Raw genomic sequence first — 112,763 nt, 5'->3', positions numbered from 1 at the left:
CGTTCAACCTGATATCCGCGCTGTCGTCCGACAGCGGCGACACGCTGGAAGCAATCGACAAGGAATTCCGCAGCGCGCAGCAACGCGTCAAGAAGACGCTCGACCTGTTGCCCAAGAGCTCCGCGACCACCGCGCTTCACACCGCGGCCTCCGGACTGATGGCGCTGGGCGAGGGCAAGACCGGCGTCTTCAAGATCCGCCAGAAGGAACTGGACGCCACCGATTACGGCCAGACCGTTCTCGATGAAACCCGCAAGCTCAATGTCGGCCTCGGCATCAGCGTGCAGCAGCTCGTCGACGGCGTGCGGAGCGAGACCGATGCCGCGACCGGGCAAGCGCGCAAGGAGATCTCGCGGGCGACCATGGCGATGGTTGCACTCGGCGCCGCGACCCTGATCGGATCGGTTCTGTTCGTCTGGCTCTATGTCGGCCGCAACATCCTGCGCCGGATCCGCGATCTGCAGCGCTCGATGCAGCTTTTGTCCGACGGCGATCTGGAGACCGAAATCTATCGCTCCAAGCAGCACGACGAGATCGCCGCGATGGCCAATTCGCTGCAGGTGTTCCGCGAGAGCATGATCGAGGCCCGCGCGCTCTCCGCCGATCAGGACAAGGACCGCGTCGCCAAGGCCGAGCGCACCTCGCGCATGGAGGCCCGGATCGTCGAATTCGAGGCCACCGTCCGCACCGCGCTCGATGCCCTGCAGGCCTCGGCCAACTCCATGCAGACCACGGCGCAAAGCATGTCGGCGACCGCCGATCAGTCCAGCGCGCTGGTGAGCGCGGTAGCATCCGCCGCCGAGGAAACTTCGGTCAACGTGCAGACGGTCTCCGCGGGCACCGAGGAACTGTCGTCATCGATCTCCGAAATCAGCCGCCAGGTGATAGTTTCGACGCAAATCGCCCGCAAGGCGGTCGATGATGCCGGCACAACCGACGCCACCATGCAGGGACTCGCCGACAACGCCGCCCGCATCAGCGTCGTGGTCGACCTGATCCAGACCATCGCCTCGCAGACCAACCTGCTCGCGCTCAACGCCACCATCGAGGCCGCGCGCGCCGGCGAAGCCGGCCGGGGATTTGCCGTGGTCGCTTCCGAGGTGAAGAGCCTCGCCAACCAGACCGCGAAGGCGACCGATGAAATCCGTCAGCAGATCGCCAGCATGCAGACGGTGACGACTTCCGCGGTCGGCGCCATCCGCAACATCTCCACGACGATCAGCGAGATCAACGAGGTGACCACCGCGATCGCGGCCGCAGTCGAACAGCAGGGTGCTGCGACGCGCGAGATCGCCCGCAACATCCAGCACGCCGCCGGCGGAACATCCGAGGTTTCCAGCAACATCGTCGGCGTCTCCACCGCGTCCGCCGAGGCCGGAGCCGCCGCCAGCGAAGTGCTGGGCGCGTCCGACGCGTTGCGCCGCGAGGCCGACATGCTGCGCTCGGAAATCGACGTGTTCCTCGGAAGCATACGGGCGGCCTGAGCGGTCCTCCGGCGAAGGAGGCCTTCGCCATGCGCCGCAGGCTGCGGCCTGCGCGTCCGGCGCATGGTTGGCGCCGGGATTTTGCGGGCCTTTGGGCCCGCGTTCCCCGCGTTTGTGAAAATCGCGATTGTTTTTCGGCTGGCGCCGCGCCACTTGTGCGGTTAAGCCGATAGCCACAATTGCGAAAAGCGGACGATGCATTCAAAGACAAACACGGTTCAGTCCTCTGCCGAGGCGTTGCGTTACCCTTGGGAAAATCATCCCGGCCACGATCAGGTGGTCGAGGTGAGACCGGGCGTATTGTGGGTCCGGCTCAAGCTGCCGTTCCGCCTCAACCACGTGAACATCTACCTGCTCGCCGACGGTGACGGCTGGGCGATGGTGGATTCCGGTTTCGGCAACGAGGAAACCATCGCGGCCTGGACCGCCTTGTTCGAGGGCCCGCTCAGCCACGTGAAAGTCACAAGGCTGATCGTGACCCATTCGCATCCCGACCATGTCGGGCTCGCGGGATGGATCGTCGAGCGCTTCGACTGCCCGCTCGAGATGTCGCAGGTGGAATACCTGCAGTCGGTCTATCACCAGAACCGCGGCACCGAGGAGCGCCGCAACGCGCAGCGACTGTTCTTCCGCCGTCACGGCATGGACGAGAACCTGACCGACAAGCTGCTCGGCCGCGGCCAGGATTACCTGAAGCGGGTGTCCACCCTGCCGCCGTCCTATCGCCGCATCTCGCATGGCGACGAGGTTTCCATCGGCACCAGGCGCTTCAAGGTCATCACCGGCGGCGGTCATGCGCTCGACCAGGTGATGCTGTATTGCGCCGCCGACAAGCTGTTCCTGTCGGCCGATCAGGTGCTCAGCAAGATTTCTCCCAATGTCAGCGTCTGGGCGGTGGAGCCCGACCAGAATTCGCTCGGCGAATATCTGGCCTCGCTGGCCAGCCTGACCACCACGCTGCCCTATGACGTGCTGGTGCTGCCCGGCCACGGCGTGCCGTTTTACGGCCTGAAGACCCGGATCAAGCAATTGGCCGATCATCACGAGGAGCGTTGCGGGCTGATCGCCGACGCCTGCCGGGAAATCCCGCAGACCTCCAAGGAACTGGTGCCGGTGGTGTTCCACAAGCACGTGCTCGACGTGCACCAGATGGGCTTTGCCGCCGGCGAACTGATCGCCCATGTCAATTACATGCTGGTCGAGGGCCGGCTGACCGCCGAGGTAACCGACGGCGTGCTGCGGTTCAGGACGACCTGACGTCCGCTGCCAACCGACGACAGTAAAACCCGCTCAGCGCGTTGATCAGGATCAAGTTCTGGTCCGCGCTGGAAGCAACCCGGCCCCTGCCCGTCGAGCGGCTGAAGGCTCGATTCGGCTCGACAGCAAACCTGGAAACGCTCTAAAAAGGGGGCGCCGCTCCGGCCAGCTTCCGTTTCAGGTTTTGCGATGGATTACAGCAAGTTCTTCAGCACCGCTCTCAGCCGCCTGCATGACGAGCGGCGCTACCGGGTATTCGCCGACCTCGAGCGGATCGCGGGCCGGTTCCCGCACGCGGTGTGGCATTCTCCGAAGGGGCCGCGCAACGTCGTGATCTGGTGCTCCAACGACTATCTCGGGATGGGGCAGCATCCGAAGGTGGTCGGCGCCATGGTCGAGACCGCCACGCGGGTCGGCACCGGCGCCGGCGGCACCCGCAACATTGCCGGCACCCATCATCCGCTGGTGCAGCTTGAGGCCGAACTGGCCGACCTGCACGGCAAGGAAGCGGCGCTGCTGTTCACCTCGGGCTACGTCTCGAACCAGACCGGCATCTCGACGATCGCCAAACTCATTCCGGACTGCCTGATCCTGTCGGATGCGCTCAACCACAATTCGATGATCGAAGGTGTCCGCCAGGCCGGCTGCGAGCGCCAGATCTTCCGCCACAACGACATGGCGCATCTGGAAGAACTGCTGATTGCCGCCGGTCCCGACCGGCCGAAACTGATCGCCTGCGAGAGCCTGTATTCGATGGACGGCGACGTCGCACCGCTGGCGAAGATCTGCGATCTCGCCGAGCGCTACGGCGCGATGACCTATGTCGACGAAGTGCATGCGGTCGGCATGTACGGCCCGCGCGGCGGCGGAATCGCCGAGCGCGACGGCGTGATGCACCGGATCGACATTCTGGAAGGCACGCTCGCCAAGGCGTTCGGCTGCCTCGGCGGCTATATCGCCGCCAGCGCCGACATCATCGATGCCGTCCGCTCCTACGCCCCCGGCTTCATCTTCACCACCGCGCTGCCGCCGGCGATCTGCTCGGCGGCCACCGCCGCGATCCGCCACCTCAAGACCTCGAACTGGGAGCGCGAGCGCCACCAGGACCGCGCCGCCCGCGTCAAGGCGATCCTCACCGCCGCCGGCCTGCCGGTCATGTCGAGCGACACCCATATCGTGCCGCTGTTCGTCGGCGACCCCGAGAAGTGCAAGCAGGCCTGCGACATCCTGCTGGAAGAGCACGGCATCTACATCCAGCCGATCAACTACCCGACCGTCGCCAAGGGCAGCGAGCGGCTGCGGATCACCCCCTCGCCCTATCACGACGACGGTCTGGTCGATCAGCTCGCCGAGGCGCTGTTGCAGGTCTGGGAGCGTCTCGGCCTGCCGCTCAACGAGAAATCGCTGGCGGCCGAGTAACGCTGAGCCTTATCGGTTCTGATTGGATCAGAACCGGGCTCAATTCTTTGTTTTGACGCGTTTTCTTTCCGCGAAGCGGTAACCGCTTCGCTCGAAAACACTTCAGCCCGCCAAAATCGGAAATTTGGGCCGGTGGCGCGATGCGCTGCCGGCCCAATCCGTTTATAGTGCCTGCCGCGAGGGCTGCCGCCGGCGGCGGCGCCGCGATCGTGAGGGAGGTAAGCAGCGATGCTGCATGACTGGGGCGTGATCGCAGCCGCGTTCGGCTACATCGGCTTCCTGTTCCTCGTCGCCAGCTACGGCGACCGCCTCTCGCCGACCCAGCGCGGCCGCGCCAGCGCGTTGATCTATCCGCTGTCGCTGGCGATCTACTGCACGTCCTGGACCTTCTTCGGCTCGGTCGGATTCGCCACCCGCACCAGCGTCGATTTTCTCGCGATCTACATCGGCCCGGTGCTGATGATCGCGCTCGGCACGCCGCTGCTGCGCCGCGTCATCAAGCTGGCGAAATCGCAGAACATCACCTCGATCGCCGACTTCATCGCCGCGCGCTACGGCAAGAGCCAGGCGGTCGCCGCCACCGTCGCAGCCATCGCGATCGTCGGCTCGGTGCCCTACATCGCGCTGCAGCTCAAGGCCGTGGCCTCCTCGCTCGGAACGATCCTGAGCGAAGACCAGATCTTCTCCTCGATGCCGCTGATCGGCGATATCGCCCTGATCGTCACGCTGGCGATGGCGGTGTTCGCGGTGCTGTTCGGCACCCGCCAGACCGACGCGACCGAACATCAGCACGGCCTGATGCTGGCGGTCGCCACCGAATCCATCGTCAAGCTGGTGGCGTTTATCGCCGCCGGCGCCTTCGTCACCTTCTGGATGTTCGGCCCGGTGGAATTGATCGAACGCGCGATGAAGAGCCCGGAGGCGGTGCGAGCCATCGAGTACACGCCATCGATCGGCAATTTCGCCACCATGACGTTGCTGTCGTTCTTCGCGATCATGCTGCTGCCGCGGCAGTTTCACGTCAGCGTGGTCGAGAATTCCAGCGACGCCGAGGTCGGCCGGGCGCGCTGGCTGTTTCCGCTGTATCTGGTCGCCATCAACCTGTTCGTGATTCCGATCGCGATCGCCGGGCTTGTGACCTTCCCGTTCGGCGCCGTCGACAGCGACATGTACGTGCTTGCGCTGCCGATGAAGGCGGATTCTCCCTTGCTCAGCGTCGTCGTCTTCATCGGAGGCCTGTCGGCGGCGACCGCCATGGTGATCGTGGAATGCGTCGCGCTTTCGATCATGGTCTCGAACGATATCGTGGTGCCGCTGGTGTTGCAGCGAAGCCCGGAGTCGCGTGCGGGCCGCAAGGATTTCGGCGACTTCCTGCTCAGGGTCCGCCGCCTCGCGATCTTCGCCATCATGGTGATGGCCTATCTCTACTATCGCGCGCTGGGTAACGCCCAGCTGGCGTCGATCGGACTGCTGTCATTCGCGGCCGTCGCGCAGCTCGCACCGTCGTTCTTCGGCGGGCTGTTCTGGCGCCGCGCCACCGCGCGGGGCGCCATGGGCGGCATGCTGGTCGGCGCCGCGGTCTGGACCTACACGCTGTTCCTTCCGAGCTTCCTGGAAGGCAACACCGCCGGCATGCTGCTGCTGCAGCACGGTCCGTTCGGCATCGAGGCGTTGCGTCCGCGGGCCTTGTTCGGCGCCGACCTGCCGCCGCTGCTGCATGGCGTATTGTGGTCGCTCTCGCTCAACCTGTTGGCCTATCTCGTGCTGTCGCTGGCGCGCCAGCCGTCCTCGATCGAGCGGCTGCAGGCGGACCTGTTTGCGCCTAACGCGCTGGCGCCGATGACGCCGACGTTCCGGCGCTGGCGCACCACCGTGACCGTGCAGGACATCCAGAGCACGGTGGCGCAGTATCTCGGCCCCGAGCGCGCCCGCCATTCGTTCGAGGCCTTCGCCGTCGCCCGCAACACGATTCTCGATCCGGCCGCGACGGCCGACTTCGAATTGCTGCAGCATGCCGAGCATCTGATCGCCTCGTCGATCGGGGCGGCCTCCTCGCGGCTGGTGATGTCGCTGCTGTTGCGCAAGCGCACCGTCTCCGCCAAGGCCGCGCTCAAGCTGCTCGACGATTCTCACGCCGCGCTGCATTTCAACCGCGAGATCCTGCAGACCGCGCTCAACCATGTGCGGCAGGGCATCGCGGTGTTCGACGCCGAGCTGCAGCTGATCTGTTCCAACCGGCAGTTCGGCGAAATCCTCGGGTTGCCGCTGCACCTCGTGCAGATCGGAATTCCGTTGCGGGAAATCCTCGAATTCATGGGATCGATCAGTTTCCCGGATTCCGGCTACGACGAGGCTCTCGTGGAGAAGCGCCTGGCCGCCTATACCACCGAAGGCGAATCCTACCTGGAACGGCTGCCGGACCGTCACATGGTGATCGAGGTGCGCTCCAACCGGATGCCCGGCGGCGGGCTGGTCATCACCTTTTCCGACGTCACCCCCTCCTTCGAAGCGGCCGAAGCGCTGGAACGCGCCAATGCGACCCTCGAAAAGCGCGTGCGCGACCGCACCGAGGAACTCACCCGGCTGAATTCGGAACTGGCGCTGGCGAAAAGCACCGCCGAGGACGCCAACATCTCGAAGACCCGCTTCCTGGCGGCGGCGAGCCACGACATCCTGCAGCCGCTCAATGCGGCGCGGCTCTACGTGACGAGCCTGGTGGAGCGCCAGAACGGCGGTGAGGATTCCCGGCTGGTGGAAAACATCGACGATTCGCTGGAGGCGATCGAGGAGATCCTGGGCGCGCTATTGGACATCTCGCGGCTCGACGCCGGCGCCATGACGCCATCGATCTCGAGCTTCAAGATCGGCGACATGATGCGTTCGCTCGAGATCGAATTTGCGCCGATTGCCAGGGCCAAGGCGCTGAAGCTGACCTTCATGCCGTGTTCGCTGCCGGTCGAATCCGATCGCCTGATGCTGCGCCGGCTGCTGCAGAACCTGATTTCCAACGCCATCAAATATACCCCGCGCGGGCGCGTGCTGGTCGGCTGCCGGCGTCACGGCCAGTCGCTTCAGATCGCCGTCTATGACACCGGCGTCGGCATTCCCTTCGTCAAGCGCGGCGAGATCTTCAAGGAGTTTCACCGGCTCGAACAGGGCGCGCGGATCGCGCGCGGCCTCGGGCTCGGACTGTCGATCGTCGAGCGCCTGGCGCGCGTGCTCAACCACGGCCTCGCGCTCGACTCCAATGCCGGCGGCGGTTCGTGCTTTTCGGTGACGGTGCCGATCGCCAGCGCCGTCAATCACACCGCGGCGGTCACCAGCGCGACGCCGCTATCGCGGACTCCGATGAGCGGCTCGCTGATCGTTTGCATCGAGAACGATCCCGCGATCCTGGACGGCATGAAGACGCTGCTGACGGCCTGGGACGCCGAGGTGATCGCGGTCGCCGACCCCGATGCCGCGATCGAGGCGATCGAAGCCGCCGGCAGGAGGGTCACCGGCCTTCTGGTCGATTATCATCTCGACCGCGGCAACGGCGTCGCCGCGATCCGGGAAATCCGCCGCCGGTTCGGCGACAACATTCCGGCGATCCTGATCACCGCCGATCGCAGTCCGCATGTGCAGGCTGCGGCGCGGGAGGAGAAAATTGCGGTGCTCAACAAGCCGGTCAAGCCGGCATCGCTACGCGCGCTGCTCGGTCAGTGGCGCACCCAGCAGATGGTGGCCGCGGAGTAGCGCTGGCCTGATCTACTGCGCCGACGGCGTGCCCTGCCGCCACTGGCCGCCGGAAATTTTTGCCGCTGCGATAACGGCCTGGGTGCGGCTCTCGACGCCCAGCTTTTGCAGGATCGCCGACACATGCGCCTTGATGGTCGCTTCCGACACCCCGAGCTCATAGGCAATCTGCTTGTTGAGCAAACCTTCCGACAGCATCATCAGCACCCTCACCTGCTGCGGGGTCAGCGTCACCAGCCGGTCGCGCAGGCGGGTCATGTCGGGGTCGGCGGTGGATGAGAGATCGGTGTCCGGCGGTATCCAGACGTCGCCGTCCATGACCTTCTTGATCGCGTCGCGCAGCGTCTCGATCCCGAACCGCTTGGGAATGAAACCGGAGGCGCCGAAATCCAGCGAGCGGCGGATCGTACCGGCATCGTCGCTGGCGGAGACGATCACCACGGGGATCGCCGGATATTGCGCGCGCAGGTAAATCAGGCCGGAGAAGCCCGAGATGCCCGGCATCGTCAGATCGAGCAGCACCAGGTCGACATCGGAATCCTGCTCGAGCAGCGCGGTCAGTTCATCGAAGGTGCCGGCTTCGTCGACCTTCGCCGAGGCTACGACGCTTGCGACCGCCTGTCGCAGGGCATCGCGAAACAGCGGATGATCATCGGCGATGACGAGGTGGGTGCTGGCAGGAGCAGTCATTGATTTCCGGCAAAGCGTTGCGGCAAACCCTTGACCGCTTTGTAGAAGGCCTGCCAAGCGAGTTTTTCAAAGTGATTGTCCACTGACAGGAAGCTTCTTGCAAGGCAACATTCCCGGCATGCGCCAAGGCAGTTAATCGGGCTGGGAACGGCTGGGGCATTGTGCAGCGCAAAAAACGGGGATTGGGCGCCGGGTGAGTCGGCCTCAATCCTTGAACAGGAGATCGCGGGTCAGATCATCGATGGCCGCGACCGCTTCAAGCGCGACGCGCAATCGATCACGGTCGCGGACTGATAACCGCTTCACCGCGACGGCGTTGGAGGGCGGTGTCCCGTGGGCGATATCCTCGACCTGTTGCGACGCGATAAGATCCAGAAACACGCCCTGGGCCTCGCCCAGCGCATCGAGGTCGGTCTCGCTGACGTGAACGAGCTCCTTGACGCGGCCCAGTCGCGCCGGCGTCGACCGGTCCATCACATGATGGCGGATCGCGATGGCGCGGGCCGCGGCGACGAGGCCGAACAGTCCAGCCATCTTGAGGTCGATGCGGCCACCCACGGTGCGGATACCGCCGAAGAATTTCAGGCTGGAAGGCGTGCGGATGTCCTCGACCAGGAGCTTGGCGAACGCGGTCTGGCCCTCGGCCGCATCGAACGCAGCCTGCCTCACGGTGACGGCGAGGCTGCCGTCGCCGTGGACGGCCCGCAGGTCGAAGAAAATATCGACCGACAGCAGATCGCCGGGACTGGAGCGCATGATCCAGTGGTCGATACGATTTCGCCACGTTGCGACCGAGCCGCGCCAAGCCGCGTTCTTCGCCATCACGCCACCCTTGCAATAGGGCACGCCGACCTCGTGCAGGATATCGGCGACATGGGCCCCGAGCGCCGCGAACCAGCGATCCTCGTCGCCGTCCGGCTCGCCTTGTTCGAAAATGATGGCATTGTCCTGGTCCATGGCCAGCAGGCTTTCGCCGCGTCCGGCGGATCCGAGCACGACCATGGCATAGCCGCACGGGGGCGCGCCTTCGCCACGCTCCCGCATGATCCGCTCGGCGATCACCGCGGCCTGCCCGGTGAGCGCGCCGAGTTCGCGGGAAATCACTTCCGCAATGTCGCGGCCGGACAGCCCCTCCGCCAGCAGCGATTGCGCAACCCGCGGCAGCTTGGCCCAGGCGATCGCCAGGGCGTGCGCGTCCGCCGCATCGTCGATCTCGTCGCCGAGCGATATGGCCTCGCCGGCGCGCAGCCGCAGCAGGTCTCGCGCGGACATCGCGCCGACCACGCGGCCGGCTTCGTCGACGACGCCGAGATGGCGGGTCTTGAGACGGCTCATATGGCCGATTGCGCGATAGACGAAAGCATCCGCTGATACCGCTGCGAGCGGCCGGCTCATGATCTGCCCGACCGGCAAGTCGAGCGCGGCGGCGCCGTGCCGGGCGACCGCGCGCAGCAGATCGCGTTCCGTGACAATGCCTGCCTCCGCCGCCTTGACGCCGCCGGAACCGGCATGCGGCCGCACGAAAACCGACGATATTTTCGCTCTCGCCAGCCGCGCGAGGGCGTCGTGAACCGAAATGCCGGCTTCCACGAAGACCGGAGGCGTCCGCATGATGTCGCGATTGCGATGCCGATAGGCGTAGCTGTCGAAGCGTTCCAGAGTTCGTTCCGCATCGGCACGCGCCGGAGCCTCGACGGCATCGATCCAGCCGATCCGCATCTGGTCGTCGAGTACGGACGTCAGCGCGAGGCAGGCCCGTTCGGCTTCGGCGATGGTCCGGATACCGTGGTTGCGCAGCTTCGGCACCAGCGCCAGAAACACCCGCGCGGTCGTCTTCGCGTCGCCGAGGGCGGAATGCCGCTCGGCAGCCTCGACACCCAGCCAGGCGGCGAGCGTCTCCAGCGTATAGCCGGCCAGTTCCGGCGCGGCGATCTGCGCCAAGAGCCGTGTGTCGAGCGTGCGTGGACGCGTCCAGGCCAGGCCGGCGAGATCGCATTCGCGCTTCAGCACGGCAAGGTCGAACCCGACCGTATGCCCGATCACCACGGCCTTGCCGAGAAACGCCTTGAAATCCGGCCAGACGTCCGCAAACAGCGGCGATTCCGCGACCATGGCGTCGTCGATGCCATGAACGCGGGTCGTCTCGGCGGGTATCAATTCGCCGGCTGGCCGCAGCAATCGGCGAAACGAGTTGTCGCCGGCAAGCTTGCCGCCGGTCAGTCGCACGCCGGCAAGCTCGATTACCCGCGCCTTGCGCGGATCGAGCCCGGTGGTCTCGCTATCGATGACAACAGCGTCGAGCGACAAAAGCGGGGCGCCACCACTCGTCCTGTCCATCGCCCCTCCCATCGCCTCATGCGCGATTATGCCGCAGCACCCGCGGTCAAAGCCCGTTCCAGAACGGCCCTGTCCATGCGCGCAACAAATTCGTCATGAATGTTGCAGAGGCTGACCCGAAGATAGTTGCGCGTGGTCTGAAAATCCCGTCCGCGCAGCTTTTCGTGGATCGGCATCATGGCGAAATAGGCTTCCGCCAGCGGATCGGGAATGTCCATCACGCGCTTGGGCGCGTGCCCGCCGGCCAGATCGAGCCGATGCGCCAGATCGTTGCGCGCTGCATGCCAGGCTTCTTCTCCGATCGATGGAGGAACCGGATAGCGGTCGAAAACCGAGAGAACGACGACGATCAGCCGGTCGAGTATTTCCCGGCGCTGCATCCCGTCGGCTTGGGAAGTCAGCACCCCATTGACCATTTCGCCTACCATCGAAAGGCCCAGCGGGAAGGCCTGCCAGCGCGCATGCTCGACGGATTGGGCAAATCCCTCCTCGGCAAACAGTACCTTGGCGTAGTGACCCGCACGCGCGCGCGAATATTCATAGATTCCCTTTTGCACGATGAAGGCCGATTGCGCGTCGATGAAGTCCGCCAGCGCCTCCCGGCCGCGAATCGGCGGACGGGGGCGAAACAACTTTTCGAACAGCTTCATCGCGGTCTTATCCTCGAAATGGACGCAGGCCAGTTCGCCAGCTTATCGGCCGTCTGCCAAGCTCAATGTTCTCAAAGCGGCATCGCTGTTAGCAACTGCAGCAATCTACACCCCACCAAAAGTATAATTAGGACCGGCCAACTGTAGTGTTAGCCTTGATTGTTTCCAAACCGGCAAAGACCGGTTGGAACAGCGGCAAGGGGGGACGCCGCACTGAAGGGATTTGCATTCCCCTCGATCATTCAATGCCGGCGTATTTGACCGGCGCTTTGAGGGAGGATTTGCAACCCATGGCCGACTCGACAAGCATGAAAGAGAAGGAAGAAGCCCACTGGCGCAAGACGTCGCGCCTGATGTTTGCGCATCTCGGTGTCTGGTTCTTCTTCGGCTTCATCATCCACATGTTCGTGAATCCCCTCAACAAGATCACGATTCCGATTCTCAACTTCCCGCTCGGCTTCTACATGGCCGCGCAAGGCTCGCTCATCGTGTTCGTGGTCATGCTGTTCATGTTCGCAAAACAGCAGGACAAGATTGACCGCGAATTCGGCTTTGCCGAGGAAGATTGAGGGAGGAAGAAACCATGGCTACACAAAGCTCTGCCAGCAGCTCGGACTTCATCAAGAATCTGGGCAAGATGTACGGTACCTATACCGGCGGCTTCATCGGGTTCATCCTCCTGCTTGCCGTCATGGAGCAGATGGGTGTTCCGAACAAGATCCTCGGCTACCTCTTCGTGTTCTTCACGCTCGCGGTCTATGCCATCATCGGCGTAATGACGCGAACCGCTGAAGTCTCGGAGTATTACGTCGCCGGACGGCGCGTCCCGGCTTTCTACAACGGCATGGCGACGGGCGCCGACTGGATGTCGGCGGCGTCCTTTGTCGGCATGGCCGGCACCCTGTTCCTGCTCGGCTACGACGGCATCGCCTGGGTGCTCGGATGGACCGGCGGCTTCGTTCTGGTGTCGATCCTGATCGGGCCGTACCTGCGCAAGTTCGGCGCCTACACCGTGCCTGACTTCCTGTCGTTCCGCTACGGCGGAAACTTCGCGCGCGCGCTCGGCGTCATCGTGCTGGTCGCCTGTTCCTTCACCTATGTGACGGCGCAGATCTACGGCACCGGCATTATCGCCTCGCGATTCCTCGGGATGCAGTTCGAGGTCGCGGTGTTTGCGGGCCTGGTCGGCATTCTGCTCTGCGCGATGCTGGGCGGCATGCGGGCGGTGACCTGGACGCAGATCGCGCAGTACGTCGTGCTGATCATCGCCTATCTGACCCCGATCGTTATCCTTTCCACCAAGAAGTACGGATTTCCGATTCCGGAACTCACTTATGGACAGGCGATTGCCGATATCACGGCACGGGAACAGCAGATGCTGGCGACCGGGCTTGCGACCGTGGCAGGCCTCAAGCCGCACATCTCGCCGTTCATCAACTACAGCCCGCTGAACTTCTTTGCGATCATCATGTGCATGATGGTCGGCACCGCTTCGTTGCCGCATATCCTGATGCGTTACTTCACGACACCGTCGGTGCGTGAGGCTCGTCAGTCGGTGGCGTGGTCGCTGTTGTTCATCTTCCTCTTGTACTTCTCGGCGCCGGCCTACGCGGCGTTCTCGAAGCTGGAGGTCTACACCAACATCATCGGGGCCAATGTCAGCGCGCTCAAACCGTGGATCTTCAATTGGGGCGAACTCGGCCTGATCCAGATCTGCGGCAAGAACGCCGGCAGCATCGATGCCATCGTCGCGGCCTGCAAGGCGATCGCCGGTCATCCCGGTGTCGTCAGGCTGCAGGACTTCGTGATCAACACCGACGTGATCGTGCTCTCCACCCCGGAGATCGCGGGACTTCCATATGTGATCTCGGGTCTGGTCGCCGCCGGCGGTCTCGCCGCCGCGCTGTCCACCGCTGACGGGCTGCTGCTCGCCATCGCCAACGCGCTGTCGCACGACGTCTACTACAAGATGATCGACCCCAACGCCCCGACCATGCGCCGGCTCACCGTGGCGCGCGGTCTTCTGGTCGTCGTTGCCGTGATCGCAGCCGCGACTGCCGCAACCAAACCCGGCGATATCCTGGCCATGGTCGGCTGGGCGTTTTCGCTGGCGATGGCCGGCAACTTCCCGGCGCTCGTGATGGGCGTCTGGTGGAAGCGCACGACGGCGACAGGCGCGGTCTGCGGCATCATTGCCGGCTTCGGACTCTGCCTGTTCTACCTCGTGACATCCCGCTACTTCCCGGGCGCCGGTGTGAAGTATTTCGGCATGACCTCGCTGCTCAACCCGCTGACGGGAGCGCCGCTGGCCGATGTCGCCAAGGCCATGACGTTGCCCAACGCCATGGAGAGCTTCCCGACACTGGCGCATCCGCTGGCCAACAAGGTCGGCTGGTTCGACCTCAACAATATCGCTTGCGGATTGTTGGGAACTCCGTTGGGCTTTGCTGTCATCTACATCGTCAGCAAGCTGGGCAAGGAGCCTTCGAAGGAGATGCAGGCCTACGTCGACGATATCCGCAAGCCGCGGGGCAGGACGGTGCTCGAAGAAAAGACCACTTAAGAGCACTGCGACACATCTCGGCAAACGGGGCCTTTCGGGGCCCCGTTTTCTTTTCCACGACCTCGCGTCCGCCCTTGCCGGGCAAGTCGCCGCTTGCCATTGTTGGGCGCGATCGTGATCTCGTCACGCGTCCCGGTTCGCCGATTGCCGAAGCCCGACAGGAGAATCGAACTTTGGACTTTGCAACGTCGCTGGCTCCCTATTGGTACTTCCACCTGCCGAATTTCATTCTGGCGGCGTTGATGTACACGATGCTCGGGCGCGTCCTGCTCGGCCTGATGGTCGACGCTGACTCGCCGAATTACATCTGGCGTTTCTTTTGCCGGGTCACCGATCCCGTCATCGCGCTGATCGCGATTGCAACGCCGAAGGCGGCTCCTCCGGTGGTGGTTTGGCTGTTCGGATTCGTCTGGCTGTTCTGGCTGCGCGTCGCGCTCCACTACACGTTGCTGTTGTTGAACCTCGCCCCCCGGCTCGGCGGAGCGGCATCATGAATCGCAATTTCTATTTCATCGGGATTGCGTTCTTCGGAATGATCAATGGCATATTCAACCAGCTCTGGCTGATCTTCGCGCTGTTGTACGTCCAGATACTCGCCGGACCGCTGCTGTTTGGAAGCCTGTCGCTGACGCTGATGCTCGCCTCGTTGATGGTCTCGACCGCCACTGTGATTCTGGGCGGAATTCCGGCGGCCATCTACGAGCGGGTCACCGGTGCTTCGGAATCAAACAACGTATCGCTCTGGATCTGGCTTGCCGGAACCGCGATTCTGACGTTGCCCGCCGCCGGCAATTTTCTCAAGATCGGCCTCTAGCCGGACAGCCCGAGGTTGAGGGCGCGGGGCCTTGGCGCTACGCTGGGCCTCCCGAACGACGGAGCTGGCGGCTCATGGAAGAGATGCGCCGTATTGCCTATGAAACGGTGCTGCGCGCGTGCGGATTTGCGTCGCTGGCGATCTTCTGCGTCATGATCGGCCTGTCCTTCCTTCCGCGCTCCGCCTTTCAGGCCGGAGGCTTCCTGAGCATGGCGATGACGCTGGTTCTGGTGCTGAAGGCCCATGAAGCCCGGACCAAGGATCACCGCCGCACCGAGATGTGGCTCTATCTTCCCAAGGAAAACCGTCCGCCCCAGGCATTCGCGCAGAAGATGATCTCAACGGTCATGCGCGAGACCTATTTGCTGTTCGCGCGCTGGACCGCCCTCATCTCGATTGTGATGTGGTCCATTGCGCTTTTCTTCTCCGCCATTGGACTTTAGTTCGAGACTGCGCCGGCAGCCGGCGGGATTCCCGCATGCAGCAAGGCCCCAACTTTCGTTTAATGGATTTGATCAATGCGGCGGTGGGTAGAGGCTCTTTCAAAGGCCCCGGCTTCGAACGCGAAGGTCGTTTTTTCCCGATAAAATCGGCACTACTCACCGATTGAGCAAGTGAGACCATGCGAGCGTGCAGTCGCGCCGGACAAGGCGATCGCACGCGCAACGAAGCGATGCCAGCCGAAAGTACTATTGGGGCATGCTCCCCCAACATGTAGGAGGCTCTTAACTACGCGTCGATCTGACGCAACGCACATGTGCGTGATTCAATAAAAACAGGGAGCGATCTGAAATGTCCACAATGGCTGTGACTTCCGCGAAGTCCGCGGGAATGACGAAGGACGAACGTTTCGTCATCCTTGCGTCATCGCTTGGTACCGTTTTCGAATGGTACGATTTCTATCTCTACGGATCGCTCGCCGGTATCATCGGCGCGCAGTTCTTCTCGGCCTATCCGCCGGCAACCCGCGACATCTTCGCGCTGCTCGCCTTCGCCGCCGGCTTCCTGGTGCGCCCGTTCGGCGCCATCGTGTTCGGCCGCGTCGGCGACATCGTCGGACGCAAATACACCTTCCTCGTCACCATCCTGATCATGGGTCTGTCGACCTTCATCGTCGGCCTGCTGCCCAACGCGGCAACGATCGGCTTTGCGGCGCCGGTCATCCTGATCGCGCTGCGCCTGGCGCAGGGCCTCGCGCTCGGCGGCGAGTACGGCGGAGCCGCCACCTACGTGGCCGAGCATTCGCCGCACGGCAAGCGCGGCTACTACACCTCGTTCATTCAGACCACGGCCACGCTCGGCCTGTTCCTGTCGCTGCTGGTGATCCTGTTTACCCGCACGACAATCGGCGAAGCCGAATTCGCCGCCTGGGGCTGGCGTATTCCGTTCCTGGTGTCGATCCTCCTGCTCGGGGTCTCGGTCTGGATCCGGTTGCGCCTCAACGAATCGCCGATCTTCCAGAAGATGAAGGACGAAGGTAAGGGCTCCAAGGCCCCGCTGACGGAAGCCTTCGCCAACTGGAGCAACGCCAAGATCGTTATCCTGGCGCTGATCGGCGGCACCATGGGTCAGGGCGTGGTCTGGTACACCGGCCAGTTCTACGCGCTGTTCTTCCTGCAATCGATCCTGAAGGTCGACGGCTACACCGCCAACCTGTTGATCGCGTGGTCGCTGGTGTTCGGCACCGGGTTCTTCATCGTGTTCGGCTGGCTGTCGGACAAGATCGGCCGCAAGCCGATCATCCTTGCCGGCTGCCTGATCGCGGCGCTGACCTTCTTCCCGATCTTCCGGATGATCTCTTCCAACGCCAACCCGGCGCTGGAAAAGGCGATCGAGGCGACCAAGGTGGAAGTCGTCGCCGACAAGGCAGGCTGCGGCGATCTGTTCAACCCGGTCGGCACCCGCGTGTTCACCGCTCCTTGCGACACCGCCCGCGCCTTCCTGGCCCAGTCGTCGGTCAAGTATTCGACCACCTATGGCCCCGCAGGCTCGGGTGTGAAGATCACGGTCAATGGCAAGGAAGTGCCCTACACCGACGCAAAGACCAGCAATCCGCAGGTACTGGCGGCGGTGCAGGCCGCGGGCTATCCGAAGGCGGGGGCGACGGGCGTCGTGAAGATGTCGAACCCGTTCGACATCTTCCGTCCGCAGGTTGCGGCGATTATCGGACTGCTGTTCATCCTGGTGGTCTACGTCACCATGGTGTACGGGCCGATCGCGGCGTTGCTGGTCGAACTGTTCCCGACCAAGATCCGCTACACCTCGATGTCGCTGCCCTATCACATCGGCAACGGCTGGTTCGGCGGACTCTTGCCCGCGACCTCGTTCGCGATCGTGGCCTCGACCGGCGATATCTATGCGGGCCTGTGGTATCCGATCATCTTCGCATCGATCACCGCGGTCGTCGGCTTCTTCCTGATGCCGGAAACCAAGGACGTCGATATCACCAGGTAGCCTGAACTCGTCCGGCGGCAGCAGCCGCAGGACGCACGCAACAAGCCGGCCGCGGATCGCTCCGCGGCCGGTTTTGTTTTGGAGCATGGATCTAGATAGCGCCCACAAACTGCAGCACGACCTCGCGGCGGTGCGGATCGCTGCGATGCTCGATCAGGTAGATCGCCTGCCAGGTTCCCAGCGCCAGCCGGCCCTTGAGGACTGGAACATGCAGCGAGGTCGCCGTCAGCATGGTCTTGATATGCGCCGGCATGTCGTCGGGGCCTTCGGTGTCGTGGGTCCATCCGGCGTGCTCGGGCGCGAGCCGGTCAAGCACCGTCGTCAAATCATCCAGCACCGACGGATCGGCATTTTCCTGGATCGTCAGCGACGCCGAGGTATGGCGGATGAACAGCATCACCGCGCCTTCTTTCGCATCGACCTCGCTGACGAATTTTTTCACCTCGGCGGTGAGATCGACGAAGCCGGGTCCCGAGGTTTGAACCGTCAGCAGCGATGAGACGATGGTGGTGGCGCTGACGGTGGATGGCGCGGAACGGGACAGCGATTTGGGTTGGGACATACGGCCTCAAATCCGGGAAAAGTCCTCATCCTGGGGAGGCGCAAAGCGCCGTCTCGAAGGATGAGTTCGGGGTACCAGTAACCGTAGAGGCTCATAGTTCGAGACGCGCCAACGGGTCCGCGCGAAGCGCGGCCCGATGATAAACTCCGCCGCGCTCCTCACCATGAGGCTTTATTCAAATCTTGCCGCTGACGTCTTTCTGCACCCGGTTGGCCATCTCGATCAGCCGCTTCCACGCCCGCTCGAGAAATGAAAACACGCGATCCATGTCGCGGTCGCTCGGCAGCGGAATCTCGATCTTGCGCTCGCCCTCGGCCACCTTCGGCTCGGGCTTCTTCAGCGAATCCGACTTGGGCAAGGTTTCCCTGGGCAACGTTTCCTTGGGCAAGGCTTCCTCGATCTTGCCGCTGACGGCAGGCTCGCGCGCCGCCAGCTCCGCCTTCAGCCTTTCATTGTCGGCCTGCAGTCGGCCGATTTCGGCGTCGAGCGCCGTGCGTTCGTCAGGCACGGCGTAGCAGGCCCAGCCCGCACCGCCATTGGTGCAGGTCGAAACGGCGCCGGTCCGGGTATCGAGCCTGAGCACGCCGTCGGCGACCGGCGACAGCGCATAGCGGCCGTTCTCGGTGTCCGGCATCGATTGCGTGAACCCGGCGCCAGTGCCGCCGATGGAAACAACCAGCGCCGCGGCCATAATTGCTGTGGAGAATTTCGAGGGCGATGTCGCTGTGCTCATGGGTCGCTCCGCCTCAAACCGATAGGCCGTCCCGGTCCCTGCGCTTCAAGCCTACACCTGCGACCTATAGGGCGCGCGGCCTGATTTCAACGCGTCGGCGAGCAATTCGATCCGGTCCTGTCCCCAGAACACCTCGCCGTCGAGCACATAGACCGGCGATCCGAACACATCAGCGGCCAGCGCATCCTGGCGGTTCCGCTCATAGGCCGCGCTGATCTCGTCGGATCCGGAACGCTCGACCAGTTGCTTGCCGGGAAGCCCCGATTCGTCCGCCAGCCTGACCAGGGTCGCAGGGTCGGTCAGATTGAGCTGGTCTTCCCACACCGCCGCGAAAGCCCGCCGCATGAACGGCTCGGGGTCGAGGCCGGCCTCGATCGCCGCGATCACCACGCCGTCGGCCAGCCGCGCATTGAATGGCCAGTTGGCCGGCTGCAGATGGAAATTCAACCCGCGCTTGTCGCGCCAGCGCTGCAACTCCACCATCCGGTAGCGCTGCCGCACCGGATGACGCTTCATCAGTGGCAGTCCGCCGGTCTCCGAGAACAGGTCGACCAGCACCACCGGCTTGTAATTTATCTTGAGATTGTAGGCACTTGCGACCTCAAGGAACGCCTTGTGCCCAATATAGGCCCACGGCGACTGGAACGAGAAATAATAGTCGACCTGACGCGGCATGCGGGCTCCGGAAGGGATAGGGGATATCGGTTGCCCATCCCAACAGACCCGCCCTTGGCGTGCAAGTTGGGTCGTCGCACAAAGCGTGCTGCTGCACTGCGATGGCGGCATGGCGCCGCATTCCCGCGCCGTGGAATAAACTCAAATAAATCAACGCACTAACTGGTTACGACGCAATCTTGACTTGATCAGACGCGGTAAGTATGGTCCGCGCGGCTTTTGAGGGTGACGGGGCGTTATTTCCATCCACCACAGCATCGTTTGAGCTCCACAGCATGGCTGAAGGCACGAACGACAAGGGAAATGGAAGTCGCGAGAAATCGTCCGACGAAGCCGCGCTTTCCGCAAGGCTCGGAAGTCTGGATCAGCGGTTGTCCGAAATTCGGGACGGCCGCAAAATCGGGACTGGCCAGTCCGGAAACGAGCAGGACGCGGCTCAGGCCAAGGCATCTGCCATGGCCATGGGGCTTCGCCTCTCCTCCGAACTGGTTGCGGGCGTTCTTGTTGGAGCGGGTCTCGGCTGGGGTTTCGATCGCTTGCTGTCGACTTCGCCCTGGGGCCTCATCGTATTCTTGCTGCTCGGCTTCACCGCCGGCGTGATCAATGTGATGCGGACGGCGGGCGTGATGGCGAAGCAGTCTGACCGGCTCTGACGCGGGCATTCGAAGCGCAACTGAACGTTGGACACGATCCGCGAGAGATCGCGAAACCGATAGACCGAGAGACGAATGGCCGCCGATCCAATTCATCAGTTCCAGATCACCAAGCTCTTCACCATCGGTCACATTGGCGGGCAGGAAATCGCGTTCACCAATTCATCGGCCTACATGTTTCTTTCGGTGGCGGTGATCTCGGTGCTCATGCTGGGCGCCGGCCGGCAGCTGGTCCCGGGCCGTTTCCAGTCGATGGCCGAAATCAGCTACGAATTCGTGGCAAACACCATCCGAAGCACCGCCGGCTCGGAAGGCATGAAATTCTTCCCGCTGGTATTCTCGCTGTTCATGTTCATCGCGGTCTCGAACCTGATCGGGATCATTCCCTACACCTTCACGGTTTCAAGCCACCTCATCGTCACCGTCGCGCTGGCACTGCTGGTGTTCTTCATCGTGCTGTTTTACGGCCTCTACAAGAATGGCCTGAAATTCTTCAAGCTGTTCGTGCCGTCGGGTGTTCCGATCTACATCCTGCCGCTGGTCGTGTTCATCGAGGTGATATCGTTCTTCCTGAAGCCGGTTTCGCATTCGGTTCGGCTTTTCGCCAACATGCTGGCAGGTCACATCGCGCTGAAAGTGTTCGCGAGCTTCGTCGGCATGCTCGGCGCCCTGGGAGTTCTCGGATGGGCCGGCGCCATATTGCCGCTCGGGCTGACCATCGCGCTGACCGCGCTCGAGCTGCTGGTCGCGTTCCTGCAGGCCTACGTCTTCACCATCCTCACCTGCATCTATCTCAACGATGCTATCCATCCGGGCCACTGATCCGGCCTCACTACCAAACCTCAAGAAGGAGTTCGTTTCATGGATCCGATTGCCGCGAAGTACATTGGCGCTGGTATTGCCTGCATTGGCATGGGTGGCGCAGGCGCAGGCGTGGGCATCATCTTCGGCAACTATCTCGCCGCTGCGGTGCGCAACCCCTCCGCCGCTCAGGGCCAGTTCGGCAACCTGATTTTCGGCTTCGCCGTGACCGAAGCGCTCGGCATCTTCTCGCTGCTGATCGCGCTGTTGCTGCTGTTCGCACTCTGATCCATCACCGATCTGGCCGGTGAGGTCCGTGACCCGGACCTCGATCGGCCGAACAGGAGAAGCCCGTGGCTGAGAGTCATGGCAACGCCAAGGGCGCGACGGCCCATACCGCGGCAGATGGCGGCCACAAGGCCCCGTTTCCGCCGTTCCAGAAGGACACCTTTGCTTCGCAACTGGTTTCGCTGCTGGTCGCGTTCGTCGCGCTTTACCTGATCGTCTCGCGTATCGCCCTGCCGCGCGTCGGCAAGACGATCGACGACCGTCAGAACGCGATCGAGGGCGATCTGGCGGCGGCCCAGAAGTTGAAGGACGAGTCCGACAACGCCCTGAAGGCCTATGAAAGCGAGCTGGCCGCGGCCCGTTCGCGCGCACAGGCGATCAGCGCCGAGACCCGCGAGAAGCTGAACGCGGCATCGGAAGCCGAGCGCAAGTCGCTGGAAGACAAGCTCTCGGTCAAGCTCGCCGAGGCCGAAAAGACCATCGCCTCGACGCGCGCGGCCGCGATGGGCAACGTCCGCGGCATTGCCGCCGACGCTGCCGCCGCGATCGTGCAGCGGCTCACCGGCGTGCTGCCCGACGGCAAGACCGTCGGCTCGGCCGTAGACGCGTCGTTGAAGGGATAATGTCCATGTTCGCCGAACCGGAAACCTGGGTCGCCATTGCCTTCATCATCCTGATGGCGTTGTTCGCCTATTTGGGCATTCACCGCACGGTGCTGAAGTCGCTCGATCATCGCGGCGAGCGCATCAAGGCCGAACTCGACGACGCCCGCCGGCTCAAGGACGAGGCCGCCAAACTGCTGGCGGAATACAAGGCCCGCCACGCCAAGGCGGAAGGCGAGGCGCAGGAGATCATCGCTTCCGCCAAGGCCGAGGCCGAGCGCATCGCTGCCGAGGCCAAGACCAAGATGGAAGATTTCGTCGCCCGACGCACCAAGACCGCCGAGAGCAAGATCGCGCTCGCCGAAGCCCAGGCGCTCGCTGATGTGCGTGCCGCGGCGGCCAACGCGGCGGTGACCGCGGCTTCCACCATCCTGTCGCAGTCGGTCAAGGGCCAGGTCGCCGACGATCTCCTGGCCAAGGGCATCGCCGAAGTCAAAGCCAAGCTGAACTGACGGGTTTCAATCGCAGCAAAAAGCCGGCGCGAGATGATCGCGCCGGCTTTTTTGTTTCGTCATTGTCTTCCTGTCATCGCCCGCCACCCGGGCCTACTTCTTCTTCGCCCGCGGCTTCGGCTCGGGCTTCAGCGCCTGCGGATCGAAGCCGATATAGAAGACGTAGGTGTCGCCGACTGCGCCCGATGGCGCCGGATAGACCATATCCTCGGCCACCAGAGTGAACGGCACGCTGCCGTCCTCGGACATCGACACCGAGGTCCGGTAGGCCTTGGTGGCGATCGTCCTTTCCTGCACGCCGGACTGCACCACCGCCACACGCAGCGGGATTTCGACGCTGGCAGGCGCCCCGGCCGGACCGGCGATGACGCGGCCCTGAATGCCGATCCGTGCCGTGATCTCGCCGCTGTTATAACTGCAATCGCGCGCGGTACGGGTGATGGTCGCCTGGAAGCGCAGGTCGTTGCCGACCGGCTGCTTGCCCGGCATGCCTACCTGATAGGTGGAAGCGCCGGCGCGAATGCTGACCGGGGGACAGAAGAGATCGCTCGGGACTTCATCCGCTTTCGGCGGGGCTCCCTCGGCGGGGGCCTCCTCCGACTTGCCGCCGAACAGGCTCTTGAAGCGATCGGTCAGCGACTGCGACGATGCCGGCGAGGCGAGCATGTTGCTGCCCATCGAGAATGATATCGCAGCCACGATCGCGATCCGGCGAGACCTTCCTGGCCGCGCGGCCGTCATGATCACAGGTTTATCCTCCATGCGACGTCCCCTGGCATATTCCGTGTTCTGACCTTCGTCCCCGAGCCTCGGTCCTGACCGGATCAGAACCGCGGCTCTGGTTTCTGTTTCTGACGCGTCTTCCTGACGCGAACCGGCAGCCACTTCGCTCGTAAACGCCCCGCCTTATAGCAGGGCAATGGCGGCGAACCAAAGGCGCCCAAGAGGCGCCTGAACCGGGGGGTCAGCCGCGAAAATCCTCATGCAGCAGGCCGAACAGAAGGTGGTCCTGCCAGACACCGTTGATGCAGAGATAGCGCCGCGCCAGGCCTTCGCGGGTGAAGCCGCATTTCTCCAGCACCCGGATCGACGGCGCATTGGAGGGGATGCAGGCGGCCTCGATGCGGTGCAGATTGAGTTCTCCGAACAGCGACGGCAGCAGCACCCGCAGCGCCGCCGTCATGTAGCCGCGACGGGCATGGGGTTCTCCGACCCAGTAGCCGATGGTGCCAGCCTGCACGATGCCGCGCCGCACATTCGCCAGCGTCACGCCGCCGATCATGGCGCCGTCGGACTCCCGGAACACGATAAAGGGATAGGAACGGTCGGCCGCAATGTCTTCGGCATAGCGGCGCAACCTTCGCCGGAAGCCGGAGCGGGTCAGATCGTCGGACGGCCAGATCGGCTCCCACGGCGTCAGGTAGGCCCGGCTCGATTCGCGCAGTTGCGCCCATTGCGGGAAATCGGACATTTGCGGCGCCCGGAGCAACAGGCCATGGCCGCGCGGGGCAAGCGCGGGCGGTCCGCTGGATGGCAAACGAAACAGGGCCATGCCTCAAAACCCCCCCTGCCCGAACCCCGACGCCGCAAGCGTCAAAACAACGGGCTAATGCAGCAGCGCCTTGGCCTTCGACCGGGTCAATCCTTCCGCAAAACCCACCGCCGTGTCCAGACCCCTGCCGCTGCCGAGTGCGACCACCGCCGGCCGGCTGCGCGACAGCAGGGCGCGGGCGGCGTTTCGCGTCGATTCCATGCTGACCGCGTCGATCCGGGCCACCAGCTCCTCCACCGTCAGCGGGCGGCCATAGGCCAGAACGTGGCGAGCCAGCTGCTCGGCGCGAGAAGAGCAGCTTTCCAGCGCCATCAACAGCCCCGCCTTCATCTGCGCCTTGGCGCGCGCGATCTCGGCTTCGGTCAGCGTCTCGACGGCATCGTTGATCACGTCGACGATCACTTCCATCATCTCGGGCGCATCGCCCGGGTCGGTGCCGGTATAGAGCCCGAAGAAGCCGGTGTCGGCGTAGGGCGCATGGAAGGTGTAGATCGAATAGCACAGCCCGCGCTTTTCGCGCACTTCCTGGAACAGCCGCGACGACATCCCGCCGCCCAGCGTGTTGGTGAACACCTGCAGCGAGAACAGCGACAGATCGGTCTGCGGCACCCCCTCGAGCGCCAGCGTCAGATGCGCCTGCTCGAGGTCACGATGCACCACGCGGGAGCCACCCTTGCCGAACATCGCGGCTTGCGGCTTGGGCGCAGCCGGGCCTTCGAAGCTGGCGAAGCGCTGCGTCACTTCCTCCACCACCCGCCTGTGATCGACCGCGCCGGCGGCCGCCACCACCATGTCCGGCGCGCGATAATGCGTCGACAGGTAGCCGCGCAGCGTATCGCGATTGAAACCCTTCAGGGTCTTGGCCGTTCCCAGTAGCGAGCGGCCCATCGGCTGATCCGGGAAACACAGCTCGTTGAGGTGTTCGAACACCACGTCGTCGGGCGTATCCTGCGCGGCGCCAATCTCCTGCACGATGACGCTCTTCTCGCGCTCGAGTTCATCCGGCACGAAAGACGGATTGGCGAGAATGTCGGAGAGCACGTCCAGCGCCAGCGGCACGTCGGCTTTCATCACCCGGGCGTAATAGGCCGTGGTCTCGGTCGAGGTGCCGGCGTTGAGATCGCCGCCGACCGCCTCGATTTCCTCGACGATTTCCCGCGAGCTGCGCCGGGTGGTGCCCTTGAAAGCCATGTGTTCCAGCAGATGCGAAATGCCGTGCTCGTTCGGCTTTTCGTCGCGCCCGCCGACCCCGGCCCATACCCCGAGCGCGGCGGTTTCCAGATGCGGCATGGTGTCGGTAATCACCGTGAGGCCGGAGGGAAGCTTGGTGACGTCGACGCTCATCCGGCAACTCCTTGCTTCGCGGCACGGCTGACCGACAGCACGAACCGCTCGACCTCGACCTGATCGTTCTTCATGACCGTGATGTGCTCGGGCCTGGTCATCAAACCCTCGAGCCAGGCCGGCAGTTCCGGCCGGACGCCGCAGGCCGCTTCCACCGCGTCGGGGAACTTCGCCGCGTGCGCGGTCGACAGCACGATGTTGGGAATCTTCGAATCCGGGGTGTCGCGATCAGCCACCGCCAGCGCCACCGCGGTATGCGGATCGACGAGATCGCCGGCCTCGCGCCAGGCGGCGCGGATCGCGGCCGCGGTTTCGGTTTCGTCGGCGCGGCCGGCGTCGAATTCCTCGCGGATCGCCGCCAGGGTCGCATCGGGCAGTACGAAACGTCCGGACTGCTTCAGCGACGCCATCAGCCGGCGCACGCTGGCTGCGTCGCGGCCGCTTGCCTCGAACAGCAAACGCTCGAAATTCGAGGAGACCTGGATGTCCATCGACGGCGAGGCCGACGCATGGACCTCGCGCACTTCATAGATGCCAGTCTTGAGCGTACGCGGCAGGATATCGTTGATGTTGGCGGCGATGCGCAGCCAGCGGACGGGCAAGCCCATCCGCTTGGCGACGTAGCCGGCGAAGATGTCGCCGAAATTCCCGGTCGGCACCGTGAAATCCACCGTCCGCGCCGGCGACCCGAGCGCGACCGCCGAGGTGAAATAATAGACCACCTGCGCGACGATCCGCGCCCAGTTGATGGAGTTGACACCCGACAGCGCGACCGAATCGCGAAAGCTGTGATGATTGAACAGCCCCTTCACGATCGCCTGGCAATCGTCGAAGGTGCCTTCGATCGCCAGCGCATGGACGTTGGACGCAGCCGTCGTCGTCATCATCCGCCGCTGCACGTCGGAGATGCGGCCGTGCGGAAACAGCACGACCAGATCGACATTTTCGAGGCCGGCGAAGGCGTCGACCGCGGCGCCGCCGGTATCGCCGGAGGTCGCGACCACGATGGTGGTACGCTGGGCGCGCTTGGCCAGCACATGATCCATCAGCCGCGATATCAGCTGCATCGCCACGTCCTTGAACGCGAGCGTCGGCCCGTGAAACAACTCCAGCAGGAATTGATTGGGACCGATCTGGTCGAGCGGCACCACCGCGGGATGGCGGAACGTGGCGTAGGCCTCGTTCGCCATCCGCCCGAGATCGGCATCGGAAATTTCGCCGCCGACAAAGGGGCGGATCACCTCGACCGCGACTTCCCAATAGGGCCGGCCGAACAAGGCGGCGATGGTTTCCGGCGAAAGCTGCGGCCATGTTTCGGGCACGTAGAGGCCGCCGTCGCGGGCGAGCCCGGTCAGCATCACATCGCAGAAACCTAGCGTGGGGGCTTCCCCTCGCGTCGAAATGTACCGCGTCAAACCACCCTCCAAAAGCCCGACCCTGCGCCAAGCCTTTGATTTTAATTGATAATTTATATCGCCTGCGGCGAAATCGAGCGGCACCATAAAGCGTTTTCAGCTCAAGTGGAAACCGCTTCTTTCCGTCGCGGACCGCTCTAGGTCCGCCGTTGCGCGCGCAGCCACGCGGCGAATGCGAACGCCACCGCGCCCGCCAGTCCGAACCAGGTGATGGCATACTGCAGGTGGTCGTCCTTGAGATGGACCGTGAGCGGGCCGGGTTTCGGGATGCCGCTCTCCGGCACCGGCGCTTCCAGGTCGATGTAGAAGGGTGCGATCGGCCTGCCGCCCTCAGTCCAGCCGAGCGAATGCGCCATGGCCAGATGATCCCGGGTGAACCACAGCCGCTTGGCGGGATTCTCCGGCGGCGTCAGCGCGCCCGCGGTTTCCGGAAAACGGAGGTAGCCGGTCAGCGTGACCGGCGCGCCCGTGACCAGCCGCGTCACCGCGCGATCCTGCTGGGCGCGGTCCTGCATCGTGTTCTGCACGAAGCCGGTATTGATCGCGACGGTCTCGCCGGTCTGCAGGCTCGCGGGCAGGAAAGCCCAGGTGCCGGGTCCGGTGACGTCGTCGCGCACCGCCGAGCCGGAACTGTAGACCATCGCATCCGGACGGGACTGATAGGTTGCCGGGAAACGGACGCGGCGGAATTCGTCGCGCTCCGGCGTCAGCGCGCTCCATTGCGAAGGCTGCGGCAGCGCCGCAGGTGCGGCAGCCAGACGTTCGGTCAGGGCCGCGATCAAGGCGTGCTTCTCGGCCCGGCGCTGCAGCTGCCACAGCCCGAGGCCGACCAGCAGCGCCACCACCGCGAGCGTGAAGATACCCAGGCCGGCGACATTGCGCCGGGGCGCCGTCATCCCGGTCATTTCGGCTCGCGGTCGATCAGCCGGCCCGGCGCCGCCTTGTGATGAAACTGCAGCGCGATCAGCAGCGATTTCATCGCGCGCAGCGGCAGCAGCGTGGTCGCGAGAATCAACGGCAGCCAAAGCACGGCGTGCAACCAGAACGGCGGCTGGTATTTCACTTCCACGATCAAGGCGCAGCCGACGACGATGGCGCCGGCAATCATGATGATGAAAATCGCCGGCCCGTCGCCGGCGTCGATGAAGGCATAGTTGAGCCCGCAGGCCTCGCAGTTCGGCCGCAGGTTGAGGAACCCGGCATACAGTTTGCCCTTGCCGCAGCGCGGACATTTGCAGGCAAGGCCGCGCATCGCGCTCTGCGCCAGCGTGGGCAAAGTCTCATCGGGCATGGGTCTGGTCTTTCGTCATTCGGATAGCAAAAGGGCGGCCCTGCGGCCGCCCTCCTTGTAGCATATCGGTGAGCGATCAGTGCGCGGCGTGGGCCATGGCTTCCGCGCCGCCGCCCCAGACATAGATGCAGATGAACAGGAACAACCACACCACGTCGACGAAATGCCAGTACCATGCGGCGAATTCGAAGCCGAGATGCTGCTTCGGCGTGAAATGCCCGGCATAGGCGCGGATCAGGCAGACGATCAGGAAGATGGTGCCGACCAGCACGTGGAAGCCGTGGAAGCCGGTCGCCATGAAGAAGGTCGCGCCGTAGATGTTGCCGGCGAACGAGAACGCGGCATGGCCATATTCATAAGCCTGCACGCAGGTGAAGGCCGCGCCGAGCAAGATCGTCAGGATCAGGCCGTATTTCAGGCCCTGGCGGTCGTTCTCCAAGAGCGCGTGATGCGCCCAAGTGACCGTGGTGCCGGAGGTCAGCAGGATCAGCGTATTCAACAGCGGCAGGTGCCAGGGATCGAAGGTCTCGATGCCCTTGGGCGGCCACACGCCGCCGAACAGCGCCTCGCGGGTGGCGTGAACGGGATCGCCGGGGAACAGCGCCGAGTTGAAGAAGGCCCAGAACCAGGCGACGAAGAACATCACTTCGGAAGCGATGAACAGGATCATGCCGTAGCGATGGCTGATCTGCACCACGCGGGTGTGATCGCCCTTGTACTGGGCTTCGCGGATCACATCCGCCCACCAGCTCACCATGGTGTAGAGCACGCCGATGGTGCCGACGCCGAAGACGATCGGGGCGGCCGCGAACATATGATGCATCCAGGTGACCGCGCCGACGGCCATGATGAAGGCCGATACCGAGCCGACGACCGGCCACGGGCTCGGATCGACGAGGTGGTAGTCGTGGTGCTTGACGTGCGCCGTAGCCATTGCGGTCTCTCCGTTAGCGGTGCCGTGCCATTCGGCACGTATTCGTCTCAAAAATCAAATCCCGGGATCCTCATTGCTGGGGGACCCCGGCGATCAGAGGTTGCCCTTGCGTTTGTCCAGTTCGCTCGCCGCCAGCGGCTTCGGCGTCGGTTCACGCACGGGGTAGAAGGTGTAGGACAGAGTGATGGTGCCCAGCCCGTCGTTCTCGCTGTCCGCGGCAAGCGCCGGATCGACGTAGAACACCACCGGCATCTCGCGCTTCTCGCCCGGAGCCATGGTCTGATCGGTAAAGCAGAAACAGTTGAGCTTCTGGAAATACGACCCGACCGTCAGCGGCGCCACATTATAGGCAGCCTGCCCGGTTGTTGTCCGCGCCGATTGATTGGTCACTTTATAGAACACCGTGACGACTTCGCCGATCCTGACCTCGATCTCGGTCTGCTCCGGCTCGAACTTCCACGGCAGCCCGGGCCCGACATTGGCGTCGAAGCGCACCGCGATCTTGCGCGTCAGCGGCGCGCCCGCCGGCGCCGAGGTCGCGACCTGGGTGGTGCCGTTGAAGCCGGTGGTGCGGCAGAACCAGTTGTAGAACGGCACCGCGGCGTAGGACGCACCGACCATCAGCACCACGACCAGACCGCAGACCGCAGCCACTGCCGCGTCGCGCCCAAGGCCGCGTAGCGCGGCCCGGCGCGGATTCGCCCTGTGGCTCGTGGTCTGCGCCTGCGGCATTGTCGGTTTGGTCTCCATGTCGATTACGCCGGCCGTACTAGAACGCCGGTCCCCTTGACCATGGTGACCGCGAAGAACAGCACGACGAGGACGCCGAGCGCCAGCGCGATGGCGATCGAACGTTGACGGCGGCTTTTCTGCTGCGCCTCGGTGAGGACGATTCCGTCCGGCTTTTGTTGGTCATCCATCGCCTCGCCATGCGCCCCCTACCAGATCGATGGCGCGACGGCATGGGCGACAACCTCGAGCAGCAAGGTCGCGAACAGCGCGAACAGATAAAAAATCGAGAACGCGAAAAGCTTTCGGGTGGCGCGCAGCGCCCGGCTTCCGGTGCGGTGCCGGTAGACATTGAGCGCGAGCGCCAGCATGCCGGCGCCGAGCACCAGCGAGGTCACGCCATAGACCGCGTCGAAATAACCGAGCGGCCACGGCGCGACCGCGACCGCGACCAGCACGATGGTGTAAAGCAGGATCTGCAGCCGGGTCGCGTCGGGCCCGGCGACCACGGGCAGCATCGGGATGCCGGCGCGGGCATAGTCGTCGCTGCGGAACAGCGCCAAGGCCCAGAAATGCGGCGGGGTCCAGAAGAAGATGATCAGGAACAGCAGCACCGGCTCCATCGACAGCGAGCCGGTCGCCGCCGCCCACGCCACGACGGGCGGCAGCGCGCCGGCGGCGCCGCCGATCACGATGTTCTGCGCGGTCCAGCGCTTCAGCGCCATGGTGTAGATCACGACGTAGAAGAAGATCGTGAACGCCAGCAACGCCCCGGCGAGCCAGTTGACCAGGATGCCGAGCGTCATCACCGAGAAGAACGCCAGCGTCATGCCGAACGCCGTCGCCTCAGCCGGCGTGACGCGCCCGCGCGGGATCGGCCGGTTGGCGGTGCGCGACATCTTGGCGTCGATGTCAGCCTCATAGGCCATGTTCAGCGCGCCGGAGGCGCCAGCGCCGACCGCGATGCAAAGGATCGAGGTGAAAGCCAGCACCGGATGCACATGGCCGGGCGCGATCATCAGGCCGACCAGCGCGGTGAAGATCACCAGCGACATCACCCGCGGCTTCAGCAGCGCGATGTAGTCGGCGACATCGGCCTCCGAAATCCGAGGCGATAGTTCGATGGCGTTGTGATCGACAACCGACAAGACTGGTCTCGCTTCCCTGACAGACGCGGCGCGATCGACGCGCCGCGCTTTCCCACATTACTGCACGCGCGGCAGCGTTTCGAACTGATGGAACGGCGGCGGCGACGGCAGCGTCCATTCCAGCGTGGTGGCGCCGACGCCCCACGGATTGGCCGCAGCCCTTTCCTTACGCTTGAACGCCAGGATCACGCCGTAGATGAAGATCAGCACACCGAAGCCGGAGATGAAGGAGCCGACCGAGGACACCAGATTCCAGCCGGCGAAGGCGTCGGGATAATCGACGTAGCGGCGCGGCATGCCGGAAAGACCGAGGAAGTGCTGCGGGAAGAACACTAGGTTGACGCCGACGAAAGTGACCCAGAAGTGCAGCTTGCCGATGGCCTCCGAATACATGTAGCCGAACATTTTCGGGAACCAGTAGTACCAGGCGGCGAAGATGCCGAAGGTCGCGCCCAGCGACATCGTGTAGTGGAAATGCGCCACCACATAATAGGTGTCCTGCAGCACGCGATCGACGCCGGCGTTCGACAGCACGACGCCGGTGACGCCGCCGACCGTAAACAGGAAGATGAAGCCGATCGCCCACAGCATCGGCGTCCTGAACTCGATCGAGCCGCCCCACATCGTGGCGATCCACGAGAATATCTTCACGCCGGTCGGCACCGCGATCACCATGGTGGCGGCGACGAAATAGGCCTGCGTCGCCGAGGACATGCCGACGGTGTACATGTGGTGCGCCCACACCACGAAGCCGATGCCGCCGATTGCGACCATGGCATAGGCCATGCCGAGATAGCCGAACACCGGCTTCTTCGAGAAGGTCGAGACGATCTGGCTGATCACGCCGAAGCCCGGCAGGATCAGGATGTAGACTTCGGGATGGCCGAAGAACCAGAACAGATGCTGGAACAGCACCGGGTCGCCGCCGCCTTCGGCTGAGAAGAAGGTGGTGCCGAAATTGCGGTCGGTGAGCAGCATGGTGATGGCGCCGGCGAGCACCGGCAGCGACAGCAGCAGCAGGAACACCGTCACCAGGATCGACCACACGAACAGCGGCATCTTGTGCAGGGTCATGCCCGGCGCGCGCATGTTGAAGATGGTGGTGATGAAATTGATCGCGCCGAGGATCGACGAAGCGCCGGCCAGATGCAGCGACAGAATCGCGAAATCCACCGCCGGTCCCGGATGGCCCGAGGTCGACAGCGGCGCGTAGACGGTCCAGCCCGCGCCGACGCCATTGGCGCCCGGCTCACCCTCGACGAAGGTGGAGATCACGAGCAGCGCGAGCGAGGCCGGCAGCAGCCAGAACGAGATGTTGTTCATGCGCGGGAAGGCCATGTCCGGCGCGCCGATCATCAGCGGCACCATCCAGTTGCCGAACCCGCCGATGAACGCCGGCATGATCATGAAAAACACCATGATCAGGCCGTGAGCGGTGACGAACACGTTGAAGGTGTGGCTCTCATGGAAGATCTGGACGCCGGGATACATGAGCTCGATGCGCATCATGATCGACATCAACCCGCCGATCACGCCCGCGACGATCGCGAACACCAGGTACATCGTGCCGATGTCCTTGTGGTTGGTCGAATAGACGAAGCGCCGCCATCCGGTCGGATGGTCGTGCGCGTGATCGTCATGCGCGTGTCCCTGGGCGTGATCGTGATGAGCCGGTGTTGCTGTTGCCATTTTCAAATCCTGCCTTGCAGTCCTTTGCGGACCTCGCGGTCCCGTCGCCCTTGTCCCGTTAGCGGAGTCTGAAGCCCGGAAGCCTACTGCGCCGCCGCGCCCACTGAGGCGAACGAATTCGCCGGGTTGGTCGCAAACTTCTTCTTCGCGGTCTCAACCCAGGCCGCGAATTCCTGATCGCTCACCACCCGCACCGCGATCGGCATGAAGGCGTGATCCTTGCCGCATAGCTCCGAGCACTGGCCGTAGAACATGCCGACCTTGGTGGCCTTGAACCATGTCTCGTTGAGACGGCCGGGGATCGAGTCAATCTTGATGCCGAAGGCCGGCACCGCGAAGGCGTGGATGACGTCGGCGCCCGTGGTCTGGATCCGGATCACCTTGTTCACCGGCACCACCATCTCGTTGTCGACGCCGAGCAGCCGGGGCTTCTTGTCCTGGGCCAGCAGCGAATCGAATTCGAACTTGCCGTTATCGGGATAGGCGTAGCTCCAGTACCACTGCTTGCCGGTGACCTTGACGGTCAAATCGGCCTTCGGAATATCGAGCTGCTGGAACAACAGCCGGAACGACGGCACCGCGATGCCGACCAGGATCAGCACCGGAATCAGCGTCCACGCCACTTCGATCAGGGTGTTGTGGGTGGTCCGCGAGGGGACCGGATTGGCCTTGGCGTTGAACTTCACGACGACGATGATCAGCAGCGCCAGAACGAACAGCGTGATGATGGTGATGAGCCAGAACAGAAAGTTATGGAACCACGTGATATTGTCCATCACCGGGGTCGCCGATTCCTGCAGCGTGACTTCCCACGGCGCGGGCTGACCCAATTCGGCGAATGCCGCCCCGCCGGCCGCCAGCGCAACGCCTGCCACCGCTAATCCCAGCAACCGCCGGCCAATCTGGCCCTTCGACATCTTCATGCCGCTCGCGCTCCCTTGATAAATCCCCAAAGCATTCCGCCGGATGGCGGGAAATGCTGCACGATCCGCCCCCTGACAAACGGCCTTGGAAGGTACTTTAGAAGCACCGGGGCCAGATCGCTAGAACGCGTCGAAATCCAGCCTCTCAAACCATAATTCTCAGCCTCTCGCAATGCAGTTGCGAGGCATCACCAGCGATTCTGACGGCGTCGCATTTTCCCGTGAAATCAGGCCAAAGTCCCATTTTTGCACCCCGACGGCGCTTGACAGCCGGATTGCCCGATGTAGGCACAGACGGGATGCTCCACAGAAACCTGATTCGCTGGCCTCGGAGCGGCCTGTCCGGCGCGGAGGCCTCGAAGATCGCCTTCAAGGCGCCGTCATTGCCGTATCAGTCCATGGCTCGGACCGAGCCTTAAGGGAAACAAGGGATTGACCCGGATGGGGCTTTCGAAACACAGGGCGAGAAGCGCGGCAAGCTTCGGCAATATATTTCCGGCCGCCTTCAGCGGGCTGCGCGCCGCAGGCCTCGCCGCCGCAGTTCTGCTCGGCCTGACTGCAGCCGCCGGCGCGCAAGGCGCGGTGCGCTCGGTCCATGGCGACTGGCAGATCCGCTGCGACACCCCGCCGGGCGCGCAAGGCGAGCAATGCGCCCTGATCCAGAGCGTGGTGGCGGAAGACCGCTCCAATGCCGGCCTCACCGTGATCGTGCTGAAGACCGCCGACCAGAAGAGCAAGCTGATGCGGGTGGTGGCGCCGCTCGGCGTGCTGTTGCCCTCCGGCCTCGGCCTGAAACTCGACAATGTCGATGTCGGCCGCGCCGGGTTTGTCCGCTGCCTGCCCAACGGCTGCGTCGCCGAAGTGGTGATGGACGACAAGCTGCTCGGCCAGCTCCGCACCGCCAAGACCGCGACCTTCATTATCTTCGAGACCCCGGAAGAGGGGATCGGTTTCCCGCTCAGCTTGAACGGGATCGGCGAGGGCTACGACAAGTTGCCGTGAGGCCCGTGCTCACTGCGTAAGCACCTCCGGATAGAGCGTCTTCCAGAACTTGCAGTTATGGGCGCTGCTGGCGTTGAAGTAGCCGAGCTTCCTCGGAGCGAGATTCATCACCATGAAGTCGGCCCTGAACGGATGCCAGGCCGGCGATCGGGGCGCTCTCGGCTTTCCGGTTTTTGCAAAGCTGGTCCAGTAGGCCAGCATCCGGTCGGCCAGTTTCTGCGAGGCCGGCTTCAAATCCGGTCCGGCGATCCTGGCCGTGTTGTCGAAATGCGGGAACTGATAGGGCAATTCCGAGGAATGGACCGCCCCCATCTCGAAGCCCGGATCCTTGGTGACCGGCGGCGCGTCGCGGTCGCCGAACACGAAGGCATAGACGGGAGCCGACTTCCTGATCAGCTTGGACGTTTCGAGATAGATGCAGTTGTTGATCCCGACGTCGGAGCGGAAGTCGGACCAGACCGTGCCGAGGGCCGACGGGGCGGATGAATAGCTGCGCAGCGGATATTTCTTGACCACACTGTCGGCATTCTTGCCGTAGGTATCCTTCAAGAGTACGGAATAATTGTCCTTGGTGATCGACTGGCCGCCCTGGACGGCGTAGGCGACGTAAAGCCTGAGTTCGTCGCGGGTGCCGCCCATGATCATCGGTACCTTGACGAATTTTCCGGCCTTGAGGGCCTGCGCCCCCGGTAGCGGCAGGGTCTTGGTGCCGGTCACGGGCAGGAAGGTGACGATGCTGGAGCCCGCGACGGTCGCAGCGGCGGCAAGCAGTTCCTTGACCGGCTTGCCGCGCAGGCACGTCAGCGCGGCCGCGTCATCGCCGCAGCCCACCAATGCTGCGATCTTCTGCCCGGTCTTGCTGCCTTGCTCGACGGTCGGAAGCGGCGTGGCGCAGCCGGCGCTCTGGACGATCGCCTTCTGGAACAGACCCGCGGTCTCGTCCGGCGCCAGGATGTGCATGCACACGCCGGCCGCGCCCGCTGATTCGCCGGCCACCGTGACGTTTTCCGGATCGCCGCCGAAGGCGGCGATGTTCTGCTTCACCCAGCGCAGCGCCGCGCGCTGGTCCTCCAAGCCATATCCGCCATTGTGGCCGGCCTCGAAAGCCGGATGCGCGGTGAAGCCGAAGACCCCGAGCCGGTAATTCATCGACACCACGATGACGTCGCCGGACTTCGCCAGCGTGTCGAGCGGATACAGCGCGCTGGAGCCGCCGACGAATGCGCCGCCATGAATCCAGACAATCACCGCGCGCTTGCGGCCACGCCAGGTCTTAGAATTGGGTACCGTGACATTGAGATGGAGGCAGTCTTCGTTGTCGCTCGATTCGGGAATGCCGTAGCGCTCGGCCTGCGGACAGGAGCTCTTGTACTTGGTGGCATCCAGCGTGCCGCTCCATGCCGTCGCCGGTTCGGGAATGCTCCATCGCAACTCGCCGACCGGCGGCTTGGCGTAGGGGATGCCCTTGAACTCGCGCACGCCATTGCGGATGGCGCCGCGAACAACGCCCTTGTCAGTCACCACAACCGTGGGATCCGCTGATGTCGGAGCAGCCTGTACTGTCCCGCACAGCATCAAGGAAGCGGCGGCAATGGCCTGAAGCCGGCCGATCGAAATTATCTCGCGCAAATGATCCCCCTGTCCTTTTGGACGAAGCGGCACCAGTGGCGCCGGCATTATGGGAACTAGTTAGGTCGCCGGAATAAACATTCCGTGAAGGAAGGGCAGGCTCCATCGAGCTCGACAATATCTCCCACAGTTTGGACGGGATCGGCGAGGGTGTGACAAGTTGCCGTGAGAGCCAACCCTCCACGTCACAGACCCTCCCCATTTGCCGCTATAGTGCCTATCTTCAATCATCGTCGTCCTGCCCTAGGCGCGAGCTGGGACGACAGGAAAAGAAATTTGCATCGGAGCCTGCATGACCAATCCTCCCACAACCTCCCTGCTCGACCGCGCCAATCTCGACCGCGACCAGGTGCGCCACCAGGTCGCCCGCGGGTTGGAGGGGGCCGACGACGGCGAGATGTTCCTGGAATACAGCCAGACCGAAGCGCTGATGTTCGACAATGGCCGGCTGAAACAGGCCACCTACGACACCTCGCAGGGATTTGGCTTGCGCGCCGTGAAGGACGACGCGGTCGGCTACGCACACTCCTCCGACGTCTCGCTGCCGGCGCTGATCCGCGCCGCGGACGCGGTTCATGCCGTGCGCGGCGGCTATAGCGGCAGTTTCGCCGCCGCCCCGGCCCACACCAATGTGCGGCTCTATGGCGACGAAAATCCGCTGGATGCGCCGGGCTTCGAATCCAAGGTGAAGCTGCTGGCCGAGATCGACGCCTATGTCCGCGACCGGGATCCGCGGGTGCGGCAGGTGACGGTCAGCCTGGGCGCGACCTGGCAGGTGGTGGAAATCCTCCGCCCCGACGGCGAGAGCTATCGCGATATCCGGCCCCTGGTGCGCGTCAATATTTCCGTGGTCGCAGGGCAAGGCGACCGGCAGGAAAGCGGCAGCAAGGGTTATGGCGGCCGCGAGGGCTATGCCCGCTTCATCGAGACCAAGGCCTGGCGCGAGGCCGCCGATGGCGCAATCCGCGAGGCCATGGTCAATCTGGAATCGGTGCCGGCGCCTGCCGGCGAAATGGACGTGGTGCTGGGCGCCGGCTGGCCGGGCGTGATGCTGCATGAAGCGGTCGGCCACGGGCTCGAGGGCGACTTCAACCGCAAGCAGACGTCGGCGTTCGCCGGCCTGATGGGCCAGCAGGTCGCGGCCAAGGGCGTCACCGTGGTCGATGACGGCACCATTGCCTCGCGGCGCGGCTCGCTGACGATCGACGACGAGGGCACGCCGACCAGCCGCACCGTGCTGATCGAGGACGGCATCTTGGTCGGCTACATGCAGGACCGCCAGAACGCCCGGCTGATGAACATGAAGCCGACCGGCAACGGCCGCCGCCAGGGCTATGCCCATGTGCCGATGCCGCGCATGACCAACACCTACATGCTGGCGGGCGATCGCGATCCGGCCGAGATCATCGCCTCCGTCAAGAACGGCGTCTATGCCGCCAATTTCGGCGGCGGCCAGGTCGACATCACCTCGGGCAAATATGTGTTCCAGTGCACCGAGGCCTATCGAATCGAGAACGGCAAGGTCGGCGCGCCCCTGAAGGGTGCGATGCTGATCGGCAACGGGCCGACCGACCTGCATCGCATCACCATGGTCGGCAACGATCTGGCGCTGGATTCCGGAATCGGCACCTGCGGCAAGAACGGCCAGGGCGTGCCGGTCGGCGTCGGCCAGCCGACGCTGCGGATGGAGCGCATCACGGTCGGTGGTACCGGCCGATGAGCATCAACAAGCAATCGGTCATGCCGAAGACGGCCGGCTGGCGCGCCCAAGCCGTCCAGCTCGCGGCGATCGTGATGGTCGTGTTCGTCGCCAAGGGCGCGCTCGCCGAGCCGTTTTATGTGCCGTCAGGCTCGATGGAGCCGACGCTGTTGATCGGCGACGCGCTGCTGGCGTCGAAATTTCCTTACGGCTACGGCACCGCCTCGCTGCCGATCAGGGTCAACCTGCCCGAGACCGGACGCGTGTTCGCAGGCACGCCGAAGCGCGGCGACGTCGTGGTGTTCCGCTGGCCGGGCGACCGCTCGCAGGCCTGGGTCAAGCGCGTGGTAGGCTTGCCCGGCGATCGCATCCAGCTGCGGCAGGGCCAGCTCTTCGTCAACGATCATGCGGCCGAGCTGAAGCCGGACGGCATCGGCCGATCCGAGGACGATGCCGGCGGCGGCGAGCCGGCTTATCGCTATATCGAGACCCTGCCCGGCGGCGTCAGCCACGCGATTTTCAAGATGCGCGACAACGGCCGGCTCGACAACACGCCCGAGGTGACGGTGCCGCCGGGAAAACTGTTCGTGCTCGGCGATAACCGCGACAATTCCGCCGACAGCCGCGTGGCCGTGCGCGACGGCGGCGTCGGCTTGCTACCGCTCGACAATCTGGTCGGCCGCGCCGACGCCGTGGTCGGCTCCTGGAACCTCGGCATCCGCGGCCAGCCGGTCTGGACCTGGCTGTCGGGCTTCAGGATCGCGCGGTTTTTCACCGCGGTGCATTGAGGAAGAACCCTCATGGTGAGGAGGCGCTCTTGCGCCGTCTCGAACCATGACACCATACGCTCATCCTTCGAGACGCGACGAAGACGCCGCTCCTCAGGATGAGGGATAGAGGCGATGACCTTCGACGACGTCAGAAAAATTGCACTAGTGTGGGCGGAGGTCGAAGACGGCACTTCCTACGGTTCGCCTGCCCTCAAGGTTCGCAATAAAATGCTGGTGCGGCTGAGGGAAGACGGCGACAGCCTGGTGATGCCGGGCATCCCGTTTGAAGAGCGCGACATGCTGGTGGAGAGCCAGCCCCGGATTTTTTACTTCACCGACCACTACAAAGACTATCCGATGGTCTTGCTCCGGCTGTCGAAGGCCAAGCGCGCCATGGTCGAGCCGCTGCTGCGCCGGCAATGGCGCGCGCTGGCTTCGAAGAAGGCGGTTAAGGATTTCGATACTAGCCAGAAGCCGTGACGGCATTCGCACCCCCATGAACGAAGCCGACTTCCTCGCCGCCGCGCTCCGCAATCCGGTCAATACTACGATATCGGATGAACTGTTCCGTCTCGGCCTGCCGGATGCGTGGATCGTCGCCGGATGCCTGGTGCAGACCGTGTGGAACGGACTGACCAACCGCGCGCCCGATTACGGCATCAGCGATTATGACGTCTTCTATTTCGATCCCGACACCTCATGGGCCGCCGAGGACGCCGTGATCCGGCAATTGCAGGGCCAATTCGCAAACCTTGGCGTCAAGGTCGAAGTGCGCAACCAGGCGCGCGTCCATCTCTGGTATCCGCAGAAGCACGGCCTGCCCTACCCGGCGCTGGCGTCTTCGACAGAGGGCATCGACCGTTTCCTGACCCGGAATACGAAGGTGGGAGTCCGCCGCACGCAGGACGGTCACGACATCTATGCGCCCGACGGCTTCGACGACATCGCCGGCATGATCGTGCGGCCGAATCCGGGATCGAATTTTTCGAAGGCCAGCTACGAGGCAAAAGCGGCGCGCTGGAAGGCGCTATGGCCGGAGATCACGGTGCTGCCGGCGGATGCAGCTTAGGTGACGCGGCGGTGCCGCGTAGCCTGGGACGATGGGCCTACCGCACCACGCCCGAGATAAATCCGGCCTTGCGCCGCGGCGGCTTGATGTCTTTTTTCAGGAAGCAATGCGCGGCCCTGCCGACATAGCCCGGCCGGGCGTAGGTCCAGGCCCGGCACTTGTTGTCGGCGGTGCAGGCCGCCTTGCAGGCGTCTTCGCGGTCGCCGCCCTTCAGGTCGAAATTGCGGTAGTCGCCGCCGAACCGGTCGATCGAGGTTTCGATGGCGTCGTTGCGCGGCTCGACCACGCCGGCGCCGCGCACGCCGGAAACACAGCAATTGTCCTGGACGCGCGCCGGCACATTGCTCTTCAGCCAGCACACCGCGCCGCCGGCGACATCGGTCGGATAGTTGAAGCTCCATGACCGGCAGCGCCGGTCGCGCTCGCAGACCAGGGCACAATCCGCCGGATCGCCTGAGGGGACCGGCGAACTCAGGTAATCGCCGCCCGGGCGGTCGAAATTGGCCTGCGCTTGCGCCGGACACGTAGCAACGACGGCCGCCAGGAGGGCGAGCGTAGCCATACACGCCCTGAGCAGGCGACCTGTCCCCATATGCTGACGCTTCCGACCGGACTTGATCCGCGAGTTATGCGGCTGCCTATTTGAACGCCATCAACCTGTACGGTGGATGAACGTTCTTCAACAGTTTGTCCTAGAAAGCGTATTCGTCATAGGCCGGTTCCACCGAGCCGTGCCAGGGGCCGTGAAATTTCGCCAGCATCTCCTCGGCGGGGGTCTGTCCGGAGTCGATGATCTGGTCCAGCGGCTCGAGATGACGGCTTTCGTCGCGGCCGAGGTGGTCGATGCGGCCGCGCCGCCTCAGGCCGGCATGCGCCAGCGTCAGGCATTCCCTGGCGATCTCGAACAGATAGCGATCCTTGATTCTCGCCTTGAAGCCGAAGCGCGGAACGTCGTCGCGCAGCGCCTGGCGCTCCGCGGCGTTCCAGTGCTTCACCAGGTCCCAGGCGGCATCGAGGCTGGTGTCGTCGTACAGCAGGCCGACCCAGAACGCCGGCAGCGCCGGCAGCCGTCCCCACGGCACCCCGTCGGCGCCTCGCATCTCCAGGTATCGCTTCAGCCGCACCTCGGGGAAGATCGTCGACAGGTGATTGGCCCAGTCCGACAGCGTCGGCCGCTCGCCGGGAAACGCGGAATTCCTGCCCTCGAAGAAGTCGCGGAACGACGAGCCGGAGACATCGATATAGTCGTCGCCGCGCTTGACGAAATACATGGGAACGTCGAGCGCATAATCGACCCAGCGTTCGAACCCCATGCCGTCCTCGAACGCCCATGGGATCATGCCGGCGCGGGCATTGTCGGTATCGCGCCAGATCTCCGAGCGGAACGACAGGAAGCCGTTGGGCTTGCCTTCGGTGAACGGCGAATTGGCGAACAAAGCGGTGGCGACCGGCTGCAACGCGACCGAGACGCGCAGCTTCTTGACCATGTCGGCTTCCGAGGAGAAGTCGAGATTGGTCTGCACCGTGCAGGTCCGGTACATCATGTCGAGGCCGTACTGACCGACCTTCGGCATGTAGTTGGTCATGATCTTGTAGCGGCCCTTGGGCATCACGGGGATCTGCGCCCGCGACCATGACGGCGTCATACCGAGCCCGAGAAAACCGATGCCGAGGGGGGCTGCGATCTCGCGCACCTGCGCCAGATGCGCCATCAATTCGGACTGGGTCTGGTGCACGGTCTCGACCGGCGCGCCGGACAATTCGAACTGCCCGCCGGGCTCCAGCGAAATCGCGCCGCCGCCGGTGACATCATACAGGCCGATGATGTTGCCGCGTTCCATGATCGGTTCCCAGCCGAGCAATAGCTGCATGCCCTCCAGGAGAGCGCCGATGCCGTGCGCGCCTTCGTAAGGCACGGGATGATGGCCCTCGAGCGTGAACGGGGTCTTCTCGTGCTCGGTCCCGATCCGGAACTCGGAAGCAGGCTTCACGCCCGCCGACAACCACGCAACCAATTCGTCGCGCGATTGCAGCGGCGTCATATCGATCTGATCACGCGCCATAAAGATTCCGGATGAAAGGCGCTTCGACCGAATGCGCGCGGTGTCGGGGGCATCCGCGGACCGACCGGTCCGGGAATGCTTGAGGTGAAAATGATATCATCGGGCGGGCGCGCCGTCTCTCGCGGCGAGCGCCTGCGCCTCGCCGCAGGAGCAGCCCAGCCGGTCGAGCAGACCGCAGAGCTTGGCGGCATCCGTATCGGACAATTTCGAGCCGACGTATTTTTCGATCGCGGCCGAATAGGCGCTCCACATTTTCTTCTGCAGTTCGCGCCCGGCCTCGGTGATCTCGACGAACTGGCCGCGCTTGTCGATCTTGCATTCGCGCCGCGCGGCCAGGCCCTCGTCCACCAGCCGGTCGATCAGCCGCGAGGTCGAGTATTGCGGTATCAGCATCTGCTTTTCCAGCTCGACCGGGCGCATCTCGCCCGACGGCGCGCGCGACAGTTCGAGCAACGCGTCGTACCAGGCCAGCGGCGGGAAGCCGGCCTTCTTCAAATCCTGCTCGACGGCGTCGAGCACCCGGCTCTGGACCCGCATCAGGCGGATCCAGGCGGCGGTCGCCTCGGTCGATGGTTTGCGTTTCATGGCCCGGTCCATAGCGTCAGCGCAGAGTGTAGCGCAATAAATGCAGCTGCATCAATCTTGACTATTCATGCAGATGCATTTAATCACCCGGTCTCGCATAGCCAATACTTCCAGGGAAGGAAAATTCCGATGAAACTGTATTATTCGCCCGGCGCCTGCTCGCTCTCCCCCCATATCGCGCTGCTGGAAGCAGGTCTTCCCTACGATCTGGTCAAGGTCGATCTGCGCGCCAAGAAGCTCGAGAACGGCGACGACTACCTGAAGATCAACCCGAAGGGCCAGGTCCCGGCGCTCGCGCTCGACAACGGCGATCTGGTGACCGAAGGCCCGGTCATCGTGCAGATGATCGCCGACAAGGTTTCAGGAAAGAACCTCGCGCCCGCCCGCGACAGCGCCGAGCGCTACAAGCTCCTGGAGTGGCTCAACTACGTCGGCACCGAACTGCACAAGAACTTCGGCCCGATGTTCTCACCGGTACTGGCCGACGACGCCAAGGCATTCTTCAAGGACCGCGTGATGGGCAAGTTCAAGCACCTCGACGGTCAGCTTGCCGGCCACGACTACCTGATGGGCAAGCAGTTCACCGTCGCCGACTGCTATCTGTTCACCATGCTGTCCTGGGCCGACCGGATGAAGTTCGACCTCTCGGGCCTGCCGAACCTGCTCGCCTACAAGGCCCGCGTCGCCGCGCGCCCGGCGGTGCAGGAAGCCCTCACCAAGGAAGGTCTGATGAAGGCGGCAGCATAAGGGTTAGCGGATAGCGGTAAAGCGAAGGGCCGGATCGATGATCCGGCCCTTTATCTTATGATTGAGGCAACCCCATTCCCACAACGTCGTCCCTGCGAAAGCAGGGACCCATAACCACCGGCGTTCGTGGTGGACGAAGGTAACTGCCGCCGTGCCCCTTTCATAGGACACGGCGTATGGGTCCCGGCGTTCGCCGGGACGGCAATTATCTTACGCCGCCTTCTCCGCCAGCTTCTTCGGCGGGAAGCGGCCGTAGAAGGTCTCGCCCTTGGCCGCCATCTCGACCAGCAGTTTCGGCGGGGTGAAGCGCGAGCCGTATTTGGCTTCCAGTTTGTGGCACAGCTCGACGAACTTCTTGGTGCCCATGAAGTCGATATAGGACAGCGTACCGCCGGTGAACGGCGCGAAGCCGAAGCCGAGGATCGAACCAACATCGGCCTCGCGCATGTCGGTGATGACGTGATCCTCGACGGTGCGCGCGGCTTCCACCGCCTGCACCACCAGGAAACGCTGCTTCAATTCCTCGACGTCGAGGGTATCCGGGTCAAGATGCTTCGGCTGCAGACCGGAAAGCTCGGTCCACAGGCTCTTCTGGCCCTTGCCCTTCTCGGGATAGTCATAGAATCCCTTGCCGTTCTTGCGGCCGAAGCGGCCCTGCCTCTCGACCATTTCGACCAAAAGCTTCTTCTGCGCCTGGTCGATGGCGTTGGCGCCGAGATCGGCCTCGGTCGCCTTCATGATCTTGAGCACGAGATCGAGCGCCACTTCGTCCGACAGCGACAGCGGCCCGACCGGCATGCCGGCCATCTTGGCGGTGTTCTCGATCATCGCCGGCGGCACGCCTTCCATCAGCATTTCCAGGCCCTCGGCGGTGAAGCGCAGCACGCAGCGGTTGGCGAAGAAGCCTCTGCTGTCGTTGACCACGATCGGGGTCTTGCCGATCACCCGCACGTAATCCAGCGCGGTCGCGAGCGCGACGTCGCCCGTGTTCTTGCCGACGATGATTTCCACCAGCATCATCTTCTCGACCGGCGAGAAGAAGTGAATGCCGATGAACTTGCCCTGGTCCTTGAACTCTTCCGCCAGCGAATTGATCGGCAGCGTCGAGGTGTTGGAGGCGAAGATCGCGTCGGATTTCAAGAGCGGCTGGGCCTTGGCGTAGGTCTCCGCCTTGACTTTCCTGTCCTCGAACACGGCCTCGATGATGAGGTCGCAATCCTTCAGCACATTGTAGTCGGCGGTGGCGCTGATGCGGCCGAGGATGGCGTCGCGGTCGCTCTCCTTGGCGCGGCCCTTCTTGATCAGGTCGTCGATCACGGCCTTGGCGTGGCCCTTGCCCTTGTCGGCGCTCTCCTGGTCGCGGTCGATCAGCACGACGTCGATGCCGGCGCGCGCCGAGACGTAGCCGACGCTGGCGCCCATGAAGCCGGCGCCGATCACGGCGAGCTTCTTGACCTTGGTCGGCGGCACGTTCTGCGGACGCCGCGCGCCCTTGTTCAATTCCTGCATCGACAGGAACAGGCTGCGGATCATTGCCGCGGCTTCGTTGCTGCGCAGGACCTGGGTGAAGTAGCGGGACTCGACGCGCAAGGCGGCGTCGATCGGCAACTGCAGGCCTTCATAGACGCAGCTCATGATGGCGCGCGCCGCCGGATAATTGTCATAGGTCTCGCGGCGGTAGATCGCGTTGCCGGCCGGGAACATCTGCATCCCGGCTTTGGAAAAGACCGGGCCGCCCGGCAGCTTGAAACCCTTCTCGTCCCAGGGTGCGACCGCCTTGCCGCCGCCCTTGATCCAGTCCTTGGCCGCCTTGATCAGATCGCCGGGGGGAACGATGGCGTGGATCAGGTTCAGCGCCTTGGCCCGGGCGAGATTGATCGCCTCGCCCTTCAGCAGCAGCTGCATCGCATCCTGCGGCGACACGATGCGCGGCACGCGCTGGGTGCCGCCGGCGCCGGGGAACAGGCCGACCTTCACCTCGGGCAGGCCGAGCCGGGTCTTCGGATTTTCGGCGGCGACGCGGTAGTGGCAGGCCAGCGTCAGTTCGAAACCGCCGCCGAGCGCCAGCCCGTTGATCGCGGCGACCCATGGTTTGCCGGAGGTCTCGATATTGCGATAGACCTGCGAGAACCGCCGGCTCTGGTCGAACAGCATCTGGTTGGCCGCAACCTCGCCCTTGGTCTTGAGCATCTCGGCATATTGCCGGCTCATGCCCTCGAGCATCGACAGGTCGGCGCCGGCGCACAGCGCTTCCTTGCCCGAAGTGATGACGACGCCCTTCACCGCGGCGTCGGCCGAGGTCTGCTTCACGATCTCCTCGAGCTCGATGACCGAGGTTTCGTCGAGCACGTTCATCGAACGGCCCGGGGTGTCCCACGTCACCAGCACGATGCCGTCGGCGTCGGTCTCTACCTTGAAATTCTTGAAGGCCATGTGGTTGCTCCCTCGATGCCGGCAGCCCCTGTAGGCGCGGCGGTTGTCTCTGATCGTAGGGTGGGCAAAGCGAAGCGTGCCCACCATTGCTGCTGCACGTTGATTTTGGTGGGCACGGCGCTAACGCGCCTTTGCCCACCCTACATGAATCACACCCGCTCGATGATGGTCGCGGTGCCCATGCCGCCGCCGATGCACAGCGTCACCAGGGCGGTCGACTTGTTGGTGCGCTCGAGCTCGTCGAGCACGGTACCGAGGATCATCGCGCCGGTGGCGCCGAGCGGATGGCCGAGCGCGATCGCGCCGCCATTGACGTTGATCTTGGAGCTGTCGATGTCGAAGGCCTGGATGTAGCGCAGCACCACCGAGGCGAAGGCTTCGTTGAGCTCGAACAGATCGATGTCCGATTTCTTCATGCCCGAGCGTTCGAACAGCTTTTCGGTGACGTCGACCGGACCGGTCAGCATCATCGCCGGCTCCGAACCGATATTGGCGAAGGCGCGGATCTTGGCGCGCGCCTTCAGGCCGTGCTTCGTTCCCGCTTCCTTGCTGCCGAGCAGCACGGCGCCGGCGCCGTCGACGATCCCCGACGAATTGCCGGCGTGGTGCACGTAGTTGATGCGCTCGATTTCCGGATGCGACTGGATCGCCACCGCATCGAAGCCGCCCATCTGTCCCATCGCCACGAATGACGGCTGCAACTGACCGAGCGACTGCATCGTCGTGGTCGGCCGCATATGCTCGTCCTTGGCGAGAATGGTGAGGCCGTTGATGTCCGTTACCGGCACCACAGAATTCTTGAAGCGGCCTTCGTCCCACGCCTTCGCGGCGCGCTGCTGGCTCTGCACTGCATAGGCGTCGACGTCGTCGCGCGAAAATCCGTACTTGGTGGCGATCAGATCGGCCGACACGCCCTGCGGCATGAAATAGGTCGGCACCGCGCTCGACGGATCCATCGGCCAGGCACCGCCGGAGGACAGGATGCCGACCCGGCTCATCGATTCGGCGCCGCCGCCGATGGTGAGTTCATGCTGACCGCTCATGATCTGGGCGGCCGCGAAATTCACGGCATCGAGACCGGAGGCGCAGAACCGGCTGATCTGAACGCCGGGGACGGATTGACCGAGACCCGCCTTCAGCGCCGCGAAACGCGCGATGTCGGAGCCGGCCTCGCCGATCGGATCGACGCAACCCAGTATGACGTCGTCGACGACGTCTTCCGCGAGATTGTTACGCTCCTTGAGCGCCTTCAGCGGCGCCGCTGCCAGCGCCAGCGCGGTCACCTCATGCAGCGCGCCATCGGACTTGCCGCGGCCGCGCGGCGTGCGAACGTGATCGTAGATATATGCCTCAGGCATGACGCCCTCCTTGTATGAGGATCATAATATATAGGCGAACTGGAAGATGTCGCGGATCGAATTGGGGGCCGCGGAAGATTCTTTCGGTCAGAACGCTTCCGCCGCCAATTCCATGGTGGTCGCACATCCGGTCTGGATGCGCGCAAGATGCAGCGCGGTTTCCGGCAGCATCCTCTCCATGAAGAAGCGGCCGGTGACGAGCTTGGTGGTGAGATAGGGGGTAGCTCCGCTGCCCGCAATCTTGTCCTGCGTCACCTTCGCCATCCGCGCCCACATATAGGCGAAGGTGACGAGGCCGAACAATTGCATGTAGTCGGTGGCGGCGGCGCCGGCATTGTCGGGCTTCATCATCGCATTCTGCATCAGCCAGGTGGTGGCCTGCTGCAGATGGCCGAGCGCGGTGCCGAGCGGCGCGACAAAGGGCTTCATGGCCTCGTTAGCGCCGTGCTCCTTGGCGAAGCCGGCGACTTCGCCGAAGAAGGCCATCACGGCGCGGCCGCCGTCGCGCGGCAGCTTGCGGCCGACGAGGTCGAGCGCCTGAATGCCGTTGGCGCCCTCGTAGAGCATGGCGATGCGGGCATCGCGCACGAACTGCTCCATGCCGTGCTCGGCGATATAGCCGTGGCCGCCGTACATTTGTTGCGCCAGCACCGCGTTGGAAAATCCGACGTCGGTCATGACCCCCTTCATGATCGGCGTCATCAGTCCCATGTGATCGTCGGCCTCCTGGCGATCCTTGGGGTCGCTGGAGCGGTGGGCGACGTCGCTCTTCAGCGCGGTCCACACCACCATCGCGCGTGCAGCCTCGTTGAAGGCGCGGATGGTCAATAGCGTACGGCGCACGTCGGGATGCACGATGATCGGATCGGCCGGCTTGTCCGGCGCCTTGGCGCCCGACAGCGCGCGGCCCTGCAGCCGGTCGCGGGCATAGGCCGCCGCGTTCTGGTAGGCGACTTCGGATTGCGCCAGTCCCTGCACCGCGACGCCGAGCCGCGCCTCGTTCATCATCACGAACATGCCCTGCATGCCCTTGTTTTCCTCGCCGATCAGCCAGCCGGTGGCGCTGTCGTAATTCATCACGCAGGTGGAATTGCCGTGAATGCCCATCTTGTGCTCGATCGAGCCGCAGGTGACGCCGTTACGCGCGCCGAGCGAGCCGTCGGCATTGACCAGGATCTTCGGCACCACGAACAGCGACACGCCCTTGATGCCGCTAGGCGCGCCTTCGATTCGCGCCAGCACCAGATGGATGATGTTGTCGGCGAGATCGTGCTCGCCGGAGGAGATGAAGATCTTGGTGCCGGTGATCTTGTAGCTGCCGTCGGCCTGCTTGACGGCCTTGGTGCGCAACAGGCCGAGATCCGTGCCGCATTGCGGCTCGGTGAGGTTCATGGTGCCGGTCCACTCGCCCGCCACCATCTTCGGCAGGAACATCTTCTTCTGCTCGGGCTTGCCGTGCACCAGCAGCGCCGCGGCGGCGCCCATGGTCAGGCCGCCATACATCGAAAACGCCATGTTGGCCGAACTCAGGAATTCGGTGACCACTTGGCTCAGCGTGACCGGCAGTCCCTGCCCGCCATATTCCGCCGGCGCGGACAGGCCCAGCCAGCCGCCTTCGGCGACCTGCTTGAACGCTTCCTTGAAGCCTTTCGGCGTCGACACCCGGCCGTCGTCGTGGCGGGTGCAGCCCTCGAGATCGCCCGTGCGGTTGAGCGGCTGCAGCACTTCTTCGGCCAGTTTCGCAGCCTCGCCCAGGATCGCGTCCCGCACATCGGCGGAGGCATCGCTGAAGCCCGGAAGATTGTCGTAACGGTCGATCTGGAACACGTCGTTGAGCAGAAACGAGACGTCTTCCACGGGGGCTTTGTAGATCGGCATTCGCGTTCTCCAGGCTGGCTGGCGGGCTCCGTTTAAGGGAGTTCGTGCAGGGCAGCAATCGTTGAGTTGCAGAAAGAACCTTACCCGGTTCCGAAGGTCATAGGGAGCATCTATCAGGGCAGCAGTTGCGACGTTGCGACGCTCGGATCACTGGCTCGCCAGTTGCTCCCCCATCAGACGGTGCAGCAGGTTGACCGCCTTGAGCGGGCGCACCATCACCTTGAAATGGGTGATCCGGCCGTCGTCGGCAAAGGTGATGATATCGACGCCGTTGATCCTGATGCCCTCGATCTCTTTTTCGAATTCGAGGACCGCGCCGTTGGCGCTGCGCCATTCGCCGACATATTTGAAGCCTGGGCCGCCCAGCACCTTTTCCGCGCCCGACAGATATTTGAAGGTGATGTCGCGCCCGCGCTGTGGCGTATGCACGACGGGGCTCTCGAACACCGCATCGGGGTGGAGCAGGTCCAACAGCGCCGCGCGGTCGTGGGACTTCATGTAGCCGTACCACTTGTCGAGGCCGATCATGCTCATCGGACGTCCCCTGTTGGTGAAAGGCGCAGCAATCGCGGAAGGACTCGACCTGGATGCGCTCCACCGGTTCTGCGACCGGCAGGGCACCGATCCGATCCGGCGGATCTTCGCCGAAATCAGTCCTTATGCGCGTTGACGCATATGCACCTTTATGCATATTGTCAACATCTGCAGACGGTCAGGGACGGAGGGTTGGCGTAGTGGCACTCGGCGACGCAATCCTTGCATGCCTCACGGAACATCCGATGACGGGCTACGAGCTCGCCAAGACCTTCGACAATTCCCTCGGTTTCTTCTGGAAAGCCAACCACCAGCAGATCTACCGCGAGCTCACCAAGCTGCGCGACCGCGGCCACATCCAGGGCCGCGAGGTCGTGCAGTCCGGCAAGCCCAACAAGCTCGTCTACACCCTGACGCCCGAAGGCCGGGCCGCGCTGCGGCACTGGGGGGCGCGGCCGAGCAGTCCGGCTTCGATCAAGGACGATCTGTTGGTGCGGCTCTACGCGCTCGACAGCGTCGACATCGAGCCGCTGCGCACCGACCTGATGGCGCGGCTGGAATACCACCGCGACCGTTTTGCTCGCTACGAGCGCATCCTTAACAAGCGCTTCCCCGACGGCACCGCCCCGCCGGGAGATGTCGGCAAGCTGCTCGGACTTCGCATGGGCGTTCGCTACGAGCGCGCCGTGGCGGAGTGGTGCGAAGAGGCGCTCGATACCCTGCCGGCAGCGAGCGCGAAGCCGGGCATCACGCCGATCGGCGGCAGCCGGCGCGGCATCAAGGGATGATCGTCGCGTCCTGACGGCTGCGCCGCCGCCCGGTCGGATCGTCGTCAGGGTTCCAGCCTCGGGCGGCCTCGGCGGCTCGCGGCCCGGTCTATTTCACCGGCCCGCCAACTTTCCGGACCGGCCGGCTCATTCCTTAACCCGTTATTTACCGTAACGCGAAAAAGTCGAGTTCTGAGGCAGACGACCTGCGCGAAATTCGATTGACTCTCTTTCGGGACGCGCGGGGAGGCTGAAGGCGCAGGTATCGCGCCGGAGTCGGAACCGGACGAGAGCATGAATTCGCGCGTATCGTGGAGTGTTGAAGGCATCGATCCATCCGTCCGCGAGAGGGCCGAGGCCGCTGCGCGCCGCGCCGGCATGTCGTTGAACGACTGGCTGAATTCCACCATCGGCGATTCCGCCCCGCCCAATTTCCGCAGCCCCCACGATCAACCGCAGCCAGCCTATCGCGAGACCCGCGCCGTCGACGATATCCATCAGCGGCTGGATTCGATCACCCGGCAGATCGAGCAGATTTCGCGGCCGCGCCCCGAGGCGCCCCGGGGCGAGGCCCCGCGCGCCGAGCCTGCCGTCGCAAGGCAGTTGAACGACGCGATCTCGCGTCTCGACGCGCGGCTGTCGCAGATCTCGAACCCTGCGCCGCGACAGGCCCAGATCCAGGACAAGCAGCGCCAGGCCGAAATGGTCGAGCGCGCAGCCGCCCAGGTCTATCGCCCCTCGCCACCGCTCAGCCCGGCCTCGATGGATTTTGCGATCGCGGAAATCGCGGCGCGCCAGAACGAACTCGATGCACCCGCGCCGCTGTCGCCGCGCGGCGCGCCGCCCAGCACGCCTGCGATGGCGCCCGCGATGCCCGTGGCACCCCCGATGGCCCCGGCCGCGCCGGCCGGCCCGGATTTTTCTTCGCTCGAGCGGCATCTGTTCAAGATCACCAGCCAGATCGAAGCCCTGCAGCGGCCCGACGGCATCGAGCAATCGATCGCCGCGTTCCGCGGCGAACTCGCCGAAATCCGCCACGCCATCACCGAGGCGATGCCGCGGCGGGCGATCGAATCGATCGAGAACGAAATCCGCTCGCTGTCGCGCCGCATCGACGACACCCGCCAGAGCAGCAGCGACGGCCAGGCGCTGGCCGGCATCGAACGCGCGCTCGGCGAAATCCGCGAAGTGCTGCGCTCGCTGACGCCGGCCGAGCAACTGGCCGGCTATGACGAGGCGATCCGCAATCTCGGCGCCAAGCTCGACCTGATCCTGCGCGCCAATGACGACCCCTCCACCGTCCAGCAGCTCGAAGGCGCCATCGCCGCGCTTCGCGCCATCGTCTCCAACGTCGCCTCCAACGACGCGCTGGCGCGGCTTTCCGATGACGTGCACATGTTGTCGTCGAAGGTCGACCAGCTTTCGCGCAGCGAAGGCAACAGCGATTCCTTCGCTATCCTCGAACAGCGCATCGCCGCGCTGACCTCGACGCTGGAAAGCCGCGAGCGGCCGGCCGTCAGCGCAAGCACCGAACATCTCGAGGACGCGCTGCGGGCCTTGTCCGACCGCATCGACCGCATGCCGGTCGGCAGCGACAACGCCTCCGCCTTCGCCCATCTCGAACAGCGCGTCTCCTATCTGCTCGAGCGCCTCGAAGCCTCCGCCGATCAACGCCCCAGCGTCGACCTCGGCCGGGTCGAGCACGCGCTGCAGGACATCCTGAGCCATCTCGAAACCCAGCACGCGAACTTCGCCGCGCTGGCCGAGAACAGCAGCCGCAACGCCGGCGCGCCGCAGCCCGTCGACAACGGCCTGATCGATGCGGTCAAGCGCGAACTGTCGGACATCCGTTTCAGCCAGTCCGAGACCGACCGCCATACCCAGGATTCGCTCGAAGCCGTCCACAACACGCTTGGCCATGTGGTCGACCGGCTGGCCATGATCGAGGGCGACCTGCGCACGGCCCGCGCGCAGCCGGTTGCGCCGCAGCCGCAGATGCCGGCACCGCACGAGGCCGCCGCACCTCGCATGGCGATGCCGCCGCAGCCGATGCCTGAATTGCCCAATCCGGCCGCGCAGGAACATTTCGCCACCGCGCCGCGGGAATTCCAGGCCGTGCAGCCGCCGGCGCCGCCTGTCATGCCGGTGGCGCCGCGCGCCATCAGCGAAATCCTCGAGCCGCATGCGGCGCAGCCGCCACGCCCCGCGCTCGCGCCGGATCTGCCGCCCGATCATCCGCTCGAACCCGGCACCCGGCCGACCGGGCGGGTGGCGACGCCGTCGGAGCGCATTGCCGCTTCCGAAAGCGCGATCAGCGAAATTCCGCCTGCCGGCCCGCGCGAGCATGTCAGCACCTCCAGCTTCATTGCCGCCGCGCGGCGAGCCGCGCAGGCCGCCGCAGCCGCCCAGCCCGCCGACAAGTCCGCCGCGCGCGGCCCGCTGAAGGGCGCAGGCAACAAGGCCAAGGAGGCTTCGACCATCACCGCCAAGATCCGCTCGCTGCTGGTCGGCGCGAGCGTGGTCGTCATCGTGCTCGGCACCTTCAAGATGGCGATGACGCTGCTGGATGGCGGCGGCACGGCCCCGCCGATGCCGGCGATGGAGAGTTCGAGCGAGCCGGCGCCTTCGCTCCAGGCGCCAGCGGATGACGGCGCCAAGCCGGCGACGCCGGCGCCCGCCATGCCCTCGATGACCTCGCCGACGCCGATCGGCCGGCAGTCGTTCAACAATTCCGCGCCCGGCGCCACCGACGGCACGGCCTCGGTCGCGATCCCGCAGGCGCCGGCGATACCTGTCGCCTCGCCGGTATCTTCAGCCGATATCACCGGCGCCATTCCGGCCCAGCCGGCCGCGACTGCGAGCCGCAAACTCCTGCAGGTGCAGGTGCCGCCGACCGAACGGCTGCCCGAGGCGATCGGCGGGCCGGTGCTGCGCGCCGCCGCGCTGAAGGGCGATCCGACCGCGGCCTACGAGATCGGCCTGCGCTTCGCCGAAGGCAAAGGCGTGGCGGCGAATTTCGACGAGGCCGCGAAATGGTATGACCGCGCCGCCCAGGCCGGCGTGGTGCCGGCGATCTTCCGGCTCGGGACCCTCTACGAAAAGGGCCTCAGCGTGAAGAAGGACGTCGACATCGCGCGGCGCTATTACATGCAGGCCGCCGAGCGCGGCAACGCCAAGGCGATGCACAATCTGGCCGTGCTCGACGCCGACGGCGGCGGCAAGGGCGCCAACTACAAGAACGCGTCGCAATGGTTCCGCAAGGCGGCCGACCGCGGCGTCGCCGACAGCCAGTTCAACCTCGGCATCCTCTATGCCCGCGGCATCGGGGTCGAACAGAACCTCGCCGAATCCTTCAAATGGTTCAGCCTGGCGGCGGCGCAGGGCGATGAGGATTCCGTCCGCAAGCGCGACGATATCGCCAAGCGGCTCGACGCCCAGTCGCTGGCCGCGGCCAAGCTCGCGATCCAGACCTTCACGCCGGAGCCCCAGCCCGACGACGCCATCCATGTAGCGGCCCCGGCCGGCGGATGGGACTCTGCCCCGGTGCAGGCCACCACCGCCAAGCCCGCGGCGAAGCCGGTTTCGACCAAGCGCGCCTCCCGTTAATCCCGGTTTTTCACCACATCGGAAAATCCGCGCGGCGCCTTGCGGCAAAAAATCCGGCCTGCCGCGGATTCTTTAGTCCCTCCCCCGGTCGATTTCGGTTATGCAGGGACGCGGTCGTTCTCCGCGCTCCCAACAAACCATGCCGTGAACGGTTATCGGCCGGCCTCACGGCTACATTCCGAAGAAATCGCGCGTGCAGCTCTACCTCCCGATCGCCGACATTCCGGTCAACGTCTTCCTCATCCTGGCGATGGGCGCGGCGGTCGGTTTCGTGTCCGGCATGTTCGGGATCGGCGGCGGGTTTCTGATGACGCCGCTGCTGATCTTCGTCGGCATCACCCCCGCGGTCGCGGTCGCCTCCGTCGCCAGCCACATCGCCGCCTCGTCGTTCTCGGGCGCGCTGTCCTACTGGCGGCGCCGCGCCATCGATCCGGCGCTGGCGCTGGTGCTGCTCTGCGGCGGCACCATCGGCACCGCGCTCGGGGTCTGGACCTTCACGCTGCTGCGCTCGCTCGGCCAGCTCGACCTGATGATCGCGCTGTCCTACGTCATCCTGCTGACCGCGGTCGGCGGCCTGATGTTCTGGGAAGGGGTGCGCGCGATCATGCGGACGAGGCGCGGCGTCGCGCCGCTGACGCGCCGCCCGGGCAGCCACGGCTGGATCCACGGGCTGCCGCTGAAGATGCGCTTCAAGCGCTCCAAGATCTATCTGTCGGTGATCCCCGTGGTGGTCGTCGGGCTGATCATCGGCTTCATCGGCGCGATCATGGGCATCGGCGGCGGCTTCATCCTGATCCCGATCATGATCTATCTGTTGCGGGTGCCGACCTCGACCGTGATCGGCACCTCGATGGTGCTGACGCTGGTCACCATGGTGTTCGCCACCATGCTGCACGCGGCCACCAACCATCTGGTCGATGCGGTGCTGGCGCTGATCCTGATGGTCGGCGGCGTGACCGGCGCGCAGTTCGGCGCCCGCGCCGGCCAGAAGATCCGCGGCGAGCAGCTGCGGCTGCTGCTCGGCCTGCTGATTCTGGCGGTCGGCATCCGCTTCGCGATCGAGCTGGCGATCCGCCCCGACGACCTCTTCACCATCCGCGAAACCGGAGGCGCCGGATGATCGCGCGCACCTCACTCGCTGGTCTCGCGCTGGTTGTGAGCGCGGCGGTCCATGTCGCGCCGGCGCGCGCGGAACGGCTGATCGCGTCGGTCTCGAACCACCGCGTCACCGTGACGCCGAACTATTCCGGCGAGGAACTGGTGCTGTTCGGTTCGGTCGAAAGGGATGCGTCCACGCCGGCGACCCGCACCAGTTACGACCTGGTCGTGACCGTCTCCGGACCGCGCGCCGACATGGTGACGCGCCGCAAGGAACGCAAATTCGGCATCTGGATCAACACCGACTACCGGCAATTCCTGAAAGTGCCGACCTATCTGGCGCTGTTCTCCAACCGGCCGTTCGACGCCATCGCTTCGCCCGAAGTCCAGCGGCGGCAGCAGCTCGGCCTCAACAACGTGCTGCTGACCCAGCGCGTCGGCACCGATTATGCCGACGTCGTGCCGAACGATCCGTTCCGTTCTGCCTTCGTGCGGTTGCGCTCCGAGCATGGTCTCTACCGCGAGGCGACCTCGGCGGTGACGTTCCTGACGCCGACGCTGTTCCGCACCGGCATTCCGCTGCCGGGCGAAGTGCCGATCGGCACCTATGACATCGAGATCAAGCTGTTCTCCGACGGCGCCCTGGTGACCAAGACCGAAACCGCGTTCGAAATCGTCAAGGTCGGTTTCGAACAATTCGTCGCCACCACCGCGCGCCAGAACGGTTTTGTCTACGGGCTGGTGACGGCCTTGATGGCGATCATGACCGGCTGGATGGCGTCGATCGTGTTCCGGAAGGATTGAGCTGCCTCGGCGCGGCCGGCCGCGTCACCGGATAATTGCCGAGCGCCACCGCTCCCAGGAAGAAGCCAAGGCTTGGCAAGGCGGCCGCCACAGTCAAAACTGTCGTCGCCCGGCCTGACCGGGCGATCCAGTACGCCGCGCCTTCTCGATTTATCTCAAACGTCTCTGGAATACTGGGTCGCCCGGTCAAGCCGGGCGATGACAGCGGTGTGTGTGTGTGTGCGAGCGATGCACGCTGAAACATCGTGATTCGTATTTCAAACAGCTCGAGGATATGCGTCCGCATTCTCGCGGCGCGATGCGCCCGAGGTTTGCAGCGGCTTCACCCTCCCTGAAGAAAAGAGGGCGCAGGGAAAGCCGGGCGCCGATTGCACCCGCGGTCGTGCGCACAACGAGCGCACGAGTGGACCACAGGTTCAACCGGATCATCCCGGCTTTCCCCGCGCGAATGGGTTACGGCTTACTTCGTACTCTCCCCGGTGAACGGGCTTTTTTGCCACCGTCGCCTTGCGGATCGACGATACATCCCGGACCCGGTTGGGCCGGATGCATCTCCGCAAGACTTGACGCCAGCGTCGCGGCGTCAGGACCACACGACTTCGCCGTCCGCGCCCGTCTCGCCAAAGCTCTCGCCGGACCTCGTGCGATCCGGCCAGTTTCGTCGAAGACAGTTTTAAGCGCCGTCCGTCCGCACGCCGGCCGATCGCTCACGGAGTTCAATCCGCCCTGCGATCCCTTGCGCGCCCGACGCTGTCGCGTCCATCGCATCCCACCGCGCGTTCGTGACGACTCGCGATCCGCCCCTTGCCGGGTGAGACGGGCGAATTGCTAAAGGTGATTTGCCCGACGTGTTAAGCGGAAAATTTTTGCGCGAAGGGCTGGACAGGCCACAATTGGAAAGCGAGCTGATTTGCCCGTCGGGTCGTTTTCAGGTGTAGTTTGCACGCAAGCAAGGCGCTTCGTGCGCCAAGACTGTGGGCGACAATCGAGAGGTGTTCATGGACCGTTTGGAAAAGCCTTGCTGGCCGACGGGACGCCGATGTGCGGTGTCGATCACATTCGACGATGCGCTTCCTGTCCATCACGAACTGGCCGGCCCGGCGCTCGAAGCGCGGGGAATGCGCGGCACCTTCTATCTCCATATCGCGATGGCCCCGTGCAGCGACCCGATGCCTTGGCGCGCGCTTGCGGCACGCGGCCACGAACTGGGAAACCACAGCCTGTTTCACCCTTGCCGGCGCAAGGCCACCCACAGAACCTGGCTCGACAAAGCCTTCGATTTGCGGCGCTATGAGCCGATTCGATTCCAGCAGGAGGTGCGGGTCGCCAATGCCTTTCTGAAATTGATCGACGGTCTCGGTGAGCGCACCTACGCCTACACCTGTTACGATACGCATCTCGGCCGCTGGCCCAACAAGACCGCCATTGCCGGCCTGATCCGGTCTGATTTCGTCGCCGCGCGCGGCGGACGGACCGACCAGCCGGTCATTGTATCCCGCGACCTCGATATGATGAACCTTGGTTGTTTTCAGGCTGACGGGCTTTCGCTCGCCGCTCTCACCGATGCGATCGATATCACGCGCGACCGCGGCGGCTGGCTGATACTGGTCTTTCACGGCATAGGATCGGGAACGCATGGCTTGTTTGTCGAGCCGTCGACCCTCGATGGATTGCTGGACCATTTGGCCGCTCAGAACGAAATCTGGGTCGCACCGGTCGTCGAAATCGCCAAATGGGTGCGAGCGGCAAGCCACTGAGACCGCAAGACAGCGAACCGCACAAGGCAAGTGGCGCGACATCTGCCTGCGTCGCAGAAAACGGTCCTCCCGTTTTCGTTTCGCAATCCAAGCAAGTTATTGTTATTGTAGTCGCCAAATCCTTTCCCGAGGGGGCCAGTCTTGCGCGAAAAGGAACTCCGCATAGCGCTCGTTTGCTTCGGAGGCGCCTCGCTGGCCATCTATATGCATGGGGTCACCAAGGAGATTCTGAAGCTCGTCAGGGCGTCCAGCGCCCTTCATACCATCATCGTCCGGGAAGAGCGCTCGACCGCCGGGTTCTTCGATGTTCGCGACCGCTCCGATCCCGAATTTGACACTGAAGCGATCTATTTCGATCTCCTGCGCGATATCGGCCGGACAGTCGATCTGCGAGTCATCGTTGACATCATCGCGGGAGCCTCCGCGGGCGGAATCAACGGCATCATGCTGGCGCGGGCGTTGAGTCATGACCTGCCCATGGGTCGGCTCCGCGAGCTCTGGCTTGAGAATGCCGATGTCACCGAGCTGCTGGCATCGGAAGCGAAGGCACACATATCGAGCAAGTGGATTCTTCGGCCGCTGTTCTGGGCCGCTGGTCTGATGGGCAGAGGACTGCTCAGCGACCTGGAGGTGCGTTCCAAGCTATCGCTGTTCATGCGATCTCGATGGTTCGAGCCTCCATTCGACGGCCTGAAGATGACCGCTCTGATGTACGACGCGGTTGCTGCCATGGGAACGCCACGGGGAGAGAGGGCCTCTCTGCTTCCTTCAGGCCAAGGCCTCGATTTGTTCGTGACCCTGACTGACTTCAACGGTCACCAGCGAACCATGCAGATTCACAATCCTCCGATCATTCACGAGCGCGAACACCGTCACCACCTCCATTTCAGATATCGGAGGCGTCAAAGCGGAGCCATCGAGAGCGATTTTGAAATGACCAATGCGCCTGCACTGGCTTTCGCCGCGCGCGCGACGTCATCAATTCCGGGAGCATTTCCGCCAGCGCGCATTCTGGAGGTCGATGAGCTTCTCAGGAACCGCTCCATTGCCTGGCCGCGCCGCGCAGAGTTCATTGCGCGGAATTTCGACAACTACGCGCAGATGAATGTCGACGCGGCTTCTGTTCCGTTCATCGATGGCAGTGTTTTGAGCAGTCATCCCTTTCGCGAAGCGGTCAACGCCATCCGAGGCCGCGCCGCATATCGTGAGGTAGATCGACGGGTAGTCTACGTTGATCCCAACCCCACACCCGCGGGGCTGGCCGTGCATCACGGTCTGCCGGGATTTTTTCCGACGCTGAAAGGTGCGCTGTCCGAGATTCCGCTGTCCCAACCCGTGACCGACGAACTCAGCTGGATAGGTCATTACAACGAACAGGTGCGTCGACTCAGGGCGATCGTCGACAGCGCGCGGCCGAATATCCGCCGGCTGGTCGCAGAGGTCATGACCACCGATCGCGAACCAAGCAGCGAAGATCAAATTCGCGGCTGGCGCGAGCAGGCAAATATCAAGGCCGCCCGCGACGCGGGTTTCGCATACGATGCCTATGTGCGCCTGAAACTCGCCTCGGTGCGCGACTTCGTCAGCCGACTGATCATGGAGATCCGCGGCGTTCGTCCGGAATCGCCCTTCGCGCGGTCAATTGCGGAAATCATAGACGCCTGGGCAATCCAGGCCGGCGTGACCTACGAGCCCGCAGATGGCCGATCCTTGCAGGCGGAAGCCGCCGCAGGCTCCGACACCCCGAAGTGGATCAGCTTTCTACTAGCGTTTGACGTGGGTTATCGAAAGCGCAGGCTTCGTTTCCTGATCGAAGGTCAGAACCGCCTTTCCCAGATGCTGGGTTCAGGAGAGTTCGAGGGCCTGGAGACCGCCAGCGTCGACCGCTTGAAACGCAAGTTCTATGAATGCGCGGACGCACTGGAGCAAAGAGAGGCCGCCACCTCCATCAATGCAACGACCTGCAATCTGGTCGAGGATATCTTTCGGACAGGGCCGTCTCCGACTGAAGTCGGACAGATAGGCAAGTATGCACAGTCCTTTGCCGCGCGACACAGGGATCGGATTGATGTGCTCATCGAGCGCCTCGGCTCGGATATCGATCTCAAAGCCAGCACGTCGGACATTGACGTTCTTCTTGCCGAAACCGATGGGTGGCCCGCCCTTGCGAGGCACGAGGTGCTCGTGAATCATCTCGGGTTTCCGTTCTGGGACGTTGTGACATTTCCCGTGATGCCGTGGCGGGAGGCGGGGGAATTCAACGAGGTCCGGATTGACCGTATCAGTGCCCAGGACGCCGCCGGCATCAACAGACTGGGGACGTTTCAGCTAAAGGGCACTGCGTTCAGTCAATCTGCCGCGTTCTTGTCGCGCGCCTACCGCGAGAATGACTACCTGCTCGGCCGCTTGCATGCCATTGACCGTCTGATCGATATCGTTTCCGAGGCGGCCGGCTCCGAATCCCAGTCCCCAGCCGCGATAGCGGCATTAAAGAAACGAGGATTTCTCCGGATTCTGGATGTGGAGGAGCGCCATCTAACCACGTGCAAGAAATTGATTGCGGAGCTACGGGCAGCGATCACGGCAGATGAGCGGCTTGAAACATTCAAGGCTGCCAGGTGATCCCCAGGACCATGGCGCCGATCTCGTACAGAAAACTCGGGACCGCGAGCGCTTGCATCCCGTTCTCTCAGTAACAGCGCGACGCTGCGATCGCGTGCAGCCTGTTATCGCCGAGCACATGCGCCATGAACCCGGGCGTACCGAAAATCTTCGCAAACGCTTCATCGCGGATGCTCAGGCCTCCGGTATAGGCGCCGAACGCCGGCATCACGGCGCGCTCGCCGTCGCAGGCGAAACAACGCCGCTCCATCGAACGGCCGCGCGCCGACACCCGCGCCTTGGGATGCAGATGGCCGGCGATTTCACCCAAAGCCCCTGATGGTTCGTGACGAAACATGATCGGGCCGATCGCGACTTCCTCGGCGACCACGCCGCCTAGACCGGACGGCAGCGCCGGGTCGTGATTGCCTGATATCCAGATCCAGTCGCGCCGCGCCTGCAACCCGGTGAGGACGTCGCGGTCGGTTGCGGACAGCCGGTCGTGGGCGTCGCGGTCATGGAAACTGTCGCCGAGCGCGATCACCATGCGCGGATCGTGCCGCGCGATCACGCCTGCGAGGCGGCCGAGGGTCGCTGCGGTGTCATAGGGCGGCAGCAGCACGCCGCGCGTGGCGAAGCTGGAGCCTTTTTCCAGATGCAGGTCGGAGACCACGAGCAGGCCCTGCTCTTCCCAGAACAGTGCGCCGGAGAGATCGGCGACCAAAGTCGCGCCGGCGACGACCAAAGTCGCGCCGGCGACATCGACGGTGGCGACGCGCGCGGCCGGTTCATCGTCGAGGATTTGCGCGCGGGCCGTCACGTTCTATCCAGTCGCCTCTTTGACGAGTTCTTCGGCGGCTTCCGCCAGCAGTTCGTCGGATGCTTCGCCATAAACCGCTTCGCGGCCGATTTCCAGCATCACGGGCACCGCTAGCGGCGATATCCGGTCCAGTTCCCGGTGGATGATTCGCCCCTTGATTCGCAACAGCATATCACTGAGCCGCCTGACATCGAGCAGCCCGGTGGCGGCATCGGCGCGCGCGGCGCGCAGCAGTACATGGTCGGGCTGGTGCTTGCGCAGCACGTCGTAGATCAGGTCGGTCGAGAACAGCACCTGACGCCGGGTCTTTTCCTCGCCGGTGAAGCGCCGGGCGATCAGCCCGGAAATGATGGCGCAGGTGCGGAAGGTGCGCTTCATCAATGCGGATTCCGCCAACCATGCCTCGAGATCGTCGCCCAGCATGTCCGGATCGAACAGCGCGTCGAGATCGAGCTTGCCCTGCCGGATCATGAACGACATGTCGCCGAGCCCCCACACCGCCAGCGCATATTCATTGGCGACGAAGCCGAGCGGCCGGGCGCGGCCGCGCTCCAGCCGCCGCGTCAGCAGCATGCCGAGGGTCTGATGCGCCAGCCGGCCTTCGAAGGGATAGCAGACGAGATAATGCTTGTCGGCGCGGGGGAACGTTTCCACCACCAGTTCGCGGGTGCCGGGAACGCGCGACAGACGCGCCTGCAGCGACAGCCAGTCGCGCACCTGGTCCGGCAAGGCTTTCCACGCACGCCTGTCGGCCAGCAGGTTGCGGACGCGTTCGGCGAGATAGGTCGAGAGCGGAAACTTGCCGCCCATATAGGACGGCACCTTCGCATCCTTGTCGTTGGCGCGGGAGACATAGACCTGATCTTCGGCGAGGGCCTCATAGCGCACCACCTCGCCGCCGAACACAAAGGTGTCGCCGACCACCAGCCCCTCGATGAAATATTCCTCGATCTCGCCCAGCATCCGGCCGCCGCGCCCGAGCGCGCCGGTCGATCCGGTGTTTCCTTTTGCACCGCGCGAACGCACCAGCCGCACCTTCAGCATGGACTCCTCGACGATGGTGCCGACATTGAGACGGTAGCTTTGCCGCACCCTCGGATTGGTCACGCGCCAGCGGCCCTGCTTGTCCTGCTTGATGCGGGCGAAGCGCTCATAGGTCTTCAGCGCATAGCCGCCGGAGGCGACGAAATCGACGACGTCGTCGAAATCGGTCCGCGTAAGACCGGAATAGGGCGCCGCCGTCAGCACCTCTTCGTAGAGTTCGTCGGACAGGAACGGTTCGCCGCAGGCGCGGCCGAGCACATGCTGCGCCAGCACGTCGAGCGCGCCTGACCGCAGCGGCGGGGTGTCCTGCGCGTTCTCCGCCACCGCGTCGATGGCGACGCGGCATTCCAGCACCTCGAAGCGGTTGGCCGGAACAAGAACGGCGCGCGAGGCTTCGTCGATGCGGTGGTTGGCGCGGCCGATGCGCTGCATCAGCCGCGAAGCGCCCTTCGGCGCGCCGATATTGATGACGAGATCGACGTCGCCCCAGTCGACGCCGAGGTCGAGCGACGAGGTGCAGACCACGCCGCGTAGCCTGCCCGCCGCCATCGCGTCCTCGACCTTGCGGCGCTGCGCGACGTCGAGCGAGCCGTGATGCAGCGCGATCGCCAGCCCATCGTCGTTCATCCGCCACAGATCCTGAAACAGCATCTCGGCCTGGCTGCGGGTGTTGACGAACACCAGCGTGGTCCTGTTGGCCTTGATCAGGTCGTAGACCTCGTTCAGCGCGTGGCGCGCCGAATGGCCGGCCCATGGCAGGCGCTCTTTGGTGTCGAGCATTTCGACGATCGGCGCTGCCGCACCGCCGGCGACGACGATGTCGGCGGCTTCGCTGTTGCGGTCGCGCTGCGGCACCAGAAACCGCGCCAGCGATTCCGGCTCGGCGACGGTGGCGGACAGTCCGATCGCGCGCAGCTGCGGCGCCAGCCGCCATAGCCGCGCCAGGCCGAGTGACAAGAGATCGCCGCGCTTGGAGGTCACCAGCGCATGCAACTCATCGAGCACGATGCGCCTGAGCTGCGAAAACAGAAACGGCGCATCGTCGGACGACAACAGCAGCGCCAGTTGTTCGGGCGTGGTGAGCAGGATATCCGGCGGATAGCGCCGCTGCCGCTGCCGCCGCGACACCGGCGTGTCGCCGGTGCGGGTCTCGACCTTGATCGGCAGACCCATCTCGGCGATCGGCGTCTCCAGGTTGCGCGCGATGTCGACCGCGAGCGCTTTCAGCGGCGAGATGTAGAGAGTGTGGAGGCCGCGGCTGCGTTGCAGGCTGCGGCCGGTGGAGATGAGGCTGCGGGGCAGTGCTGGCGCGACAACCACGCTGCTCTCCCCTCCCCCCGCGCGCGCAGCGCGTAGCGGGGGGAGGGAAGAAGAGCGCATCGGCGATGAGGCAGCGGGAGCCGATAGCTCCACCAGCGTCGGCAGGAATCCCGCCAGTGTCTTGCCGGCGCCGGTCGGTGCGATCAGCAGCGCGGAAGCGTCGGCGCGGGCCTTGGCGAGCAATGCGAGCTGATGTTCACGGGGCGACCATCCGCGGGATGCGAACCATTCGACGAAACGGTCCGGCAACAGCGCGTCCGGCTCGGCCGGGGATGGGTTGAGAATATGGGGCGGCACAGCCCAAGAGGTAAGCCGTTGCGGCCGGTTCGTCGAGGGCGGCAGCAGACGCAATTCACCTCGCCCCGCTTGCGGGGAGAGCACAGGCCGCCTTCGGCGGCCGTCCTTAGAAAGAACGCCGAAGCCAAGCTTCGGCTATCGCCTAGCGCCGGGTGAGGGGCACTTTCCGCGAACTCCGTCCGTGGAGAGAAGCCCCTCACCCCAACCCTCTAAGAGCGAGCTTCGCTCGTCTCGGCCCCGCAAGAGCGGGGCGAGGGAGATCGACACCGTCCGCTTATTCCGTGACCGGCTTGTCGGAAATATCCCAGTCCTTGCCGTTGAAGGTGGAGATGTAGAGCGTCTTCATCGGCGTGTAGTTGTCGGGGGTGTAGCTGTAGGTCACGCCGTCCAGCATGTAGGGCGAATGGAAGCCGTTGAGGCTGGAGGCCTGCTTCAAGACGTTGGCGCGGGTCAGGTCGTCGCCGCAGCGGCGCAGGATTTCGGCCATCGACGCCACCTGGCCGTAGCCGGCAAAGGCGATGGTGTTGTCCGGATCGACATTGGGCAGATACTTCTTGCGCAATTCCTCGAACGCCATGACGTCGGGATCCTTCACCCAGCGCGGCACGCCGACTTCCTTGGCATAGCGGATGGCGACGATGCCGGTGGCGTTCTCCAGGCCCGCCGCGCTCAGGATGGAACGTCCGGTCGAGCCGGCGGACAGCAGGTGCAGCGGCTTCCAGCCGAGTTCGGCGACCTTGCGGATCGACTGCGACGACGCCTTGCCGGTGCTGATGTTGTAAAAGACATCCGCGCCGGACTTCGAAAGATTGATGAGCTGGGAATCGATGGTCGGCTCGGTCAGATCGTAGGTCTGCTCCATGATCACCTTGGCGGTGCCGCCGGCTTCCTCCAGCACCTTCTTGAACGGCCCGAGGAAGTCGCGGCCGAAATCGTCGTTCTGGTAGAGAATGCCGACCTTCGCATTCGGCTTCGCGGCAACGACATGTTTGGCGAGAATCCGCGCTTCGGTCGGATACAGCGGCAGGCCCGCCATGGTCCATTTGAAATTCTTCGGATCGTTCCATTTCGACGCGCCGGTGTTGAGCAGAAGCTGCGGCACGCCCTTCGAGTTGAGATATTTATGCACCGCGGTCTGCGGCGCGGTGCCGAGCGAGCCGAACAGCGCCAGCACTTCTTCCTGCTCGACCAGCCGTCGCGTCGCCTCGACGCATTTCGGCGCGCTGTAGGCGTCGTCCATGGTGAGGAACTTGACCTTGCGCCCGTTGATGCCGCCCTTTTCGTTCAGCATCTGGAAATAGGCCTCGCCGACCCGCCCCAGCACGCCATAGAGCGAGCCGGGGCCGCTGTGCGGCACGGTCTGGCCGAGCTTGATTTCGGTGTCGCTCGCGCCGACGTCGTATTTCTTCTCCGCCGCCCAGACATAGGGCGCGGGCAGGACGGAGGCTGCGATCGCGGAAAGCGCGGTGGCGCCGAATTCGCGCCGTGTCTGTTTGTTCTTCATTTTTTTCTCCCGGAACTATTGTTCTTGTTTGAGGGCAGCTGCCTTGATCTGCCATTCCGGCATGTCAGGCAAGAGCTTGCGACGCAATGCCGCCCTGTTCCGGCGCATGCTTCGAGGCTGTGCCAACCAGACGTCAGCCGTTCGCCGCGACCACGACCAGGCCGGGCACCGGCTCGTTGTCCTCATTGCGCGCCGACAGGTCTTCCAGCCGCGACAGCACGAGGCCGGCATCGGCGATCGACGCACGCACATAGTCGACGCCGTGCGCATAGCGCAGGCCCTCGCCGAGGATGACGCCATCGCCGCGATGGGTCTCGACGGTGAAGGCCAGCAGGCCGCCGGGCACCAGCACGCGCCTCGCCTCGCGCAACAGCGGCGCGAGATCCGCGACATAGACCATGGCGTCGGCGGCGAGAATGAGATCGGCGCCGGCGGCGGGCTTGCCGCGCAGGCCTTGCAGCATCTCGCCCACCTCGAGCTCGGCATAGAGCCCGGTGGCGCGCGCCCGCTCGATCATGCGCGGCGACAGGTCGATGCCGGTGAAATGGTCGACCTCCCTGGCGAAGGCGGAGGCCGCCAAGCCCGTGCCGCAGCCGAGATCAATGGCGCGCTTGAAGAAGGCGGGCTTGCGGACGGCAGCGCGCGCCGCCAGCACGGCTTTGAACAACAGCGCCGGGCCGCGATAGCCGAGATCGTCGACCAATGCCGTCTCGAATTTCGGCGCATATTGATCGAACAGCGCCCGCACATAGGCCTGCGGCATCGCCGATAGCTGTTCCGCGCCCGACAGCATCAGCCGCAGGCCGGCGCCGTGCCGGTCGTCGGGGTCGGCTATTTGCGCCTTTCGAAAGGCCTCGATCGCCGCCTCGCGCTCGCCGAGCCGCTCGCGGATTTCGCCGAGCGTGAACCAGGCCGAAGCAAAGTTCGGCGCAAGCTCGGTCGCCTGCAGCAACAGATCGGCGGCGGCGGCGAGATCGCCCTTCAGCTGCAGATCGCGCGCAAAATCGAACCGCCGGTCGGCCATCAAATCGCCGGAGGACAGGAACAGGCGCACGGGCATGATCGGAACCACAGTTGTCATTGCCGGACAATAGCCGTCCGAAGGATGCACCTATATATCCGGGATGCGCCCGCAAGAAGCGCCGTATTGGCCGGCGGCCATTGACGGCGGCAGGCGGGTTCCCCATGTCAGGGCGATCAGGCTATAGTGCGAGGACCAATCCGCGCGGGAGACCATCGATGCCCAACGACACCAGAGAACTGCCGGCAGCCAATGACGGCCTTTCCCGCTTTCTGGGCGGCTCGCCGCTGGCGGTGGCGTTCCGACTGGTGCTGCTGTCGATCCTGGTCGGCGTGGTGCTCGCCGCCATCGGCTTCGATCCCTGGAATATCCTCCAGAGCATCCGGCTGTTGTTCCAGCGGCTCTGGGATCTCGGCTTCGACGCCATCAACTGGCTGTGGCGCTACTTCCTGCTCGGCGCCGTGATCGTGGTGCCGATCTGGCTGGTGACGCGGCTGATCACGCCGCGCGGACGTTAAAGCATGATCCGTAAACGTGGGACGCGGTATTCCGCGGGACAAACGCGAAGCGCTTGCCCGGAGATCATGCTCAAACATAGAGATGAGATCACGATCCGTCGGATCGTGATCTAGCCCGCGCGCAGGCAAGGTTTGTTGGCTCCCGCATCCAGGGTTACGACCGCGCAGGTCTTTGCCATCGCAGGTCCGGCGATGGTCGCGAACCTGACGACGCCGCTGATCGGCATCGTCTCGACCACCGCGATCGGCCGGCTCGGCGACGCCACGTCGCTGGGCGGGGTCGCGATGGCGTCGGTGCTGTTCGACTGCCTGTTCTGGCTGTTCGCCTTCCTGCGCATGAGCACCGTTGCCTTCACCGCGCAGTCGCTCGGCGCCGGCGAGATGCACGAATTGCGCGCGATCCTGGTGCGCGGACTGATCGTCGCGGCGCTGGTCGGCGCCGGCCTGATTGCGCTGCAGATCCCGCTTGCCGCCATCCTGCTCGGCGCCATGGGCGGCAGCGAGGGCGTGGCGCGAGCGGCAAAAACCTATTTTGCGATCCGGATCTGGTCGGCGCCGCTGGCGCTGGCGAACTATGTCGTGCTCGGCTGGCTGATCGGACAGGCCCGCGCGACGCTGGCGCTCGGGGTGCAGATCGCGATCAATCTCATCAACATGGTGGCGACCTTGCTGCTGGTGCTGACGCTCGATCTTGGCATTGCGGGCGCCGCGATGGCCGCGCTGATCGCCGAAGCCCTCGGGCTCCTGATCGGCGTCGCGATCGCGCACAACCTCGCGCAGGATCATTTGCCGCTGTCGCGGGCCACCCTGTTCGACCGCGACACGCTCATGCGAATGCTGGCCGTCAACCGCGACATCATGATCCGCACCGCGGCGCTGATTGCGGCGTTCCTGTTCTTCACCGCGCAGGGCGCGCGCTCCGGCGACGTCACGCTCGCGGCCAATGCCGTGCTGCACAATTTCCTGCTGATCAGCGCCTTCTTCCTCGACGGGCTGGCGAACGCCGCCGAACAGCTTTGCGGTCGCGCCTATGGCGCCCGCGCGCGGGATGAATTTTCTGGCGCGGTGCGGCTGGTCGTGTTCTGGGGCTTTGGCTTTGCGCTGGCGGTCACTGCCGCGTTCGCGCTGTTCGGCCCCGCGCTGATCGATATGATGACCGCAAGCCCCGACGTGCGCCGCATCGCGCGGGATTTTCTGGTATTCGTGATCCTGTCGCCGTCGCTTGCCGTGTTCGCCTTTGCCTTTGACGGCGTCTATATCGGCGCGACCTGGGCGCGCGACATGCGCAATCTGATGGTCGCCTCGCTCGCGATCTTCCTCGCGGCCTGGCTGGCGCTGCGTTCATTCGGCAACACGGGGCTGTGGGGAGCCTTGCTGGTGCACTACGCCGCGCGCGGCGGCTTGCAGGCACTGCGCTATCCGGCGATGCTGCGGGCTTCGTTCCGGCAGGCGCCGCTGCCCGGCTGAACCAGGAGGATCGCCCGATGCAACTGCAATTTGTCGGCTGCGGCGACGCGTTCGGCTCCGGCGGCAGGTCCAATACTTGCTTCCATGTCACCGGCGATCACGTCAATTTCCTGATCGATTGCGGCGCCTCGTCGCTACCGGCGCTGAAGCGGCAAGGCATTATCCGCGACGGCATCGACCTCATTCTGATCACGCATTTCCATGGCGATCATTTCGGCGGGCTGCCGTTCCTGCTGCTGGATGCGCAGTTCACCCGCCGGACCCGCCCGCTGGTCGTCGCCGGGCCGGAAGGAATCGAGGCGCGGCTGGCGCAAGTGATGGAGGCGCTGTTCGAGAATTCGTCGAAGACCAAACAGCGCTTCGAGCTGTCGGTCGTCGCGCTCAGGCCGGAAGAAAAGCGCAGTTTCGGCGCGGTCGAGGTCACGCCCTACCCGGTGGTGCATGGCGAATCCGGCGGGCCCTTTCTGGCCTACCGGGTCGAAGCCGGGGGCCGCGTCATCGCCTACAGCGCCGACACCGAATGGACGGAGACGCTGATCCCGGCGGCGCGCGACGCCGACCTGTTCATTGCCGAAGCCTATTATTACGACAGGATCGTGAAGAACCACCTCAGCCTGACGACGCTGGAGGCGCATCTCGCCGAGATCAGGCCGAAGCGGCTGGTGCTCACCCACATGAGCGACGACATGCTGGGACGGCTGGATACGCTGGCCTACACCGCGGCGAGCGACGGCATGATTGTCGAGTTATAGATGAAAATGGATGGTATTGGGTTCGTCATTGCGAGGAGCACTTGCGACGAAGCAATCCAGCTTCCTTCTTTGCGCAGCAAGCTGGATTGCTTCGCTGCGCTCGCAATGACGGTGTCAACTAAACCGGCCAATCCTCGGCCGTGATGGTCGCCGCATCGGCGCCGACGATCTCGGAAAGCGAGTCGCGGCCGGTGCGCAGCAGCGTCGAGGCGAGGTCGTTCTTGATATGCTCGACCAGGCCGAGGCCCTTGTAGATCAGCGACGAATAAAGCTGGATCAGGCTGGCGCCGGCGCGGATTTTTGTAAGTGCCGCGCCGCCGCTGTCGATACCCCCCACGCCAATGAGCGGAAACGCACCCTCGGCGCGCACGTATGTCTCGGCCACCATCCGCGTCGACAGCCGGAACAACGGCCGGCCGGACAGGCCGCCCAGCTCCTTGGCGCGGGCCTGTTCGCGCAAGGTGGCAGGCCGCGCCAGCGTGGTATTGGCCACGATCATGCCGTCGACCCGGCGCGAGCGGGCGATGTTAACGACATCGTCGAGCTCGGCGAGACTGAGATCCGGCGCGATCTTGAGCAGCACCGGCGAGTCGCCGGCGTTCCGCCGCACCCGCTCGCGCGCATCGATCACCTTGGCCAGCAGATCGTCGAGCGCGGATGCCTGCTGCAGATTGCGCAGGCCCGGCGTATTCGGCGACGACACGTTGACGGTGAAATAGCTCGCCACCGGCGCGAAGGTTTCGATCAGCTTGACATAGTCGGCGACGCGATCGGCGGAGTCCTTGTTGGCGCCGACATTGACTCCGACGATGCCGCCGAGATTGGCGCGCGCCGCCAGCCGCCGCAGCACCGCTTCGGCGCCGTCATTGTTGAACCCCATGCGATTGATGACGGCTTCGTCGCGTTCCAGCCGGAACAGCCGCGGCCGCGGATTGCCGCCCTGGGGACGCGGCGTCACCGTGCCGATCTCGACGAAGCCGAAACCGAGCCGCAGCAGCGCATCTGGGACTTCCGCGCTCTTGTCGAAGCCCGCCGCCATGCCGACCGGGTTGGGGAAATTCAGCCCGAACGCCCGCACCGCCAGTTTCGGATCGTCCGGCCGCGGCTTGACCGGCGGCAGCAGCCGCAGCCCCTGGATCGCCAGACGATGCGCGTCCTCCGGATCGAACCAGCGCAACAGCGGCAGCGAAAAGGCGTCGAAGGCGCGGATCACGGCTCCAGCTCCGGAATGTGATGGTACCCGTCGGCGCGCGCATGCATGTCGAAGATGGCGATCACGACGCCAAGGTCGAGTTCGCCGTAGAGATGCGGAAACAGCTCGTCATTGCGCGACCGTTCCCAGCGCAGCGCCTCGCCCAGCGCATCGGCATCGACCGCGATCAGGAACAGCCCCCTCTGGCCGAAGAAGTGCTTCCTCGCCGTCTCGGCCACCTGCGAGGCGAGCGAAAAATGAATGAAGCCGTCGCGCGCATCGTCGGCGCTGCCGCGGTACACGCCTTGCCGCTCGGCCTCGCGCCAGGCCGAGGCGGGACAAATTTTGTAGATCCTGCGCACGGCGGCCGAAAGTCCTGCTTGTTGTTCTAAGTCTCTTGGGATTCTTCCGGAACTTCCGGACCTCGCGCGCCGACCGTATCGGCGCAACTTCCACACTTCAAGGGTCGCTTTTGCTCCCTTGCGCGTTGGGGCGAAAACCGGTTTATTGAGGTAATAATTCCTAGATTTGGGCGCGATCGAGCCATGGCCAAACATTCCAGAGCGCCGCGAATGCTGACCCACGAGCAGATCTGGACCGCGATGGACCGGCTGGCCGAGCGCGCCGGAATTACCGCCTCGGCGCTCGCCAAGCGCGCCGGCCTCGACCCCACCACCTTCAACAAGTCCAAGCGCATCACCCCCGAGGGACGCGAACGCTGGCCTTCCACCGAATCGGTCGCCAAGGCGCTCGCCGCCACCAACACGTCGATCGATACCTTCGTGCAGCTGATCGGCGACGGCCCGCGGGCGGTGCAGTCGGTGCCGCTGCTCGGCTTCGCGCAGGCGGGAGCCGGCGGCTATTTCGACGATAGCGGATACCCTGCCGGCAAGGGCTGGGACGAAGTCGGCCTGCCCGCCGTCAATGACGAGCACGCCTACGCGCTGGAAATCTCCGGCGATTCGATGCGGCCGGCCTATCGCGACGGCGACATCATCGTGGTGTCGCCGGGCACACCGATCCGCCGCGGCGACCGCGTGGTGGTGAAAACCACCGGCGGCGAGGTGATGGTCAAGGAACTGAAGCGCCGGACCGCCAAGACACTGGAGCTGGCATCGCTGAATCCCGTTCATGTCGACCGCACGCTGGCGGCGGGCGACGTCGCGTGGATCGCGCGCATCGTGTGGGCGAGCCAGTAATCAGCCGGTAAGACTGCCCGCACGACGAACTTGCAGCGGCACATCCCGTTCAATACTTTCGCGCCCGAGTTGAGCCGGCCGGCGTTTCAGTTTGCATAAGAAAGGAGACTAATGATGAATCGTCGCCATGCGCTGAAGGCGTTGGCGGGCCTGGCGCTTTGCCCGCTCTGCACGCAACAGGGAATTGCCGCGGAAGGCCACCACTGGAGCTATGAAGGCGCCGGCGGCCCGGCGAAATGGGGCGACCTCGACGCCGCCAGCAAGGTCTGCGGCATCGGCTCGCAGCAATCGCCGATCGATATCGGCACGACGGTCAAGTCGCAGTTGCCGGCGCTAAAAATCAACTGGGCCAAGACCGCCGACACCATCGTCAACAACGGCCACACCATCCAGCTCAATTTCGCCAAAGGCAGCACGCTGACGCTCGGCGACGTCAAATATGAATTGCAGCAGGTGCATTTTCACCGGCCGAGCGAGCATTTGATCGGAGGCAGGAACTTTCCGATGGAAGCCCACTTCGTGCACCGCGCCGAAACCGGTGGGCTTGCCGTGGTCGGCGTGTTGATGGCGATCGGCAAACCGAACGCCGCCTTCAGCAAGATCGTCGCGACCATGCCCATGAAGGAAGGGCCCGCCGTCAAGGCCGACCCCGGCATCGATCCCAATGCGCTGCTTCCGGCCAGGCTCGGCTACTACCGCTATCCCGGTTCGCTGACGACGCCGCCCTGTTCGGAGACCGTCGAATGGCTGCTGCTGACCGACCCGGTCCAGGTGGCGGAAACCGATGTCGCGGCTTTCGCCAGGCTCTATCCGATGAACGCGCGCCCAGTGCAGAAAGACAACCGCCGCTACGTGCTGCGGTCGAGCTGACAACGTCGTCCCGGCGAACGCCGGGACCCATAGCCACTGATGGTGATTGTTGCGGGAAGTGTCGACCGCCACCGCCCAAATCGAGAGGCCGCGGAGTATGGGTCCCGGCGTTCGCCGGGACGACGATAATTCCTACGTCGCGTAGTCCGGCTCCTTGCGGTCGAGGATGCGCTTCAAGGCATCGAAGTGCCGCTGCGCCGGGGTCGGCCCCTTGTAGAGATGATCGTCCATGAAGTCGCGCCGGGTCTTCTCGACCACATGTGCGGGAAGCCGCTTCAGCGGTTGCCCGGTCCACATTGCGTAGATCTGAACCTGCGCGACGCGCTCGACATAATAGAGCTTGTCATAGGCATCGGCGACAGTCGCGCCGACCGTCGAGATGCCGTGATTGGCCATGAACAGCACGGTCTTGTCGCCGATCACCCTGGCGAGCCGCGCGCCCTCGGCAGGATCGAGCGCTGGGCCGGTATATTCGTCGTCATAGGCAATGGCACCGGAAAGGCCGACCTCGGTCTGGCCGATCTCCTTGATGCGCGGATCTTCCAGGCGCGTCAGCGCGCTCGCATAGGGCATGTGGGTGTGGAACACCGCTTTGGCCTGCGGCAGCGCCTTGTGGATCGGCGCGTGGATGCAATAGCAGGAGCGCTCCACCTCACCCTCGCCGCTCTTGACCTCGCCGTCGTCGATGCCGACTTCCATGAAGGACGAGGCGGTGACCTCCGACCAGTGCATACCGAACGGAATCTGGTAGTAGCGGTCGCCGCGGCCCGGCACCACCAAGGTCAGATGGTTGAAGATGCCTTCGCTGAAACCATGCATGTAGGCCAGCCGGTGCGCCGCCGCGAGGTCGACCCGCGCCTGCCATTGCCCGGCATCGACACTGTCCTGAAGCGACTTCGGCGAAACCCTGAACTGCATGAGCATGCTCCCTGTGCTGGCCTGCCCCTCGGCGGAGGCTTGGTGGAAGCATAGCGCAATTTGAGCGGGTGCCCGGCTGAAATTGCCGCGGGCCTGCCATCTCGATTTGGCGCCTCTTCCTCACCCTCTCCCCTTGTGGGAGCCGAGACGAGCGAAGCTCGCTCTTGGGTGGACGCGATGCGAAGCATCGCGGACGGGTGAGGGGTCTGTCTCCGCGGATAGAGACCCCCTCATCCGGCACGGACTTCGTCCGCGCCACCTTCTCCCACAAGGGGAGAAGGAAGAAAGGTTACGCCGATCTTGCCAGCGCGCCGTCGATCATCGCCACCGCATTCGTCAGCCCATAGACCGCGACGAAGGAGCCGAAGCGCGGGCCTTTTTCCTGACCGAGCAGCACCTGGTAGAGCATATTGAACCAGTCGAGCGAGACGCCGGGCCGGCCGTCCTTGCCCTTCTTCACAGGGTCGAGGAACGGCTCGCGGCGGCCGATCTCGTAGACCACGTTCTGGATATCCTCGGCGGTCGATGCCGCCGGCATGTTCGACAGCGCGTCGCGCAGATCCTGCAACGCCGCGCGTTCGCTGTCGGTCGGCTCGCGGAACTTCTTGGTCGGCGCCACGAAGTCGCGATAATAGTTGATGGCGTAGCCGACCAGCGCGTCGAGCTTCGGATGGCTCTGCGGCGTGACGCCGGGGCGATAGCGGCCGATGAAGCCCCACAGGGTCTCGGCATTCTCCGCATTCGACGACGACACCAGCGTCAGCAGCAGCTGGAACGTGACCGGCATGTCGGCCTTGGGCGGATGGCCGGAATGGATGTGCCAGACCGGATTGGCGAGCTGCTGCTTGGCGTCCTGCCGCGAAAAGCCTTCGAGGAACTGCTGATAGTCGTCGACGTTGCGCGGGATGACGTCGAAATACAGCCGCTTGGCCGCCTTCGGCTCGCGATACATGAACAGCGACAGCGATTCCGGCGAGGCATAGCGCAGCCATTCGTCGATGGTGAGCCCGTTGCCCTTCGACTTCGAAATCTTCTGGCCCTTGTCGTCGAGGAACAGCTCGTAATTGAAGCCTTCCGGCGGCAGGCCGCCGAGCGCCGCGCAGATCTTGCCCGACAGTTTTACGGAATCGATCAGGTCCTTGCCGGCCATTTCGTAGTCGACGCCGAGCGCGAACCAGCGCATCGCCCAGTCCGGCTTCCATTGCAGCTTGCAATGGCCGCCGGTGACCGGAAGCGTCACGCGCTCTTTGGTTTCAGGATCGTCATAGGAGACCGTGCCGGCCTTCACGTCATGTTCGACGATCGGCACATACAGCACCGCACCGGTGCGCGGGCAAATGGGGAGGAACGGGGAATAGCTCGCGGCGCGTTCTTCGCGCAACGACGGCAGCATCACCTTCATCACTGCGTCGAATCGCTCCAGCATGCGCAGCAGCGCCGCATCGAATTTTCCGCCCGTGTAGTAATCGGTCGAGCTGGCAAACTCGTAGTCGAAGCCGAAGGTGTCGAGAAACGCGCGCAGCCGCGCATTGTTGTGCGCGCCGAAACTCGGATGGGTGCCGAACGGATCCGGCACCCGCGTCAGCGGCTTGCCGATATTCTTTTCCAGCAGTTCCTTGTTCGGCACGTTGTCCGGCACCTTGCGCAGGCCGTCCATGTCGTCGGAAAATGCCAGCAGCCGGGTCCTGATCTTGTCCTCCGTCAGCACGCGAAAGGCGTGGCGCACCATGGTGGTGCGCGCGACCTCGCCGAAAGTGCCGATATGCGGCAGGCCGGACGGACCGTAGCCGGTCTCGAACAGCACCTCGTCCTTCGGCTGCTTTTTCAGCCGCGCCACGATCGCCTTGGCCTGCTCGAACGGCCAGGCGTTGGATTGTTCGGCGAGCGTGCGCAGGTCGCTTGGGCTGACGGCAAGATCGATCGTGGACATCTAAAGGGGTCTCCAGGACCGCGGAAACTAGCGCTTCCGCGTCAAAATGCAAAATGATGGCAGTACGCCGTCATTCCGGGATGGTGCGTTAGCACCAGACCCGGAATCTCGTCATTCCGGGTTCGATGCTACGCATCGCCCCGGAATGACGAGGACCGTTCAGAACGGGCTGACCGAAAAATAGCGCAGCCATAAATCGGTGTAGCGGCCCTTTTCCCAGAGCCGGAACAGCGCCCAGTTCAGCGCCTGCCGCAACAGGTCATTGCCCTTGCGCACGCCGATGCCGATGCCCTCGCCGAAGTAGCGGCTCTCGACGAACGGCCCGCCCGAGAACGCGCAGCATTCGGCCGAGTCGGTGCCGTTGATCCAGAACGCCAGCGAGATCGCGTCGCCGAAAATGAAATCCACCTCGCCGCGCCGCAAGCCCAGCCGCAGCGCGTCGTCGTTGGGATAGGGATGCAGTTCGGCGTCGGTGAACATGGCCTTGAGATAGGCCTCATGCGAAGTGCCGGCGACGGCCCCGATCTTCTTGCCTTCGAGATATTCGGGGCGCACCTCCGGCATCACGGCGTCGCGCCGCGACACGAACCGCGCCGGCGCACGGTAATAGGGATCGGTGAAATCGACCCGGGCGCGCAGTTGCGGCGTCACCGCGAGCGAGGCGATGATGGCGTCGCCGCGGTTGCTCGCGATCGCATCCAACAGCGTTTCGAAGCGCCGCATCTGGATGGTGCAGGTGACCTTGATCTCCTCGCAAAGCAATCTGGCCAGATCGACATTGAAGCCGGCCGGATTGCCGTCGGGACCGGTGAAGTTGAACGGCGGATAATCGGTTTCGGTCAGGAACCGGATCACCGTGAGGCGGGACAGATCCGGCCGGTCCGGGCGCCGGCGCGGGTCCCAGAAGCCGGGCACCGCCTGCGGCGCCGCCTCCACCGCGGGCTTGGCCGGGGTTTGCGCCTGCGCCGCGCCGCCGGACAGCACCACGGCCAGCGCAATGCCGGCCGTCGCCAGGGTGGCGCGGGCGGTTCGAAGCGCTGAAAGCGGGATGATCTGCGGCTGCATTGACGGCGGTTTTTCCGGATTGGACGGCCTTATAGACCATCCGGCTGGCGACGCGAACGCCGTTTGTCACCTCGCGGCGTGTGGCTCAGAGGTAACGCTTCAGGTCGGCGGCGGCTTCCTCGGGCGTCCGCTTGAGATTGAACGGCGAGACGAACTTGCCGTCGCGGTCCATCAGGTAGATCAGGGCGGTGTGATCCATGGTGTAATCGCCGCCATCCTTGGTCGGGACCTTGCGGGCATAGACCCGGTAGGCGGAAATCACCTTGGCCACCGCCTCGGGATCGCCGGTCAGCCCTTTGAGATGCGGATCGAAACTCGACAGATAGTCCTTCATCGCCGCAGGGGTGTCGCGCTCGGGGTCGACCGAGACGAAGAAGGCGTTGACGCGGTCGGCATCCTTGCCCATCGCCTTCAACAGCTCGGAAATCTCGAACAGCGCGGTCGGGCACACGTCGGGGCAATGGGTGAAGCCGAAGAAAATCAGCGTCGGGCGGCCCTTGAGGTTCTTTTCGGTCACGATCTGGCCGGCCTGGTCGGCCAGTTGAAACGGCCCGCCGATGGCGGCAGGCGCCGCCACATTGCGCAAGCCGCCGACCGCCCACAGCATCAGCAGGAGCCCAACCACCAGGCTTCCGGCGAATGCGGCGATAATGACCAGCGGACGGCTGGCCAGCATGCGGGGGGTCCGATCCGTCATGAAAATTCCTTATGTCCGGGGATCAGAAGCAGGCCGAGATGCCCGAGGCGATCATCTCGAAAAACACCGTGGTGCCGTAATGGACCCACAACGCCAGCGCGCCGAGCACGGCCACGACACCGAGCGCCGCGGCGCCAACGGCGATCGCCGTCGCGACCTTGCGGCCGGGCGGCACGATCGAGGGCAGTTTCTGCGTGGAAACCGGCTGAGCCATGGGCGAACTCTGGGAGGCGCGTATTCTGGTCGCAAAACCGGAAGGCCACTTTTGCGGAATAGCGCGCTGAAAACAAAGGCATCGACGGCCGGCGTCACCGCCGGTCGTCAGCCTGTTCCGTTCAGATAGGGCTAGTCGGGCTGCCGGGCAAGCGCGGCGGGGGTCGGCGTGATCACTTCACGCTGACCCGCAGCGCGATCCTTGCGCGCCGACCCCGGCCGCGGCGAGGAGGCCTGGGCGTCGAGGTAGCAGGGCTTGTACATCGCCTGCAATTGCTTGCCGCGCAGGAAAATCATCTGCGATTTCAAACCGCCGCGCTGCGCGATCCAGCGCCGCACCGGGGTCGGATACATCGAATACAGCATCTGCGTGGCTTCGGGATTGGTCACGGCGCGGCCATTGGCGCCGAAATCCCATGCCGCGTGGAAGCCCAGATTGGCGTGCGAGGTGACGCAGATCTTGTCGTGGGGAACCGCGCCCAGCACGATGGTGCAGGCCGAAGCGCACAGACCGTCGATGATCACCTGTTCGCCCGAGGTACGAAGGCCCTGATACTTGTCCACGTAAGTGCCGATCCGGCCGCCGCGGTCGTCGGCAATGCGAACTACCGCCTGGCTGGCGCCAACCCCCGCCAGCAACAGCACCGCCGCGAGCAATCCGGTCACGAACTTCATATCCAGCCCCAGTCCAAACCCGTCGAACCCGAGCGCCTTGAGTGATGCAAGACGTTTCGCCAGCGTGTTGCCGGATCGGGATTTTGTCCAGATGGCCGGCACCGCTCCAAACAAATTCAAATTGAGTGTTGCAGGCGCGCTGCACCCGGCGGCGGAAAACGGTCCCAAACTGGAACAAGTTAACAAATCCTTGCTGGCTGCGACCGCTTCGCACGTTCGTTTGCCGTTGACCGCGGTAAAGGGCGCGGGCTTCTATCGCGCAAGGCTGGGGGGAATGGCGCGATGGCATATGATGCGGATGTAATCGTGGTCGGCGGCGGCCTCGCGGGCCTCGTCGCTGCAACCGAAATCGCCGACGCCGGCAAGCGCGTCATCGTGGTCGACCAGGAGGGCGAACAGAGCCTCGGCGGCCAGGCGTTCTGGTCGTTCGGCGGATTGTTCCTGGTCGACAGTCCCGAACAGCGCCGGCTCGGCATCAAGGACAGCTACGACCTCGCGCTGCAGGACTGGATGGGGTCGGCGGGATTCGACCGCGACGAGGATCTCTGGCCGCGGAAATGGGCGGAAGCCTATGTGGCGTTCGCGGCCGGCGAGAAACGCGGCTGGCTACGGGCCATGGGCCATCGCATCTTTCCGGTGGTCGGCTGGGCCGAGCGCGGCGGCTATGACGCGATGAGCCACGGCAATTCGGTGCCGCGGTTCCATGTCACCTGGGGCACCGGCCCCGGCATCGTCGAGCCGTTCGAGCGGCGCGCGCGCGAGGCCCAGGCCAGCGGCCGCCTGACCTTCAGGTTCCGCCACCGCGTCGATGCGCTCAGCGTCACCAACGGCGCCGTCGATGGCGTCAGCGGCGTGGTCCTCGCGCCCGATAGCGTCGAGCGCGGCAGGAGCTCGTCGCGCAAGGTCACCGGCGATTTCAGCTTGCGCGCGCAGGCGGTGATCGTCGCCTCCGGCGGCATCGGCGGCAATCACGACCTGGTGCGGCAGAACTGGCCGAAGCGCCTCGGCGCGCCGCCGAAATTCATGATCTCCGGTGTGCCCGAACATGTCGACGGCCGCATGATCGGCATCACCGAAACCGCGGGCGCGCGGCTGATCAACCGCGACCGGATGTGGCACTATGTCGAAGGCATCCAGAACTGGTCGCCGATCTGGCCGCGCCACGGCATCCGCATCCTGCCCGGACCATCGTCGATGTGGTTCGACGCGACCGGAAGACGGCTGCCCTCGCCGCTGTTCCCCGGTTCCGACACGCTCGGCCAGCTGCAATACATCATGGGCACCGGCTACGACTATTCATGGTTCGTGCTGACGCAGAGCATCATCAAGAAGGAGTTCGCGCTCTCCGGCTCCGAACAGAACCCCGATCTGACGGGCAAGAGCTGGCTCGCGACCGCGCGCCGCGCCACCAACAAGGGCGCGCCGGCGCCGGTGGAGGCGTTCAAGACCCACGGCGTCGACTTCATCGTCCGCGACAATATCGAGGCCCTCGTCGAGGCCATGAACAAACTCAGCGGCGACAACCTGCTCGAGCTCGGACAGGTCAAGGCCCAGATCGAGGCGCGCGACCGCGAGATTGCAAATCCCTACGTCAAGGACACGCAGGTGATGAACATCCACAACGCGCGCAAATATGTCGGCGACCGCCTGATCCGCACTGCCAAGCCGCACCGCATCCTCGATCCGGCGCAGGGACCGCTGATCGCGGTCAAGCTCAACATCCTGACCCGCAAGACGCTGGGCGGCTTCGAAACCGATCTCGACTCCCGCGTGTTCGGCCAGGACGGCAACATCATCAGCGGCCTCTACGCCGCCGGCGAAGCCGCCGGTTTCGGCGGAGGCGGCATGCACGGCTATCGCTCGCTGGAAGGCACGTTTCTCGGCGGCTGTTTGTTTTCGGGGAGAAACGCCGGACGGGCGGCGGCAAAGGCGGCGGGGTAGAAATTCTGACAAGAAATGCGTCCAGCCTTTTCAGTAACTCGTCATGGCCGGGCTTTGCCAATGACGCGCCCGCGCGCTAAGTAACCGGCCCCACACGTCAGGAGAACCATATGACCATCCAGCGTTTCGATACCGGCCCGCGCATGAGCCAGGCCGTGGTCCACGGCAACACCGTCTATCTCGCCGGCGTCGTCGCCAACAAGGCGGCCGGCGAAAGCGTGACCAAACAGACGCAGGACATTCTGTCGATCATCGATGGCCATCTCGCGAAAGCGGGAAGCGACAAGTCAAAGCTGCTGACCGCGACGATCTACCTGACCGACATGAAGACCTTCCCGGAAATGAACGCGGTGTGGGACGGCTGGGTCTCGGCGGGAAATACCCCGGCGCGCGCCACCGTCGAGGCCAGGCTCGCGGCGCCGCAATACAACGTCGAGATCATGGTGACCGCAGCGCGGTAACGCTCCAAAAAACCGTGTAGATCCAGGTCCGGGACGCGCGTCCCGGACCTGGGCCGATCCCCGACTTCGATTTCCGGGAACCTATTTGGCTTTGCCGCATCCAACCGTAAGCATTAACCTGTCAACGGATCGAGCAAAGCCAGCATGCGACACGCCCAGATACCTCGAATAGCTAAAGCCGGCACCGCCGATGCCGAGCTGGTCGCGCGCGCCCGCGACCGCGACGAGGCAGCCGTCCGCGCCATCATGCAGGCGAACAACCGCAGGCTCTACCGGCTCGCCCGCGGCATCCTGCGCAATGACAGCGAGGCCGAGGACGTGGTCCAGGAAACCTATGTCCGGGCATTCACCCATCTGGAGCAGTTTCGCGGCGACTCCAGCCTGGCGACATGGCTGGCGCGGATAGCCATGAACGAGGCCTTGGGCCGGTTGCGCCGCCAGCGCCCCAGCGTCGATTTGAAAACCCTGGCTCCGGGCGTGCTGGAGGCCCAGATCATTCAGTTCCCCCTCTCGGCCCCGTCCGAAGATCCGGAAAAATCCATGGCGCAACGTGAAATCCAGGAAGTTGTCGAGCACGCGATCGACGAGCTGCCCGATGCCTTTCGCATCGTCTTCATCACCCGCGTGATCGAGGGGATGAATGTCGAGGAGACCGCGGAGATTCTCGGCCTGAAACCGGAAACCGTGAAGACGCGGCTGCACCGTGCCCGCAACATGCTGCGCGACAACGTCGAGAAGAAGATCGGCCCGGTAGTGATGGAAGCGTTTCCGTTCGCCGGCAGGCGCTGCGAGCGCCTGACCGACGCCGTGTTGAAGCGGCTCGGCTTCGCCGCATAATTTTTTCGGGAACGTTTTGCCTCACGCGCCATCCAATCCCTGTGTGTAACCAACAATGCCCGGCGGCCTGAAGCCCCGGCGCCACAGGAGAGTACAACCATGTTCGTTCGATTGAGCGCGGCGATCGCCGCGGTGAGCCTGCTCGGCAGTGCGGCCCTTGCGCAAGGCGCGGCCAAGCCGACCGATCCACAGATCGCGCATATCGCCTACACCGCGGGCGTTATCGACATCGCGGCGGCGAAACAGGCGATGACCAAAGGCAGCAACAAGGACATCAAGGCCTTCGCCGCCGACATGGTCCGCGACCACGAGGCCGTCAACAAGCAGGCGCTGGATCTGGTGAAGAAGCTCAAGGTCACGCCGGAAGACAACGATACCAGCAAGGCGTTGTCGAAGCAGGCCGCCGACAAGCTCGCCGAACTCGACAGACTGAAGGGCGCGGAATTCGACAAGGCCTATGCCGCCAACGAAGTCGCCTATCACAAGGCGGTCAACGGCGCGCTGGAGACGCTGCTGATTCCGAACGCCAGCAATGCGGAACTGAAGAGCCTGCTGCAGACCGGCCTGAAAATCTTCCAGGGCCACCAGCAGCATGCCGAGCACGTCGCCGCGGCGCTGAAGTAAGGAGCAACCATGACGCCGAGATGGATTCTTCCGATTCTGGCCGCGCTGATGGCGGGAATGTCCGTCTCGGCGCAGGCCGCGACCATTCAAATCACGATGGATAATCTGGTGATCTCGCCGGCCGAGGCTACCGCCAAGGTCGGCGACACCATCGACTGGATCAACAAGGATATCTTCGCCCATACCGCCACGGCGCGGAACGGCGACTGGGATATCGCGATGCCGCCGAAGAAGACCGTCACCTCGGTTCTGAAGAAGGCGGGCACGATAGAGTATTACTGCCGCTTCCATCCCAACATGAAGGCGAAGCTGACGGTCGCGCCATAGCAATTGCGCGGCCGCCAAAACCCCTCCATCGAAATCGATGACCTCGGAGGTAATCGATTCGACCGCGCGAACCTTCGATAGTCGATCAGCCGATCAATCCGGCGACATCGAAGGGAGACGAAGATGACCGACGTAAATGCAATTGCCAGCCGCTACATCGATCTGTGGAACGAGCGGACTCCAAGCCGCCGGCGCGAGATCCTCAGCCAGCATTGGGCCAGCGATGCGAAATATGTCGACCCGCTGATGTCAGTCGATGGTCACGACGGCGTCGACGCGCTGATATCAGGCGTGCAGCAGCGCTTTCCGGATTTCAAATTCAAGCTGCTGGGCCAGCCCAACGGCTTCGGCGACCATGTCCGATTCTCCTGGGGCCTCGGCCCCGATGGCGCCGACAGCCCGATCAAGGGCACGGATTACGCCGTCGTCAGCAACGGACGCATCCGCAGCATCACCGGCTTTCTCGATCAGGTCCCGCCCGGCGCGTGACGCATGGCCATGCGACGCCCCGCTCATCCGGGGCGGTCACGCGCTCAGCCCTTGCGGAACGGCAGGGGCGGGCCGCCGAGCCTGCGCAGGCCGGGCTCGCGGCGCTCCAGCCACCAGCCATATTGCTGCGGCCAGGATTCGAACACTTCGCCGCCGGGTTCGGTGAGCGCGAGTTGCGCGTGCAGCGGCCAGTTCGGATCGAACAGCGCTTCGCGGCCGACCGCGATCAGGTCCGCCTGACCGTTCGCCAGGATTTGTTCGGCCTGCTCCGGATGCAGGATCAGGCCGACCGCGATGGTGGCGATGCCGGCGGATTTCCGGATTTCATCGGCATAGGGCACCTGAAAACCGTAGCCGCGCGGAATCCGCGCCGCGGTCGCCGAACCCAGCAACCCGCCGGAGGAGCAGTCGATCAGGTCGGCGCCGCGCGCCCTGGCCTCGATCGCAAACGCGATCTGGTCTGCGAGTTCGAGCCCGCCTTCGACGCCGTCGACCGACGAGATCCGCACCGACAGCGGCTTGTCGGCGGGCCATGCCGCGCGCACGGTCTCGATGATCTCGAGCGGATAGCGCATCCGGCCCTGCCGGTCGCCGCCGTAGCCGTCGGGCCGGCGGTTCGACAGCGGCGACAGGAATTCGTGCAGCAGATAGCCATGGGCGCAGTGCACTTCGAGCAGGTCGAACCCGGCCTCGACCGCGCGCAGGGTGGCGAGCCGCCAGTGCTCGCGCAGGCTCGCAAGCTCGTCGAGATCGAGCGCATCCGGCGTCAGCCAGCCCTCGTCCATCGCAATCGCGCTCGGCGCCACCACCCGCCACGGCAGGTCGCCGCGCGCGTGGTCATCGGCGTTGAGCGCCGCGTTGCCGTACCACGGCCGCTGCATGCTGGCCTTGCGCCCGGCATGCGCCAGCTGAATCGCCGGCACCGCGCCATTGTCGCGCAGGAAGGTGGCGATCCGCTCCAGCGGCGCGATCTGGCCGTCGTGCCACAGCCCGACGTCGCCATGGGTGATGCGGCCCTCGGCCGTGACCGCGGCGGCCTCGGTCATGACGATGCCGGCGCCTCCCTGCGCGAACTTGCCGAGATGCACGAGATGCCAGTCGCTGGCGAGCCCGTCGGCCGCCGAGTACTGGCACATCGGCGAGATCAGGATGCGATTCCTGGCGGTGACGCCGCGGAGCGTGATCGGCTGGAACAAGAGCGGCTGCGACATCGAAACCTTGCTGGCCTGAACGGGAGGTGGATCGGCGGAAAACCGGTCAGGACAATTTCGCCCGTTGCAGGGCCGTCGTCAGCCCGACCGCGACGCATGCCTGCCAGACCGGAAACAGCACCGAGGTGAGGTCGAGGTCGAGCGCGTTGTCGAGCGCCAGCAGCGCGCCGGTGACGGTGCCTGATATCAGCATCGGCAGCCACGCCGCGGCGGCGCGCGGACCGGACGGCAGCAGAGCTATCCCGAGCGCCATCACGCCGGCGCCGACCAAGCCGCCGGTCAGGCCGGCCAGGATATTTCTCGATGCCTTCGCCAGGCCATTGGCCTGCCCGTCGATGAAGATCGCGGCGTTCACCGCGCAGACGAAGGCGACCATGGTGATGATGGCCGCCGCCAGCGCCGCCCACCACGGGTTTGCCGAGCAGCGCCGCACCAGAATGCAGACCAGCACGGCGAACGGCACCGCGACCAGCGCGATCCTGAAATCGCCGGGCGCACCGTTGAGCTTGTCGATCAACGGCGGCAGCAGTGGCGTGAGAACGCCCGACAGCGCGCCGAAGGCGGCGACCTTCAGGAGGCCGTTGCGGGACTGGTCGGTGGAAGCGATCGCCTCGGTCAACGTTCACCTCCCTGTTGCCGCATGCCGTTGTCTAGCACGGCGACGGCCCAAGTTGAAGGCAACGCGCAGACGCGAAAGCCTGGCACAAAATAAAGCCGCGCCAGCCCGAGGGCTGACGCGGCGATGGCCGTTCTGTTGCCAGGTGGACCAACCCCGAACAGGTTACGCCGCGAGGCGCACTTCGTTCAATGCAACGTTATCGTTTGCATTTAGGTTTTTGACCCGATAACGGCGGTATCATGCCGGGAACAATTCAGAGCTTCTTCGCGACCATCGATCCTGTTTCGCCCCCGCCTTAACAGCTTAGGAATTCCGCCTTGCGACGGAATCGATCTCACCGAAATGAGACCTTTAAGCTCAAGCTGCTAAGGTGGAGGCGCCGGGTACTGCCCCCGGGTCTGCCCGCAGTCCGCTCTGAGTTTCAGCGCCATCGTCTTGCGACCACCCAGATATAGGCGTGAATGGGAGGAAATACTAGGCTGCAGGCGAAGGGAACCAAACGCGCTTCGGGCATCAGCCGGCATAGGCCTTGTCGAGATCGGCGATGACGATCTTTTGCATCTTCATCATCGCCTGCATGGCGCGATCCGCCTTTGTGCGATCGGGATCGCTCAGGTAGCGGCCCAGCGCCTTGGGGACCACCTGCCAGGACAGACCGAACTTGTCCTTGAGCCATCCGCATCTCGATTCCTCGCCGCCGTCGGCGATCAGTTTGTTCCAGAAGTAGTCCACCTCTTCCTGGGTCTCGACGCTGATGAAGAACGAGACCGCCTCGTTGAACCTGTATTTTGGGCCACCGTTGAGGGCGTTGAACTTCTGCCCCTCGAGCTCGAAGCTCGCCATGAAGTCGTTGACGGTTTCGACCTTCGCATTGGGAAACACCGATTTGTAGAAGGCGACAGCCTCTGGGACATTGTTATCAAGCCAGAGAAACGGGGTGATGGAAGTCATAGGGATGTCCTTGTCGGTCGGGTTCAGTTGAGCCGGCGTCCGTCGTGCCTGATCTCCAGGGCCGCAGCGCCGGCGAGATCAGCAATGGGCACATAAACGAAAATCAGCTCGGCCCCTTTTGCGTGGCTCGCCCGGAGGACGAACGGGGGGACGGGAGTCCGACAAGGGGGCCTGAATTTTTTGCCAGGTCGCCCTTCTCCGCTAAAGCTTCGAAGGGCATCCTGCTTCGCGCTGCCGAAAAATTAAAGTCCTGCGAAGCGCCCTGGCGCGAAGCAGGATGGAGCGGGCGAAGGGAATCGAACCCTCGTATGCAGCTTGGGAAGCTGCCGTTCTACCATTGAACTACGCCCGCGGTCGCTTGCCCCTCTCAATAGCCGAGACCGCGCGGTCCGCCAAGCGGGTTCGAAACGGCCCCCTCGCCCCCCTTAACTGAACCCGAATTTTCCAGGTGCAGGCTTTTGTGACGGTGCTATGATCCCTGCCAGGGTGGGTTGCGTATGGCGGGGCGTGGGTACACCATTTTCGATACGATGATCGGCCGTTGCGGCATCGCATGGGGCATGGCCGGCATCGTCGGCGTGCAGCTGCCCGAGGCGCGCGAGATCGAAACAAGGCGGCGACTGTATCATATCTACCCCGACGCCCGCGAACAGCGCCCGCCGCCGAACGTCGAAATCGCGATCGAGGGCATCGTGACGCTGCTGCGCGGCGGCCTTGCCGATTTTTCCGACGTCACCCTCGATACGACCGGCATCCACGCCTTCAACCAGCGGGTCTACCAGCTGACGCAGGCGATCCCGCGCGGCGAAACCCGCACCTATGCCGAGATCGCCACACGGCTCGGCGCGGCCGGCGCCGTGCACTCGGTGGCGCAGGCGCTGGCCCGTAACCCCTTCGTGATCATCGTGCCCTGCCACCGCGTCCTCGAAGCCGGCAGCTATGCCGACAAGATGTCAGCGAATGGCGGCAGTATCTCAAAGCGCACGCTGCTTTCGATCGAGGGCGCGCGCGGCGGCATCAGCAGCAAGACGCTGTTCGACGTGCTGCTGCCCGTTGCCCCGCCGCGCCTGCAGGGCTAAAATCGCCGCATGACGGCAATACCGCTTTTTCAGCGCGACTGCATCTCCGTATTCGACTTCCGCTGCACCGCTGCGCCGGGCGACAAGCCGTATCTGGAGCAGCATCGCTGCCATTCGGTGTCCTATGTCCGCAAGGGCAGTTTCGGCTGCCGCAGCCGCGGCCAGACCTTCGAACTGGTGGCGGGGTCGGTGCTGGTCGGCCATCCCGGCGGCGAATACATGTGCACCCACGACCATGTCTGCGGCGACGAGTGCCTGTCGTTCTTCCTCTCGCCCGAACTGGTGGAAGCGATCGGCGACCGCGCCGGGATCTGGCAGGTCGGCGCCATGCCGCCGCTGCCCGAATTGATGGTGCTGGGCGAACTGGCGCAGGCCGCAGCCGATGGCCGCAGCGATATCGGGCTCGACGAGGTCGGCCAGCTGTTCGCCAGCCGGTTCGTCGAGATGGTTTCCGGGCGGGCGCAAAAGCCGATGGCGGCGGCAGCGAAGGATCGCCGCCGCGCGGTGGAAACCGCATTGTGGATCGACGCGCATTCGCACCGGGAGATCGATCTCGAACAGGCTGCGGCGCAAGCCGATATCAGCCCGTTCCATTTCCTGCGGCTGTTCTCGGGCGTGCTCGGCGTCACCCCGCACCAATATCTGGTGCGCTCGCGGCTGCGCCACGCCGCGCGCCTTCTGGCCGACGACGGGATCTCCGTCACCGACGTCGCCTATGACGTCGGTTTCGGCGACCTCTCCAACTTCGTCCGCACCTTCCACCGCGCCGCCGGCGTCTCGCCGCGCCGGTTCCGTGAGGCCTCGCGCGGGATGCGCAAGATTTTCCAAGAACGCCTCGCCCTGCACTGACTAGGCTCCTCTCCGAACCGCGCGTTGTTCGAACGCGCCTGAAACCGGAGACCGCCATGTACGACCACATCGGATTGAGAGTTAAGAGCCTCGACAGCAGCGTGAATTTCTACACCGCCGCACTGGCGCCGCTCGGCTATGTGCTGTGCTCGCGCGATGATTCCTATGCGGGCTTCGGGCCCAAGGGCCAGCCGGCGCTGTGGCTGCATCTGCACAAGGGGCCGGCCAATGGCGGCGCCCATGTCGCCTTCCGCGCGCCCGACCACGCCGCCATCGAGAAATTCCACAGCGAGGGCATCAAGGCCGGCGGCCGCGACAACGGCGGCGCTGGCCCGCGCGCCGACTACGGCCCGAGCTACTACGCCGCGTTCCTGATCGACCCCGACGGCAACAATGTCGAGGCGGTTTGCACGTAGAGCTGAGCCTTGCCGTACGCACTACCCTCATCCTGAGGAGCCATGCACAGCATGGCGTCTCGAAGGATGGGGGTAAGGTATGAACTCGCAGCCATCCTTCGAGACGCGCGCAAGAGCGCGCTCCTCAGGATGAGGTCTCTCCAACCCTCACAGTAAGAAAGACCACCCCCATGGCTTCCATCCACAAAGACATCCCCCTCGACGCCCATCCCGACGACGTCTGGTCCGCGGTGCGCGATTTCGGCGCGGTGCATACGCGGCTGGCGCCGGGCTTCGTGATCGATTCGCGGCTCGACGGCGATGCGCGGATCGTGACCTTTGCCAACGGCAATGTCGCGCGCGAAGTGCTGGTCGATTGCGACGAGTCGCGCCGGCGGCTGGTCTATGCGATCGCCAACGAGCGGGTGAGCCATTACAGCGCCTCGGTGCAGGTCGTCGCCGACGGCGAGGCGCGCAGCCGGCTGATCTGGATCGTCGATGTCCTGCCGAACGCCGTCGCGCCTTATGTCGACGGCCAGATGGATCTCGGCGCGCAGGCCGTGCAGAAGGCCCTCAACCGACGCGCGGCATGACCGCTTCCGTGATCTTTCCCACAGAAGCGCCCCCCGCCCGCTCCTAGCCTCGCCCCGTGCGTCCGGTTTGCGCCGCGCCCTCGCGGGGCTTGCGCACAGGGAGCGGATTCATGACTGGAGCTGACAAGGTGGTGTGCCAGGCAGCCACGCTGCTGCTGTTGTTTACGCTGACGACGATGCCGGCGAAGGCCCAGCTTGCGGGCTTTGGCGGCGGAGGCGGCGACATGATGACCCAGATGGCACCGATGCTGGAAATGATGAAGGCGAAGATGGGCAAGCGCCGCTTCGGCATGATGATGCAGACCATGGGCCCGATGATGAGCCAGATGATGGAAGGCGGCGGCGGGCTCGGCGGAATCCCGGTCGGGTTCGGCGGCGGCGCGGGCTATGCGCCCGACAGCTACGGGATCGGCATGGGCGGCGGCGACTTTGCGGGCATGGGCGGCGGCAACATCATGGGCATGCTCGGTGGCGCCGGCGGCGGCGACATGATGGGCATGATTCCGCAGCTGATGCGGATGGCCAATGTCGGCGGCGGTCACCGCCGTCACCGGCGGCGGCATTGATTTGACGCGTGTCGTTCAGGACAGTGCAGGGCGGACTTCCGCAACTGGAGCGCCCTTCGGTCCCCATCGCGTTAAGACGACGCTCGCGGCGGACAGCACGCCGAGCACCACCATGGAAGCCGCCGCCAACGCGAAGAAGTTCGCGGCGGTCGCAGCATGCATCGACAGCCACCAGCCGCCGCCGGCGACGAACACCAGCCGCGCGGTTTGCGCCAAGACCGGGCCCAGCACTTTCGCCGCGCCCTGCGAGGAAAAATACATCGAGATCGACAGCCCGAGGAAGGCGTACATCGGCGCTGCGGTCGACAGGTATTGCCGGCTGGCGGCGCGCACGCTCTCGTCCCTGGTGAAGATGCTGACCCAGAGATCGGGATAGATCGCGATCACGGTGGCGACCAGGCCGACCGACAGGAACGCGACACAGCCCGCGGTCCAGGCGATCCGCCGCGCCCGCGCCACCCGCCGCGCGCCGATCGCCATCCCGACCATCGGCACCGAGGCGATGCCGACCGCAAACGCGATCGAGGTCAGCATGAATTCGAGCCGGGCGCCGACGCCATAGCCGGCCAGGATTTCGGTGCCGAACTGCGCCAGCATGTGGGTGAAGATGGTGACGGTGAGCACCGACTGCAGCGGCGAGAAACAGGAGACGGCGCCGACCTTCAGGATATCGAAAAACATCGGCCAGCGAATGCGAAGGCCCCTGATCTTGGGAATCACGCGCGCCCGGCCGGAAAAGACGTACCATGCCATCACGGATAGGCTGATCACGTAGGCGACCAGCGACCCGGCGGCAACGCCGCGCATGCCGAATGACGGGATCGGTCCGAGGCCGAGGCCGAGCGTGCCGCCGAGAATGATCTGGCAGGTGGCGGAAGACAGCATCAGCAGCGACGGCAGCTTCATGTTGCCGGTGCCGCGCAGGATTCCCGCGAACGTGTTCATCAGCCAGGGCACCACGGCGCCGCCGAAAAAGATCTGCACATAGCCGACGGCGTAAGCCAGCACGTTGCCGCGGCCGCCGAGCAGTTCCAGCAGCGTCGGTCCGAAGATCAGCATGCCCAGCATGAACGCCAGTCCGAGGCAGAGGCCGATCAACAGCGCATGCGCCGCCAGCGTCGATGCGCGGTCGACGTCGCCGGCGCCGAGCGCACGCGCGATCGCCGACGCCACGCCGCCACCCATCGCGCCGCCCGACATGGTCATGGTCAGGATCACGAACGGGAACACCAGCGCCATCGCCGCCAGCGATTCGACGCCGAGCCGGCCGATATAGGAGGTTTCCGCGATCACCACGCAGGTGCCGGCCGAGAGCGCGATCACGTTCGGCCACGCCAGCCACAACAGCGTGCGCAGGATCGGCCCCTCGACCAGCGCGTTCTTCACCGGCGCTTCTGGCGGCGGAAGCGGGCGTTCGTCGTCGTCTACGGGGATTTCGGCGACACCGATATCGGACATTTCTTCTCCCGCGCCGCGTTCGCGCCCCAGCCCGATCTGGTTGCCGTGCTGGCCGTTTCCTAGCACCGATCCGGCGCGATTCCATGTGCGTCAGGCGCATGGGCCGCCTGCGCAAATCAAGTCGACGTCGCTATGCGGGGGAACGTCGGTTCGATCAGCCGATCGACCAGACGAAGGGCGGATTGCCGCCTGTCGCCGGTTTCAAATGCACGGGAATGTGACGCCCGCAGCCGGCGGCAAGCCCCTCGAACAATCCTTCGAGGACTTTTGCGCAGGCCGGGTGATAGTCGCCGACATCGGCCATCAGCTTCCAGCTCTGCTGCCGGATTTCGAAGACGCCACCGGAATCGTCAATGCCGGCGGTATCGTCCTGCGCCTCCAGCAACGTGTGCAGGAAAACCGCGAACTCCCTGGCGGATCCCCGGTTCGCCGCGAAGCTGCGCGCAATCTCGTCGAAATACTGCATGCCGATCAGTCTGCCGGTCAGATGCAGCAGGTAGCCGGCGTCTTCGGGCCCGAACACCTGCACCAGGACCGGTGCTGCGGTCTTCACATATTCCATAGCGTAGTTGCGATAGGCTTTTTCGAGCCGCGGCTTCGGCCAGCTCGCAACCGGCAAGGCCGGCGCGCCGGCGGGATCGAACAAGGGTGCTTCGAGATGACGCGCGAACTTGAGCCGCGCATCGATCTCGAGCGGGTGGTCGTATTCGCAGTAATAGCCTTCCAGCCCGTCCTGGCCGTCGACGCTCTGCTTGGTGCAGACGAAGCCGAGCTTCAGGTTGCCGAGTGCGACGCCATTGTTGGCGTGCCAGCCGCGCAGCATCGCCCGCGACACTTCGCCGGGCACGCCGCAGATCGCGGTGCCGCGCCAGATCCAGCGCGGCGGCGGATAGCGGATCCAGGCCTTGCGATCGGTCTCGTACATGTATTCGACATGGACGCCGCCGATCCAGTTGGAGAGATAGTGATACTGCGCCGCCGCCACCGCCGGCGGCAGATGGCTGAGGCCGAGTTTTTCCAGGCCGGGCAGGAAGCGCTCCTGCTGCTGGCGGCGAAATACCCGGAACACGAATTCCGCGGCATCCGCCGTGCCGCGCCGCGTCACCACGGTCAGAATGAGGCCGGTGAAATAAGCGTGATAGAGATCGGCGACGCTGCGCCATTTCAGCCATTGCGCCTCGCGCGCGCTATCGGTCGCCTCGGTCATCGCCATCCCCGAACCCTTGTTGAACCCTTGTTACCGCAAGCCTACGCCACGCCTTGGCCGCCGCGAACGGCGGCCGCCTTGCGGCACTATAGCTGCGATATGCGGGGAGCCGCCATGCGCGAAAAGTTGATGGCAGCGATGTGCATCGGGGCATTGGCGCTTGTCGCAAGCGAGCCCAACCGGCGTTCAGACCACCTTGCCGAATACGGCGCCGATTCCGGCCGTCAGCGCCATCGCGAAAGCCCCCCAGAACGTCACGCGCAGGGTCGGCTTCAGCAGGCCAGCGCCTCCGGCCTTCGCACCGATCGCGCCGAGCAGGGCAAGGAACAGTAACGATCCCGCCGATACGACCGGGATCAAGACACTGGATGGCGAAACCAGGACGAGCGCGAGCGGCGCCGCGGCCCCTACGGAAAAAGTCGCGGCCGATGCCAGCGCCGCCTGCACCGGACGCGCGGTCGTGATCTCGGAAATGCCGAGTTCTTCCCGCGCATGCGCGGCGAGGGCGTCCTTCGCCATCAATTGCTGCGCCACCTCGCGGGCGAGATCGGCCTCGACGCCGCGCGCGACATAGAGCCGAGCCAGTTCTTCCCGCTCGAACACGGGATCATCCGCCAACTCCCGCTTCTCGCGCGCGAGGTCGGCATGCTCGGTATCGGACTGCGAACTGACCGAAACATATTCGCCGGCCGCCATCGACATCGCGCCGGCGACCAGCCCGGCAACGCCGGTCAACAAGATATCATTCCGGGAAGCAGCCGCCGACGCCACGCCCAGCACCAGGCTGGCAGTTGAGATGATTCCATCGTTGGCGCCGAGCACCGCCGCCCGCAGCCAGCCGATGCGCTCGACAAGGTGGTTCTCGCTATGCAGACGGCTCATCTTCAGACTTTCTGCGGCGGCGTTCGCTCGCGTACACCTAGCTTCCCAAAGGGGCACGCTTTCGGCGATGATCTGAATCAATATCAGAGGATTGCAGTCACACCATCAGAGAGTTCGTTCTTGCCCGGAGCAGCGGAAGCCGGTCGTTCGCATTCCGTCTGATCTCGGGCCTTGTCGTGGTGCGGCCCGTCGTTCACCGCTGAAAGACGTAGGTGCCTGGCGCATCCGCGATCGGCGCAAAGCCTTTTCCGGCGGCGCCCATGGCAGGCGGCGGCACGCGTTCCGGCGCGGAATGGCCGGCGAGCCAATTGGCCCAGTCCTCCCACCAGGAGCCCTGTTTCGATAGCGCCGCGACAGCCCATTCGTCCGGGTCGAGACAAATATCGTCGGCACGCCGCAAAGCGATGCGGAAATGCCGGTGCTGATGGCCGGGCTCGCTGACGATGCCGGCGTTGTGGCCGCCGCTCGTGAGCACGAAGGTGACGTCGGTGTCGGTGTGATAGTGGATCTTGTAGACCGACCGCCATGGCGCCACATGGTCGCGTTCGGTTCCGACGACGAACATCGGCGCGCGGATGTTCTGGAGCGCTGCCGCGTGTCCGTCGACCATGAGGTTGCCGGCCGCGAGTTCGTTGTCGAGATAGAGCCGCTGCAGATACTCGGCATGCATCCTGTAAGGCATGCGGGTGGAGTCCGCGTTCCACGCCATCAGATCGGTCATCGGCGTCCGCTCGCCCATCAGGTAGTCGTGCACGAGCCGCGACCAGATCAGGTCGTTGGTGCGCAGCAGCTCGAAGGAGCCCGCCATCTGATCGGCGGAGAGGTAGCCCTTGTTCCACATCAGGCTCTGCAGAAAATGCATCTGGCTGTGATCGATGAAGAGGGCTAGTTCGCCGGGCTCGGTGAAGTCGATCTGGGCTGCGAACAGCGTAACCGTCGCCAGGCGGTCGTCACCGGCGCGCGCCATGGCGGCGGCGGCGATCGACAGCAGCGTTCCGCCGAGGCAATATCCGGCCGCATGGATCTTGCGCCCGGGAACGATGGCGCTGACGGCCGCCAGCGCGGCCATGACGCCGCTATGCCGGTAATCGTCCATGGTGAGATCGCGATCTTCGGCGCCTGGATTGCGCCAGGAGATGCAGAACACGGTGTGGCCCTGTCCGACCAGGTAGCGGACCAGCGAATTCTGCGGCGACAGGTCGAGGATGTAGTATTTCATGATCCAGGCCGGCACGATCAGCACCGGCTCGGCCATCACCGTCTCCGTCGACGGCGCATATTGAATCAGCTCGATCAGGTGGTTCCGGTAAACGACCTTTCCCGGCGTGACGGCAACGTTGCTGCCAACCTGGAAATCCTCGGTGCCCACCGGGGACTGCCTGGAGACGAGCCGGCTGACATCCTCCACCCAGTTCTGGAACCCGCGGACGAAATTGGCCCCGCCGGTCTCGATGGTCTTCTTCATCACTTCGGGGTTGGTGAACGGGAAGTTCGACGGCGAGAACATGTCGAGGAACTGACGCGCGGCGAAAGACACCACGTCTTGATGATGCGGCGTGACGCCGGGCACTTCGCGGGTGACGTTGTGCCACCATTGCTGATTGAGCAGGAAAGCCTGGGCCAGGAAATTATACGGTTGCTTGCGCCATTCCTCGGCGCTGAACCGGTAATCGCCCGGCAACGGCTCGATGCACGGCGGCACATCGGGATTGCGTGCCGCCGCTGCGCAATGAGCCAGCAGACGAGCCGCTTTCCTTGACGCCTTGTCGATCAGTTCCAGGCGTTTTCCGGGAGCCGACGCGAGATGAATGAACCAATCGAAGTAGGCAAGAGCCAGCGACGCCGGCGACAGCCCTCCCGTCGCCTGGGCGGTAAGCGCTTCGCGCATCCGGTCGATGGCGCGGAAGGCTTCACTGCCGACGCTTTCCTCGACCGGCGGCAACGCTACCGCCGGGATCAGATTCATCTTTGCCGCGGGGCTTGCCACTTGCTTCATGGATATCAGCCCTTCTCAAAGCCGTGGACGTCGATTCACCCGGCGCCATCAAACCTTCTGGCGAGCGCATATTACCACTTGATAGCTTTCCGGACCGACGCGCTTTCGGCAATGATCTGAATCAATATTAAGAGATTGCAGTTACTCTGCGCACCGGCGGGCGGGCCGCTTTATGCCTACACCCGAAAATGCTTCGACAGCTTCAGGCCCTGGGCCTGATAGTTCGAGCCGATGCGCTGGCCGTACATGGCGTCGGGCCGCGCCAGCATTTTCTCGTACACCAGCCGGCCGACGATCTGGCCGTGCTCGAGGATGAACGGCACCTCGCGCGAGCGCACTTCCAGCACCGCGCGCGAGCCCTGCCCGCCGGCGCCGGCATAGCCAAAGCCGGGATCGAAGAACCCGGCATAATGCACGCGGAATTCGCCGACCAGCGGATCGAACGGCACCATTTCGGCGGCGTAATCCGGCGGCACCTGCACCGCCTCTTTCGATGCCAGAATGTAGAACTCGCCGGGATCGAGAATGAGACTGCCGTCGGGCCGCGCCGCGATCGGCTCCCAGAACTCACCGACCGCATAGCCGCCGCGGCGGTCGATATCGACCACGCCGGTGTGACGCTTGGCGCGGTAGCCGACAAAACCATTGGCATTCTCGCCTGACAGGTCGACGCTCAGCGCCACGCCGTTGACGAGATCGGCGTCGTCGACGTCGACCAGCCGCTCCGCGTCATGCAGCGCCTCGAGTTCATCGGCATTGAGGATGGCGTCGCCGGTGCGGAAGCGGACCTGGCTCAGCCGCGAGCCTTCCCGCAGCAGCACCGGAAATGTCTTCGGGCTGATCTCGGCATAAAGCGGGCCGTGATAGCCGGCACCGATCATGTCGAAGCGCCGGGTGCCGTCCGCGATCACGCGGGTGAACACGTCGAGCCGCCCGGTCGAGCTTTTCGGATTGGCGGCGGCGACGATTTGCGGCGGCAGCGCGAGACTTTCCAAGAGCGGCACGATGTAGACGCAGTTGGTCTCCAGCACCGCGCCGTCCGTCAGATCGATCTCGTGCAGCTTCAATTCGTCGATGCGCTCGGCCACCGTGGCGCCCGGTCCCGGCAGGAAGCTGGCGCGCACCCGGTAGGCGACGTCGCCGAGCCGCAAATCGAGGCTCGCCGGCTGGATCTGGCTTTCGACAAAGGGATAGGCCGGCAGGATCAGGCCGGCATCCGCCATTGCCGCGATCATGCGGTCGGGCAGAATGCCATTGGCGTCGGGCGGAAGCGCGAAGGTCACGGGTGGGGTCCTAAGGGATGGCGGGCTGCCGCCATCCAGACGCTGAAAATACGGACTTTTACCGGTTATCCGATGGCCGCCTTGACTGAAAGGGCGCAAGCGAATATCAGCATGACTTATCCCGTGGTGATTTGAGCCGGCCGGCTTGCAGCCACGTTAAATAAGTCGCTAAACAGGCCGGGGACAGTGTGATCCCGGCCTGTGGAATTTTTCCAGGCCGGTTTTTTTGTGACCATTTTCATGGGTGGTCACGATGGAGGTCACATGTCTGAGACTAAATCCACCGCCCGCTACCGCCCCGAAACCCGGCTGGTCCATTCCGGAGCCCTGCGCTCGCAATTCGGCGAAACCTCGGAAGCGCTGTTCCTGACCCAGGGCTTCATCTACGACAGCGCCGAGCAATGCGAGGCGCGGTTCAAGGGCGAGGATCCCGGCTTTCTCTATTCGCGCTTTTCCAACCCCAACATCTCGATGTTCGAGCGCCGCATGATCGAGCTCGAAGGCGCCGAAGCGGCGCGCGCCACCGCCACCGGCATGGCCGCGGTGACCACGGCCGTCCTCGCGCCGCTGAAGGCCGGCGATCACGTGGTGGCGGCGAAGGCGATGTTCGGTTCCTGCCGCTATGTGGTGGAAGACCTGCTGCCGCGCTACGGCATCTCGTCCACGCTGGTCGACGGCCTCGATCTCGACCAGTGGAAGAAGGCGATGCGGCCGAACACCCGAACCTGCTTCCTGGAGAGCCCGACCAATCCGACGCTCGACGTGCTCGACATCTCGGCGATCGCCGAGATCGCGCATGCCGGCGGCGCGCGGCTGATCGTCGACAATGTGTTTGCGACGCCGATCTGGCAGAGCCCGCTGACGCTCGGCGCCGACGTCGTGGTCTATTCCGCGACCAAGCACATCGACGGCCAGGGCCGCTGCCTCGGCGGCATCATCCTGTCGTCGGAAGCGTTCATCGCCGAGCACATCCACAACTTCATGCGCCAGACCGGCCCGTCGATGTCGCCGTTCAACGCCTGGGTGCTGCTGAAGGGGCTGGAGACGCTGGCGGTCCGCGTCCGCGCCCAGACCGAAACCGCCGCAGCCGTGGCGGACGTGCTGGCGCAGCATCCGAAGATCTCGCGGCTGATCTATCCCGGCCGCTCCGATCATCCGCAGGCCGCTCTGGTGAAGAAGCAGATGCGCGCCGGATCGACGCTGGTCGGCTTCGAGGTCAAGGGCGGCAAGGCGGCGGCGTTCCGCACCCTCAACGCGCTGAAGATTTCGCGGATCTCCAACAATCTCGGCGACGCCAAGAGCCTCGTCACCCATCCCGCGACCACCACGCATCAGCGGCTGACGCCGGAGGCGCGCGCCGAACTCGGGATCAGCGAGGGCTTCATTCGTTTCTCGGCCGGGCTCGAACATCGCGACGACCTGATCGAGGATCTTGTGGCCGCGCTGGAGATGGCGTGAAGGGAGCGAATGGCGAGTAGCGAGTAGAACCACCCCTATTCGCTATTCGCTACTCCCTATCCGCCCACTCCCTCACATCGGCCGGTAGGTCTGCACGTTGGACGGCACGTTGACGCCGAGCTTGATCTGGCCGACCGACTTGATGATGTCGTCGCCGAGCAGCTGTGCGAAGCAGGCGTAGCCCCAGTCGCTCATATGCAGGCCGTCGGCGATGACGAAATTGTCCATCGGGATCGACTGCTTTTCGTGCCACTCGCGCATCACTTCGAAGCGCGGGAAGATGCCGACGTGACGCAGCTCGGCCACCCCGTTGAGCAGCTTGATCATCTTGCCTGCGCTTTCCGCGCGTTCGTTGACCGCCGGCGAATATTGCGGATCGACCAGCACCAGATCGGCGCCGGCCGCCTGAATCCGCGCGACGCCTTCCTCGACCAGCTTGATGGTCTCGGTGGGATCGAGGTTGCGCAGCACCGCGTTGGTGCCGACCTGCCAGATCACCAGGTCCGGCTTCATGTCGAGCACCGCGGTCTGCAGCCGTTTCATCATTTCGGGCGCGTCTTCACCGCCCTGGCCGCGATTGACCACGGTGATGTCGGCGGTCGGATATTGCCGGCGCAGCTGCGCCGCCAGCCGGTTGGGATAGGTGAATTCGGGCGAGGTCGAGCCGTAGCCTGAGGTCGAGGACGAGCCGAACGCGATGATCACCACCGGCTCGCCGGCGGCGAGCTTGCCCGCGACATGCGGCAACGAGCCCATCTTTCTGGCGCCGCCCTTCGGCGGCAGGCAGGGAACGCGGTTGAAGATGTCGCTAGCCGATTTCGCGACTTCCTTGACCTTGTCGATCGCCTTGGAAGTGAGGCTTTTTTGCTGCGGCGGTTTGGCAGTATCTGGATGGGCAGCCTGGGCGGCTTGCGCCCGCGCGGGCGCCATCGAGCCTGGCGCCAGCAGTATGAGCGCCGCAACGGCCGGCGCGGCCAGAAATGCCAAATGGCAAAAAGGGCGGTAGCAACTCGTTGACGTCATCAACGCTGGATCCTCAATTCTGCTGCGCCGGGTTCACATGCGCCGCCTCGATCACGAATTTCGACAGTGCGCGACCGAGGCAATCGTGCACGCGCTTGGCAAGGTCGAGACCGCGCGTCGTGCTGAACAGGTCGAAATCCCCGGAGTCGTTCCAGTGATGCATGATGGCGAAGCGGTCGAACAACGGAACGTCGTACTGCTGCGCCACCACGCGCATATTATCTAGGTACGGCGGCGCGGAAATCATCGTCTCGGTGCGCGGGCTGTATTGCAAATTCATCAAAACCACGTCGGCCCCGGCATTTTGCAGCGCAGCAACGCCCTCGCCGACGGCGCTGCGAAAATCATCGGGATCAATCGATCGCATAGCATCGTAGGTTCCGGTCTGCCAGATCACCAAAGTAGGCTTTTTTGCTTCCACCAGCTTGACGAGACCGCCGGCTACTTCTTCGGCGGTCTTCTTGATCTGTAGTTCTACGGAGACGCTGACCGCGACTTTCGGCAGCTGCTCCTGCAGCATCGCCTGCAGCCGGCCGGGATAGGCGCTGGCCTCGGATGCGTTGATGGTCGACGACCGGCTGCCGACCACCAGAATATCCAGCTTACGGTGGTTGATGGCGTCCTCGACCCTGGACAGCGGGCTCTCGGTGGTGAGCAGGTAGGCCGGAACCTCGCAGTTGGCCGGGGCCGGGGCATCGTCGGCACGTGCGGGAACCGCGGCCAGCAAGCCGGCAAACACGATCAAGCCCAGGATGGTCACCGGGTTGGACTTCATCAACCCCCTCCCGCCATATCGGCGTTGCCGACGTCGCCCTTTTTCCGCGATGCACCCTTGTCGGCAGAATGCTTGTACCACGAAATGATCCACGCCATCCCGGACATGATGAGGATTCCGGAGACGCTGATGACGAAATGCAGCCCGGCTCCACCGGAGATTTCGGCCAGCACGAAATGCCCGGCGAAGGCGAGGAACACGCCGAGGCAGAAAATCTCCAGCGAATGCTGCCCGCACAGGATCAGCGGCCGCAGCCATGGCGACTTCAATCCCGGCCAGTCCTTCGGCAGGAAGCGCACGGTGATCGCCGCCAGCGCCAGGAAGTGCGCGAACCTCAGCACGTCCAGATCGGTCTTGTTGATCGGGTACATCCACTGCTCGATGCGCTTCGGCATCAGATGGTTCAACTGCGGCACGTACCAGGTCAGCGTGACGAAGAACGCCGCCAGCAGATAGGCCGCACAGATCCACATCGTGACCGGCGAGGAGAGAATCCGCGACATCCGCCGGGCGCCGCCCAGCGCGCACCAGGCGCCGAACACGAACAGCAACTGCCAGGCGAACGGATTGAAGGCCCAGAAGCCGTTCGGATAGGCCGACAGATAGAGGTCGTAGTGCCAGGTCGCCGCATAGAGCGCGACCGACAGCGCCAGCGTGATGTCGGCCCGCCACTTCATCAGCCACAGGATCAGCGGCAGGAACAGCATCAGCACGATATAGAGCGGCAGCACGTCCATGTTGACGGGCCGGAATCGGAGCAGCAGCGCCTGGACGATGGTGACGTCCGGCTGCTTGAGGAAGTCCATGATCCCCATTTCTTCCGTATACAGCGGGTTGTTGAAATTGGTGGCGACGTAGGAAATTTCCGCCAGGAAGATCGTGAACAGGAATACATGCGCGACGTAGATCTGCCAGACCCGCCGCATGATGCGCGCGGTGGCGATCACGGGGCCGGCCTCGAGCATGGCGCGGCCGTAGACGAACGCCGCGGTATAGCCGGAGATGAAGATGAAGATTTCGGTGGCGTCGCTGAATCCGTAGTTGCGGATCGTGAACCAGGTCAGGATGTTGGGCGGCAGATGGTCGATGAAGATCAGCCACAGCGCGATGCCGCGAAACAGATCGAGCCGCAATTCCCGCTCTGCGCCGGCCGGGATGGCGATCGCCGGCGCCGCGTCCCGCGCGCCGGCTGCAGCGGCGCCCGCCAGCGGTGATCCGGCAATTCGATTGGCAATGGACATCTCTGGCACCGTCTCGGGACGTGGACTTTAAGCGCCGGTCCGACACGAAAGATAGTACCGGCCCGCCAATTGCGGGCAAGTTGCGACGGCCGTCGGGCGCGCGGAATGCGCTTTAGGCCGGAACTTTGTTGAAACCGCGGTTGGAATTACAATTGCATGGCTGCCGGGACGGCGCCCGGAGGTTGGTTCCGTCGGGACTTTTCGGTATGATGGGCCTCAAGGATTCTGGATTGTTCGCATGTACCGCGCCGTTACCCGCCAGATCGAGGTTACCGTCGAGCCGAACTTCCTCCCCGAGCGCTCGTCGGCCGAAAATCGCCAATATTTCTGGTCCTACACCATCGTCATCACCAATACCGGCGAAGAGACCGTGCAGTTGCGGACCCGGCACTGGATCATCACCGACGCGGCGGGACGCAAGCAGGAAGTCCGCGGCGAAGGCGTGGTCGGCGAGCAGCCGGTGCTGGCGCCCGGCGAGCGCTTCGAATACACCTCCGGCGTGCCGCTGCCGACCGCCTCGGGCTTCATGAGCGGCCATTACCAGATGGTCAGCGAGAACGGCGAGAAATTCGAGATCGACGTGCCGGCGTTTTCGCTCGACAGCCCCGACAGCAAGCGGGTGTTGAACTAGGGGCGGAGGCACGGCGCTCGCCACACCCGTGCGTTAATCCGCGCCAGATGCCGGCTCGCGCCGACGAGGCGATCGAGCAGGAACACGCCGCCGCCATAGCGGCGGCGCGCCCAGCTCACTTGCTGCAGATGCGGTACTTCTGGTCGCATCTTTGATAGCATTTCGTGGAGTTGTAGCATTTGGCGGCGGTATTGGTGCAGGACACCCACGACACATCGCAGCGCGATACCTTGGCGGAAGCCGGCGCGGCCATCGATGCGATCAGAACGGCGGCCACGGCGGCTGAGGCAGCCGGTCTCGATGCGGCGGCGATGATGTCAGAAATGCGCATTTCTCTTCTCCTTTGTTGACGAGCAAACGCTCTCCGCTCGCTCGATGAATGCGGCGGACTATGGGGATGCGTGATGCGGGCCGCGTCCACTGAACGGCGGACGCGGCTCGTCGGCTTTGCCGTCAACATCGCACCCGGTTCACGGATCCCCTTCCCTGTTCCGACAACTCGGTCAGTCGGCCGAAATCAGAGCGACCAACCAGACAGGAGACCGACATGCTGAAGAATCACCGGACGACATTCCGTCTCGCGGCCCCGCTGGCCGCGGCTTTCATCATGGTCGCGGGTGCCGCGTTCGCGCGCGACAACACCGGACCCCGCCCAGTCAGCACCGGCAGCAGCGACGCGTTTGGCGTCAAACCCGGCGCCAGCAAGGGCGTTGGCGCCGATGGCGGTACGGGCATGGGTGGCTCGGCAGGGGGGCGCACTCCCCCGGCGCCTCGGCGCCACCGGGATTTTCCGCACTAGGAAAAGGCCGCTGGACCAGGCGAAAGCCTTGCAACAGCCCCAATGCAGCCGCGTCCACACCTGCGCGGAAGCGGCTGCGTCGTTCAGGACTCCCGATCGAAATCAGTTGACCAGAAAGGAACTGTATCCCGCGACGAGCTTGACGAGGTCGGCCTGCCGGCTGGTGCCGGTCTTGTCAAACAAACGGCCGACATGGGTCTTGACCGTGGAGTCGGCGACGCCCAGCACCGTGGCAATCCGGGGAATGCCGCCGACCTCGACGACGGCGAGCAGTACCCGCAACTCGGCCGGCGTCAGATTGAAGGCGTCGGCAATGACATCCGGCGAAGACGGGCATACCAGCGCCGCCTTGCGAACGAACACCGCGGCCGTTGCGTCGCAGGCAATGCCGGCGCGGCGCCGCACACCCGACGTCAGCGGCAGAAGATGAGCGACATAGCGATCGCCGCCGCCTGCCGCGAGGGGCAGGGCCGTGGTCCTTACACCGGCCCCGGCGTCACCATCAGTCGCGACAGCCAGCGCCTGCTGCAGCAGCGCATCGGCCCTCCTGTCGCAGAACACCAACTGACCGTGCATCGCGCGCAGGAGATCTCCGGCGGCCAGCATGCCGTTTCCGGCCAAATTGGCGTGAACCAGCCGTCCGTCGGCCGCGATCAGGAACAGGCCGGCGCTCAGTCCGTCGAGCGCATCGGCCAATGCCGCCGCCCTGGTCTTCTCGAGATCGATCGCTTTTCCAATCAGCACCGCGCGGCGTATATGCGGCACCACCAGCGCCAGCCGCCGGCGCATGACATCGTCGACCGCGCCGTTCCTTTCGCTGCGAAGGATCGTCAGGAACGAGCAATTGGAGCCCGACTTTTCCAGCAGGCAGTTCGCGGCATCCACCCAGCCCTGCGGCTGCATCCATTCCCGGAAGAACCGTCCGCGGCGAAACTCGTCGTCCGGCACCAGTTCGGGAATGCTGACGACCTGTTCGACCTCGAACGATGGCAGGGTCGCGACCGGGTCGAGCCTCGAATGCGTATCGGCGTAGACCCGCACCTGTTGCAGGTCGACTCCGAAATGATGGTACGGCGTGCTGTCCTTGCTTACGATGTTCTTGGAGAGAAGCCCGCCGCCGTCTCCGCCGACGAAACTTCCAATCCGGGCAAGCGTATCGGACCACAGCGCCGGCATCAGCGCAGCATCATAGATCGTCGCAATGAGCCGTCTCAGCGTTTCGTCATCGTGCGTTCGATCGATCGGGCGCGCGGAACGGGGGAGGGATGGCGCAAGCCGGGCTTGCGGCGGATTGATTTGGCGCACGATTGCTCCAGCACGAAAATGGGCGAAGACGGAAATGTCGGGGTCACGGCGGCGCCGCTTGCCATGTCGCGCACAGCCCGCTCGCCGCCATGGCGGGAATCTCCGCGATGACGAAGCGCGAAACCTAAGCCGGAACGCAGAAAGCCTCTAGTTCAGCTTCTGTACTGTCGGGGCGCGATGGCCTGTGGCCGCCCGCGGCCACACCAAACTGCAGGCGAGGAACGCGGCCGCGCCCGCCCCTACTCCTCCACGCCCGCCTCGTGCGGGGTGAACTGGTAGACCGACGAGCAGAACTCGCAGGTCACCAACACCTTGTCGTCCTTGACCATCGCGGCGCGGTCGTCAGGTGCGAAGCTCTTCAGCATCGCCGACACCGCGTCGCGCGAACAGGAGCATTGCGCGCGCAAGGACAGCGGCGCGAACACGCGAACGCCGCGCTCGTGGAACAGACGATAGAGCAGCCGCTCGCCGGACAGATCCGGATCGATCAGCTCGATATCCTCCACCGTCGAGATCAGCGACTGGCCTTCGATCCAGGCGTCGTCTTCCGCCACCGTGTGGGTGACCGCGCCTTCCGGCGCGTCGCCCGGATGCAGATCGGCCTGCCGCGCCCGCTCCGGCGCCTTGGGCAGGAACTGCAGCAGCACGCCGCCGGCGCGCCAGCGGTGCTTCGGTCCATCGCCGCCGCCGCGCCATTCCTCGCCGACGGCGAGACGTACCCGCGTCGGTATCTGTTCGGAACGCAGGAAGTATTCGTGCGCGGCGTCTTCGAGGCTGCCGCCATCCAGCGCCACCAGCCCCTGATAGCGGCTCATGTCCGGGCCCTGATCGATGGTCATGGCGAGATGGCCCTTGCCGAGCAGCGCGCCGGAATCCTGGCCCTCCTTCAGCCGCTTGGCGTCGTAGCGCGCATAGGCGCGCAGGCGATCCGGGGCCTGGAAGTCCACGATCAGGAACGACACCGGGCCGTCAGTCTGGGTCTGCAGGATGAAGCGGCCGTCGAATTTCAGCGACGAGCCGAGCAGCGTCGCCAGCACGATCGCCTCGCCGAGCAGCTTGCCGACCGGGGCCGGATAATCGTGCTTGGTGAGGACGTCGTCGAGCGCGGGGCCGAGCCGGGTCAAACGGCCGCGCAGATCGAGGGAAGCGACCTCGAACGGCAGCACCGCATCGTCGACCGGCACAGACGACGGCGCGCGGATCGGGGTTTCCTGGGAGATTTTCATGTCGGGGGATTGTGACGTCATGGCGCTTTATCTGGGGTCGGCGAGGGCAAAACGAAAGGGGGCAATCTGTCGTCCCCGCGAAAGCGGGGAACCATAACCACCGCCGTTAATCGTTGCTCGAAACGTCTACCACATCGCGAAAACGAGAGATCACGCGGTATGGATCCCGGCGTTCGCCGGGACGACGATGCTTAATTTTCGCTCACGCCACCGCATCGAAGCACCAGGCCAAAATACCCTTTTGCGCGTGCAGGCGGTTTTCGGCCTCGTCGAACACCACCGACTGCGGGCCGTCGATCACCTCGTCGGTGACCTCGTCGCCGCGATGCGCGGGCAGGCAATGCATGAACACCGCATCCTTTTTGGCCAGCGACATCAACTTGGCGTTGACCTGGTAGGGCTTCAGCACATTGTGGCGGTGCTCGCCGTCCTTGTCGCCCATCGACACCCAGGTGTCGGTGACGACGCAGTCGGCGCCGCGCACGGCGGCTTCCGGGTCGCTGCCGAGCACGATCGGCGCCTGCGTCGCCTTGATCCAGTCCTTCATCGCCTTGTTCGGCGCGAGCTGCGGCGGGGTGGCGACGTTGAGCTTGAACTTGAAGCGCTCCGCCGCATGCGCCCAGGAGGCCAGCACGTTGTTGTCGTCACCGGTCCAGGCCACGGTGCGGCCCTCGATCGGGCCGCGATGCTCCTCGAAGGTCATCAGATCCGCCATCACCTGGCAGGGATGCGAGCGCCGCGTCAGCCCGTTGATCACGGGCACGGTGGCGTGGGCGGCGAGTTCCAGCAGCGCATCGTGGTTGAGGATGCGGATCATGATGGCGTCGACGTAGCGCGACAGCACGCGCGCGGTGTCGGCGATCGTCTCGCCGCGGCCGAGCTGCATCTCCGCGCCGGTCAGCATGATCGATTCACCGCCGAGCTGGCGCATGCCGACGTCGAACGATACCCGCGTGCGGGTCGAGGGCCGTTCGAAGATCATCGCCAGCGTCTTGCCTTCGAGCGGCTTCTTGGATTTCTCATGCGCCTTCAGCTTCGCCTTCATGGCGACGCTGGCGGCCAGCATGTTGCGCAGCTCCTTGGGCGGCAATTCGTTGATATCGAGGAAATGACGAAGGGCCTTGCTCATCACCCCGCCGCCTTCTTCAACTGGTCGCCCGACAGCGCGATGCAGGCGCGTTCGAGGCGGCTCACGGATTCCTCGATCTCGGCTTCGCTCACGATCAGCGGCGCCAGGAACCGCACCACATTGTCGCCGGCGCCGACCGTGAGCAGTTTCTGGTCGCGCAGCGCCGTGACCAGATCGCCCGAGGGCACTACCGCCTTGACGCCGACCAGGAGGCCTTCGCCGCGAACTTCCGCGAGCACCTCGGGATAACGATCGACCACCGAAGCCAGCTTCTGCTTGAGCAGCAGCGACATCTTCTGCACGTGCTCGAAGAAGCCGGGCTTCAGCATCACATCGAGCACCGCGTTGGCGGCGGCGACCGCCAGCGGATTGCCGCCGAAGGTCGAGCCGTGCGAACCCGGCGTCATGCCGGAGGCGGCCTCCGCGGACGCGAGACAGGCGCCGATCGGAAAACCGCCGCCGAGCGCTTTGGCCAGCGGCATCACGTCGGGCACCACGCCGAGGCGCTTATAGGCAAAGAGATCGCCGGTACGGCCCATGCCGGTCTGCACCTCGTCGAAGATCAGCAGCAGGCCGTTGTCGTCGCAAAGCTGGCGTAGCGCCTTGAAGAATGAATTCGGCGCGGTGCGCACGCCGCCCTCGCCCTGCACCGGCTCGATCAGGATGCCCGCGGTCTGCGGACCGATCGCCTTCTTCACCGCTTCGAGATCGCCATGCGGCACCTGGTCGAAGCCATCCAGCGGCGGTCCGAAGCCTTCGAGATATTTCGCCGAGCCGGTCGCCGCCAGCGTCCCCAGCGTGCGGCCGTGGAACGCGCCTTCGAAGGTGACGAGGCGATAGCGTTCGGGGTGTCCCTTGGCGGCGTGATAACGGCGCGCGATCTTGATCGCGCATTCCATCGCTTCGGCGCCGGAATTGCAGAAGAACACGAAATCGGCAAAGCTCTCTTCGCACAGCCGCGCGGCAAGCTTGTCGCCGTCCGGGCTCTTGAACAGGTTCGACATGTGCCAGAGTTTTGTGGCCTGCTCCTGCAATGCGGCGACCAGATGCGGATGGCAATGGCCGAGCGCATTGACCGCGACGCCGCTGGTGAAATCGAGATAACGCTCGCCGTTGGTCGCGATCAGCCACGCGCCCTCGCCACGCTCGAAACCGAGGTCGACCCTGGCGAATACGGGGAGCAGATGCGACGTCGCGCTCTTGGTCATGGCGATCACTGACGGTTAGGCCGGCCACGATGCGCGCATTGGCGCCATTTGCATCGCAACAAGTCCCGGAAAACAAAACGTGCCGCCTTTTCGGGCGGCACGTGAGAAGCATTCTAGGCGCGCGGCGATAACTGTCAATCGGTCACGCGAAGGCCAAAATGGCCCGTAAGATTGCGGTGCGGCGATATCCGGGCGACGGAACATGTGGACGCAACCGCGCTGACTCTTGCGCGGGAGTCACGCCATATTGTAGCTTCTCCGCTGTCGGGTACGACATCTCGTTGCGGCGGTTCTGATCCTCTAGTCGTTGGTGTTCAGCGTACACGTTCGGGTGCGGTTTTCGCGCCCGGCGAGGGCTAAGGGATTCTGCCGGCAGGGATTTTTGAGATTTGGCATCGCAGCGCCGCCCTCGTACTGGCCGGCGCGACGCGAAGGGAAGAGTGCGATGACGGTATTGACCTGGTCCGACGATCGCGTTGAGCAGTTGAAAAAGCTCTGGGAGGCCGGACTTTCGGCCAGCCAGATCGCCGCGGAACTTGGAAATGTGACGCGGAATGCGGTAATCGGCAAAGTCCACCGGCTCGGCCTGTCCGGCCGCGCCAAGAGCCCCTCCACCTCGGCCGCGCCCCGCCAACGCAAGGCGCGCCCGGCCCAGCACATGATGCGGGTGTCGCGTCCGGTGTCGCGCGGCAATACCGCCTTGGCCCATGCCTTCGAAGTCGAGATGGAGCCGGATCCGATCGCCTACGACAACGTGGTGCCGATGAGCCAGCGGCTGTCGCTGCTGGAATTGAACGAAGCCACCTGCCACTGGCCGGTCGGCGATCCCTCGAGCCCGGAATTCTTCTTCTGCGGCGGCAAGGCGCTGACCAGCCTGCCCTATTGCGCGCACCACTCGCGCATCGCCTACCAGCCGGCCAGCGACCGCCGCCGGCAACCGGCGAAGCCGACGCGGTAAGCTCGGCTGTATCCAACACTTGTCGTCCCGGCGAACGCCGGGACCCATAACCACGGATGTTCGTGGTTATGCCGAGCTGGTGCTCCAGCTTTTCAAACAATCAACATCGGTGGTTTTGGGTCCTCGCTTTCGCGAGGACGACGGCTGGGAATTACTCCGCCTTGGCGAACCTGTCGTCCAGCGCATAACCCGCGCCGCGGACGGTGCGGATCGGGTCCTGCTCGCGGCCGGGGTTGAGCAGTTTGCGCAGGCGGCCGATGTGCACGTCGACGGTGCGCTCGTCGATATAGATGTCGCGGCCCCAGACGCTGTCGAGCAGCTGCTCGCGGCTGAACACTCTCCCGGGATGCTCGAGGAAAAATTCCAGCAGGCGATACTCGGTCGGGCCGAGATCGATCGGGCGGCCGGAGCGCGCGACGCGGCGCTTTTCGCGGTCGAGTTCGAGGTCGCCATAGGTCAGCACGGTGGCCAGCCGCTCGGGACTGGCGCGGCGCAACAGGCCCTTCACCCGCGCCAGCAATTCCGGCACCGAAAAGGGTTTTACGATGTAATCGTCGGCACCGGTGGCGAGCCCGCGCACGCGCTCGCTCTCCTCGCCGCGCGCGGTCAGCATGATGATCGGCAGCTGCCGCGTCTCCGGCCGCGCCCGCAGGCGGCGGCACAGTTCGATGCCGGACAGGCCGGGCAGCATCCAGTCGAGCACGACCAGATCGGGCACGCGCTCCTTCAGCCTCGTGTCGGCGTCGTCGCCGCGCCCGACGGTTTCGACGTCGTAGCCTTCGGCATCGAGGTTGTAGCGCAACAGCGTGGTGAGCGCTTCCTCGTCTTCCACCACCATAATGCGCGCGCTCATATTCCTGGCCTTCTCTGTTGTGATATTCGCTTCACGCGACGCTCTTTCAGTCCGGCACGGTCGCGGCAAAGGTCGTCATGTCGCCTTTCGGGCGCTTGTCGACCATCTGCTGGCCTTCGATCATGTAGAACACGGTTTCCGCGATATTGGTGGCGTGATCGCCGATCCGCTCGATGTTCTTGGCACAGAACATCAGATGGATGCAGAACGAAATATTGCGCGGATCTTCCATCATGTAGGTCAGGAGCTCGCGGAACAGCGAGGTGCAGATGGCGTCGACCTCCTCGTCGCCCTTCCACACGCTCATCGCCGCCGGCAGGTCGTGCGCCGCATAGGCGTCGAGCACGGATTTGATTTGGCCCTGCACGAGGTCGGTCATGTGCTCGAGGCCGCGGATCAGTTTCAGGGGCTGGAAATCGCTCTCCAGCGCCGAGACCCGCTTGCCGATGTTCTTGGCGAGGTCGCCGATCCGCTCCAGATCGATGGCGACCCGCATGGCGCCGACGATCTCGCGCAGGTCCACCGCCATCGGCTGACGCCGGGCGATGGTCAGCACCGCGCGTTCCTCGATGACGTGCTGCAGGTGGTCGATTTCGGCGTCGGCGGCGACGACGCGCTTGCCGAGCGCGACATCCCGGCGGATCAGCGCGTCGACGGAGTCGACGATCATGCGCTCGGTGAGACCGCCCATCTCCGAGACCAGCCGGGTCAATTCCTGCAGATCGCTGTCGAACGCCTTGGCGGTGTGTTCAGAAGCCATTTTTCTCTCCTCAGCCGAACCGGCCGGTGATGTAGTCCTGGGTGCGCCGGTCGCTTGGCGAAGTGAAGATCTTGTTGGTGTCGTCGAATTCGACCAGTTCGCCCAGATACATGAAGGCGGTCTTGTCGGAGACGCGCGCGGCCTGCTGCATATTATGGGTGACGATGGCGATGGTGTAGTCCTCCGCCAGTTCCGTGATCAGTTCCTCGATCTTGGCGGTCGAAATCGGATCGAGCGCCGAGCACGGCTCGTCGAACAGGATCACCTCGGGCCGCACCGCCACGGTGCGGGCGATGCAGAGCCGCTGCTGCTGGCCGCCGGACAGGCTGAGACCGGAGGCGTTGAGCTTGTCCTTGACCTCGTTCCACAGCGCGCCGCCGCGCAGCGCCTTTTCGACCCGGCCGTCCATTTCCGATTTGGAGATCTTCTCATAGAGCCGGATGCCGAACGCGATGTTCTCGTAGATCGTCATCGGAAACGGCGTCGGCTTCTGGAACACCATGCCGACGCGCGCCCGCAGCAGGTTGAGATCGAGCCTGGGATCGAGGATGTTGGTCTGGTCCAGCATCACCTGGCCGGTGGCGCGTTGCCCCGGATACAAATCGTACATCCGGTTGAAGATCCGCAGCAGGGTCGACTTGCCGCAGCCGGACGGCCCGATGAAGGCGGTGACGCGGTGGGTGCCGAGCGCGATGTTGATGTCCTTCAGCGCGTGGTGCTCGCCATAGTAGAAATTCAGACCGCGCGCGGTAATCTTGGCCGGCGCCTCGGGCAACACCACCGACGGGACGGGTCCGCCCGCAGTACTCATCGATACGGAAAGATCGTTCATTTCGCGGTCCTCTCGGCGCCGAGAATGCGTGCGCCAATATTCAGGGCAAGTACGGTCAGGGTGATCAGCAGGGCCCCGCTCCAGGCGAGCTGCTTCCAGTAGACGTAGGGGCTCTGCACGAAGTTGTTGATGGTGACCGGCAGGTTGGCCATGGTCTTGGTCAGATCCAGACTGAAGAACTGGTTGGAGAGCGCGGTGAACAGCAAGGGCGCGGTTTCGCCGGCGACGCGGGCGGTGGCCAGCAATACGCCGGTGATCAGGCCGGCGCGCGCGGCGCGGTAGGCGATACGCTTGATGACCAGCGAACGCGGCAGGCCCAGCGCGCTTGCCGCCTCGCGCAGCGGATTGGGCACCAGGAGCAGCATGTCCTCGGTGGTGCGCACCACCACGGGAATGACGATCACGGCGAGCGCCAGGCAGCCGGCGAAGGCCGAGAACCCGCCCATCGGCACCACGATGGCGCCGTAGATGAACAGGCCGATGATGATCGAGGGCGCGCTCAAGAGGATATCGTTGATGAAGCGGATCACCGAGGTGAGCCGGTCGTTCCTGCCGTACTCGGCCAGATAGGTGCCGGCGAACAGGCCGAGCGGCGCGCCGATGCCGACCCCGATCACGGTCATGATGATCGAACCGGTGATGGCGTTGAGAAGACCGCCTTCGGTCGACCCCGGCGGCGGGGTGTTCTGGGTGAAGATCTGCCAATTGAGCCCGGCAAGGCCGTTGTAGAACAGCGTGAACAGGATCAAGGCCAGCCAGGTGACGCCGAAGATTGCCGCGCCGAGGCACAGGAACTTGATAACGACATCGAAGCGGCGGCGGCGGACGTAAATCGGGTTCATGGTCAGTTCCCCGCCTTCTTTTCCAGCCGCATCAGCATCAGCCGCGCCGAGGCCAGCACCAAGAAGGTCAATACGAACAACAACAGGCCGAGCATGATCAGGCCGGACTGATGCAACCCGTCGCTCTCGGCGAATTCGGATGCGATCGCCGCCGAGATCGTGGTGCCCGGAGAAAACACCGAACCCGTGATGCGGAAGGCATTGCCGATGATGAAGGTCACCGCCATGGTTTCGCCGAGCGCGCGGCCGAGCGCCAGCATGATGCCGCCGATCACGCCGACCCGGGTGTAGGGAATGACCACGTTGCGGACGACTTCCCAGGTGGTGCAGCCGACGCCGTAGGCGGCTTCCTTCAACACCGGCGGCACCGTCTTGAATACGTCGACCGAAATCGCGGTGATGAAGGGCAGCACCATGATCGCGAGAATCAGCGCCGCGTTGAACAGACTGAGATAGGACGGCGGGCCGGCGAAAATCGAGCCGAGCACCGGGACGCCGTCGAACAGGCGGATCATGAACGGCTGGAAGCTATCGGCCAGGAACGGGCCGAGCACGAAGAACCCCCACATGCCGTAGATGATCGAGGGGATGCCGGCGAGCAGCTCTACGGCGATGCCGATCGGGCGGCGCAGCCATTGCGGACAGAGCTCGGTGAGGAAGATCGCAATGCCGAGCCCCACCGGAATCGCGATCAGCATTGCGATGACCGAGGTGACCAGCGTGCCGTAGATCGGACCGAGCGCGCCGAGCACCGGCGGGTCGGCCGACGGCGCCCAGCGCGCGGTGAACAGGAAGGAAAAACCGTACTGCTTCATCGCAGGCCATGCGCCCGCGATCAGCGACAGGATGATGCCGCCGAGGATCAGGAGCACCGAGATCGCGCAGGCACGGGTGATCCAGTAGAAGGTGACGTCGCCGAATTTGAACGCGTTGAGGGCTCTGGCGCGATCGTAAGGCCCGCTGGCTTCCATCACATCGCTCTGAACGGCCATGTCTGCCACGCCAATCCCCTTTTGCACTTTATGCTACTCGACATGAGCCGGCCAGAGCCTGATGCCGCCGGCAGAAGAGGACGGAGGAGAGGCGGACCTCTCCTCCGGAAACACTTCAGCTCTTGATGTCGGCCGACCAGGTCTTCTCGATCAGCTTGACCACGGAGTCCGGCATCGGAATGTAGTCGAGTTCCTCGGCCATCTTGGCGCCCTTGGCGAAGGCCCATTTGAAGAACTTGATGGCTTCGCCCGAAGCCGCCTTGTCGGTGGGCTCCTTGTGCATCAGGATGAAGGTCGCGCCGGTGATCGGCCATGAGGCTTCGCCGGGCTGGTCGGTCAGGATCACGAAGTAGTTCTTGGCACCGGCCCAGTCGGCATTGGCCGCCGCAGCCTGGAATGCCGCAACGGTCGGCTGCACGGTCTTGCCGGCCTTGTTGATGACAGCGCCGTAGGTCAGCTTGTTCTGCTTGGCATAGGCGTATTCGACATAGCCGATCGAATTCTTGGTCTGGCTGACATTGCCGGCGACGCCTTCATTGCCCTTGGCGCCGACGCCGGTCGGCCACTCGACGGCGGTGCCGGAACCTGCCTTGGCCTTCCACTCGGCGTTGGTCTTTGAGAGATAGTCCGTCCAGAGGAACGTGGTGCCGGAGCCGTCCGAGCGGCGCACCACGGTGATGGCGTCGCTGGGCAGCTTCAGCTTCGGATTGAGCTTGGCAATCGCGGGGTCGTTCCAGGTCTTGACCTTGCCCAGATAGATGTCGCCGAGCAGTTCGCCGGAAAACACCAGCTCACCCGGCTTGATGCCTTCGAGGTTCACGACCGGCACCAGGGCGCCCATCGCCTGCGGCCATTGAATCATCCCCTCCTTTTCGAGCTGCTCCGGCTTCAGCGGCATGTCGCTGGCACCGAACGTCACGGTCTTGGCCACGATCTGCTTGATGCCGGCGCCGGAGCCGATCGACTGATAGTTCAGGCCGTTGCCGGTCTCCTTCTTGTAGGCGTCGGCCCATTTCGAATAGAGCGGGAACGGGAACGTAGCGCCCGCGCCCGTGATGTCGGCGGCGAATGCCGACGTCGATGCGGCGACCAGGCCGGCAGCGACGATCGCTTTCATGAAATTCATGGCTGTCTCCATATGGGTGAGCGAAGCGCCTGACGCGCCCGACTGCGCTCACGCCGGTCCGTTTAGGATCGGTACACGTTTGCTTTTACGAAGCTTTCGTGACAGTTGGATGACAGTGACAAGCAATTGAAATCGCTTGTATTTATGCCGATTCCGAAGTCTTCGACTGGGGAAAAGCGGCGGTAAAGGTGGCGCCCTGCTTGGGCACGCTTTCGATCAACAGTCGGCCGCGATGGCGGTTAAGAATATGTTTCACCAGCGATAAACCAAGCCCGGTACCGCCCTGGGCGCGGCTGTCGCCGACATCGACCCGGTAGAACCGCTCGGTCAGCCGCGGCAGGTGTTCCGGCGCGATGCCGGGGCCGAAATCGCGCACCATGACCCGGACTTCCGGCTGGCCTTCGCCCGACACCGCCGAGACCAGCGAGACGATCACCTTGCCGCCGGAGGCGCCGTATTTCAGCGCGTTCTCGACCAGATTCTCGAACAGCCGCAGCAGCTCCTCGCGATCGCCGGCGATCACCACCGGCGTATCCGGCAGGTCGATGTCGATGGCGACCTGACGTTCGCGCGCCAAGGGCTCCAGCCCGTCCGCGACCTGACGGATGATGGGCACGATATCCACCAGCGTGTCGGGGCGGACATGCGCCGACAGTTCGACCCGCGACAGCGACAACA

General features: G+C 64.4%; 110 protein-coding genes, 1 tRNA gene, 1 other RNA gene and 1 riboswitch (2 of these 113 only partly in view). Of the genes, 49 read left to right on the top strand and 63 right to left on the bottom strand.

Translation table 11 applies throughout. The features are described from left to right. The 4 genes from KMZ68_RS04055 to KMZ68_RS04040 all read left to right on the top strand — a co-directional run. Positions 1–1,484, top strand: partial view of a methyl-accepting chemotaxis protein gene (locus KMZ68_RS04055; RefSeq protein ID WP_215614609.1) — the 3' portion only. Its footprint begins 664 nt before the window's first position; 1,484 of the gene's 2,148 nt are visible here — the last part of the coding sequence; its start codon lies beyond the left edge, outside the window; its stop codon occupies positions 1,482–1,484. Positions 1,485–1,679: 195 nt separating this feature from the next. Beyond that, positions 1,680–2,741 carry an MBL fold metallo-hydrolase gene (locus KMZ68_RS04050; RefSeq protein ID WP_215614608.1) on the top strand — a complete coding sequence of 354 codons (1,062 nt, stop codon included), beginning with the start codon at positions 1,680–1,682 and terminating at the stop codon, positions 2,739–2,741. Between the two features lie 189 nt (positions 2,742–2,930). After that, positions 2,931–4,160 (top strand): 5-aminolevulinate synthase, encoded by a 1,230-nt coding sequence (gene hemA, locus KMZ68_RS04045; RefSeq protein WP_215614607.1) that lies wholly within the window; start codon positions 2,931–2,933, stop codon positions 4,158–4,160. Positions 4,161–4,388: 228 nt separating this feature from the next. After that, entirely contained in the window at positions 4,389–7,898 is a 3,510-nt protein-coding gene (locus KMZ68_RS04040; protein WP_215614606.1) for a PAS domain-containing hybrid sensor histidine kinase/response regulator, read from the top strand. Positions 7,899–7,910: 12 nt separating this feature from the next. On the opposite strand, the gene KMZ68_RS04035 is transcribed toward KMZ68_RS04040, so the two are convergent. The 3 genes from KMZ68_RS04035 to KMZ68_RS04025 all read right to left on the bottom strand — a co-directional run bounded on the left by KMZ68_RS04035 (position 7,911) and on the right by KMZ68_RS04025 (position 11,575). Continuing rightward, the gene (locus KMZ68_RS04035; RefSeq protein WP_215614605.1) at positions 7,911–8,588 is read right to left on the bottom strand and encodes a response regulator; all 678 of its coding nucleotides are present in this window, start codon (positions 8,586–8,588) and stop codon (positions 7,911–7,913) included. A gap of 204 nt (positions 8,589–8,792) precedes the next feature. Beyond that, on the bottom strand, positions 8,793–10,925 hold the full coding sequence (locus KMZ68_RS04030) for a DUF294 nucleotidyltransferase-like domain-containing protein (protein WP_215614604.1): 2,133 nt from the start codon (positions 10,923–10,925) through the stop codon (positions 8,793–8,795). 26 nt (positions 10,926–10,951) lie between these two features. Further along, entirely contained in the window at positions 10,952–11,575 is a 624-nt protein-coding gene (locus KMZ68_RS04025; protein ID WP_215614603.1) for a hypothetical protein, read from the bottom strand. A gap of 155 nt (positions 11,576–11,730) precedes the next feature. On the opposite strand from KMZ68_RS04025, the gene KMZ68_RS04020 reads away from it, so the two are divergent. The 6 genes from KMZ68_RS04020 (at position 11,731) to KMZ68_RS03995 (ending at position 17,406) form a co-directional block, all read left to right on the top strand. Next, positions 11,731–12,144, top strand: coding sequence for a DUF4212 domain-containing protein (locus KMZ68_RS04020; protein ID WP_249779516.1), 414 nt, complete (start codon positions 11,731–11,733; stop codon positions 12,142–12,144). 14 nt (positions 12,145–12,158) lie between these two features. Beyond that, on the top strand, positions 12,159–14,138 hold the full coding sequence (locus tag KMZ68_RS04015) for a sodium:solute symporter family protein (protein WP_215614602.1): 1,980 nt from the start codon (positions 12,159–12,161) through the stop codon (positions 14,136–14,138). 173 nt (positions 14,139–14,311) lie between these two features. Then, complete coding sequence (locus tag KMZ68_RS04010; RefSeq protein WP_215614601.1) at positions 14,312–14,632, top strand: hypothetical protein; 321 nt, start codon at positions 14,312–14,314, stop codon at positions 14,630–14,632. After that, on the top strand, positions 14,629–14,952 hold the full coding sequence (locus KMZ68_RS04005) for a hypothetical protein (protein ID WP_215614600.1): 324 nt from the start codon (positions 14,629–14,631) through the stop codon (positions 14,950–14,952). Before KMZ68_RS04010 ends, KMZ68_RS04005 begins: the two co-directional genes overlap by 4 nt. Positions 14,953–15,026: 74 nt before the next feature. Then, positions 15,027–15,395: a hypothetical protein gene (locus KMZ68_RS04000; protein WP_215614599.1), complete on the top strand. Its 369-nt coding sequence runs from the start codon at positions 15,027–15,029 to the stop codon at positions 15,393–15,395. A gap of 349 nt (positions 15,396–15,744) precedes the next feature. Continuing rightward, positions 15,745–17,406, top strand: a complete 1,662-nt coding sequence (locus KMZ68_RS03995) for an MFS transporter (protein WP_215614598.1) — start codon at positions 15,745–15,747, stop codon at positions 17,404–17,406. 91 nt (positions 17,407–17,497) lie between these two features. Here the strand turns inward: KMZ68_RS03995 and KMZ68_RS03990 are convergent, their stop codons facing one another. The 3 genes from KMZ68_RS03990 to KMZ68_RS03980 all read right to left on the bottom strand — a co-directional run bounded on the left by KMZ68_RS03990 (position 17,498) and on the right by KMZ68_RS03980 (position 19,376). After that, complete coding sequence (locus KMZ68_RS03990) at positions 17,498–17,968, bottom strand: secondary thiamine-phosphate synthase enzyme YjbQ (protein ID WP_215614597.1); 471 nt, start codon at positions 17,966–17,968, stop codon at positions 17,498–17,500. A gap of 175 nt (positions 17,969–18,143) precedes the next feature. Next, positions 18,144–18,701: a hypothetical protein gene (locus KMZ68_RS03985; protein WP_215614596.1), complete on the bottom strand. Its 558-nt coding sequence runs from the start codon at positions 18,699–18,701 to the stop codon at positions 18,144–18,146. Between the two features lie 51 nt (positions 18,702–18,752). Then, the gene (locus KMZ68_RS03980; RefSeq protein WP_215614595.1) at positions 18,753–19,376 is read right to left on the bottom strand and encodes a 2-hydroxychromene-2-carboxylate isomerase; all 624 of its coding nucleotides are present in this window, start codon (positions 19,374–19,376) and stop codon (positions 18,753–18,755) included. A gap of 275 nt (positions 19,377–19,651) precedes the next feature. Here KMZ68_RS03980 and KMZ68_RS03975 point away from each other — a divergent pair, with 275 nt between their 5' ends. From KMZ68_RS03975 to KMZ68_RS03955, 5 genes are all read left to right on the top strand, one after another. Next, complete coding sequence (locus KMZ68_RS03975; RefSeq protein WP_215614594.1) at positions 19,652–20,029, top strand: AtpZ/AtpI family protein; 378 nt, start codon at positions 19,652–19,654, stop codon at positions 20,027–20,029. 75 nt (positions 20,030–20,104) lie between these two features. Then, positions 20,105–20,851, top strand: a complete 747-nt coding sequence (locus KMZ68_RS03970; protein WP_215614593.1) for a F0F1 ATP synthase subunit A — start codon at positions 20,105–20,107, stop codon at positions 20,849–20,851. Between the two features lie 39 nt (positions 20,852–20,890). After that, positions 20,891–21,118: a F0F1 ATP synthase subunit C gene (locus tag KMZ68_RS03965; RefSeq protein WP_009796340.1), complete on the top strand. Its 228-nt coding sequence runs from the start codon at positions 20,891–20,893 to the stop codon at positions 21,116–21,118. A 65-nt stretch (positions 21,119–21,183) separates the two neighbouring features. Beyond that, the gene (locus KMZ68_RS03960) at positions 21,184–21,741 is read left to right on the top strand and encodes a F0F1 ATP synthase subunit B family protein (protein WP_215614592.1); all 558 of its coding nucleotides are present in this window, start codon (positions 21,184–21,186) and stop codon (positions 21,739–21,741) included. Further along, positions 21,741–22,232 (top strand): F0F1 ATP synthase subunit B family protein, encoded by a 492-nt coding sequence (locus KMZ68_RS03955; RefSeq protein ID WP_215614591.1) that lies wholly within the window; start codon positions 21,741–21,743, stop codon positions 22,230–22,232. The genes KMZ68_RS03960 and KMZ68_RS03955 overlap by 1 nt, the downstream gene beginning before the upstream one ends. Before the next feature lie 93 nt (positions 22,233–22,325). Here KMZ68_RS03955 and KMZ68_RS03950 read toward each other — a convergent pair whose 3' ends face one another. The 12 genes from KMZ68_RS03950 to coxB form a co-directional block, all read right to left on the bottom strand. Continuing rightward, positions 22,326–22,994: a hypothetical protein gene (locus tag KMZ68_RS03950; RefSeq protein WP_249779515.1), complete on the bottom strand. Its 669-nt coding sequence runs from the start codon at positions 22,992–22,994 to the stop codon at positions 22,326–22,328. Between the two features lie 202 nt (positions 22,995–23,196). Further along, the gene (locus tag KMZ68_RS03945; protein ID WP_215614590.1) at positions 23,197–23,784 is read right to left on the bottom strand and encodes a GNAT family N-acetyltransferase; all 588 of its coding nucleotides are present in this window, start codon (positions 23,782–23,784) and stop codon (positions 23,197–23,199) included. 54 nt (positions 23,785–23,838) lie between these two features. Beyond that, positions 23,839–25,128 carry a M16 family metallopeptidase gene (locus KMZ68_RS03940; RefSeq protein WP_215614589.1) on the bottom strand — a complete coding sequence of 430 codons (1,290 nt, stop codon included), beginning with the start codon at positions 25,126–25,128 and terminating at the stop codon, positions 23,839–23,841. Further along, complete coding sequence (thrC, locus tag KMZ68_RS03935) at positions 25,125–26,543, bottom strand: threonine synthase (protein ID WP_215614588.1); 1,419 nt, start codon at positions 26,541–26,543, stop codon at positions 25,125–25,127. Before thrC ends, KMZ68_RS03940 begins: the two co-directional genes overlap by 4 nt. A gap of 137 nt (positions 26,544–26,680) precedes the next feature. Continuing rightward, the gene (locus KMZ68_RS03930; RefSeq protein ID WP_215614587.1) at positions 26,681–27,448 is read right to left on the bottom strand and encodes an SURF1 family protein; all 768 of its coding nucleotides are present in this window, start codon (positions 27,446–27,448) and stop codon (positions 26,681–26,683) included. After that, a complete protein-coding gene (locus KMZ68_RS03925) occupies positions 27,445–27,834 on the bottom strand; it encodes a DUF983 domain-containing protein (protein ID WP_215614586.1) in 390 nt (129 codons plus the stop codon). The genes KMZ68_RS03930 and KMZ68_RS03925 overlap by 4 nt, the downstream gene beginning before the upstream one ends. 76 nt (positions 27,835–27,910) lie before the next feature. Further along, positions 27,911–28,768, bottom strand: a complete 858-nt coding sequence (locus tag KMZ68_RS03920) for a cytochrome c oxidase subunit 3 (protein ID WP_215614585.1) — start codon at positions 28,766–28,768, stop codon at positions 27,911–27,913. Between the two features lie 93 nt (positions 28,769–28,861). Next, positions 28,862–29,518: a cytochrome c oxidase assembly protein gene (locus tag KMZ68_RS03915; protein WP_215614584.1), complete on the bottom strand. Its 657-nt coding sequence runs from the start codon at positions 29,516–29,518 to the stop codon at positions 28,862–28,864. A 5-nt stretch (positions 29,519–29,523) separates the two neighbouring features. Continuing rightward, positions 29,524–29,688, bottom strand: a complete 165-nt coding sequence (locus tag KMZ68_RS03910) for a CoxF protein (RefSeq protein WP_215614583.1) — start codon at positions 29,686–29,688, stop codon at positions 29,524–29,526. 18 nt (positions 29,689–29,706) lie between these two features. After that, positions 29,707–30,645 carry a heme o synthase gene (locus KMZ68_RS03905; RefSeq protein ID WP_215614582.1) on the bottom strand — a complete coding sequence of 313 codons (939 nt, stop codon included), beginning with the start codon at positions 30,643–30,645 and terminating at the stop codon, positions 29,707–29,709. 57 nt (positions 30,646–30,702) lie between these two features. Next, positions 30,703–32,334 (bottom strand): cytochrome c oxidase subunit I, encoded by a 1,632-nt coding sequence (gene ctaD / locus KMZ68_RS03900; protein ID WP_215614581.1) that lies wholly within the window; start codon positions 32,332–32,334, stop codon positions 30,703–30,705. Between the two features lie 83 nt (positions 32,335–32,417). Further along, positions 32,418–33,257, bottom strand: a complete 840-nt coding sequence (gene coxB / locus KMZ68_RS03895; RefSeq protein ID WP_215614580.1) for a cytochrome c oxidase subunit II — start codon at positions 33,255–33,257, stop codon at positions 32,418–32,420. 441 nt (positions 33,258–33,698) lie between these two features. Between coxB and KMZ68_RS03890 the strand changes: the two genes are divergently transcribed. Then, positions 33,699–34,259, top strand: coding sequence for an invasion associated locus B family protein (locus KMZ68_RS03890; protein WP_215614579.1), 561 nt, complete (start codon positions 33,699–33,701; stop codon positions 34,257–34,259). A gap of 9 nt (positions 34,260–34,268) precedes the next feature. On the opposite strand, the gene KMZ68_RS03885 is transcribed toward KMZ68_RS03890, so the two are convergent. After that, complete coding sequence (locus KMZ68_RS03885) at positions 34,269–35,780, bottom strand: carboxylesterase/lipase family protein (protein WP_249779514.1); 1,512 nt, start codon at positions 35,778–35,780, stop codon at positions 34,269–34,271. Between the two features lie 400 nt (positions 35,781–36,180). On the opposite strand from KMZ68_RS03885, the gene tldD reads away from it, so the two are divergent. From tldD to KMZ68_RS03865, 4 genes are all read left to right on the top strand, one after another. Further along, positions 36,181–37,608: a metalloprotease TldD gene (gene tldD / locus KMZ68_RS03880; protein ID WP_215614578.1), complete on the top strand. Its 1,428-nt coding sequence runs from the start codon at positions 36,181–36,183 to the stop codon at positions 37,606–37,608. Continuing rightward, on the top strand, positions 37,605–38,375 hold the full coding sequence (gene lepB, locus KMZ68_RS03875) for a signal peptidase I (protein ID WP_215614577.1): 771 nt from the start codon (positions 37,605–37,607) through the stop codon (positions 38,373–38,375). Before tldD ends, lepB begins: the two co-directional genes overlap by 4 nt. Positions 38,376–38,489: 114 nt before the next feature. Continuing rightward, complete coding sequence (locus KMZ68_RS03870; protein WP_215614576.1) at positions 38,490–38,837, top strand: MmcQ/YjbR family DNA-binding protein; 348 nt, start codon at positions 38,490–38,492, stop codon at positions 38,835–38,837. Between the two features lie 16 nt (positions 38,838–38,853). Continuing rightward, on the top strand, positions 38,854–39,426 hold the full coding sequence (locus tag KMZ68_RS03865; RefSeq protein ID WP_215614575.1) for a nucleotidyltransferase family protein: 573 nt from the start codon (positions 38,854–38,856) through the stop codon (positions 39,424–39,426). Positions 39,427–39,463: 37 nt separating this feature from the next. Here KMZ68_RS03865 and KMZ68_RS03860 read toward each other — a convergent pair whose 3' ends face one another. The 3 genes from KMZ68_RS03860 to KMZ68_RS03850 all read right to left on the bottom strand — a co-directional run bounded on the left by KMZ68_RS03860 (position 39,464) and on the right by KMZ68_RS03850 (position 42,074). Then, the gene (locus KMZ68_RS03860) at positions 39,464–40,018 is read right to left on the bottom strand and encodes a PAN domain-containing protein (protein WP_215614574.1); all 555 of its coding nucleotides are present in this window, start codon (positions 40,016–40,018) and stop codon (positions 39,464–39,466) included. 100 nt (positions 40,019–40,118) lie between these two features. Then, the gene (locus KMZ68_RS03855) at positions 40,119–41,489 is read right to left on the bottom strand and encodes a glutamate--cysteine ligase (protein WP_215614573.1); all 1,371 of its coding nucleotides are present in this window, start codon (positions 41,487–41,489) and stop codon (positions 40,119–40,121) included. Between the two features lie 96 nt (positions 41,490–41,585). After that, positions 41,586–42,074: a MarR family winged helix-turn-helix transcriptional regulator gene (locus KMZ68_RS03850; RefSeq protein ID WP_215614572.1), complete on the bottom strand. Its 489-nt coding sequence runs from the start codon at positions 42,072–42,074 to the stop codon at positions 41,586–41,588. Between the two features lie 129 nt (positions 42,075–42,203). On the opposite strand from KMZ68_RS03850, the gene gstA reads away from it, so the two are divergent. Next, on the top strand, positions 42,204–42,821 hold the full coding sequence (gstA, locus tag KMZ68_RS03845) for a glutathione transferase GstA (protein ID WP_215614571.1): 618 nt from the start codon (positions 42,204–42,206) through the stop codon (positions 42,819–42,821). A gap of 210 nt (positions 42,822–43,031) precedes the next feature. On the opposite strand, the gene KMZ68_RS03840 is transcribed toward gstA, so the two are convergent. The 4 genes from KMZ68_RS03840 to KMZ68_RS03825 all read right to left on the bottom strand — a co-directional run bounded on the left by KMZ68_RS03840 (position 43,032) and on the right by KMZ68_RS03825 (position 49,024). Then, positions 43,032–45,254: a 3-hydroxyacyl-CoA dehydrogenase NAD-binding domain-containing protein gene (locus KMZ68_RS03840; protein ID WP_215614570.1), complete on the bottom strand. Its 2,223-nt coding sequence runs from the start codon at positions 45,252–45,254 to the stop codon at positions 43,032–43,034. A gap of 149 nt (positions 45,255–45,403) precedes the next feature. Next, positions 45,404–46,612 (bottom strand): acetyl-CoA C-acetyltransferase, encoded by a 1,209-nt coding sequence (locus tag KMZ68_RS03835; RefSeq protein ID WP_215614569.1) that lies wholly within the window; start codon positions 46,610–46,612, stop codon positions 45,404–45,406. Positions 46,613–46,699: 87 nt separating this feature from the next. Continuing rightward, a complete protein-coding gene (locus KMZ68_RS03830) occupies positions 46,700–48,490 on the bottom strand; it encodes an acyl-CoA dehydrogenase C-terminal domain-containing protein (protein ID WP_215614568.1) in 1,791 nt (596 codons plus the stop codon). A 147-nt stretch (positions 48,491–48,637) separates the two neighbouring features. Beyond that, complete coding sequence (locus tag KMZ68_RS03825; protein WP_215614567.1) at positions 48,638–49,024, bottom strand: nuclear transport factor 2 family protein; 387 nt, start codon at positions 49,022–49,024, stop codon at positions 48,638–48,640. On the opposite strand from KMZ68_RS03825, the gene KMZ68_RS03820 reads away from it, so the two are divergent. From KMZ68_RS03820 to KMZ68_RS03790, 7 genes are all read left to right on the top strand, one after another. After that, complete coding sequence (locus KMZ68_RS03820) at positions 49,017–49,160, top strand: hypothetical protein (protein WP_215614566.1); 144 nt, start codon at positions 49,017–49,019, stop codon at positions 49,158–49,160. The two genes, KMZ68_RS03825 and KMZ68_RS03820, sit on opposite strands and share 8 nt — an antisense overlap. 64 nt (positions 49,161–49,224) lie before the next feature. After that, a complete protein-coding gene (locus KMZ68_RS03815) occupies positions 49,225–49,812 on the top strand; it encodes a PadR family transcriptional regulator (protein WP_215614565.1) in 588 nt (195 codons plus the stop codon). Positions 49,813–50,085: 273 nt separating this feature from the next. Beyond that, positions 50,086–53,397 (top strand): tetratricopeptide repeat protein, encoded by a 3,312-nt coding sequence (locus KMZ68_RS03810; RefSeq protein WP_215614564.1) that lies wholly within the window; start codon positions 50,086–50,088, stop codon positions 53,395–53,397. A 193-nt stretch (positions 53,398–53,590) separates the two neighbouring features. Beyond that, positions 53,591–54,517: a sulfite exporter TauE/SafE family protein gene (locus tag KMZ68_RS03805; protein ID WP_215614563.1), complete on the top strand. Its 927-nt coding sequence runs from the start codon at positions 53,591–53,593 to the stop codon at positions 54,515–54,517. Then, positions 54,514–55,299, top strand: coding sequence for a TIGR02186 family protein (locus tag KMZ68_RS03800; protein ID WP_215614562.1), 786 nt, complete (start codon positions 54,514–54,516; stop codon positions 55,297–55,299). The genes KMZ68_RS03805 and KMZ68_RS03800 overlap by 4 nt, the downstream gene beginning before the upstream one ends. Before the next feature lie 1,046 nt (positions 55,300–56,345). Next, positions 56,346–57,056, top strand: coding sequence for a polysaccharide deacetylase family protein (locus KMZ68_RS03795; protein WP_215614561.1), 711 nt, complete (start codon positions 56,346–56,348; stop codon positions 57,054–57,056). 141 nt (positions 57,057–57,197) lie between these two features. Then, on the top strand, positions 57,198–59,678 hold the full coding sequence (locus tag KMZ68_RS03790) for a patatin-like protein (protein ID WP_215614560.1): 2,481 nt from the start codon (positions 57,198–57,200) through the stop codon (positions 59,676–59,678). Positions 59,679–59,745: 67 nt separating this feature from the next. On the opposite strand, the gene pdeM is transcribed toward KMZ68_RS03790, so the two are convergent. From pdeM to KMZ68_RS03770, 4 genes are all read right to left on the bottom strand, one after another. Beyond that, positions 59,746–60,477 carry a ligase-associated DNA damage response endonuclease PdeM gene (pdeM, locus tag KMZ68_RS03785; RefSeq protein ID WP_371741406.1) on the bottom strand — a complete coding sequence of 244 codons (732 nt, stop codon included), beginning with the start codon at positions 60,475–60,477 and terminating at the stop codon, positions 59,746–59,748. A gap of 3 nt (positions 60,478–60,480) precedes the next feature. Continuing rightward, positions 60,481–63,138: a ligase-associated DNA damage response DEXH box helicase gene (locus tag KMZ68_RS03780; protein WP_215614559.1), complete on the bottom strand. Its 2,658-nt coding sequence runs from the start codon at positions 63,136–63,138 to the stop codon at positions 60,481–60,483. A gap of 274 nt (positions 63,139–63,412) precedes the next feature. Beyond that, entirely contained in the window at positions 63,413–64,642 is a 1,230-nt protein-coding gene (locus tag KMZ68_RS03775; protein ID WP_215614558.1) for an ABC transporter substrate-binding protein, read from the bottom strand. A gap of 133 nt (positions 64,643–64,775) precedes the next feature. Next, the gene (locus KMZ68_RS03770; protein ID WP_215616181.1) at positions 64,776–65,702 is read right to left on the bottom strand and encodes a class I SAM-dependent DNA methyltransferase; all 927 of its coding nucleotides are present in this window, start codon (positions 65,700–65,702) and stop codon (positions 64,776–64,778) included. Between the two features lie 179 nt (positions 65,703–65,881). Here KMZ68_RS03770 and KMZ68_RS03765 point away from each other — a divergent pair, with 179 nt between their 5' ends. The 3 genes from KMZ68_RS03765 to KMZ68_RS03755 all read left to right on the top strand — a co-directional run bounded on the left by KMZ68_RS03765 (position 65,882) and on the right by KMZ68_RS03755 (position 68,400). After that, positions 65,882–66,181: a DUF6460 domain-containing protein gene (locus KMZ68_RS03765; protein WP_215614557.1), complete on the top strand. Its 300-nt coding sequence runs from the start codon at positions 65,882–65,884 to the stop codon at positions 66,179–66,181. Between the two features lie 192 nt (positions 66,182–66,373). After that, the gene (locus tag KMZ68_RS03760) at positions 66,374–67,648 is read left to right on the top strand and encodes an MATE family efflux transporter (RefSeq protein ID WP_215616180.1); all 1,275 of its coding nucleotides are present in this window, start codon (positions 66,374–66,376) and stop codon (positions 67,646–67,648) included. A gap of 17 nt (positions 67,649–67,665) precedes the next feature. Then, a complete protein-coding gene (locus KMZ68_RS03755; RefSeq protein ID WP_215614556.1) occupies positions 67,666–68,400 on the top strand; it encodes an MBL fold metallo-hydrolase in 735 nt (244 codons plus the stop codon). A gap of 118 nt (positions 68,401–68,518) precedes the next feature. Here the strand turns inward: KMZ68_RS03755 and KMZ68_RS03750 are convergent, their stop codons facing one another. Together KMZ68_RS03750 and KMZ68_RS03745 are read right to left on the bottom strand one after the other, a co-directional pair. After that, a complete protein-coding gene (locus tag KMZ68_RS03750; RefSeq protein WP_215614555.1) occupies positions 68,519–69,613 on the bottom strand; it encodes a quinone-dependent dihydroorotate dehydrogenase in 1,095 nt (364 codons plus the stop codon). After that, complete coding sequence (locus tag KMZ68_RS03745; protein WP_215614554.1) at positions 69,610–69,954, bottom strand: DUF952 domain-containing protein; 345 nt, start codon at positions 69,952–69,954, stop codon at positions 69,610–69,612. The genes KMZ68_RS03750 and KMZ68_RS03745 overlap by 4 nt, the downstream gene beginning before the upstream one ends. A gap of 210 nt (positions 69,955–70,164) precedes the next feature. Here KMZ68_RS03745 and KMZ68_RS03740 point away from each other — a divergent pair, with 210 nt between their 5' ends. Together KMZ68_RS03740 and KMZ68_RS03735 are read left to right on the top strand one after the other, a co-directional pair. Continuing rightward, positions 70,165–70,791: a S24 family peptidase gene (locus KMZ68_RS03740; RefSeq protein WP_215616179.1), complete on the top strand. Its 627-nt coding sequence runs from the start codon at positions 70,165–70,167 to the stop codon at positions 70,789–70,791. 114 nt (positions 70,792–70,905) lie between these two features. Then, a complete protein-coding gene (locus KMZ68_RS03735; RefSeq protein ID WP_215614553.1) occupies positions 70,906–71,661 on the top strand; it encodes a carbonic anhydrase in 756 nt (251 codons plus the stop codon). A gap of 132 nt (positions 71,662–71,793) precedes the next feature. Here the strand turns inward: KMZ68_RS03735 and KMZ68_RS03730 are convergent, their stop codons facing one another. The 6 genes from KMZ68_RS03730 to KMZ68_RS03705 form a co-directional block, all read right to left on the bottom strand. Further along, positions 71,794–72,579, bottom strand: a complete 786-nt coding sequence (locus KMZ68_RS03730) for a class II aldolase/adducin family protein (protein WP_249779513.1) — start codon at positions 72,577–72,579, stop codon at positions 71,794–71,796. Positions 72,580–72,868: 289 nt separating this feature from the next. Then, positions 72,869–74,509, bottom strand: coding sequence for a lysine--tRNA ligase (locus KMZ68_RS03725; RefSeq protein WP_215614551.1), 1,641 nt, complete (start codon positions 74,507–74,509; stop codon positions 72,869–72,871). 159 nt (positions 74,510–74,668) lie between these two features. Further along, positions 74,669–75,574: a transporter substrate-binding domain-containing protein gene (locus KMZ68_RS03720; protein WP_215614550.1), complete on the bottom strand. Its 906-nt coding sequence runs from the start codon at positions 75,572–75,574 to the stop codon at positions 74,669–74,671. A gap of 85 nt (positions 75,575–75,659) precedes the next feature. Further along, a complete protein-coding gene (locus KMZ68_RS03715; RefSeq protein WP_215614549.1) occupies positions 75,660–76,271 on the bottom strand; it encodes an SCO family protein in 612 nt (203 codons plus the stop codon). A gap of 22 nt (positions 76,272–76,293) precedes the next feature. Continuing rightward, positions 76,294–76,485, bottom strand: coding sequence for a hypothetical protein (locus KMZ68_RS03710; protein ID WP_215614548.1), 192 nt, complete (start codon positions 76,483–76,485; stop codon positions 76,294–76,296). A gap of 131 nt (positions 76,486–76,616) precedes the next feature. Continuing rightward, positions 76,617–77,159: a hypothetical protein gene (locus tag KMZ68_RS03705; RefSeq protein ID WP_249779512.1), complete on the bottom strand. Its 543-nt coding sequence runs from the start codon at positions 77,157–77,159 to the stop codon at positions 76,617–76,619. A 91-nt stretch (positions 77,160–77,250) separates the two neighbouring features. Between KMZ68_RS03705 and KMZ68_RS03700 the strand changes: the two genes are divergently transcribed. The 7 genes from KMZ68_RS03700 to KMZ68_RS03670 all read left to right on the top strand — a co-directional run bounded on the left by KMZ68_RS03700 (position 77,251) and on the right by KMZ68_RS03670 (position 81,838). Then, on the top strand, positions 77,251–77,463 hold the full coding sequence (locus tag KMZ68_RS03700) for a hypothetical protein (RefSeq protein ID WP_215614547.1): 213 nt from the start codon (positions 77,251–77,253) through the stop codon (positions 77,461–77,463). After that, a complete protein-coding gene (locus tag KMZ68_RS03695) occupies positions 77,442–79,100 on the top strand; it encodes an FAD-binding dehydrogenase (RefSeq protein WP_215614546.1) in 1,659 nt (552 codons plus the stop codon). The genes KMZ68_RS03700 and KMZ68_RS03695 overlap by 22 nt, the downstream gene beginning before the upstream one ends. 110 nt (positions 79,101–79,210) lie before the next feature. After that, positions 79,211–79,561: a RidA family protein gene (locus KMZ68_RS03690; protein ID WP_215614545.1), complete on the top strand. Its 351-nt coding sequence runs from the start codon at positions 79,211–79,213 to the stop codon at positions 79,559–79,561. Between the two features lie 144 nt (positions 79,562–79,705). Beyond that, positions 79,706–80,398 carry an RNA polymerase sigma factor gene (locus KMZ68_RS03685; RefSeq protein WP_215614544.1) on the top strand — a complete coding sequence of 231 codons (693 nt, stop codon included), beginning with the start codon at positions 79,706–79,708 and terminating at the stop codon, positions 80,396–80,398. A 99-nt stretch (positions 80,399–80,497) separates the two neighbouring features. Beyond that, positions 80,498–81,022, top strand: a complete 525-nt coding sequence (locus tag KMZ68_RS03680; protein WP_215614543.1) for a DUF4142 domain-containing protein — start codon at positions 80,498–80,500, stop codon at positions 81,020–81,022. 9 nt (positions 81,023–81,031) lie between these two features. Continuing rightward, positions 81,032–81,349: a cupredoxin domain-containing protein gene (locus KMZ68_RS03675; RefSeq protein ID WP_215614542.1), complete on the top strand. Its 318-nt coding sequence runs from the start codon at positions 81,032–81,034 to the stop codon at positions 81,347–81,349. Positions 81,350–81,472: 123 nt separating this feature from the next. Beyond that, positions 81,473–81,838 (top strand): nuclear transport factor 2 family protein, encoded by a 366-nt coding sequence (locus KMZ68_RS03670; RefSeq protein WP_215614541.1) that lies wholly within the window; start codon positions 81,473–81,475, stop codon positions 81,836–81,838. A 44-nt stretch (positions 81,839–81,882) separates the two neighbouring features. Here KMZ68_RS03670 and KMZ68_RS03665 read toward each other — a convergent pair whose 3' ends face one another. From KMZ68_RS03665 to KMZ68_RS03645, 5 genes are all read right to left on the bottom strand, one after another. Beyond that, positions 81,883–83,049, bottom strand: coding sequence for an NADH:flavin oxidoreductase/NADH oxidase (locus KMZ68_RS03665; protein WP_215614540.1), 1,167 nt, complete (start codon positions 83,047–83,049; stop codon positions 81,883–81,885). A gap of 46 nt (positions 83,050–83,095) precedes the next feature. Continuing rightward, positions 83,096–83,668, bottom strand: coding sequence for a hypothetical protein (locus KMZ68_RS03660; RefSeq protein ID WP_215614539.1), 573 nt, complete (start codon positions 83,666–83,668; stop codon positions 83,096–83,098). 119 nt (positions 83,669–83,787) lie between these two features. Then, positions 83,788–84,149: a transfer-messenger RNA gene (ssrA, locus tag KMZ68_RS03655) on the bottom strand. 32 nt (positions 84,150–84,181) lie between these two features. Further along, positions 84,182–84,619, bottom strand: a complete 438-nt coding sequence (locus KMZ68_RS03650; protein ID WP_215614538.1) for a VOC family protein — start codon at positions 84,617–84,619, stop codon at positions 84,182–84,184. A 278-nt stretch (positions 84,620–84,897) separates the two neighbouring features. Continuing rightward, a tRNA-Gly gene (locus KMZ68_RS03645) sits at positions 84,898–84,971 on the bottom strand. Positions 84,972–85,116: 145 nt separating this feature from the next. Here KMZ68_RS03645 and KMZ68_RS03640 point away from each other — a divergent pair. The 5 genes from KMZ68_RS03640 (at position 85,117) to KMZ68_RS03620 (ending at position 88,101) form a co-directional block, all read left to right on the top strand. After that, positions 85,117–85,698: a methylated-DNA--[protein]-cysteine S-methyltransferase gene (locus tag KMZ68_RS03640; RefSeq protein ID WP_215614537.1), complete on the top strand. Its 582-nt coding sequence runs from the start codon at positions 85,117–85,119 to the stop codon at positions 85,696–85,698. 9 nt (positions 85,699–85,707) lie between these two features. Further along, positions 85,708–86,547, top strand: coding sequence for a helix-turn-helix transcriptional regulator (locus KMZ68_RS03635; RefSeq protein ID WP_215614536.1), 840 nt, complete (start codon positions 85,708–85,710; stop codon positions 86,545–86,547). Between the two features lie 56 nt (positions 86,548–86,603). Beyond that, positions 86,604–86,963, top strand: a complete 360-nt coding sequence (locus tag KMZ68_RS03630) for a VOC family protein (protein ID WP_215614535.1) — start codon at positions 86,604–86,606, stop codon at positions 86,961–86,963. Between the two features lie 170 nt (positions 86,964–87,133). Then, complete coding sequence (locus tag KMZ68_RS03625; RefSeq protein ID WP_215614534.1) at positions 87,134–87,535, top strand: SRPBCC family protein; 402 nt, start codon at positions 87,134–87,136, stop codon at positions 87,533–87,535. 110 nt (positions 87,536–87,645) lie between these two features. Beyond that, a complete protein-coding gene (locus tag KMZ68_RS03620) occupies positions 87,646–88,101 on the top strand; it encodes a hypothetical protein (protein WP_215614533.1) in 456 nt (151 codons plus the stop codon). Positions 88,102–88,116: 15 nt separating this feature from the next. On the opposite strand, the gene KMZ68_RS03615 is transcribed toward KMZ68_RS03620, so the two are convergent. From KMZ68_RS03615 to KMZ68_RS03595, 5 genes are all read right to left on the bottom strand, one after another. Then, positions 88,117–89,559 (bottom strand): MATE family efflux transporter, encoded by a 1,443-nt coding sequence (locus KMZ68_RS03615; RefSeq protein ID WP_215614532.1) that lies wholly within the window; start codon positions 89,557–89,559, stop codon positions 88,117–88,119. A gap of 154 nt (positions 89,560–89,713) precedes the next feature. Further along, positions 89,714–90,766, bottom strand: a complete 1,053-nt coding sequence (locus KMZ68_RS03610; RefSeq protein WP_215614531.1) for a hypothetical protein — start codon at positions 90,764–90,766, stop codon at positions 89,714–89,716. Between the two features lie 186 nt (positions 90,767–90,952). Beyond that, on the bottom strand, positions 90,953–91,648 hold the full coding sequence (locus tag KMZ68_RS03605) for a VIT1/CCC1 transporter family protein (RefSeq protein WP_215616178.1): 696 nt from the start codon (positions 91,646–91,648) through the stop codon (positions 90,953–90,955). A gap of 193 nt (positions 91,649–91,841) precedes the next feature. Further along, the gene (locus tag KMZ68_RS03600; RefSeq protein ID WP_215614530.1) at positions 91,842–93,644 is read right to left on the bottom strand and encodes a PHA/PHB synthase family protein; all 1,803 of its coding nucleotides are present in this window, start codon (positions 93,642–93,644) and stop codon (positions 91,842–91,844) included. A gap of 176 nt (positions 93,645–93,820) precedes the next feature. Next, positions 93,821–94,879 carry a 2'-deoxycytidine 5'-triphosphate deaminase gene (locus KMZ68_RS03595; protein WP_371741459.1) on the bottom strand — a complete coding sequence of 353 codons (1,059 nt, stop codon included), beginning with the start codon at positions 94,877–94,879 and terminating at the stop codon, positions 93,821–93,823. A gap of 161 nt (positions 94,880–95,040) precedes the next feature. Beyond that, positions 95,041–95,120: riboswitch (SAM riboswitch) on the top strand. Between the two features lie 71 nt (positions 95,121–95,191). Here KMZ68_RS03595 and KMZ68_RS03590 point away from each other — a divergent pair. Beyond that, complete coding sequence (locus tag KMZ68_RS03590; protein ID WP_215614528.1) at positions 95,192–96,385, top strand: O-succinylhomoserine sulfhydrylase; 1,194 nt, start codon at positions 95,192–95,194, stop codon at positions 96,383–96,385. A gap of 72 nt (positions 96,386–96,457) precedes the next feature. Here the strand turns inward: KMZ68_RS03590 and KMZ68_RS03585 are convergent, their stop codons facing one another. The 3 genes from KMZ68_RS03585 to KMZ68_RS03575 are packed head-to-tail and all read right to left on the bottom strand — an operon-like array spanning position 96,458 to position 99,424. Next, positions 96,458–97,408 carry an SGNH/GDSL hydrolase family protein gene (locus tag KMZ68_RS03585; protein WP_215614527.1) on the bottom strand — a complete coding sequence of 317 codons (951 nt, stop codon included), beginning with the start codon at positions 97,406–97,408 and terminating at the stop codon, positions 96,458–96,460. Positions 97,409–97,421: 13 nt separating this feature from the next. Then, positions 97,422–98,183, bottom strand: a complete 762-nt coding sequence (locus KMZ68_RS03580; protein WP_215614526.1) for an SGNH/GDSL hydrolase family protein — start codon at positions 98,181–98,183, stop codon at positions 97,422–97,424. Next, positions 98,183–99,424 (bottom strand): OpgC domain-containing protein, encoded by a 1,242-nt coding sequence (locus tag KMZ68_RS03575; RefSeq protein ID WP_215614525.1) that lies wholly within the window; start codon positions 99,422–99,424, stop codon positions 98,183–98,185. Before KMZ68_RS03575 ends, KMZ68_RS03580 begins: the two co-directional genes overlap by 1 nt. A 238-nt stretch (positions 99,425–99,662) precedes the next feature. On the opposite strand from KMZ68_RS03575, the gene apaG reads away from it, so the two are divergent. Continuing rightward, positions 99,663–100,055 (top strand): Co2+/Mg2+ efflux protein ApaG, encoded by a 393-nt coding sequence (gene apaG / locus KMZ68_RS03570; protein ID WP_215614524.1) that lies wholly within the window; start codon positions 99,663–99,665, stop codon positions 100,053–100,055. A 115-nt stretch (positions 100,056–100,170) separates the two neighbouring features. Here the strand turns inward: apaG and KMZ68_RS03565 are convergent, their stop codons facing one another. Further along, on the bottom strand, positions 100,171–100,386 hold the full coding sequence (locus KMZ68_RS03565; protein ID WP_215614523.1) for a hypothetical protein: 216 nt from the start codon (positions 100,384–100,386) through the stop codon (positions 100,171–100,173). A gap of 216 nt (positions 100,387–100,602) precedes the next feature. On the opposite strand from KMZ68_RS03565, the gene KMZ68_RS03560 reads away from it, so the two are divergent. After that, positions 100,603–100,854, top strand: coding sequence for a hypothetical protein (locus tag KMZ68_RS03560; RefSeq protein ID WP_215614522.1), 252 nt, complete (start codon positions 100,603–100,605; stop codon positions 100,852–100,854). Positions 100,855–100,956: 102 nt separating this feature from the next. Here the strand turns inward: KMZ68_RS03560 and KMZ68_RS03555 are convergent, their stop codons facing one another. The 4 genes from KMZ68_RS03555 to KMZ68_RS03540 all read right to left on the bottom strand — a co-directional run bounded on the left by KMZ68_RS03555 (position 100,957) and on the right by KMZ68_RS03540 (position 105,722). After that, a complete protein-coding gene (locus KMZ68_RS03555) occupies positions 100,957–102,159 on the bottom strand; it encodes a helix-turn-helix transcriptional regulator (protein ID WP_215614521.1) in 1,203 nt (400 codons plus the stop codon). A 239-nt stretch (positions 102,160–102,398) separates the two neighbouring features. Continuing rightward, the gene (locus KMZ68_RS03550) at positions 102,399–103,406 is read right to left on the bottom strand and encodes an Hsp33 family molecular chaperone (RefSeq protein ID WP_215614520.1); all 1,008 of its coding nucleotides are present in this window, start codon (positions 103,404–103,406) and stop codon (positions 102,399–102,401) included. Between the two features lie 181 nt (positions 103,407–103,587). Beyond that, the gene (argF, locus tag KMZ68_RS03545) at positions 103,588–104,514 is read right to left on the bottom strand and encodes an ornithine carbamoyltransferase (protein WP_215614519.1); all 927 of its coding nucleotides are present in this window, start codon (positions 104,512–104,514) and stop codon (positions 103,588–103,590) included. After that, positions 104,514–105,722, bottom strand: a complete 1,209-nt coding sequence (locus KMZ68_RS03540) for an aspartate aminotransferase family protein (protein WP_215614518.1) — start codon at positions 105,720–105,722, stop codon at positions 104,514–104,516. Before KMZ68_RS03540 ends, argF begins: the two co-directional genes overlap by 1 nt. 445 nt (positions 105,723–106,167) lie before the next feature. On the opposite strand from KMZ68_RS03540, the gene KMZ68_RS03535 reads away from it, so the two are divergent. Then, positions 106,168–106,680 carry a GcrA family cell cycle regulator gene (locus KMZ68_RS03535; protein WP_215604706.1) on the top strand — a complete coding sequence of 171 codons (513 nt, stop codon included), beginning with the start codon at positions 106,168–106,170 and terminating at the stop codon, positions 106,678–106,680. Positions 106,681–106,831: 151 nt separating this feature from the next. Here the strand turns inward: KMZ68_RS03535 and phoB are convergent, their stop codons facing one another. From phoB to KMZ68_RS03500, 7 genes are all read right to left on the bottom strand, one after another. Then, positions 106,832–107,533 carry a phosphate regulon transcriptional regulator PhoB gene (phoB, locus tag KMZ68_RS03530; protein WP_215604705.1) on the bottom strand — a complete coding sequence of 234 codons (702 nt, stop codon included), beginning with the start codon at positions 107,531–107,533 and terminating at the stop codon, positions 106,832–106,834. 46 nt (positions 107,534–107,579) lie between these two features. Next, positions 107,580–108,293, bottom strand: coding sequence for a phosphate signaling complex protein PhoU (phoU, locus tag KMZ68_RS03525; protein WP_215614517.1), 714 nt, complete (start codon positions 108,291–108,293; stop codon positions 107,580–107,582). Between the two features lie 10 nt (positions 108,294–108,303). Further along, complete coding sequence (gene pstB / locus KMZ68_RS03520; protein WP_215614516.1) at positions 108,304–109,125, bottom strand: phosphate ABC transporter ATP-binding protein PstB; 822 nt, start codon at positions 109,123–109,125, stop codon at positions 108,304–108,306. Beyond that, positions 109,122–109,967, bottom strand: a complete 846-nt coding sequence (gene pstA / locus KMZ68_RS03515; protein ID WP_215614515.1) for a phosphate ABC transporter permease PstA — start codon at positions 109,965–109,967, stop codon at positions 109,122–109,124. Before pstA ends, pstB begins: the two co-directional genes overlap by 4 nt. A 2-nt stretch (positions 109,968–109,969) precedes the next feature. Beyond that, positions 109,970–110,968, bottom strand: a complete 999-nt coding sequence (pstC, locus tag KMZ68_RS03510) for a phosphate ABC transporter permease subunit PstC (protein WP_215614514.1) — start codon at positions 110,966–110,968, stop codon at positions 109,970–109,972. Between the two features lie 106 nt (positions 110,969–111,074). Next, positions 111,075–112,085 carry a phosphate ABC transporter substrate-binding protein PstS gene (gene pstS, locus KMZ68_RS03505; protein ID WP_215614513.1) on the bottom strand — a complete coding sequence of 337 codons (1,011 nt, stop codon included), beginning with the start codon at positions 112,083–112,085 and terminating at the stop codon, positions 111,075–111,077. Positions 112,086–112,227: 142 nt separating this feature from the next. Beyond that, positions 112,228–112,763, bottom strand: partial view of an ATP-binding protein gene (locus KMZ68_RS03500; protein ID WP_215614512.1) — the end only. Its footprint extends 766 nt past the window's final position; 536 of the gene's 1,302 nt are visible here — the last part of the coding sequence; the start codon falls outside the window, past its right edge — the gene reads right to left on this strand; its stop codon occupies positions 112,228–112,230.

Source organism: Bradyrhizobium sediminis, assembly GCF_018736105.1.
Taxonomy (GTDB): Bacteria; Pseudomonadota; Alphaproteobacteria; order Rhizobiales; family Xanthobacteraceae; genus Bradyrhizobium.
This window is presented reverse-complemented; position numbering and strand designations above follow the sequence as displayed.

Bases quoted from the DNA above. Each gene is read 5' to 3' on its own strand.
- KMZ68_RS04050 (WP_215614608.1), top strand. From the start codon at position 1,680: ATGCATTCAAAGACAAACACGGTTCAGTCCTCTGCCGAGGCGTTGCGT.
- hemA (WP_215614607.1), top strand. From the start codon at position 2,931: ATGGATTACAGCAAGTTCTTCAGCACCGCTCTCAGCCGCCTGCATGAC.
- KMZ68_RS04040 (WP_215614606.1), top strand. From the start codon at position 4,389: ATGCTGCATGACTGGGGCGTGATCGCAGCCGCGTTCGGCTACATCGGC.
- KMZ68_RS04035 (WP_215614605.1), bottom strand. From the start codon at position 8,588: ATGACTGCTCCTGCCAGCACCCACCTCGTCATCGCCGATGATCATCCG.
- KMZ68_RS04030 (WP_215614604.1), bottom strand. From the start codon at position 10,925: ATGGACAGGACGAGTGGTGGCGCCCCGCTTTTGTCGCTCGACGCTGTT.
- KMZ68_RS04025 (WP_215614603.1), bottom strand. From the start codon at position 11,575: ATGAAGCTGTTCGAAAAGTTGTTTCGCCCCCGTCCGCCGATTCGCGGC.
- KMZ68_RS04015 (WP_215614602.1), top strand. From the start codon at position 12,159: ATGGCTACACAAAGCTCTGCCAGCAGCTCGGACTTCATCAAGAATCTG.
- KMZ68_RS04005 (WP_215614600.1), top strand. From the start codon at position 14,629: ATGAATCGCAATTTCTATTTCATCGGGATTGCGTTCTTCGGAATGATC.
- KMZ68_RS04000 (WP_215614599.1), top strand. From the start codon at position 15,027: ATGGAAGAGATGCGCCGTATTGCCTATGAAACGGTGCTGCGCGCGTGC.
- KMZ68_RS03995 (WP_215614598.1), top strand. From the start codon at position 15,745: ATGTCCACAATGGCTGTGACTTCCGCGAAGTCCGCGGGAATGACGAAG.
- KMZ68_RS03990 (WP_215614597.1), bottom strand. From the start codon at position 17,968: ATGTCCCAACCCAAATCGCTGTCCCGTTCCGCGCCATCCACCGTCAGC.
- KMZ68_RS03985 (WP_215614596.1), bottom strand. From the start codon at position 18,701: ATGAGCACAGCGACATCGCCCTCGAAATTCTCCACAGCAATTATGGCC.
- KMZ68_RS03980 (WP_215614595.1), bottom strand. From the start codon at position 19,376: ATGCCGCGTCAGGTCGACTATTATTTCTCGTTCCAGTCGCCGTGGGCC.
- KMZ68_RS03975 (WP_215614594.1), top strand. From the start codon at position 19,652: ATGGCTGAAGGCACGAACGACAAGGGAAATGGAAGTCGCGAGAAATCG.
- KMZ68_RS03970 (WP_215614593.1), top strand. From the start codon at position 20,105: ATGGCCGCCGATCCAATTCATCAGTTCCAGATCACCAAGCTCTTCACC.
- KMZ68_RS03965 (WP_009796340.1), top strand. From the start codon at position 20,891: ATGGATCCGATTGCCGCGAAGTACATTGGCGCTGGTATTGCCTGCATT.
- KMZ68_RS03955 (WP_215614591.1), top strand. From the start codon at position 21,741: ATGTCCATGTTCGCCGAACCGGAAACCTGGGTCGCCATTGCCTTCATC.
- KMZ68_RS03950 (WP_249779515.1), bottom strand. From the start codon at position 22,994: ATGGAGGATAAACCTGTGATCATGACGGCCGCGCGGCCAGGAAGGTCT.
- KMZ68_RS03945 (WP_215614590.1), bottom strand. From the start codon at position 23,784: ATGGCCCTGTTTCGTTTGCCATCCAGCGGACCGCCCGCGCTTGCCCCG.
- KMZ68_RS03940 (WP_215614589.1), bottom strand. From the start codon at position 25,128: ATGAGCGTCGACGTCACCAAGCTTCCCTCCGGCCTCACGGTGATTACC.
- KMZ68_RS03930 (WP_215614587.1), bottom strand. From the start codon at position 27,448: ATGACCGGGATGACGGCGCCCCGGCGCAATGTCGCCGGCCTGGGTATC.
- KMZ68_RS03925 (WP_215614586.1), bottom strand. From the start codon at position 27,834: ATGCCCGATGAGACTTTGCCCACGCTGGCGCAGAGCGCGATGCGCGGC.
- KMZ68_RS03920 (WP_215614585.1), bottom strand. From the start codon at position 28,768: ATGGCTACGGCGCACGTCAAGCACCACGACTACCACCTCGTCGATCCG.
- KMZ68_RS03915 (WP_215614584.1), bottom strand. From the start codon at position 29,518: ATGGAGACCAAACCGACAATGCCGCAGGCGCAGACCACGAGCCACAGG.
- KMZ68_RS03910 (WP_215614583.1), bottom strand. From the start codon at position 29,688: ATGGATGACCAACAAAAGCCGGACGGAATCGTCCTCACCGAGGCGCAG.
- ctaD (WP_215614581.1), bottom strand. From the start codon at position 32,334: ATGGCAACAGCAACACCGGCTCATCACGATCACGCCCAGGGACACGCG.
- coxB (WP_215614580.1), bottom strand. From the start codon at position 33,257: ATGAAGATGTCGAAGGGCCAGATTGGCCGGCGGTTGCTGGGATTAGCG.
- KMZ68_RS03890 (WP_215614579.1), top strand. From the start codon at position 33,699: ATGGGGCTTTCGAAACACAGGGCGAGAAGCGCGGCAAGCTTCGGCAAT.
- tldD (WP_215614578.1), top strand. From the start codon at position 36,181: ATGACCAATCCTCCCACAACCTCCCTGCTCGACCGCGCCAATCTCGAC.
- lepB (WP_215614577.1), top strand. From the start codon at position 37,605: ATGAGCATCAACAAGCAATCGGTCATGCCGAAGACGGCCGGCTGGCGC.
- KMZ68_RS03870 (WP_215614576.1), top strand. From the start codon at position 38,490: ATGACCTTCGACGACGTCAGAAAAATTGCACTAGTGTGGGCGGAGGTC.
- KMZ68_RS03865 (WP_215614575.1), top strand. From the start codon at position 38,854: ATGAACGAAGCCGACTTCCTCGCCGCCGCGCTCCGCAATCCGGTCAAT.
- KMZ68_RS03860 (WP_215614574.1), bottom strand. From the start codon at position 40,018: ATGGGGACAGGTCGCCTGCTCAGGGCGTGTATGGCTACGCTCGCCCTC.
- KMZ68_RS03855 (WP_215614573.1), bottom strand. From the start codon at position 41,489: ATGGCGCGTGATCAGATCGATATGACGCCGCTGCAATCGCGCGACGAA.
- KMZ68_RS03850 (WP_215614572.1), bottom strand. From the start codon at position 42,074: ATGAAACGCAAACCATCGACCGAGGCGACCGCCGCCTGGATCCGCCTG.
- gstA (WP_215614571.1), top strand. From the start codon at position 42,204: ATGAAACTGTATTATTCGCCCGGCGCCTGCTCGCTCTCCCCCCATATC.
- KMZ68_RS03840 (WP_215614570.1), bottom strand. From the start codon at position 45,254: ATGGCCTTCAAGAATTTCAAGGTAGAGACCGACGCCGACGGCATCGTG.
- KMZ68_RS03835 (WP_215614569.1), bottom strand. From the start codon at position 46,612: ATGCCTGAGGCATATATCTACGATCACGTTCGCACGCCGCGCGGCCGC.
- KMZ68_RS03830 (WP_215614568.1), bottom strand. From the start codon at position 48,490: ATGCCGATCTACAAAGCCCCCGTGGAAGACGTCTCGTTTCTGCTCAAC.
- KMZ68_RS03820 (WP_215614566.1), top strand. From the start codon at position 49,017: ATGCTCATCGGACGTCCCCTGTTGGTGAAAGGCGCAGCAATCGCGGAA.
- KMZ68_RS03825 (WP_215614567.1), bottom strand. From the start codon at position 49,024: ATGAGCATGATCGGCCTCGACAAGTGGTACGGCTACATGAAGTCCCAC.
- KMZ68_RS03810 (WP_215614564.1), top strand. From the start codon at position 50,086: ATGAATTCGCGCGTATCGTGGAGTGTTGAAGGCATCGATCCATCCGTC.
- KMZ68_RS03800 (WP_215614562.1), top strand. From the start codon at position 54,514: ATGATCGCGCGCACCTCACTCGCTGGTCTCGCGCTGGTTGTGAGCGCG.
- KMZ68_RS03775 (WP_215614558.1), bottom strand. From the start codon at position 64,642: ATGAAGAACAAACAGACACGGCGCGAATTCGGCGCCACCGCGCTTTCC.
- KMZ68_RS03770 (WP_215616181.1), bottom strand. From the start codon at position 65,702: ATGCCCGTGCGCCTGTTCCTGTCCTCCGGCGATTTGATGGCCGACCGG.
- KMZ68_RS03765 (WP_215614557.1), top strand. From the start codon at position 65,882: ATGCCCAACGACACCAGAGAACTGCCGGCAGCCAATGACGGCCTTTCC.
- KMZ68_RS03760 (WP_215616180.1), top strand. From the start codon at position 66,374: ATGGTCGCGAACCTGACGACGCCGCTGATCGGCATCGTCTCGACCACC.
- KMZ68_RS03755 (WP_215614556.1), top strand. From the start codon at position 67,666: ATGCAACTGCAATTTGTCGGCTGCGGCGACGCGTTCGGCTCCGGCGGC.
- KMZ68_RS03740 (WP_215616179.1), top strand. From the start codon at position 70,165: ATGCTGACCCACGAGCAGATCTGGACCGCGATGGACCGGCTGGCCGAG.
- KMZ68_RS03735 (WP_215614553.1), top strand. From the start codon at position 70,906: ATGAATCGTCGCCATGCGCTGAAGGCGTTGGCGGGCCTGGCGCTTTGC.
- KMZ68_RS03730 (WP_249779513.1), bottom strand. From the start codon at position 72,579: ATGCAGTTCAGGGTTTCGCCGAAGTCGCTTCAGGACAGTGTCGATGCC.
- KMZ68_RS03725 (WP_215614551.1), bottom strand. From the start codon at position 74,509: ATGTCCACGATCGATCTTGCCGTCAGCCCAAGCGACCTGCGCACGCTC.
- KMZ68_RS03720 (WP_215614550.1), bottom strand. From the start codon at position 75,574: ATGCAGCCGCAGATCATCCCGCTTTCAGCGCTTCGAACCGCCCGCGCC.
- KMZ68_RS03715 (WP_215614549.1), bottom strand. From the start codon at position 76,271: ATGACGGATCGGACCCCCCGCATGCTGGCCAGCCGTCCGCTGGTCATT.
- KMZ68_RS03710 (WP_215614548.1), bottom strand. From the start codon at position 76,485: ATGGCTCAGCCGGTTTCCACGCAGAAACTGCCCTCGATCGTGCCGCCC.
- KMZ68_RS03705 (WP_249779512.1), bottom strand. From the start codon at position 77,159: ATGAAGTTCGTGACCGGATTGCTCGCGGCGGTGCTGTTGCTGGCGGGG.
- KMZ68_RS03700 (WP_215614547.1), top strand. From the start codon at position 77,251: ATGGCCGGCACCGCTCCAAACAAATTCAAATTGAGTGTTGCAGGCGCG.
- KMZ68_RS03695 (WP_215614546.1), top strand. From the start codon at position 77,442: ATGGCATATGATGCGGATGTAATCGTGGTCGGCGGCGGCCTCGCGGGC.
- KMZ68_RS03690 (WP_215614545.1), top strand. From the start codon at position 79,211: ATGACCATCCAGCGTTTCGATACCGGCCCGCGCATGAGCCAGGCCGTG.
- KMZ68_RS03685 (WP_215614544.1), top strand. From the start codon at position 79,706: ATGCGACACGCCCAGATACCTCGAATAGCTAAAGCCGGCACCGCCGAT.
- KMZ68_RS03680 (WP_215614543.1), top strand. From the start codon at position 80,498: ATGTTCGTTCGATTGAGCGCGGCGATCGCCGCGGTGAGCCTGCTCGGC.
- KMZ68_RS03675 (WP_215614542.1), top strand. From the start codon at position 81,032: ATGACGCCGAGATGGATTCTTCCGATTCTGGCCGCGCTGATGGCGGGA.
- KMZ68_RS03670 (WP_215614541.1), top strand. From the start codon at position 81,473: ATGACCGACGTAAATGCAATTGCCAGCCGCTACATCGATCTGTGGAAC.
- KMZ68_RS03665 (WP_215614540.1), bottom strand. From the start codon at position 83,049: ATGTCGCAGCCGCTCTTGTTCCAGCCGATCACGCTCCGCGGCGTCACC.
- KMZ68_RS03650 (WP_215614538.1), bottom strand. From the start codon at position 84,619: ATGACTTCCATCACCCCGTTTCTCTGGCTTGATAACAATGTCCCAGAG.
- KMZ68_RS03640 (WP_215614537.1), top strand. From the start codon at position 85,117: ATGGCGGGGCGTGGGTACACCATTTTCGATACGATGATCGGCCGTTGC.
- KMZ68_RS03635 (WP_215614536.1), top strand. From the start codon at position 85,708: ATGACGGCAATACCGCTTTTTCAGCGCGACTGCATCTCCGTATTCGAC.
- KMZ68_RS03630 (WP_215614535.1), top strand. From the start codon at position 86,604: ATGTACGACCACATCGGATTGAGAGTTAAGAGCCTCGACAGCAGCGTG.
- KMZ68_RS03625 (WP_215614534.1), top strand. From the start codon at position 87,134: ATGGCTTCCATCCACAAAGACATCCCCCTCGACGCCCATCCCGACGAC.
- KMZ68_RS03620 (WP_215614533.1), top strand. From the start codon at position 87,646: ATGACTGGAGCTGACAAGGTGGTGTGCCAGGCAGCCACGCTGCTGCTG.
- KMZ68_RS03615 (WP_215614532.1), bottom strand. From the start codon at position 89,559: ATGTCCGATATCGGTGTCGCCGAAATCCCCGTAGACGACGACGAACGC.
- KMZ68_RS03610 (WP_215614531.1), bottom strand. From the start codon at position 90,766: ATGACCGAGGCGACCGATAGCGCGCGCGAGGCGCAATGGCTGAAATGG.
- KMZ68_RS03605 (WP_215616178.1), bottom strand. From the start codon at position 91,648: ATGAGCCGTCTGCATAGCGAGAACCACCTTGTCGAGCGCATCGGCTGG.
- KMZ68_RS03600 (WP_215614530.1), bottom strand. From the start codon at position 93,644: ATGAAGCAAGTGGCAAGCCCCGCGGCAAAGATGAATCTGATCCCGGCG.
- KMZ68_RS03595 (WP_371741459.1), bottom strand. From the start codon at position 94,879: ATGATCGCGGCAATGGCGGATGCCGGCCTGATCCTGCCGGCCTATCCC.
- KMZ68_RS03590 (WP_215614528.1), top strand. From the start codon at position 95,192: ATGTCTGAGACTAAATCCACCGCCCGCTACCGCCCCGAAACCCGGCTG.
- KMZ68_RS03585 (WP_215614527.1), bottom strand. From the start codon at position 97,408: ATGACGTCAACGAGTTGCTACCGCCCTTTTTGCCATTTGGCATTTCTG.
- KMZ68_RS03580 (WP_215614526.1), bottom strand. From the start codon at position 98,183: ATGAAGTCCAACCCGGTGACCATCCTGGGCTTGATCGTGTTTGCCGGC.
- KMZ68_RS03575 (WP_215614525.1), bottom strand. From the start codon at position 99,424: ATGTCCATTGCCAATCGAATTGCCGGATCACCGCTGGCGGGCGCCGCT.
- apaG (WP_215614524.1), top strand. From the start codon at position 99,663: ATGTACCGCGCCGTTACCCGCCAGATCGAGGTTACCGTCGAGCCGAAC.
- KMZ68_RS03565 (WP_215614523.1), bottom strand. From the start codon at position 100,386: ATGCGCATTTCTGACATCATCGCCGCCGCATCGAGACCGGCTGCCTCA.
- KMZ68_RS03560 (WP_215614522.1), top strand. From the start codon at position 100,603: ATGCTGAAGAATCACCGGACGACATTCCGTCTCGCGGCCCCGCTGGCC.
- KMZ68_RS03550 (WP_215614520.1), bottom strand. From the start codon at position 103,406: ATGACGTCACAATCCCCCGACATGAAAATCTCCCAGGAAACCCCGATC.
- argF (WP_215614519.1), bottom strand. From the start codon at position 104,514: ATGAGCAAGGCCCTTCGTCATTTCCTCGATATCAACGAATTGCCGCCC.
- KMZ68_RS03540 (WP_215614518.1), bottom strand. From the start codon at position 105,722: ATGACCAAGAGCGCGACGTCGCATCTGCTCCCCGTATTCGCCAGGGTC.
- KMZ68_RS03535 (WP_215604706.1), top strand. From the start codon at position 106,168: ATGACGGTATTGACCTGGTCCGACGATCGCGTTGAGCAGTTGAAAAAG.
- phoB (WP_215604705.1), bottom strand. From the start codon at position 107,533: ATGAGCGCGCGCATTATGGTGGTGGAAGACGAGGAAGCGCTCACCACG.
- phoU (WP_215614517.1), bottom strand. From the start codon at position 108,293: ATGGCTTCTGAACACACCGCCAAGGCGTTCGACAGCGATCTGCAGGAA.
- pstB (WP_215614516.1), bottom strand. From the start codon at position 109,125: ATGAACGATCTTTCCGTATCGATGAGTACTGCGGGCGGACCCGTCCCG.
- pstA (WP_215614515.1), bottom strand. From the start codon at position 109,967: ATGAACCCGATTTACGTCCGCCGCCGCCGCTTCGATGTCGTTATCAAG.
- pstS (WP_215614513.1), bottom strand. From the start codon at position 112,085: ATGAATTTCATGAAAGCGATCGTCGCTGCCGGCCTGGTCGCCGCATCG.